This window comes from Pseudomonas sp. DTU_2021_1001937_2_SI_NGA_ILE_001 (assembly GCF_032463525.1).
Lineage (GTDB): Bacteria > Pseudomonadota > Gammaproteobacteria > Pseudomonadales > Pseudomonadaceae > Aquipseudomonas.
Window position 1 is genome coordinate 4652501 of sequence record NZ_CP135971.1, and the last position, 111734, is coordinate 4764234.

The 111734-nt window shown below is 63.6% G+C and carries 104 protein-coding genes, 2 tRNA genes, 2 rRNA genes, 4 pseudogenes and 1 riboswitch (2 of these 113 running past the window's edge); of the genes and pseudogenes, 55 read left to right on the plus strand and 57 right to left on the minus strand.

Annotated features, from left to right (window positions below; all coding sequences use genetic code 11):
- Both RRX38_RS20235 and rrf read left to right on the plus strand, forming a co-directional pair.
- A 23S ribosomal RNA gene (locus RRX38_RS20235) occupies positions 1-574 on the plus strand; it begins 2317 nt to the left of the window's first position.
- Positions 575-706: 132 nt separating this feature from the next.
- Positions 707-822, plus strand: a 5S ribosomal RNA gene (gene rrf / locus RRX38_RS20240).
- A 394-nt stretch (positions 823-1216) separates the two neighbouring features.
- On the opposite strand, the gene mksF is transcribed toward rrf, so the two are convergent.
- The 3 genes from mksF to mksB are packed head-to-tail and all read right to left on the minus strand — an operon-like array spanning position 1217 to position 6010.
- The gene (gene mksF, locus RRX38_RS20245) at positions 1217-4039 is read right to left on the minus strand and encodes an Mks condensin complex protein MksF (RefSeq protein ID WP_315960430.1); all 2823 of its coding nucleotides are present in this window, start codon (positions 4037-4039) and stop codon (positions 1217-1219) included.
- The gene (mksE, locus tag RRX38_RS20250) at positions 4036-4743 is read right to left on the minus strand and encodes an Mks condensin complex protein MksE (RefSeq protein WP_295478980.1); all 708 of its coding nucleotides are present in this window, start codon (positions 4741-4743) and stop codon (positions 4036-4038) included. Before mksE ends, mksF begins: the two co-directional genes overlap by 4 nt.
- Positions 4733-6010: an Mks condensin complex protein MksB gene (gene mksB, locus RRX38_RS20255; protein WP_315960431.1), complete on the minus strand. Its 1278-nt coding sequence runs from the start codon at positions 6008-6010 to the stop codon at positions 4733-4735. Before mksB ends, mksE begins: the two co-directional genes overlap by 11 nt.
- Positions 6011-6210: 200 nt before the next feature.
- On the opposite strand from mksB, the gene RRX38_RS20260 reads away from it, so the two are divergent.
- Positions 6211-7011 carry an energy transducer TonB gene (locus RRX38_RS20260; protein ID WP_315960432.1) on the plus strand — a complete coding sequence of 267 codons (801 nt, stop codon included), beginning with the start codon at positions 6211-6213 and terminating at the stop codon, positions 7009-7011.
- Entirely contained in the window at positions 7004-7456 is a 453-nt protein-coding gene (gene rimI, locus RRX38_RS20265) for a ribosomal protein S18-alanine N-acetyltransferase (protein ID WP_315960433.1), read from the plus strand. Before RRX38_RS20260 ends, rimI begins: the two co-directional genes overlap by 8 nt.
- Here the strand turns inward: rimI and RRX38_RS20270 are convergent, their stop codons facing one another.
- Positions 7457-7861 carry a serine kinase/phosphatase gene (locus tag RRX38_RS20270; protein WP_315960434.1) on the minus strand — a complete coding sequence of 135 codons (405 nt, stop codon included), beginning with the start codon at positions 7859-7861 and terminating at the stop codon, positions 7457-7459. It abuts the gene before it with no gap.
- 134 nt (positions 7862-7995) lie between these two features.
- Between RRX38_RS20270 and can the strand changes: the two genes are divergently transcribed.
- Positions 7996-8631 carry a carbonate dehydratase gene (gene can / locus RRX38_RS20275; protein ID WP_315960435.1) on the plus strand — a complete coding sequence of 212 codons (636 nt, stop codon included), beginning with the start codon at positions 7996-7998 and terminating at the stop codon, positions 8629-8631.
- Positions 8632-8819: 188 nt separating this feature from the next.
- Here the strand turns inward: can and RRX38_RS25115 are convergent, their stop codons facing one another.
- From RRX38_RS25115 to RRX38_RS20285, 3 genes and pseudogenes are all read right to left on the minus strand, one after another.
- Complete coding sequence (locus RRX38_RS25115; protein WP_410524921.1) at positions 8820-9683, minus strand: methyl-accepting chemotaxis protein; 864 nt, start codon at positions 9681-9683, stop codon at positions 8820-8822.
- Positions 9678-10445, minus strand: a pseudogene (locus tag RRX38_RS25120) (MCP four helix bundle domain-containing protein); the annotation flags it as partial. The pseudogene RRX38_RS25120 and the gene RRX38_RS25115, both read right to left, overlap by 6 nt.
- A 133-nt stretch (positions 10446-10578) precedes the next feature.
- Positions 10579-11268, minus strand: coding sequence for an HD domain-containing protein (locus RRX38_RS20285; RefSeq protein ID WP_315960437.1), 690 nt, complete (start codon positions 11266-11268; stop codon positions 10579-10581).
- 144 nt (positions 11269-11412) lie between these two features.
- On the opposite strand from RRX38_RS20285, the gene RRX38_RS20290 reads away from it, so the two are divergent.
- Together RRX38_RS20290 and RRX38_RS20295 are read left to right on the plus strand one after the other, a co-directional pair.
- Entirely contained in the window at positions 11413-11751 is a 339-nt protein-coding gene (locus RRX38_RS20290; protein WP_295479002.1) for a zinc ribbon domain-containing protein YjdM, read from the plus strand.
- A gap of 270 nt (positions 11752-12021) precedes the next feature.
- Positions 12022-13227, plus strand: a complete 1206-nt coding sequence (locus RRX38_RS20295; protein WP_315960438.1) for a sugar transporter — start codon at positions 12022-12024, stop codon at positions 13225-13227.
- Positions 13228-13234: 7 nt separating this feature from the next.
- Here RRX38_RS20295 and pcsA read toward each other — a convergent pair whose 3' ends face one another.
- Both pcsA and RRX38_RS20305 read right to left on the minus strand, forming a co-directional pair.
- Positions 13235-13954, minus strand: a complete 720-nt coding sequence (pcsA, locus tag RRX38_RS20300) for a phosphatidylcholine synthase (protein WP_315960439.1) — start codon at positions 13952-13954, stop codon at positions 13235-13237.
- 76 nt (positions 13955-14030) lie between these two features.
- Complete coding sequence (locus RRX38_RS20305) at positions 14031-16025, minus strand: alkaline phosphatase D family protein (RefSeq protein ID WP_315960440.1); 1995 nt, start codon at positions 16023-16025, stop codon at positions 14031-14033.
- 209 nt (positions 16026-16234) lie between these two features.
- On the opposite strand from RRX38_RS20305, the pseudogene RRX38_RS25125 reads away from it, so the two are divergent.
- Both RRX38_RS25125 and RRX38_RS20310 read left to right on the plus strand, forming a co-directional pair.
- A pseudogene (locus RRX38_RS25125) lies at positions 16235-16708 on the plus strand (MCP four helix bundle domain-containing protein); the annotation flags it as partial.
- Positions 16709-16729: 21 nt separating this feature from the next.
- Positions 16730-17875 (plus strand): annotated as a pseudogene (locus RRX38_RS20310) (methyl-accepting chemotaxis protein); the annotation flags it as partial.
- Between the two features lie 319 nt (positions 17876-18194).
- Here RRX38_RS20310 and RRX38_RS20315 read toward each other — a convergent pair.
- The gene (locus RRX38_RS20315; RefSeq protein WP_315960442.1) at positions 18195-19616 is read right to left on the minus strand and encodes a diguanylate cyclase domain-containing protein; all 1422 of its coding nucleotides are present in this window, start codon (positions 19614-19616) and stop codon (positions 18195-18197) included.
- 309 nt (positions 19617-19925) lie between these two features.
- Here RRX38_RS20315 and RRX38_RS20320 point away from each other — a divergent pair, with 309 nt between their 5' ends.
- Together RRX38_RS20320 and RRX38_RS20325 are read left to right on the plus strand one after the other, a co-directional pair.
- Complete coding sequence (locus tag RRX38_RS20320) at positions 19926-21356, plus strand: ATPase domain-containing protein (protein WP_315962715.1); 1431 nt, start codon at positions 19926-19928, stop codon at positions 21354-21356.
- Positions 21357-21398: 42 nt separating this feature from the next.
- Positions 21399-21761, plus strand: coding sequence for a response regulator (locus tag RRX38_RS20325; RefSeq protein ID WP_295479017.1), 363 nt, complete (start codon positions 21399-21401; stop codon positions 21759-21761).
- Between the two features lie 14 nt (positions 21762-21775).
- Here the strand turns inward: RRX38_RS20325 and RRX38_RS20330 are convergent, their stop codons facing one another.
- The 4 genes from RRX38_RS20330 to RRX38_RS20345 all read right to left on the minus strand — a co-directional run bounded on the left by RRX38_RS20330 (position 21776) and on the right by RRX38_RS20345 (position 24235).
- Positions 21776-22576 (minus strand): TlpA disulfide reductase family protein, encoded by an 801-nt coding sequence (locus RRX38_RS20330; RefSeq protein WP_315960443.1) that lies wholly within the window; start codon positions 22574-22576, stop codon positions 21776-21778.
- Between the two features lie 225 nt (positions 22577-22801).
- Positions 22802-23062, minus strand: coding sequence for a DUF1652 domain-containing protein (locus tag RRX38_RS20335; protein WP_315960444.1), 261 nt, complete (start codon positions 23060-23062; stop codon positions 22802-22804).
- Between the two features lie 246 nt (positions 23063-23308).
- Positions 23309-24049: a hypothetical protein gene (locus tag RRX38_RS20340; protein ID WP_315960445.1), complete on the minus strand. Its 741-nt coding sequence runs from the start codon at positions 24047-24049 to the stop codon at positions 23309-23311.
- A 109-nt stretch (positions 24050-24158) separates the two neighbouring features.
- Positions 24159-24235, minus strand: a tRNA-Met gene (locus RRX38_RS20345).
- 430 nt (positions 24236-24665) lie between these two features.
- On the opposite strand from RRX38_RS20345, the gene RRX38_RS20350 reads away from it, so the two are divergent.
- Together RRX38_RS20350 and RRX38_RS20355 are read left to right on the plus strand one after the other, a co-directional pair.
- A complete protein-coding gene (locus tag RRX38_RS20350; RefSeq protein WP_315960446.1) occupies positions 24666-26723 on the plus strand; it encodes a methyl-accepting chemotaxis protein in 2058 nt (685 codons plus the stop codon).
- Positions 26724-26805: 82 nt separating this feature from the next.
- Positions 26806-27126, plus strand: coding sequence for a cupin domain-containing protein (locus RRX38_RS20355; protein WP_315960447.1), 321 nt, complete (start codon positions 26806-26808; stop codon positions 27124-27126).
- Positions 27127-27283: 157 nt separating this feature from the next.
- Here RRX38_RS20355 and RRX38_RS20360 read toward each other — a convergent pair whose 3' ends face one another.
- Both RRX38_RS20360 and RRX38_RS20365 read right to left on the minus strand, forming a co-directional pair.
- Positions 27284-28636: an MFS transporter gene (locus RRX38_RS20360; RefSeq protein WP_315960448.1), complete on the minus strand. Its 1353-nt coding sequence runs from the start codon at positions 28634-28636 to the stop codon at positions 27284-27286.
- A 54-nt stretch (positions 28637-28690) separates the two neighbouring features.
- A complete protein-coding gene (locus tag RRX38_RS20365; RefSeq protein WP_315960449.1) occupies positions 28691-29629 on the minus strand; it encodes a 2-hydroxyacid dehydrogenase in 939 nt (312 codons plus the stop codon).
- 115 nt (positions 29630-29744) lie between these two features.
- Between RRX38_RS20365 and RRX38_RS20370 the strand changes: the two genes are divergently transcribed.
- On the plus strand, positions 29745-30665 hold the full coding sequence (locus tag RRX38_RS20370) for a LysR family transcriptional regulator (protein ID WP_315960450.1): 921 nt from the start codon (positions 29745-29747) through the stop codon (positions 30663-30665).
- Positions 30666-30709: 44 nt separating this feature from the next.
- On the opposite strand, the gene RRX38_RS20375 is transcribed toward RRX38_RS20370, so the two are convergent.
- Complete coding sequence (locus RRX38_RS20375; RefSeq protein ID WP_295479041.1) at positions 30710-31639, minus strand: helix-turn-helix transcriptional regulator; 930 nt, start codon at positions 31637-31639, stop codon at positions 30710-30712.
- Positions 31640-32203: 564 nt separating this feature from the next.
- Here RRX38_RS20375 and RRX38_RS20380 point away from each other — a divergent pair.
- From RRX38_RS20380 to RRX38_RS20395, 4 genes are all read left to right on the plus strand, one after another.
- Positions 32204-33556 carry an MFS transporter gene (locus RRX38_RS20380; RefSeq protein WP_295479044.1) on the plus strand — a complete coding sequence of 451 codons (1353 nt, stop codon included), beginning with the start codon at positions 32204-32206 and terminating at the stop codon, positions 33554-33556.
- A gap of 94 nt (positions 33557-33650) precedes the next feature.
- Positions 33651-34337, plus strand: a complete 687-nt coding sequence (locus tag RRX38_RS20385; RefSeq protein WP_295479047.1) for a fumarylacetoacetate hydrolase family protein — start codon at positions 33651-33653, stop codon at positions 34335-34337.
- Positions 34338-34366: 29 nt separating this feature from the next.
- Positions 34367-35131 carry an SDR family oxidoreductase gene (locus RRX38_RS20390; RefSeq protein ID WP_315960451.1) on the plus strand — a complete coding sequence of 255 codons (765 nt, stop codon included), beginning with the start codon at positions 34367-34369 and terminating at the stop codon, positions 35129-35131.
- 96 nt (positions 35132-35227) lie between these two features.
- Positions 35228-36184, plus strand: a complete 957-nt coding sequence (locus RRX38_RS20395; RefSeq protein ID WP_295479053.1) for a 2-hydroxyacid dehydrogenase — start codon at positions 35228-35230, stop codon at positions 36182-36184.
- Between the two features lie 14 nt (positions 36185-36198).
- Here the strand turns inward: RRX38_RS20395 and RRX38_RS20400 are convergent, their stop codons facing one another.
- Positions 36199-37011, minus strand: a complete 813-nt coding sequence (locus RRX38_RS20400; protein ID WP_315960452.1) for an RHS repeat-associated core domain-containing protein — start codon at positions 37009-37011, stop codon at positions 36199-36201.
- 226 nt (positions 37012-37237) lie between these two features.
- Here RRX38_RS20400 and RRX38_RS20405 point away from each other — a divergent pair, with 226 nt between their 5' ends.
- The 11 genes from RRX38_RS20405 to RRX38_RS20455 all read left to right on the plus strand — a co-directional run bounded on the left by RRX38_RS20405 (position 37238) and on the right by RRX38_RS20455 (position 49504).
- Positions 37238-38896, plus strand: a complete 1659-nt coding sequence (locus tag RRX38_RS20405; protein WP_295479057.1) for an acetolactate synthase large subunit — start codon at positions 37238-37240, stop codon at positions 38894-38896.
- A gap of 146 nt (positions 38897-39042) precedes the next feature.
- A complete protein-coding gene (locus tag RRX38_RS20410; RefSeq protein ID WP_315960453.1) occupies positions 39043-39993 on the plus strand; it encodes a LysR family transcriptional regulator in 951 nt (316 codons plus the stop codon).
- A 223-nt stretch (positions 39994-40216) separates the two neighbouring features.
- Positions 40217-41677: an NAD(P)/FAD-dependent oxidoreductase gene (locus tag RRX38_RS20415; RefSeq protein ID WP_315960454.1), complete on the plus strand. Its 1461-nt coding sequence runs from the start codon at positions 40217-40219 to the stop codon at positions 41675-41677.
- Positions 41674-42648: an ABC transporter permease gene (locus RRX38_RS20420; RefSeq protein WP_295479064.1), complete on the plus strand. Its 975-nt coding sequence runs from the start codon at positions 41674-41676 to the stop codon at positions 42646-42648. The genes RRX38_RS20415 and RRX38_RS20420 overlap by 4 nt, the downstream gene beginning before the upstream one ends.
- Positions 42645-43538 carry an ABC transporter permease gene (locus tag RRX38_RS20425; RefSeq protein WP_295479067.1) on the plus strand — a complete coding sequence of 298 codons (894 nt, stop codon included), beginning with the start codon at positions 42645-42647 and terminating at the stop codon, positions 43536-43538. The genes RRX38_RS20420 and RRX38_RS20425 overlap by 4 nt, the downstream gene beginning before the upstream one ends.
- Positions 43535-44542, plus strand: coding sequence for an ABC transporter ATP-binding protein (locus RRX38_RS20430; RefSeq protein WP_295479070.1), 1008 nt, complete (start codon positions 43535-43537; stop codon positions 44540-44542). Before RRX38_RS20425 ends, RRX38_RS20430 begins: the two co-directional genes overlap by 4 nt.
- Entirely contained in the window at positions 44532-45539 is a 1008-nt protein-coding gene (locus RRX38_RS20435; protein ID WP_295479073.1) for an ABC transporter ATP-binding protein, read from the plus strand. The genes RRX38_RS20430 and RRX38_RS20435 overlap by 11 nt, the downstream gene beginning before the upstream one ends.
- A gap of 14 nt (positions 45540-45553) precedes the next feature.
- Positions 45554-47146, plus strand: coding sequence for an ABC transporter substrate-binding protein (locus tag RRX38_RS20440; protein WP_295479076.1), 1593 nt, complete (start codon positions 45554-45556; stop codon positions 47144-47146).
- Positions 47143-48405, plus strand: a complete 1263-nt coding sequence (locus RRX38_RS20445) for an acyl-CoA thioesterase/bile acid-CoA:amino acid N-acyltransferase family protein (RefSeq protein WP_315960455.1) — start codon at positions 47143-47145, stop codon at positions 48403-48405. The genes RRX38_RS20440 and RRX38_RS20445 overlap by 4 nt, the downstream gene beginning before the upstream one ends.
- Entirely contained in the window at positions 48402-48914 is a 513-nt protein-coding gene (locus RRX38_RS20450) for a CMD domain protein (RefSeq protein WP_315960456.1), read from the plus strand. The genes RRX38_RS20445 and RRX38_RS20450 overlap by 4 nt, the downstream gene beginning before the upstream one ends.
- Positions 48911-49504, plus strand: a complete 594-nt coding sequence (locus RRX38_RS20455; RefSeq protein WP_315960457.1) for a peroxidase-related enzyme — start codon at positions 48911-48913, stop codon at positions 49502-49504. Before RRX38_RS20450 ends, RRX38_RS20455 begins: the two co-directional genes overlap by 4 nt.
- 201 nt (positions 49505-49705) lie before the next feature.
- Here the strand turns inward: RRX38_RS20455 and RRX38_RS20460 are convergent, their stop codons facing one another.
- Positions 49706-50101, minus strand: coding sequence for a hypothetical protein (locus RRX38_RS20460; RefSeq protein ID WP_315960458.1), 396 nt, complete (start codon positions 50099-50101; stop codon positions 49706-49708).
- A gap of 243 nt (positions 50102-50344) precedes the next feature.
- Here RRX38_RS20460 and RRX38_RS20465 point away from each other — a divergent pair, with 243 nt between their 5' ends.
- Positions 50345-51199 carry a hypothetical protein gene (locus RRX38_RS20465; protein ID WP_315960459.1) on the plus strand — a complete coding sequence of 285 codons (855 nt, stop codon included), beginning with the start codon at positions 50345-50347 and terminating at the stop codon, positions 51197-51199.
- 51 nt (positions 51200-51250) lie between these two features.
- Here RRX38_RS20465 and RRX38_RS20470 read toward each other — a convergent pair whose 3' ends face one another.
- The 4 genes from RRX38_RS20470 to RRX38_RS20485 all read right to left on the minus strand — a co-directional run bounded on the left by RRX38_RS20470 (position 51251) and on the right by RRX38_RS20485 (position 55415).
- On the minus strand, positions 51251-51913 hold the full coding sequence (locus RRX38_RS20470; protein WP_295479091.1) for a hypothetical protein: 663 nt from the start codon (positions 51911-51913) through the stop codon (positions 51251-51253).
- A 198-nt stretch (positions 51914-52111) separates the two neighbouring features.
- Positions 52112-52837 (minus strand): ferritin-like domain-containing protein, encoded by a 726-nt coding sequence (locus RRX38_RS20475; protein WP_315960460.1) that lies wholly within the window; start codon positions 52835-52837, stop codon positions 52112-52114.
- A complete protein-coding gene (locus RRX38_RS20480; RefSeq protein WP_315960461.1) occupies positions 52834-54009 on the minus strand; it encodes a hypothetical protein in 1176 nt (391 codons plus the stop codon). Before RRX38_RS20480 ends, RRX38_RS20475 begins: the two co-directional genes overlap by 4 nt.
- Before the next feature lie 299 nt (positions 54010-54308).
- Positions 54309-55415 (minus strand): saccharopine dehydrogenase family protein, encoded by a 1107-nt coding sequence (locus RRX38_RS20485; RefSeq protein ID WP_315960462.1) that lies wholly within the window; start codon positions 55413-55415, stop codon positions 54309-54311.
- A 223-nt stretch (positions 55416-55638) separates the two neighbouring features.
- Between RRX38_RS20485 and RRX38_RS20490 the strand changes: the two genes are divergently transcribed.
- Positions 55639-56016, plus strand: coding sequence for a hypothetical protein (locus RRX38_RS20490; protein ID WP_315960463.1), 378 nt, complete (start codon positions 55639-55641; stop codon positions 56014-56016).
- A 17-nt stretch (positions 56017-56033) separates the two neighbouring features.
- Here RRX38_RS20490 and RRX38_RS20495 read toward each other — a convergent pair whose 3' ends face one another.
- Both RRX38_RS20495 and RRX38_RS20500 read right to left on the minus strand, forming a co-directional pair.
- On the minus strand, positions 56034-57674 hold the full coding sequence (locus tag RRX38_RS20495) for a methyl-accepting chemotaxis protein (RefSeq protein ID WP_315960464.1): 1641 nt from the start codon (positions 57672-57674) through the stop codon (positions 56034-56036).
- 123 nt (positions 57675-57797) lie between these two features.
- Positions 57798-58127, minus strand: a complete 330-nt coding sequence (locus RRX38_RS20500; protein ID WP_315960465.1) for a hypothetical protein — start codon at positions 58125-58127, stop codon at positions 57798-57800.
- 129 nt (positions 58128-58256) lie between these two features.
- Here RRX38_RS20500 and RRX38_RS20505 point away from each other — a divergent pair, with 129 nt between their 5' ends.
- On the plus strand, positions 58257-58544 hold the full coding sequence (locus RRX38_RS20505; protein WP_315960466.1) for a helix-turn-helix transcriptional regulator: 288 nt from the start codon (positions 58257-58259) through the stop codon (positions 58542-58544).
- Between the two features lie 239 nt (positions 58545-58783).
- Here RRX38_RS20505 and RRX38_RS20510 read toward each other — a convergent pair whose 3' ends face one another.
- The 3 genes from RRX38_RS20510 to RRX38_RS20520 form a co-directional block, all read right to left on the minus strand.
- On the minus strand, positions 58784-59038 hold the full coding sequence (locus RRX38_RS20510; protein WP_315960467.1) for a DUF6124 family protein: 255 nt from the start codon (positions 59036-59038) through the stop codon (positions 58784-58786).
- A 451-nt stretch (positions 59039-59489) separates the two neighbouring features.
- Positions 59490-59852, minus strand: a complete 363-nt coding sequence (locus tag RRX38_RS20515) for a type 1 fimbrial protein (protein WP_315960468.1) — start codon at positions 59850-59852, stop codon at positions 59490-59492.
- Between the two features lie 209 nt (positions 59853-60061).
- Complete coding sequence (locus tag RRX38_RS20520; RefSeq protein WP_315960469.1) at positions 60062-60796, minus strand: SDR family oxidoreductase; 735 nt, start codon at positions 60794-60796, stop codon at positions 60062-60064.
- A gap of 270 nt (positions 60797-61066) precedes the next feature.
- Between RRX38_RS20520 and RRX38_RS20525 the strand changes: the two genes are divergently transcribed.
- Positions 61067-61981, plus strand: a complete 915-nt coding sequence (locus RRX38_RS20525) for an AraC family transcriptional regulator (protein ID WP_315960470.1) — start codon at positions 61067-61069, stop codon at positions 61979-61981.
- An 81-nt stretch (positions 61982-62062) separates the two neighbouring features.
- On the opposite strand, the gene ychF is transcribed toward RRX38_RS20525, so the two are convergent.
- From ychF to RRX38_RS20565, 8 genes are all read right to left on the minus strand, one after another.
- Positions 62063-63163, minus strand: coding sequence for a redox-regulated ATPase YchF (gene ychF / locus RRX38_RS20530; protein ID WP_315960471.1), 1101 nt, complete (start codon positions 63161-63163; stop codon positions 62063-62065).
- Between the two features lie 20 nt (positions 63164-63183).
- Positions 63184-63768 carry an aminoacyl-tRNA hydrolase gene (gene pth, locus RRX38_RS20535; protein ID WP_295471550.1) on the minus strand — a complete coding sequence of 195 codons (585 nt, stop codon included), beginning with the start codon at positions 63766-63768 and terminating at the stop codon, positions 63184-63186.
- 133 nt (positions 63769-63901) lie between these two features.
- Entirely contained in the window at positions 63902-64501 is a 600-nt protein-coding gene (locus RRX38_RS20540) for a 50S ribosomal protein L25/general stress protein Ctc (protein WP_315960472.1), read from the minus strand.
- Between the two features lie 136 nt (positions 64502-64637).
- Complete coding sequence (locus tag RRX38_RS20545) at positions 64638-65579, minus strand: ribose-phosphate pyrophosphokinase (RefSeq protein WP_002552145.1); 942 nt, start codon at positions 65577-65579, stop codon at positions 64638-64640.
- 47 nt (positions 65580-65626) lie between these two features.
- Positions 65627-65701, minus strand: a tRNA-Gln gene (locus RRX38_RS20550).
- A gap of 39 nt (positions 65702-65740) precedes the next feature.
- Positions 65741-66589: a 4-(cytidine 5'-diphospho)-2-C-methyl-D-erythritol kinase gene (gene ispE, locus RRX38_RS20555; protein WP_410524922.1), complete on the minus strand. Its 849-nt coding sequence runs from the start codon at positions 66587-66589 to the stop codon at positions 65741-65743.
- Positions 66590-66591: 2 nt separating this feature from the next.
- Positions 66592-67209, minus strand: coding sequence for a lipoprotein insertase outer membrane protein LolB (lolB, locus tag RRX38_RS20560; protein WP_295471527.1), 618 nt, complete (start codon positions 67207-67209; stop codon positions 66592-66594).
- Between the two features lie 4 nt (positions 67210-67213).
- Complete coding sequence (locus RRX38_RS20565; RefSeq protein ID WP_315960475.1) at positions 67214-68941, minus strand: tetratricopeptide repeat protein; 1728 nt, start codon at positions 68939-68941, stop codon at positions 67214-67216.
- 215 nt (positions 68942-69156) lie between these two features.
- Here RRX38_RS20565 and hemA point away from each other — a divergent pair, with 215 nt between their 5' ends.
- The 6 genes from hemA (at position 69157) to RRX38_RS20595 (ending at position 74532) form a co-directional block, all read left to right on the plus strand.
- Positions 69157-70434 (plus strand): glutamyl-tRNA reductase, encoded by a 1278-nt coding sequence (gene hemA / locus RRX38_RS20570; RefSeq protein WP_315960477.1) that lies wholly within the window; start codon positions 69157-69159, stop codon positions 70432-70434.
- Positions 70431-71513, plus strand: a complete 1083-nt coding sequence (gene prfA, locus RRX38_RS20575) for a peptide chain release factor 1 (protein WP_315960478.1) — start codon at positions 70431-70433, stop codon at positions 71511-71513. Before hemA ends, prfA begins: the two co-directional genes overlap by 4 nt.
- Entirely contained in the window at positions 71514-72347 is an 834-nt protein-coding gene (prmC, locus tag RRX38_RS20580) for a peptide chain release factor N(5)-glutamine methyltransferase (protein WP_295471519.1), read from the plus strand. It begins immediately after the preceding gene.
- Entirely contained in the window at positions 72341-73087 is a 747-nt protein-coding gene (locus RRX38_RS20585; protein ID WP_315960479.1) for a molybdopterin-synthase adenylyltransferase MoeB, read from the plus strand. Before prmC ends, RRX38_RS20585 begins: the two co-directional genes overlap by 7 nt.
- Positions 73084-73899, plus strand: a complete 816-nt coding sequence (murI, locus tag RRX38_RS20590; RefSeq protein ID WP_315960480.1) for a glutamate racemase — start codon at positions 73084-73086, stop codon at positions 73897-73899. The genes RRX38_RS20585 and murI overlap by 4 nt, the downstream gene beginning before the upstream one ends.
- Before the next feature lie 114 nt (positions 73900-74013).
- Positions 74014-74532 (plus strand): acyloxyacyl hydrolase, encoded by a 519-nt coding sequence (locus RRX38_RS20595; protein WP_315960481.1) that lies wholly within the window; start codon positions 74014-74016, stop codon positions 74530-74532.
- Positions 74533-74812: 280 nt separating this feature from the next.
- On the opposite strand, the gene phrB is transcribed toward RRX38_RS20595, so the two are convergent.
- From phrB to RRX38_RS20620, 5 genes are all read right to left on the minus strand, one after another.
- On the minus strand, positions 74813-76252 hold the full coding sequence (phrB, locus tag RRX38_RS20600) for a deoxyribodipyrimidine photo-lyase (protein WP_315960482.1): 1440 nt from the start codon (positions 76250-76252) through the stop codon (positions 74813-74815).
- Positions 76253-76263: 11 nt separating this feature from the next.
- Positions 76264-77190: a MerR family transcriptional regulator gene (locus RRX38_RS20605; RefSeq protein WP_315960483.1), complete on the minus strand. Its 927-nt coding sequence runs from the start codon at positions 77188-77190 to the stop codon at positions 76264-76266.
- Positions 77191-77193: 3 nt separating this feature from the next.
- The gene (locus tag RRX38_RS20610) at positions 77194-78156 is read right to left on the minus strand and encodes a DUF523 and DUF1722 domain-containing protein (protein ID WP_315960484.1); all 963 of its coding nucleotides are present in this window, start codon (positions 78154-78156) and stop codon (positions 77194-77196) included.
- 155 nt (positions 78157-78311) lie between these two features.
- Positions 78312-78527, minus strand: a complete 216-nt coding sequence (locus RRX38_RS20615) for a TIGR02450 family Trp-rich protein (protein ID WP_295471506.1) — start codon at positions 78525-78527, stop codon at positions 78312-78314.
- On the minus strand, positions 78524-79513 hold the full coding sequence (locus RRX38_RS20620) for an NAD(P)/FAD-dependent oxidoreductase (protein ID WP_295471503.1): 990 nt from the start codon (positions 79511-79513) through the stop codon (positions 78524-78526). Before RRX38_RS20620 ends, RRX38_RS20615 begins: the two co-directional genes overlap by 4 nt.
- A gap of 311 nt (positions 79514-79824) precedes the next feature.
- Here RRX38_RS20620 and RRX38_RS20625 point away from each other — a divergent pair, with 311 nt between their 5' ends.
- Positions 79825-80733 carry a TIGR01777 family oxidoreductase gene (locus RRX38_RS20625; RefSeq protein ID WP_315960485.1) on the plus strand — a complete coding sequence of 303 codons (909 nt, stop codon included), beginning with the start codon at positions 79825-79827 and terminating at the stop codon, positions 80731-80733.
- An 8-nt stretch (positions 80734-80741) separates the two neighbouring features.
- Complete coding sequence (gene hemH / locus RRX38_RS20630; protein WP_315960486.1) at positions 80742-81767, plus strand: ferrochelatase; 1026 nt, start codon at positions 80742-80744, stop codon at positions 81765-81767.
- A 55-nt stretch (positions 81768-81822) separates the two neighbouring features.
- On the opposite strand, the gene RRX38_RS20635 is transcribed toward hemH, so the two are convergent.
- Positions 81823-83100, minus strand: a complete 1278-nt coding sequence (locus RRX38_RS20635; protein ID WP_295471498.1) for a uracil-xanthine permease family protein — start codon at positions 83098-83100, stop codon at positions 81823-81825.
- 4 nt (positions 83101-83104) lie between these two features.
- Positions 83105-83743 carry a uracil phosphoribosyltransferase gene (gene upp / locus RRX38_RS20640; RefSeq protein WP_295471496.1) on the minus strand — a complete coding sequence of 213 codons (639 nt, stop codon included), beginning with the start codon at positions 83741-83743 and terminating at the stop codon, positions 83105-83107.
- Positions 83744-83946: 203 nt separating this feature from the next.
- On the opposite strand from upp, the gene RRX38_RS20645 reads away from it, so the two are divergent.
- The 3 genes from RRX38_RS20645 (at position 83947) to RRX38_RS20655 (ending at position 85380) form a co-directional block, all read left to right on the plus strand.
- Complete coding sequence (locus RRX38_RS20645; RefSeq protein ID WP_295471494.1) at positions 83947-84504, plus strand: hypoxanthine-guanine phosphoribosyltransferase; 558 nt, start codon at positions 83947-83949, stop codon at positions 84502-84504.
- Positions 84505-84543: 39 nt separating this feature from the next.
- Positions 84544-85023 carry a hypothetical protein gene (locus RRX38_RS20650; RefSeq protein ID WP_295471493.1) on the plus strand — a complete coding sequence of 160 codons (480 nt, stop codon included), beginning with the start codon at positions 84544-84546 and terminating at the stop codon, positions 85021-85023.
- A 66-nt stretch (positions 85024-85089) separates the two neighbouring features.
- Positions 85090-85380 (plus strand): PA4642 family protein, encoded by a 291-nt coding sequence (locus RRX38_RS20655; RefSeq protein ID WP_295471491.1) that lies wholly within the window; start codon positions 85090-85092, stop codon positions 85378-85380.
- Between the two features lie 42 nt (positions 85381-85422).
- On the opposite strand, the gene RRX38_RS20660 is transcribed toward RRX38_RS20655, so the two are convergent.
- Both RRX38_RS20660 and RRX38_RS20665 read right to left on the minus strand, forming a co-directional pair.
- Positions 85423-86253: an amino acid ABC transporter permease gene (locus RRX38_RS20660; RefSeq protein ID WP_315960488.1), complete on the minus strand. Its 831-nt coding sequence runs from the start codon at positions 86251-86253 to the stop codon at positions 85423-85425.
- Positions 86250-87071, minus strand: a complete 822-nt coding sequence (locus RRX38_RS20665; protein WP_295471487.1) for an ABC transporter substrate-binding protein — start codon at positions 87069-87071, stop codon at positions 86250-86252. Before RRX38_RS20665 ends, RRX38_RS20660 begins: the two co-directional genes overlap by 4 nt.
- Before the next feature lie 110 nt (positions 87072-87181).
- Here RRX38_RS20665 and RRX38_RS20670 point away from each other — a divergent pair, with 110 nt between their 5' ends.
- Positions 87182-88078 (plus strand): homocysteine S-methyltransferase family protein, encoded by an 897-nt coding sequence (locus RRX38_RS20670; RefSeq protein ID WP_315960489.1) that lies wholly within the window; start codon positions 87182-87184, stop codon positions 88076-88078.
- A gap of 107 nt (positions 88079-88185) precedes the next feature.
- On the opposite strand, the gene mqo is transcribed toward RRX38_RS20670, so the two are convergent.
- Both mqo and RRX38_RS20680 read right to left on the minus strand, forming a co-directional pair.
- The gene (gene mqo / locus RRX38_RS20675; RefSeq protein ID WP_315960490.1) at positions 88186-89697 is read right to left on the minus strand and encodes a malate dehydrogenase (quinone); all 1512 of its coding nucleotides are present in this window, start codon (positions 89695-89697) and stop codon (positions 88186-88188) included.
- Positions 89698-90423: 726 nt separating this feature from the next.
- A complete protein-coding gene (locus RRX38_RS20680; protein ID WP_315960491.1) occupies positions 90424-90657 on the minus strand; it encodes a hypothetical protein in 234 nt (77 codons plus the stop codon).
- A gap of 155 nt (positions 90658-90812) precedes the next feature.
- On the opposite strand from RRX38_RS20680, the gene RRX38_RS20685 reads away from it, so the two are divergent.
- A complete protein-coding gene (locus RRX38_RS20685; RefSeq protein ID WP_295471480.1) occupies positions 90813-91394 on the plus strand; it encodes a YajG family lipoprotein in 582 nt (193 codons plus the stop codon).
- 73 nt (positions 91395-91467) lie between these two features.
- Here RRX38_RS20685 and RRX38_RS20690 read toward each other — a convergent pair whose 3' ends face one another.
- Positions 91468-91689, minus strand: coding sequence for a hypothetical protein (locus RRX38_RS20690; protein ID WP_295471478.1), 222 nt, complete (start codon positions 91687-91689; stop codon positions 91468-91470).
- 124 nt (positions 91690-91813) lie between these two features.
- Positions 91814-92983, minus strand: coding sequence for a 1-acyl-sn-glycerol-3-phosphate acyltransferase (locus RRX38_RS20695; RefSeq protein WP_315960492.1), 1170 nt, complete (start codon positions 92981-92983; stop codon positions 91814-91816).
- 136 nt (positions 92984-93119) lie between these two features.
- On the opposite strand from RRX38_RS20695, the gene RRX38_RS20700 reads away from it, so the two are divergent.
- The 3 genes from RRX38_RS20700 to RRX38_RS20710 are packed head-to-tail and all read left to right on the plus strand — an operon-like array spanning position 93120 to position 94187.
- Positions 93120-93302: a CPXCG motif-containing cysteine-rich protein gene (locus tag RRX38_RS20700; RefSeq protein ID WP_295471475.1), complete on the plus strand. Its 183-nt coding sequence runs from the start codon at positions 93120-93122 to the stop codon at positions 93300-93302.
- Positions 93302-93562: a putative signal transducing protein gene (locus RRX38_RS20705; RefSeq protein WP_295471474.1), complete on the plus strand. Its 261-nt coding sequence runs from the start codon at positions 93302-93304 to the stop codon at positions 93560-93562. The genes RRX38_RS20700 and RRX38_RS20705 overlap by 1 nt, the downstream gene beginning before the upstream one ends.
- Before the next feature lies 1 nt (position 93563).
- Positions 93564-94187, plus strand: coding sequence for an SOS response-associated peptidase (locus tag RRX38_RS20710; RefSeq protein WP_315960493.1), 624 nt, complete (start codon positions 93564-93566; stop codon positions 94185-94187).
- Positions 94188-94954: 767 nt separating this feature from the next.
- Here RRX38_RS20710 and RRX38_RS25130 read toward each other — a convergent pair.
- Positions 94955-95797 (minus strand): methyl-accepting chemotaxis protein, encoded by an 843-nt coding sequence (locus tag RRX38_RS25130; RefSeq protein WP_410524923.1) that lies wholly within the window; start codon positions 95795-95797, stop codon positions 94955-94957.
- A gap of 15 nt (positions 95798-95812) precedes the next feature.
- A pseudogene (locus tag RRX38_RS25135) lies at positions 95813-97156 on the minus strand (HAMP domain-containing protein); the annotation flags it as partial.
- A gap of 160 nt (positions 97157-97316) precedes the next feature.
- Here RRX38_RS25135 and RRX38_RS20720 point away from each other — a divergent pair.
- Positions 97317-98135: a M48 family metallopeptidase gene (locus RRX38_RS20720; RefSeq protein WP_315960495.1), complete on the plus strand. Its 819-nt coding sequence runs from the start codon at positions 97317-97319 to the stop codon at positions 98133-98135.
- Between the two features lie 42 nt (positions 98136-98177).
- Here the strand turns inward: RRX38_RS20720 and RRX38_RS20725 are convergent, their stop codons facing one another.
- The 3 genes from RRX38_RS20725 to RRX38_RS20735 form a co-directional block, all read right to left on the minus strand.
- The gene (locus tag RRX38_RS20725; protein ID WP_295471467.1) at positions 98178-98762 is read right to left on the minus strand and encodes a TMEM165/GDT1 family protein; all 585 of its coding nucleotides are present in this window, start codon (positions 98760-98762) and stop codon (positions 98178-98180) included.
- 15 nt (positions 98763-98777) lie between these two features.
- Positions 98778-98972, minus strand: a riboswitch (yybP-ykoY riboswitch).
- A 39-nt stretch (positions 98973-99011) separates the two neighbouring features.
- Complete coding sequence (locus RRX38_RS20730) at positions 99012-100010, minus strand: class I SAM-dependent methyltransferase (protein ID WP_315960496.1); 999 nt, start codon at positions 100008-100010, stop codon at positions 99012-99014.
- 60 nt (positions 100011-100070) lie between these two features.
- Positions 100071-101036 carry a 2-hydroxyacid dehydrogenase gene (locus tag RRX38_RS20735; RefSeq protein WP_315960497.1) on the minus strand — a complete coding sequence of 322 codons (966 nt, stop codon included), beginning with the start codon at positions 101034-101036 and terminating at the stop codon, positions 100071-100073.
- Between the two features lie 113 nt (positions 101037-101149).
- On the opposite strand from RRX38_RS20735, the gene RRX38_RS20740 reads away from it, so the two are divergent.
- The 4 genes from RRX38_RS20740 to RRX38_RS20755 all read left to right on the plus strand — a co-directional run bounded on the left by RRX38_RS20740 (position 101150) and on the right by RRX38_RS20755 (position 107281).
- On the plus strand, positions 101150-101779 hold the full coding sequence (locus tag RRX38_RS20740; protein ID WP_295471462.1) for a LysE family translocator: 630 nt from the start codon (positions 101150-101152) through the stop codon (positions 101777-101779).
- A gap of 146 nt (positions 101780-101925) precedes the next feature.
- The gene (locus tag RRX38_RS20745; RefSeq protein WP_315960498.1) at positions 101926-103608 is read left to right on the plus strand and encodes a fatty acid--CoA ligase; all 1683 of its coding nucleotides are present in this window, start codon (positions 101926-101928) and stop codon (positions 103606-103608) included.
- Positions 103609-103953: 345 nt separating this feature from the next.
- The gene (locus RRX38_RS20750) at positions 103954-105891 is read left to right on the plus strand and encodes a DUF1302 domain-containing protein (RefSeq protein ID WP_295471458.1); all 1938 of its coding nucleotides are present in this window, start codon (positions 103954-103956) and stop codon (positions 105889-105891) included.
- A 25-nt stretch (positions 105892-105916) separates the two neighbouring features.
- Positions 105917-107281 (plus strand): DUF1329 domain-containing protein, encoded by a 1365-nt coding sequence (locus RRX38_RS20755; RefSeq protein ID WP_295471456.1) that lies wholly within the window; start codon positions 105917-105919, stop codon positions 107279-107281.
- A 26-nt stretch (positions 107282-107307) separates the two neighbouring features.
- On the opposite strand, the gene RRX38_RS20760 is transcribed toward RRX38_RS20755, so the two are convergent.
- Entirely contained in the window at positions 107308-108477 is a 1170-nt protein-coding gene (locus RRX38_RS20760) for an HD-GYP domain-containing protein (protein ID WP_315960500.1), read from the minus strand.
- Positions 108478-108921: 444 nt separating this feature from the next.
- On the opposite strand from RRX38_RS20760, the gene RRX38_RS20765 reads away from it, so the two are divergent.
- Positions 108922-109632: an OmpA family protein gene (locus RRX38_RS20765; RefSeq protein WP_295471453.1), complete on the plus strand. Its 711-nt coding sequence runs from the start codon at positions 108922-108924 to the stop codon at positions 109630-109632.
- 63 nt (positions 109633-109695) lie between these two features.
- Here the strand turns inward: RRX38_RS20765 and RRX38_RS20770 are convergent, their stop codons facing one another.
- Both RRX38_RS20770 and pta read right to left on the minus strand, forming a co-directional pair.
- Positions 109696-110598 carry an acyltransferase gene (locus tag RRX38_RS20770; RefSeq protein ID WP_315960501.1) on the minus strand — a complete coding sequence of 301 codons (903 nt, stop codon included), beginning with the start codon at positions 110596-110598 and terminating at the stop codon, positions 109696-109698.
- 58 nt (positions 110599-110656) lie between these two features.
- A protein-coding gene (gene pta, locus RRX38_RS20775; RefSeq protein ID WP_295471449.1) for a phosphate acetyltransferase crosses the window boundary here: on the minus strand, positions 110657-111734 show its 3' portion. Its footprint extends 1013 nt past the window's final position; the window shows 1078 of its 2091 coding nt (coding positions 1014-2091); its start codon lies off the right edge, out of view; it ends in the stop codon at positions 110657-110659.

Genomic DNA, 111734 nt, shown 5'->3' on the forward strand with positions numbered 1-111734 from the left:
GCAAAAGCGCGCTTGACTGCGAGACCCACACGTCGAGCAGGTACGAAAGTAGGTCTTAGTGATCCGGTGGTTCTGTATGGAAGGGCCATCGCTCAACGGATAAAAGGTACTCCGGGGATAACAGGCTGATACCGCCCAAGAGTTCATATCGACGGCGGTGTTTGGCACCTCGATGTCGGCTCATCACATCCTGGGGCTGAAGCCGGTCCCAAGGGTATGGCTGTTCGCCATTTAAAGTGGTACGCGAGCTGGGTTTAGAACGTCGTGAGACAGTTCGGTCCCTATCTGCCGTGGACGTTTGAGATTTGAGAGGGGCTGCTCCTAGTACGAGAGGACCGGAGTGGACGAACCTCTGGTGTTCCGGTTGTCACGCCAGTGGCACTGCCGGGTAGCTATGTTCGGAAGAGATAACCGCTGAAAGCATCTAAGCGGGAAACTCGCCTCAAGATGAGATCTCACTGGGATCTTGAATCCCCTAAAGGGCCGTCGAAGACTACGACGTTGATAGGTGGGGTGTGTAAGCGCTGTGAGGCGTTGAGCTAACCCATACTAATTGCCCGTGAGGCTTGACCATATAACACCCAAGCCATCTGCACCGCAGTGGCGGTGTGTGAAGACGCAACAGCCGAAAGCTGGAAAACAAACTGCCGCTTGTTTCACAACCGAATTTGCTGGAACGCCGCAAGGCGCGCCGGCCACCGAATTTCTTGACGACCATAGAGTGTTGGAACCACCTGATCCCATCCCGAACTCAGCAGTGAAACGACACATCGCCGATGGTAGTGTGGGGCTTCCCCATGTGAGAGTAGGTCATCGTCAAGATTAAACACCAAAACCCCTGATCGCATTGCGGTCAGGGGTTTTGCTTTTGCGCGCGGAAAAATCTGTACAGCTCGTGGCCCTGCAGGCAGCGGCTTTTAGCCGCGAAGAGGCCGGTCATGCCAGCCAGTACCTGACCTAAACACAATACTGTTCGGTTAAGCGCTTTGCGGCTTTTAGTGGGAGCGAGCTTGCTCGCGAAAAGCTGGCTCAGTCGCTGAGCTTGCTGTGAACGTGACGCCGCCTTCGCGAGCAAGCTCGCTCCCACAGTCTGAACTGATCAGTATTGCGGCTAAAGCTCCCACCGGGCCTTATGCCGCTTCAGCGAACAGTATTGGACCTAAACAGCGCGCAAAAAAAGACCGCCACTTGGGCGGTCTCCATATACACCTGAAGATCAGGCCATTTCTTCGCGTTCCACGTTCTGCTCGGCTTCTTCGCGACGGCGGATGTACTTCCAGTCCGCCTCGTCGATATAGATGCCATTCGGTCCGCTGCCGCCTTCCAGGTCGATGGCGACGTGCGCCGAAACCTGTGGCTTCACGCTGGCCAGGATCGGTACGAAGCCCAGTTGCTGGCTAGTCTCCAGCAGCGCCGACTGGTTCTTCTCGTCGATGTCTGCCGCTTCGTCCAGGTAGTAGGGCAGGCGGATGCGGCTGGCCAGGTCACGGTCCATAAGGTGCAGCAACAGGTACATGTTGGTCAGCGCCTTGATGGTCATGGTCGTGCCGTTGGACGCCGCACCGTCGATGTCGGTGTGGATGACCGGCTGGCCATTGACCTTGGTGATCTCGAACGCCAGCTCGAACAGGTCCTTGAGGCCCAGCTGGTTATGGTTGGCGGCCACCAGGCGAGCCAGGTACTCCTTGGCCTCTTCGTTCTTGTGATCCTGCTCGGCGCTCTGGGTCAGGTCGAAGACCGACAGGGTTTCGCCTTCCTCGTATTGCCCCGCACTGTGGATGATCTGGTCGATGTGCTTGAGCGCTTCCTTGTTGGGCGCCAGCACGATGCGGAAGCTCGCCAGGTTGGACACTTGCCGACGGTTGATCTCGCGGTTGAACAGCGCCAGCTGGTGTTCCAGGCTCTCGTAGTCGCTGCGAATGTTACGCAGGGTACGCGCGATGTCGGTCACTGCGGCACGTCGTGCCTTGCCCAGAGTCAGGGCTTCATCAGTGCGGTGTGCGTAGGCGTTGATCAGCAGTTGCAGGCGACGCTCCACATCCTCTTCACTGTCGAACTTGGCCACGCCCTTGAGGCGCACCTGGGCGTACAGCGCATCGATCTGCCCGTCACAGCGCAGCAGTGCCTGCCAGCTGTCCTGGTAGTCGTTGAGCAAGGGCAGCAGGTTGTCCATGGAGTCGTCGACCTCTTCCATGAACGGCGTGCCCATCGGCAAATCGGCCGGCAACAGCTGGCGACGGCGCAGGGCGTCATCCAGGGTGCGTTGCTTGGCTTCCAGATCGCCGATCTGCCGCGCCACCAGTTGCAGCTTGGCCGACAGTTGCTGGACGCGCTCGGTAAAGGCATCGCTGGAGCGCTTCAGGTCGTCCTGCGCGGCTTCCAGTTGCGCCAGTTCTTCGAGCTTGGCAGGTTCTTCGGCGCTCAGGGTCTGGCTGCGGCGGAAGTCCTCCAGTGCTTTCTGGGCGTCGAGTACCTGCTGATACAGCGCCTCGGTCTGGGTCTTGCTTGCGGTACGGTCGGCGGCTACCGACTGTTGGGTCTTGAGCTGCTTGAGCTCCTTCTCCAGGCGATCTTTCTGGTCACGCAGCGCAGCGCGGTCGGCCAGCGCTTGCAGGGCCGGTGGCTCGATGCTGGACAGGTTGATCGACAGGCCCGGCACCTCGAAGTGCTCGCCCTTGAAACCGTCGAGCACGGCTTCCAGCGATTTCACCCATTTGTCTTCGTCGTCCAGGGTGATGCCCTGTTCGCCCAGCGGCAGGCTGAACAGCGCACCGTTGAACAGACGCATCAGGCGTTCGACATCCGGTTGCGAGAATTCCTCACGCAGGCGGGCATAGCTGTTGTTGTCGGCATGGTCGAGCTGCTGCTTCACCGATTTCAGGCGCTTTTCCAGATCCCGCATGCGTTCGTCGAGATCCTCGGCGCTGAACTGCCGCGATTGCGCCAGCGCACCGGCCAGCTCGTCGTGGGCATCCTTGGCCGCCAGCAGTTGCTGCTCCAGGACCTTGGCGTCCTCGACCAGGGCGAAGCGGTTCTTGAGTACCGCCAGTTCGCCCAGCCAGCGCTGGATGCTGCTGATCTCTCGTTCCAGGCGCATCAGCTCCTGGGTGCTGTTGCGCTGATCGTTCTGCATCGCATCCTGTTGCGCACGGTAATGCTCGGCCTGGATGACCAGCTCTTCCTTGCGTGCGCTGGAGTAGTCCGACCAGGTGCCCAGCAGCGAATCCAGCAGCGGCGACAGGCGATGCAGCTTGCCGCGCAGTACGTCACGCTGACGCACGCCGTTGGCCAGGGCTTCCACCAGCGGGCCGGCCTGCACCAGGGCGTTGTAGTCCTGCTCCATGCGCCGTACGTCGCGGAACGCCTCTTCGCAGGCGGCAATGTAGTCGACGCTGCCGGAACGCAGGCTGTGTTCGAAGGCATCGAGGAACAGCTGCTTGAGCTTGGCGGCGGTGATTTCGCGCATGTGCAGCAGGTTGATGAACAGCGCGCGGAAGGTCTTCAGGCTCTGCTCGCTGGTCGAACGCAGCGGAATCAGGGTCAGGTCCAGCGGCACGGAGGTATGGCCGCCGACCAGCAGCCGCCGCAGTTCATCCGGCTTCAGCTCATAGGCTTTGAGGCCCTGGCTCTCCAGGTTGGCGAACAGCTCTTTCTGACGCAGGCAGGTGTCGTTCTTCTGGTAGTGGGCCAGGTCCAGTTGACCGGCGTAGGCGAAGAACTGGTGACCGAAGCCGCCCCCGGGGCCACGACCGACCACGCCAATGACATGCGGGCCAGGGGGCAGGGCGACTTCCACCAGGATGTAGCTGGTGTCGGAGGCGAAGTAGAAACGCCGCGACTGTTCCAGGCTGTAGCGGCCGAAGCTCATGTCCGACATGCGTGCCAGGATCGGGAACTGCAAGGCGTTGATCGACGCACTCTTGCCCAGGTTGTTGGCGCCATACACCGACAGCGGGTGCTCCAGTGGGAACAGGCCGAGGCTGTAGCCGGCGGTATTGAGCAGCGCGAAACGGCGAATGCCGTAGCGTTCCTGACTCATGCGTTCATCTCCTGTTGTTCTTCGGCGATGGCGCGGGCCAGTGCCTGCTCCTCGGTTTCACCTTCAGCGAATTCGCTCAGGTCCAGCGGGTCGTCGGTGTGCAGCAGTTTTTCGTCGCTGTCGTCGTCGACCAGTTCCGGCGTCGGCAAGGGCAGGTCGCTGTGCAGCGTGGCGGCCAGGTCGCGGTCCTGCTGTACCGACAGGCACACATCGAGGAAGCGGTGCATCGGTGGCAGGAAGCGGTACACGCCCATTTCCTCGCTGGCGAAGCCGAGCTGGGTCATGCGGCGCATGATCTTCTCTTCAAGCTCTTCCTGGGTCTGCACTTCGGCCTGCAGGAACAGGTCGCGGTATTTGTCCAGCAGCGAGGGCAGTTCGTCACGGCCCAGGCTGCCGCCGTCGAGCACGTTCATCGGGTCACGACCCTGGTCGGCCAGGTGCTCCACCAGGATGAAGGTGAACAGCGCCAGGCGCTGCGCGGTCTTGTTGACCTGTGCGGCGGCCTGCTCCGGTACGAAGTAGTAGAAACCACGGGTGTCGCAGACCAGCTCGAAACCCAGCGCCTTGAACAGCGTGCGGTACTGGTCCTGGGCATTGGACAGCTGCGCGTAGAGTTCAGGGTCGCGGCGGCTGATGTGGTAGCCCTTGAACAGCTCACGAAAGATCGGAGCCAGTTGGGACATTTCGGACAGATCAAGATGCATGGGTCACGCTCTCGGAATTCTCGGTAGGCTCGCCCTGGGCATTGAGCAGGGCAAAGGAGCGCAGGCTGACGCGATGCTCCCGGGTGAAATACTCGCGGCGCTCCAGGCGCTGGCGGGCAAAGCGTTTGTCGCGCGACAGACGCGAGAACCAGTACAGCAGTTCGTCGGTAGCCCCTTCGGGCTCCTGCTCCAGCAGCCAGGTCATCAGGTCGGGCATCGGCAGCGCGTCTTCGCAGCGGTCGAGCATTTCCTTGACCGTGCGCGGTGCGCGCGGCGCCTCGCCCTTGCGGGTGCCGCTGGCCTTGGGAAAACGTGCCGGCTTGGGCTCGAAACGCGCCAGGGCATACACATACGCCTCGACCTGGCTGGCACTGCCGAGGAAGGTGCTCTGCGGGCGGGTGAACAGCGGCATGGCCGCTTGCGGCACGGCATCGATGCCCTTGCGGCGAATGGCCGCCAGGGCCAGTGCCGCCCCACGGGTCACGGCGTTGTGCCGACGCGCCTCCTCGCGCAGCGGCAGCAGCAGCTCGCGGGCGTGGCGCAGGGTCAGCTGGGCGCTGGTCTGCATTTCCAGGATGCGCGCGTGGGTGCGCAACAGCATGTCGTCATCGACCAGGTGCCCCAGGCGTTGCTGGTCGCTGAGCAGGCGCAGCAAGACCTTCTCGACCTTGCGCACGCCCTGCTCGAAGGCGCCGTCGGCGGCCACCAGCTGGATCATCGGCTCGACGTATTCATCCCAGGTCGCCAGCACTTCGGCATAGCGCTGGCGCAACGGAATCTGCCGGTCGCTGGTCTTGGCTCGTTCGGCCACGGCCACCAGTGCCTGCTCGTCGTTGCCAAGCTTCTTCAGTACGTCGCGAACCCGCATGTCCAGCAGGCGCAACTGGCGGGCCAGGTCGTTGGCGTCGCGGATGTCGAAGGCATCCTGAATATGCCCGGCCAGTCGCTCCAAGTGGCGCAGGTAGGCTTCGATTTCCAGGCACAGGCCAAGCCGGTGCTCACGGCGCAGGTAGGACATGAAGTCGTGGATCTGCGCATTCAGCTCGAAGCGGTTGGGGCTCTTGGCCACCGGCACGAGGATGTCGAGGCGGATCCAGACGTCCAGCAGGTGGGTGATGTCTTGCGGGGTGCTTTCCTGTTGCTGGCTGGCCAGCTGCTGACGCAATTCGCTCAGGCTCAGGGTGCCCTGGTCGAAGTGCTCGCATAAAGGCTCCAGCAGCGACCAGTGTTCGGCCAGGGCGCGCAGGACTCGCTTGGGTTCGATCATGTAAAGCTCGACCGTTGGCAAATGAAAGGCAGCGATTGTACTGCATCGGCCTGGCAAGATTTCACTTCAAGGGTGCCGCGTTGAGCCTGATTTGCGTGGTGCTGCCACGCACGGATGAACGGTCGCCTGCACACCACTGGCAGTAAAGCCATGCACCCCCTAGAATTGCCCGCCTGACTTATCCACAAGTGGCCGATGTTTTGCTGACCGAGTCCCGTCGCCGCGACTATCTGACCGCCATGCAGGTGGTCAGCTGGCTGCCACGCACCGAATTGCCTTTCGCCGCCCCCTCACGGCCGGAACTGCTGGCGGCCTTGCCCGAGCCGCAGCCCCAGATCGAGAGCGAGCCGCTGGTGCAGGCCCGTGTGCCTGTGCCCGGCGCGGCGCCGCAGGCCCGCCAGCCCGCCGAGCGGCCGCGCATCGAAGTGCCGCGCCCTTCGTCCAGCCCGGCCAGCAAGCCGCCTGTGGCCAACGACGAAGCCGAAGAGCAAGCACCGGCCGCCAAGGCACCGGTGGTGCCGCCACCGCGTTTCGCCCTGCAGTTGCTGCGCGCCGGGCGCTGCCTGGTGCTGGTCGAACTGGCCACCGGGCAGCCGTTCCAGAGCCGCGACCCTTCCTACCTGCTGCTCAAAGACATGCTGCGTGCCGCCGGCCTGCCGGACAGCCCGCAGATCATCGGCGAGCCGGTGCGCTGGCCGCTGCTGGTGCGCGGCCAGATGGACCAGGGACCGGAGGCGGCGCGGGACTTCGTGCAGGGCTTCGTGGCCGCGCGCCTGGAAGAGCAGCCCTGTGCCTGCTTGTGGCTGATCGGCTTGCCGGCGGTGCGTTTTGCCGGAGAAGTGGACGAAGACGCCTATTATCGTGAATTGCAGGTCGATGGCCTGGGATCGGCCTGGGCGCTGCCGGGTCTGGAATTGTTGATGGACGAGCCGCAGCGCAAAGGCGACGTCTGGCAAGCCATGCGCCGTCTGATGGCGCGCTGGAACACGAACGATGAGTGATGCGATCACCTTCCGCCGCATGACCGAGGCGGACCTGGATGCGGTGCTGAAAATCGAATACGCCGCCTTCAGCCACCCCTGGACCCGCGGCATCTTCCTCGATGCCCTGAAGTCCTATGAAGTGTGGCTGATGTTCGAGGGGGCACAGCAGGTCGGCCATGGGGTTATCCAGGTCATCATCGATGAGGCGCACCTGCTGAACATTACCGTCAAGCCGGAGAGTCAGGGCCGTGGCCTGGGCTACCGATTGCTCGACCACCTGATGAAGCGCGCCTTCGAACTCGATGCCCGTGAATGCTTTCTGGAACTGCGCGACAGCAATCGCCCGGCTTATCGCCTGTACGAGCAGTACGGCTTCAACGAGATTGGCCGTCGGCGTGATTACTACCCGTCCGCCGACGGCCGCGAAGACGCCGTGGTCATGGCCTGTACGCTACTGGAGTAGCTACTCGGGCTTGCCATCCAACGGGTCGAGGTGGGCCAGTTCTTCCTCGTCCAGCCCGTGACCGGCACCAATGTCAGCCTGGTCGGTCAGGCTCAGGTCCTTGTCCGCCGGGTGATCGGCACCGGCTTCCGAAGGTGACCGTGCGCCGTCCTGGCGGATCAGCACTTCCGGGTCCAGGTCATCGTCGGTAGGGTGGTGGTCCGGCGTGGAGGCTCCGGTCATGCCCGCTTCGCGAACCCGGCGATCTGGCAGTTCATGCTCAAGTTCCCGCTCCGGCAGCTCGTCACCGATGCGTGCGGTGGACTCGTCGTCGAAGTCCAGTTCCTCCATTGAGCCCATGCGGTCCTGAGTGTCGTCGATGGGCTCTGGCTGCTGGGCGTCGAACGGTCTGCGTGGCTCGTTCATGGCTCAATCCTTTCATTCTGAATGTGTAAGGGTGGACCGGCCTGGTCAGTGAAGATTCCTTCGAAGCGACGGCTGTCGTGACTTGACAGGCCAATGGCCAGTCATACCTGTGACCAACTCTGAGGTGACCCCCCGTGAAGGCATTACAGGAACTGATCGACAACAACGCGCGCTGGGCAGAAGCCATCAAGCAGGAAGACCCGGACTTCTTCGCCAAGCTGGCGCGCCAGCAGACCCCTGAATATCTATGGATAGGTTGCTCGGATGCGCGGGTGCCGGCCAACGAGATCGTCGGCATGCTGCCGGGCGATCTGTTCGTGCACCGCAACGTGGCCAACGTGGTCCTGCACACCGACCTGAACTGCCTGTCGGTGATTCAGTACGCGGTCGATGTGCTCAAGGTGAAACACATCCTGGTCACCGGCCACTACGGTTGCGGTGGCGTGCGCGCCTCCATGCAGGACCAGCAGTACGGCTTGATCGACGGCTGGTTGCGCAGCATTCGGGACCTTTACTACGAGCATCGCGAAGCCCTGGCCAAGCTGCCCACCGAGGAAGCGCGTGTCGACCGTATGTGTGAGTTGAACGTGATCCAGCAGGTGGCCAACGTCAGCCACACCACCATCGTGCAGAACGCCTGGCACCGCGGCCAGAGCCTGTCGGTGCATGGCTGCATCTACGGCATCAAGGATGGTCGCTGGAAGAGCCTGGACACCACCATCAGCGGCCTGGACCAGTTGCCGCCGCAATACCGTCTGCGCCCGCTCTGAGGGCAATACCGTTCGGTTAAGTGGCATGGGGTCGGGCAGGAGCGGTTTTAGCCGCGAGAGCGCCAGGAAATTCACTGCATTTGTTGTGAACAAGCGGTCGCTTCGCGGCTGAAGCTGCTCTTACCCGGTCTGGCCGAACAATATTGGCTTTAGCCGCGAAAGCGCCACCGTCTCGCGGCTGAAGCTGTTTACAGCACGAAGCGCCTCACCATGCTGTTGAGGTCGTTGGCCAGCAGCGAGAGTTCGTTGCTGGCCATGCTGGCCTGCTGCGCGCCCGAGGCGGTCTGGGTCGACAGGTCGCGGATGCTGTTGAGGTTGCGGTCCACTTCGTGGGCGACCTGGGCCTGTTGCTCGGCAGCGCTGGCGATCTGCAGGTTGCGCCCGTTGATGGTGGTGGTCGAGCTGATGATCATCGTCAGCGCCTCGCCGGTGGCCGCTGCCTGTTCCAGGGTCTGGCTGGCCTGGCTGGCGGTGTGGCGTAGCGACTGGGCCGTCTGCTGGGTGCTCTTCTGCACGCCGGTGATCAGCTCTTCGATCTCGCTGGTCGAGTCGCTGGTGCGTTGCGCCAGCGAACGTACCTCATCGGCGACCACGGCAAATCCGCGTCCTGCCTCGCCGGCACGTGCCGCCTCGATGGCCGCATTGAGCGCCAGGAGGTTGGTCTGGTTGGCAATGGAGCGGATGACGTCGAGGATGCTGTTGATGTTCTGCGTCTGCTCGGCGAGCCCTTCGGCCTGGTGAGAAGAGTCCAGTACGTTGTCGGTGAGGTGCCTGATCGAGCCGATGGTCGCCGAGAGGCGTTCCTGCCCTTGCAGGGCCGCATGGCTGGAGGCCTGCGACTCACTCACGGTGTTGCTGGCATTGCCGGCCACTTCCTCGGCGGCCTGGCTCATCTGGTTGATCGCCACTGCGGCCTGTTCGATCTCGCTGTTCTGCAGCTTGAGGTTGCTGGCACTGGCCTCGGCGATGCTGGTCATTTCCTGCACCGCGTTGGACAACTGCACCGCGGCGGCATGGATCTGATCGATGGTGCCGTGCAGGTTGCCGCGCATGCGTTCCAGCGTCTGCAGCAGCTGTGCCGGTTCATCCTTGCCAGCCGGCACGTCGTGCTCGGTCAGGTCACCCGCGGCGATGGTGTTGGCGATATGCAGGGCGTGGCGCATCGGCTGGATGATGCTCACGCTCAGGCGCCAGGCCAGCAGCAGGCTCAACAGCAGGACCGCGCCGATGGCGCCCAGGGCGATGACGCGGGTCTGGGTGTAGCGCTCGTCAGCGCTCTGCACGGCGGTCGCCGCGCTCTGGCGATTGAGTTCACGCAGCAGTTGCACCTGCATGTCCATCAGGTCGCCCTGAATCGACAGGGTGGTGTTGGCCAGCATCCGCGCCTGGTCGAGGCTGCCTTTTTCGATCAGCGTCATCTGTTCGTGCAGTGCGGGCATGAACGCCTTGTAGGCGTCCTGCAGGGCTTTCACCGAATCGCGCTCGGCTTCGGCGGTGGCGTGGTTGAGGTAGTCGTCAAAGGTCTTGTTGACCTCGTTGCGCAGCTGTTCGACGTTGATCTTGCTGTTGATCACCGCGCTGGGGTCGTCGGCATTGGCGATCAGGCGAACCGACTCGGCGCGCAGCTTGCCCAGGGCGATGGCCAGGGCGTCGGCCATGGCGATGCTCGGCAGCGCCCCTCCTTGAACGGCTTCGCCCTGGTCGCGGATCTGCTGCATCTGCAGCAGGCAGAAGGCTCCCAGTGCCACAGTGAGCAATGAAGAGAAACCCAGGCACAGCACCAGGCGCTGGGTGATCTTGAAACGGCGCAGCATCGTTGTAGGAAATCGACGAAATGCACGAGCCAGGAGTTTTTTCACGGTACACAACCCATATGAACGGACCTGTGGAGGGCTCCGTTTATATGATGTCTATGTGACATATTTGCGGCTAAGCTGTTGTTTGACGTCAAAAAACTGGAGGTTGACCGGAGTTTTCGACGAGCGGTGCAACGTCGATTTCCTCGAGCAGTTCATCAAGGTAGCGCTGCACACGCTGGTGGCGGATGCGGGCCATCTGGCGTCCTGTGGCGGTCTGGAAACCATCGGCCAGGCGCAGCAGCTTGGTCTGGAAGTGGTCGATGGTAAACCGCGTGTCGTTCAGGGGGCGCTGGCGGGCGGTGGGGTCCAGCGGGTCGTACAGGGGGCGCCCCAGGCGCCCCGAGACATGGAACATCCGGGCCACGCCGATCATGCCCAGCGCGTCCAGACGGTCGGCGTCCTGGAGGATGCGCGCCTCCAGGCTGGTGGGCACGACCCCGGCAGAAAAGCTGTGTGCCTCAATGGCGTGGCTCACCTGCGCGATGCGCTGTTCGTCCCAGCCCATTTCCTTCAACAGTTCGCCTGCACGTGCTGCGGCCAGGCGCGAAGCACTGCTGCGGAACGGCGAGTTCTTCTCTACCGCCACACAGTCGTGCAGCAGGGTCGCGGCCACCAGCACCTCGGGATCGCCGCCTTCGCGGTTGCGGATGGCGCAGACGTTCTTCCACACCCGCAGCAAGTGCGACATATCGTGAGCGCCATCGGAGGCGTTGGCGCCAGCGTGCGGCAACAGAAGGCTGGCAAGGTCCTGGAAGGGCTCGAACAGGAAGGCTGGCATCATGGCACTCCTGGAAAGATTGCCCTGCTAGCTTGCCGTCATCATGCCGGTAGCCGCAAGCGCGCGTGGCAGCCAGGCGCTGACGGCCAGGGTAAAAACCCTTTATACTTCGTGGTTTTTCCACCCCTCGATGCGAGAACCTCAGTGAGCTTACCTTCCTGCCCGAAATGCAATTCCGAGTACACCTATGAAGACGGCAGCCTGCTGATCTGCCCGGAATGCGCCCATGAGTGGTCCGCCCAGGGCGAGGTCGGCGACGCCGATGACGTCAAGGTCATCAAGGACGCCACCGGCAATGTGCTGCAGGACGGCGACACGGTCACCGTGATCAAGGACCTCAAGGTCAAGGGCTCGTCGCTGGTGGTCAAGGTCGGCACCAAGGTCAAGAACATCCGCCTGGTAGACGGCGACCACGACATCGACTGCAAGATCGATGGCATCGGCGCCATGAAGCTCAAGTCCGAGTTCGTCAAAAAAGCCTGACTGCCTGCGCCGTGGTGGCCTTCGGACCGCTACGGCGACCTCCTCCTGCAGGTTGTCGTCACCGCCGGGCGGTCGTAGAATCGCCGTCATCGCCTACATACCCACAATAATCCATCCCCATCGCGCTGCGTTCTGGCCTGGCCACGAGCGAGCGTGTTCCTGCGCCGGTATTTCTCCCGCGTGAAGCTCTCCCGGCCTCGCTGCACCAGGCCGCAACGTCCAGGCATTCGACAAGCTTGCCTGTGTGCTACATCCCCGGAGTGAAGTCTCTTGTCGACCCGTCCCCCCAAGGTTGCACCTGCTGGCAGTTGGCTCGGCGTCATCGCCCTGGCCCTGGCCGCTTTCATCTTCAATACCACCGAGTTCGTGCCCATCGGCCTGTTGAGCAACATCGGGCAGAGCTTCGACATGAGCACTGCGCAGGTCGGCCTGATGCTGACGGTCTACGCCTGGGTGGTGTCGCTGATGTCGCTGCCGATGATGCTGCTCACTCGCAACATAGAGCGTCGTCGGCTGCTCATCGGCCTGTTCGTGATCTTCATCCTCAGCCATGTACTCTCGGCGGTGGCCGGCAGTTTCGGCGTGTTGCTGGTCAGCCGAGTGGGGATCGCTTTCGCCCATGCGGTGTTCTGGTCCATCACCGCCTCCCTGGCGGTACGTGTTGCGCCGCCGGGGCGCCAGGTGCAGGCGTTGGGGCTGCTGGCCACCGGCACTTCGCTGGCCATGGTGCTGGGCATTCCGCTGGGGCGCATGCTGGGCGAGGCGCTGGGCTGGCGCACCACCTTCATGAGCATCGCTGCCGTGTCGTGTGTGGCCCTGCTGCTGGTCTGGCGGGTGCTGCCGCTGTTGCCCAGCCAGAACTCCGGCTCGCTGCGCAGCCTGCCGACGCTGTTCAAGCGGCCGCGCCTGGTGGTGCTGTATGGGCTCACGGCCATGGTGGTCACCGCGCATTTCAGTGCCTACACCTATATCGAGCCGTTCGCGCAGACCGTTGCCGGTCTGCCAGGCGAGATGACCACGCTGTTGCTGCTGCTGTTCGGCGGCGCGGGAATCATTGGCTCGCTGGTCTTCAGCCTGTTCAGCAGCCGTTTTCCCAACATCCTGCTGATCGGCACCATCGGCGTGCTGGGCGCATGCCTGTGGCTGCTCTGGCCGTTGGCGGGCAATGCCTACGCGCTCGCCGCCTTGAGCGTGGTGTGGGGCATGACGATGATGTGCTTCGGCCTGGTCCAGCAGTCGCGGGTGCTGACCCTGGCGCCAGACGCGACCGACGTCGCCATGTCGCTGTTCTCCGGCATCTTCAACATCGGCATTGGCGGTGGTGCGCTGCTGGGCAGCCTGGTCAGCAGCCACGCCGATGTTTCCTTCGTGGGCATTGCCGGCGGGACACTGGCCACCGCAGGGCTGCTGCTGTGCGCGGTGGCGACCTGGCGGTTCGCCACGCAGGAGGAAGGGCAGGTGGTGAGGGACAGCTGAGCGGGCCTCAGCCCTTCAGGCGTCCCAGCCATTCCAGCGAGGTCCGCCAGATACAGATGCCCAGGAAATAGGCCGACATCAGCAGCCAGATGCCCAGCAGCACCGGGTTTTCATGCGGGTGCATGAAGATCAGCCCGCCGCTGGAAGCCAGCCAGACAGTGGTCACGGCGATATTGATCGGCATGAAGCGACGTACCCGGAAAGGGTGCAGGAACTTCATGCGGGTCAGGGTAAGCAGCGCCAGGCCGATGATGGTCAGGAAGGTCACCCAAGGGTTGGGGGCGAGGATGAACAGGCACAGCGCGACCACGTTCCAGGCGGCGGGGAAGCCCTGGAAGTAGTTGTCCTTGCTCTTCATGTCGACATTGCAGAAGCAGAACAGCGACGACACCAGGATCAGCGAAACGCTGAGCAGCCGTGTGTAATCCGGCAGCGGGATGTACCAGTAGATGAACAGTGCCGGAATGAACACGTAGGTCAGGTAGTCGATGACCAGGTCCAGGGTCGAACCATCGAAGTGCGGCAGCACCGAACTGGTGTTGAGTTTGCGGGCCAGCGAGCCGTCCACGCCATCGACGATCAGCGCCACGCCCAGCCACAGCAGACAGGCCTTGGGTTGGCTTTCGAACAGAGCGATGGTGGCCAGGAAGGCCAGGACGACGCCAGTGGCGGTGAAGCCGTGGGCGCCCCAGGCGTTGAGCCGGGCGATGCGCGGATTGGATATCACGTGCTGTTCTCCAGAAACCGTGCCAGGCAACGCCTGGCCATTCAGCTGTTATCGACCGGTGAAAGCGCCATAAGGTTCAGCGCTGGCTTTGGCCGGGTTGGTCGAACCATTGGCGATCCCTTGCATGCCGGTCTTCACCGGGGTCCACGAAACAGGTCGGCGGTGCACCGTTGGCGTTGAGCTGGCTGATGCGCAGCGGCTGGCCCTGCTCATTGAACAGGACCTGACCGATGCCGGCCGAATTCCATAGCCGCTCGCCGGCCTGGCTGTGCTCGGGCGTGCGCGGGATGACTTTCATCCGGCGCCGCTTGGTGAACCAGTTCAGCGGAGAACGGGGTGAGTATAGCCAGCGGTTGAGGCGGTCGAAGACCTCCAGTAGACGCCGGGGAAACTCGTTCTTGATGCCACTGCTGGTGACCTGCCAGATGCGCGGGCCGCCCTTGCGATGGCGAATGAGGATTTCATAGACGAACGAATAATGCACGTCGCCCGAAAGAATCACGTAGTTCCCCGGTGTTCGCGAGTGGCGAAAGATGTTGAGGATCACCTGCGCCGCGCCGCGATGCGCCATCCAGTTTTCGGCATCCACCAGCAGCGGGTAGCCGCACCAGCTGAACACCCGCTGGATCGCCTCGATCAACTTGACGCCGAATACCGGTGCCGGCGAGACGATGATCGCGCTCTTGTGGTCGAGCAGTTCCTGCTGCAGTTCGCACAGCGCCTCCCAGTCCAGCAGGCCGGAGGGCTGTGCCAGGTTCGACTCGCTGCGCCAGCGCCGCGTACGAGTGTCGAGCACCACCAGCGCCGGCTGGGTGGGCAGCACGTAGTGCCACTGTTCGAAGCGCAACAGGCTGTCGATCAGGGCGTTTTGCGGCTGGCTGTCGAGCAGTCCATCGTTGGCCATGGCCCGGCGAGTCAGGGCGTCGGTCTGGGCGATCAGTTCGCCGAACGCATCGGGATTGTTGCCCCAGCCCTGGCACAACAGGTAGCCGATCAGGGCGTTGCCGATGATGCGTCGGGAAAACGGGTGTCCGTACGCGGTCTCCTCCCAGCTGGCCGAGAGGTTCCAGTCGTCGGTCACATCGTGATCGTCGAAGATCATCAGGCAGGGCAGGTGGGCCATGACCCGCGCCACGTCGCCAAGTCCCTGGCGGAAACCTTCCAGGTGCCTCCGTTCGCTGGCGTAGCGTTCGCGCTGCTTGTCGTCGAGGGCGGGTGGCTGGGTGTCGACCAGGGTCCAGGGCTCCGGCGACCAGGCCAGCAGGTACATGGCCATGATTTCGCCCAGGGTCACCAGGTGATTGTCTGCACTGCTGCTGGTGAACACCGGTTTGCGCACGCCGCCGAAGAAGCGCTCACGCAGTGTTTCGTTGCTTTGCAGGGCTGGCAGCAGCTCGGCGCGGCGATAGTAGCTGGCCGGGTGTCGGTAGAGGCTGGCGCTGTCATCCACCACCGCACCGTCGAGCTGTTCGTCGAACAGACCCAGGCGTTCGATCAGCGCATGAATGGCTCGCAGCATGGGGCCTGCAACGTCGTCGGCGTAGATCTGGTCGCCGCTCATCATCAGCAGTGCCGGGCGGGCAGTCGCTTCGTGCTTTTCGGCCAGCAGGCGGTCAGCACATAACAGGCCGTCGGCCGCCGGATGATGGGGTTTGCGGCACGAGCCATGCAGCAGGTGGTCGACCCGGCGACGAATCACGAAGCTGGGCGACGCCGCGCCAGGGTAGAGCAGATGCGGCGCCCACTCGGCCATCGGCGAGCGGGCCGGGCCGATCAGCAGGTCGTAGTCGATCAGCGAGTCGTACGGCAGGGGCGTGTCCAGGCGCAGGTCGACCAGGTGCACGAAGGCATGGCGGCCGACGGCGATCACCTGGCAGCTGCGCTCATCGAGGCGATGCTCGCGGGGTTGTGCGGGCGCCGTGCTGTCGCCGAGGCTCAGGCGCAAGGTCAGGTCCAGCGGGCGGCTGGCGGTCAGCCACAGCACCAGGCGGGTGCTTTCCTGGCGGCGCAGGATGGGGCCGGCCAGGACAGGGGGCAATGCTGAAGAACGCGTACAGGGTGAGGCAGACATCCGCTTGAATGGCTCTGGAAAACACAGCCGGATGTTAACGCTTGCGGTGTGAAAATTTCCTCGTCGTGTCCGGCTGCTGCAAATGAGCGCAGCCCGCAGTACGAAAACGCTGAAACGGCGCTAAAGCGCAGTGAAGTCTGCCGATAAGACTTAATAGTTATTCCACTTCCTCTTGTCGCCCTCCGTCGACAATCCTGAAAGGTGCTCGCATGAACTGGTTCTATAACGCTCGGCTGTCGACCAAGCTCCTGCTGTCTTTCGCGCTTTGCGCCGTCATCACCTTGATCGTCGGGCTGATTGGCGCCCGTGGCGTCGGCGAGCTATCGGCCAGCCTGCGATCGGTGTTCTCCAATAACCTGGTGTCGGTGTCCAAGACTGCCGAGGCCAAGACCGCCACCGTGGCGCAAAGCCGCGAGCTTTACCGGCTGGTCTCGGCAGTGGCCAGCAACGCGCCGCAGAACGTCCGGGACGAGGTCGTGGCGAACATCCGCAACAACCGCGCCAATGCCGAGAAAGCCTACGCCGTGTATCGGGCGACGCCGCTGGAAGATGACGAGCGCGCGGCAGGCGACAAGATGGACGTCGACTGGCCGGCCTATCAGGCCCAGGTCGACCGTGCCATCGGTCTTCTGGCCAACGGCGATATCGACAATGCCCGAAAACTGATCGCCGGTGACGTGCACAGTGGTTACCTCAAGATCGTCGACGAGCTGACCATCATGGTCGAGTCCAACAACCGGCAGATTGGTGAAGGCGCCGCCGATGCCAGCAGGCAGGAGGCCTCGGCCAAGCTCAATCTGTATGTCGGCATCGCCATCGCCTTCATCGCCGCCTTCGGCCTGGGTCTGTTCATCAGCCGTATCATCAGCAACCCGATCGCGGCCGCGGTGGTCAGTGCCCAGCGGGTGGCCGGTGGCGACCTGACCCAGCCGATCCACAGCGACCGCCAGGACGAAACCGGTCTGCTGCTCAAGGCCCTCAATGACATGCAGAACGGCCTTAAAGGCACTATTCAGCAGATCGCCAGCGCCGCTGACCAACTGGCCTCGGCCGCCGAGGAACTCAACGCCGTCACCGAAGAAAGCAGCCGTGGCCTGACCCGTCAGAACGACGAGATTCAGCTGGCTGCCACCGCCGTGACCGAGATGACCGCCGCCGTCGAGGAAGTGGCGCGCAACGCCATGTCGACCTCCGATGCCTCCAAGACCACCAGCAGTGAAGCCGCCAATGGCCGTGACCAGGCTCGTGAAGCGGTCAAGGCCATCGACACCGTGAGTGCCGAGATTTCCAGCTCTACCACCCGTGTCGAAGACCTGGCCGGCCAGGTGCGTGAGATCGGCAAGGTGCTGGATGTGATCCGCGGTATCGCCGAACAGACCAACCTGCTGGCCCTCAACGCCGCCATCGAGGCGGCGCGGGCCGGTGAGCAGGGCCGCGGTTTTGCCGTGGTGGCCGATGAAGTGCGTGCCCTGGCGGCGCGTACCCAGGCGTCCACCGGCGAGATCGAAGCGATGATCGGCTCGGTGCAGAGCAGCGCCGACCAGGCGGTGAAAGCCATGGGCAACAGCCGCACCCTGGCCAGCGAAACCCAGGCCCTGGCGCAGGCCACCGGCCAGTCGCTGGAGCGCATTGCGCAGAGCATCGCGCAGATCAACGACCGCAACCTGTTGATCGCCACCGCTTCAGAAGAACAGGCGCATGTGGCCCGCGAGGTGGACCGCAACCTGGTGAATATCCAGGATCTCTCGACCCAGACCGCCGCCGGTGCCAACCAGACCAGTGCTTCCAGCCAGGAGCTGTCGCGCCTGGCGGTGTCCTTCAACGGCCTGGTCAGCAAGTTCCGCATTTGAACCCAATACGGGTCAGTTAGGCCGGGTAGGAGCGGCTTCAGCCGCGAAGCGACCGAATGTTCACGACAGATGCAGTGAAGTTCCTGGCGCTTTCGCGGCTAAAGCCAATACTGTTCGATTAAGCGCTTTGCGGCCTTGTGGGAGCGAGCTTGCTCGCGAATAGCTGGCACAGTCGCTGAGTTTGATGTGAACGTGACGCCGCCTTCGCGAGCAAGCTCGCTCCCACGGCCTAACTGACCAGTATTGCGGCTAAAGCCGCTCCCACCGGGCCACATGCCGCTTAAACGAACGGTATTGCATCTAAACCCAGGGTGCCGGCTCAGCCGGGCTGGCGCAGCCTTTCGCTGTACACGCACCAGGTATTGCGTCCGGCGGATTTGGCCTGGTACAGCGCCATATCGCCCAGGCGCAGCAGCTCGCTGACGGTCTGGGCGTGCAGGGGGGCCAGGGCGACGCCGATGCTGGTGCCGATCTGCACCCTTTGCCCGTGCACCTCGATGGGCTGGCACAGCGCGTCGCGCAATCGTGCGCAGAGTTCGCTGATCGCTTCTGCCGAGGCGGGTGACGCAATCACGATGACGAATTCGTCCCCACCCAGGCGTGCGGTCATCGCTTCTGGCGGGGCGTGTTCGGCCAGGCGCCGGGCGACTTCCTGCAGCACCAGGTCGCCCGCCGCATGCCCCAGCAGGTCGTTGACCGGCTTGAAACGGTCCAGATCGAGGTACAGCAATGCCAGCGGCACCGCAGGCGCCTGCTCCAGCAGGTCGTCCAGGTACTGGGTCAGCTGGTAGCGGTTGGGCAGGCCGGTGAGGAAGTCGTGCAGCGACAGGTGCCGGGCCTCGGCCTGGCTGGCATGCAGCGCGGCGAATTGTTCGTCGATCTGCCGGGTCGAGAGGATGGCGTGGCGCAGCAGCACCGCCAGCACCCCCATCAGGGCGATGACTCCGGCCAGGAACAGCGGCAGGGTCTGACGCAGCAGGTCCATGCCGGGGTGGGGGGGTATCCAGTTCACATGGGTCGAAGAACCCAGCAAGGGCATGGACTCGTACCCGGGCAGCTTGCCGGTGGCCAGGGTCATGCTCGGCAGGCCGTAGGTTTCGCTCAGGTGCGCCAGTTCCTCGTCGTCCAGCAGCGTGGCGAAGATCATCACCGACGCCGGGCCGGGTATCGTCGTGATCGAAGGGTCCCAGCCGGGAGTGATGGTCGCTGCCGCGACCAGGGCGGGGGTTCCGTCTACCTGCATGGCGCTGACGATGCTGGTGTCCTCCTTGTCGGGCGCTCGGGCGGCCGCCAGCAGGGCTGGCAAGTCCCCCTGCAGCCAGTTCGCCGCCTGGATATCCGAGGGCTTGCCGTCGATGACCGCATAGCGGGTGTGGTCCTGCGGGCCGATGACCAGCACGCCGTTGTAGCCATACAGCTCGAAGGGAATATCACCCACGTTGCGCTGCTCATCGGCCCAGACCTTGTTCACCGTCATGTGCAGGTTCTTGTAGGCCTCACCCCATTTGCTGTAGTTGATGATGTTGCGCCCCACTTCGTTGCGCACCTGCTCCAGGGTGCGGCTGATGAACACCCGCGAGCGCTGCTGCACGTCGGCATCCTGGCTCAAGGCGTTCTTGACCAGCAGATAGCCGCCCAGGCCGAGTAGCAGCAGCAGGGCGCCGATCGCCGGAACCAGGCGCCAGACCAACTGCTGGCTACGACGTGCCGCTATGCGGCTTGTCGGGTCGCTCTTGAACATGAAAACACCTGGGAACGGCCTGCGGACAATCGCCGGAACGGCTTGGAAAGAGGGGAGTGGCGCCTGGCTATCGTAACTGTGGTGGCGATCATGAACCAGCCTTCGCTACCGTGCGTCGCCGGACGGGCGAAAGCCTCGGCGTGGAGGATCGTTTCGCCGGGTGCAGGGTCCTATGGCAGCTCAGGGTTCACCGTGCCGAGGGCATACAAGCGGCGAAGGCTTGAGAAGCGTCTTTAACAGCGCCAGAATGCGCTACTTGCGTATGGGCTGAATGAGCATGCCTGCGTCGCCGAATACCAGGAGAAAGAGATCTTGAACCAGCTAAAACGCCTTCAGAGCGGAATCGAAGGACTTGATGAGCTGCTGAAGGGAGGCTTCGTTTCGGGCTCTTCCTACATCATCCAGGGGCGTCCTGGGTCGGGCAAGACCATCCTGGCCAACCAGATTGGCTTCAATCATGTGCGTGACGGCGGTCGTGTGCTGTTCGCCACGCTGCTGGCCGAGCCGCACGAGCGGTTGTTCCAGTTTCTCTCCACACTGAGCTTCTTCGACAAGAGCCGCATCGGTGCGGAAATCCAGTTCATCAGCGCCTTCGACACCATGGAGAACGAAGGGCTCGATGAGGTGGTCAAGCTGCTGCGGCGCGAGATCGCTCGGCAGAAATCGACGGTGATGATTCTCGACGGCCTGCTCAATGCGCGCTCCAAGGCCGACTCGCCACTCAATACCAAACGTTTCATTTCCGAGCTGCAGGGCCACGCGGCCTTCGCCGGCTGCACGGTGTTCTTCCTCACCAGCTCGCAGCTCGACGATGGCAGCCCGGAGCACACCATGGTCGATGGCGTGCTGGAGCTGGGCGAAGAGCAGGTCGGCTCGCGCATGGTGCGGCGCATCAAGATGCGCAAGACCCGCGGCAGTGCGGCGCTCTCCGGTGACCATGAATGCGAGATCACCGATGACGGCCTGGTGGTCTATCCGCGGCTGGAAAGCACGGTGACCCATTCGGCCATGCGCGACAGCGAGACCCTGGGCCTGATACCCAGTGGCATCGCCAGTCTCGACCCATTCATTGGCGGTGGCCTGGTGGGCTCTTCCGTTTCCCTGGTCATGGGACCCTCGGGTGCCGGCAAGACGTCCATCGGCCTCAGCTTCCTGGCCGAGTCCACTGTGCAGGACCCCGGGCTGCATTTCGGCTTCTACGAGTCGCCGCAGCGCCTGCGCCTGAAGGCCAAGGCGCTGGGGCATGACTTCGAGGCGCTCGAAGCCTCGGGGGCGCTGACCCTGGCCTGGCGCTCGATCACCACGGAAAAGATCGACAAACTGGCCATCGAGCTGTTGCGCCTGGTCGAACGCAAATCCATCAAGCGGGTATTCATCGACAGCCTGGGGGGCATGGGCAGGACCGCCGCCGACAAGTCACGGGTCCTGGATATCTACACCGCGCTGATGGGCGAATTGCGCAGCCGTAACGTCACCGTGGTCGCTTCCTGGGAGGTGCGCAGCATCCTCGGCGAGGTGATCGACGCGCCCGCATCCGACCTCTCGGGGATAGTCGATAACCTGCTGCTGGTCAGATTCGCGGAAACAGGCGCTGAACTTACTCGGCACCTGTCCATCCTTAAAGTCAGGGATAGTGCTTATGACCCTGCGCTTCTCGAACTGGTGATCGACAAACAGGGCATAGACGTTCGCAAGGCTTTATCTCATGTATTCGACGACGACAGCGGTGTACGTTCATGACCGTCATCTCGCTCATGACTCGGTGAGCGGAGTGGGCGCGATATGACCACGATTCTGATCGTCGATGATGAGTACCTGATCGCCGAGATCCTCAGCTTCGCACTCGAGGACGAAGGCTTCCTGACGGTGACCGCCGGCAATGGCCAGAAGGCGCTGAGTATCCTCGACCGCGAGCGGCCGGGGCTGATCATTACCGACTACATGATGCCGGGCATGAACGGCATCGAATTCGCCCTGGCGGTGCGCGCCAATCCGTCCTTTGCCAACATTCCCATCGTGCTGATGAGCGGTGCCCAGGCGCATCTCGGCGTTTCACGCCCCGACCTGTTCGCCCGGGTCTACGAGAAGCCCTTCGAGATCGAAGCGATGGTCAACAGCGTGCTGCAACTGCTCAAGGAGCCCTAGGCGAGCAGGACGCGCTACTCCAGTGCCTGGAGGGCCTGTTCCAGGCTGGCGGCAGACAGCTCGCCCAGGTGATTGCCTACCTGATGGCCCTGGGCGTCGTAGAACAGCGTGGTGGGCAAGGCCATGGAGCCGGCCTGGCGCCCCAGCTCGCTGTTGGCGTCGAGCAGCAGGTTGTCCAGCGCCAATCCCTGGCTTTGCAGGAACCTTCTTACTTCATCGGGCGTTTCGCCCTGATTGACGAACACCAGGGTAATGTCGGGGCGGCTGGCCTGCGCCTTGGCCAACACCGGCATTTCCCGACGGCAAGGGGGACACCAGGTCGCCCACAGGTTGATTACCACCGGCTTGCCTTGGTAGTCCTTGAGATTGACCGGCCGAGCCTCCAGATCCGTGAGCGGCAAATCCGGCAAGCGTGACTGGCGCTGCAGGTGTTCCAGCGTCAGGCTGCCCGCCCCCCAGCACAACAGGCCAGTGCAGATTGCCAGGCCGAGGGGGCGACGCTGTTCGGGGTGTCGGTACAGCTTCCAGATACCGACCAGCAAGGCGGCGGCGATGCCTGGCCAGGCGATGAAGCCGCCGTCACGCAGGTCGAGAATGCCCCAGGGCTGTTCGCGGTATTGCGCCAGGAAGCTGGCGACGAACGCCGCTCGAGCGACCAGCACGGCCACGATCAGCAGGTGGAACAGGTGTTTTTCCGGGTTGCAACCCACACGCCGCCCGGCCCACCAGCCGCACAGGGTGGCCAGCAGCATACTGGCGATGATCAGAACGTGGTGCATGGCCAGGGCCAGTGGCCCCAGGTTGAGGGTCAGCATTGAAAAGGCTCCGCAGGCCCATCTGGAAGGCGCCTACTTTGCCATTTACCCGTTTGGCGATGCGACACCGATCCAGTGCCGACCGCAGATGATTCATGACAGGTTGTGACGGCATGCAAAGCGGTGCCTGTGGAAGCGCCCCCGGGCCCAATACTGTTCGGTTAAGCGCTTTGCGGCTTTGAGGGAGCGAGCTTGCTCGTGAAAAGACCGGTAAAGCCCCGGCATCTATCGGAAGCTTGAGGCGGTCATCGCGAGCACCTGCCGCAGCCTGAGTTTTTCGCGAATACCGAGCACCAGGGATGCAATAGCCCGACCGTTGTCCAGTTCGGCCACCTGGATGCCGTTCATGCCGAACGCCTGGGCATGGGTTCCGGGGTGGGTCAGTTCCAGGCTCATCAAGCCGTCGGGGGTAATCGTGCATTTGCACAGCATGGGCACGAATGCGGTTTCCATGAGGTGGCGCAGGTCGGCTTGGGACAGCAGCATCGGGACATCCTTGGCCCTTGCAGGCCCTGTGCTCAAAGCAGTGACAGCGGGAGGCTCAGGCTGGCCCCGCTACTGGTCAGTTAAACCGGGTAGGAGCGGCTTCAGCCGCGAAGCGACTGCATGTTCACAACAGATGCAGTGACTTTCCTGGCTCTTTCGCGGCTAAAGCCGCTCCTACCGAGCCACATGACGCCTAACCGAACTGTATTGAAACTAGCCCAAGTTTGCCGAGGTGTCGCGCGCGGCTCAGCGTGACGAGGCCTTCTCAGCGGTTTGAATGGACGGCATCTGGTAGCGCTGGCCGTCGTAACTGAGTGAGTACTTCGTCACCTTCGGCGCGGACTTCGTGTCGTTGCAGTCGTCGCCCTTGGCCACCGCCACGGTATCGACGGTCTTTTCCGTCACCTCCAGATCCGCCAGCCCATGGCTCGTGGCCTTGCCCACCGCCAGGCTGCTGTGCGTCTCCGAGAACTCCCCGGCGCAATTGCCATCCCACTCGCCACCGAATTTCTCGACCTCGAAGCCGTCGAGCACCTTGCGCAGCTGGCCGCCTTGGTCCAGGTAAAGATTCATTTGCGTGGAGGAATACTGATTGACCCGCGAAGGGCCGGAATAGCGTGCGCGTACGCCGAACGCGCGCAGCGAAGGCGCCAGGTTGTAGCGCGCGGTGTCCAGGGTCACCTCCTCGAGTGTAATGGCGTCGGTGGTGATCGCCGCTGGCTCGTAAAGCTGCCGCTCGACCGTGGCGCCTTTGGCGCTGAGGACCGCCAGGCCATATTGGGCACCGTCGTCGTCCTCCTTCTCGACGAACAGCAGGGCCGCCAGGGTACGGCTCGGGTCGCTGGGCGAGGGCTTGCACACCGAATACTGATCGGCCAGCTTCAGCTGTGGCTGCAGTTGCCGCGCCCAGGCGGAGAACTGTTGCGCGCAGTCGGCGTAGGCAGCGAAGGGCAGGCAAAGCAGAGTGAAGGCGAGGGCGCGGCGCATCGGCTGATCCTTGAGGGGCGAAGGTGAGCCGACATTCTATCTGGGCGATGGTTGTTTACCGATCCCCAGAAACGAAAAAGCCCGCGCAAGGCGGGCTGTTTCGTGAACTTGGTGGCTACACAGGGACTTGAACCCCGGACCCCAGCATTATGAATGCTATGCTCTAACCAACTGAGCTATGTAGCCAAGTGGCGCGCATTATTCGCTGATACCGGGAAGGTGTCAAGCGTTTACCTGAAAAATATTTCCATGCGATCAACCGCTTAGCGATGACGTGCGATTCGACTCGCGTCTCTTCCCACAGATTGTTTCCAACAGTGACGTTCATCAGTGTTTTATGCACCGATTGGGTGCGTGCTCCCTGGCGCTTCTCCAGTAAAGGCTCAAGATCGTCCCGGCGTCCTGTCGGGTCCGGATCTTGCTAGCGCATTGACATGACGCTTCTGGGTGGAAGCGTGTCGTTGGCAGGTAAGGCCTGCATGCAATGACACTTTTGATGCGGATGCTGACTCAGGGGAGAAACATGAGTCTGGCATCCTGATGGCTTTTTGATAGTGACGATGCGGGTGTCCGTAGGCGGTGTAGTCCGGCGGAGCCCATGCGCAGGAGTAAAGCAATGAATAGCCTGTTGTCTCCGGGTATGCGTCTTTTGAGTCGCTTTGGTTTTGCGCGCAAGTTTCAGTTGCTGTTTCTGTTGTTCCTGCTGCCGCTGGCAGGCGCATTGTGGATGATCGGCAGCGACTACCTGGCCAAGTTGGCGGTGATCGCCGGTGAGCGGTCGGGGGTGCGCCAGCTGCTGGTCGTGGAGGAGGTCAACCGACTGCTGACCGAACAACGCGATCGCGCCGCGCGCTGGAAGGCCGTGGATATCCTGCGCGAGCCCACTGCGGAGGCAAAGCAGGCCATCAGCGAACTGGATGCAGCCGCTCCGTTGCTCAACCAGGCAGTGGAGCGCTTGCAGGGCATCCTGAGCGCGGAAAAAGCCACTGATGACGCCATGGCGCGTTTCAAGACCCTGCAGGACTCGACCAAGGGGCTGGACACCGCCTCGCTGCGCAGCCTGGGCTGGTGGCCGGACGGCTACGATCGTTTCAGCCAGGCCATTGCCAACCTGCAGGCACTGCGTGACCAGATCGCCATGGACTCCGGGTTGATCCTCGACCCCTGGCTGGAAACCTATTTGCTCATGCAGCTATCTACCCAGCAGACCCCCGAGCTGATCGAACGCATTGGCCGTCTGGGCAGTATCGGCCAGACCTCGGTGGTTTCCGGCCAGTTCAGCCTGCAGAGCCGTCTGCAGATGCGCGACCTGCGTGGCCGTATCGATGACGCCAGAGAGCAGATGGTCAAAATCGCCAACTCGCTGCAAAGCCACCTGCCATCGGACATGCAGCCCTGGGCGGATCGCTACCTGGCGGTACAGCAGGTGCTCAGCGATGAGCTGAAGGTGCTCGACGACGGTGTGTTCGGCGGCAGTATCAAACTCAAGCCAGCCGAATTCGAACGCAGTGTCGATCACATGCTCGACGCCATGTTCGGGCTGCGCAGCCAGTCGCTGCAGTCGCTGTACGCGCGGCTGGACTACTACCACGCCAAGTCCAACCAGGAATTCATCCCTGTGGGCGTGACCTTCACCGTGCTGATGCTGATGGCGCTGTACCTGTTGCTTTGCCTGCAGTCGTCGATCAGCCGCAGCGCCCGGGGCATCACCACCCTGGCCGAATCCCTGCGCGATGGTGACCTGTGCGTCGAGGTGTCGGTGCAGGGGCGTGACGAGCTGGCGATCATCAGCCAGGCGCTCAATGTCGCGGTGGTGCAACTGCGTACCAGCCTGCTGGGCGTCAATCGCGAAACCCAGCAACTGGGCTCGGCGGTGCAGACCCTCAACAGTCAGTCCAACGACACCCTGGGCGAAGTCGAAGACCAGCAACAGCAGATCAGCCAGATCGCCGCCGCCGCCACGCAGTTGGCCGCCACCTCCCAGGGCGTGGCCAAGAGTTGCGAGCAGGCCTCCGACAGCGCACGCCAGACGCGGCAGATCGCCGAGCAGAGCAGCCGCGACAGCCAGCGCACCACCGACAGCATCCAGCAGCTCAACCGGCGCCTGTCCGAAACCGCTGCGGCGCTTAGCCGGGTCAGCGAGCAGGGCCAGCAGATCCAGTCGGTGGTCGATGCGATTCGCGGTATCGCCGAACAGACCAACCTGCTGGCGCTCAACGCCGCCATCGAGGCAGCACGGGCTGGGGAGCAGGGGCGCGGCTTTGCCGTGGTCGCCGACGAAGTGCGCAGCCTGTCGCAGCGCACCCAGGTTTCCACGGCGCAGATCGCCAGTACCGTGGAGAGCCTGCGCAGCACCGTGACCCAAGCGGTCGAACTCATGGAGGCGGCCTGTGGCCAGGCGGTCGACGATGCCCAGTCGGTCACCGGTCTTGGCTCGCGTCTGGGCGAGATCGCCGCGGCGGTGCAGGGCGTCACCGACACCCTGGCGCAGATTCTCGCCGCTGTTGAAGAGCAGGCCTCGACGGCCGACCAGGTCAGCGGCAGCATCCAGCAGGTCGACCAGGCGGCTGGTCGCCTGCTCGACGGTGCCCGTGCGGTGAACCAGGCGGCTGATACCCTGAGCAAGGGCAGCCGGGCGCTGAACAACAACACCGCGCGTTTCCACCTGAGCTGACTGCCAGGCCCGTGGGCCAGCTTGCTGACCCACGGGTTTCACGCCATGCGGCGGTATGCCCTGCGTGCCGGAGCCAAAGTCCATGTCCTTGCCTGCCAATCTCTTCGCCCCCCTGCCGGACGCCCGCGACGACGAAGTCTTCAGCGAGCTGCTGAAACGGCCTGGCTGCCGTATCGAACGCATCGTTTCGCAGGGCCAGGCCACCCCGCCGGAGCAGCCCTGGTGCCAACCTCATGAAGAGTGGGTGGTGGTGCTCAGCGGCGCCGCACGGCTGCTGATGGAGGGGCGGGAGTTTGATCTGAAGCCGGGCGATCATTTGCTGATCCCGGCCAACGTGGAGCACCGGGTCACCTTCACCGACCCGCAACAGCCAACGGTGTGGCTGGCGATCCATCTCCAGTAGGGAGGGCCGCAGGTGGCCCGGTGGGAGGGGCTTTAGCCGCGAAAGCGCCGGGAAGTTCACTGCATCTGTTGTGAACAGGCGGTCGCTTCGCGGCTGAAGCCGCTCCTACTCGGCCTAACTGAACAGTATTGCGGCTACAGTTGATCCTTCCGGGTGTTCATGGCTGAGCCACGTCGACCCGCTCGAAGCGCCCGGAAATGACGGTGTAGGCGAGGATGGCGATCAGGCCGTGGGCGGCGACGAACCACAGGGCCGCGTTGAACGAACCGGTGGTCGCGACGAAGTAGCCGATCACCACCGGAGTGATGATTCCGGCGGTATTGCCGATGCCGTTGAACACTCCGCCGCTGAGGCCGACCATGTTCTTCGGCGCGGTGTCGGAGAGCACCGCCCAGCCGACTGCCGCCAGGCCCTTGCCGAAGAACGCCAGGGCCATCAGGGCGATGACCAGCCAGTTGGCGTCGACGTAGTTGGCCGATACCAGGCTGGCCGACAGTGCCATGCCGATCACGAACGGCGTCTTGCGGGCCCGGGACGGATGCACGCCCCGACGAATCAGCCAGTCCGACACCACACCGCCCAGTACCCCGCCGGAAAACCCGCAGATCGCCGGCAGTGCCGCTACCCAGCCGGCCTCCATGATGGTCATGCCGCGGCCCTTGATCAGGTAGATCGGAAACCAGGTGATGAAGAAGTAGGTGAGGGCGGTGATGCAGTACTGCCCCAGGTAGATGCCCCACAAAGTACGGCTGGTGAACAGCTGCTTGACCTCGCTCCACTTCAGCTTGGGTTTCTCGCTCTTGCGGGTGCTCTCCAGGTTCACCAGCGCGCCGCCTTCACGCATGTAATCCAGCTCGGCCTGCTGCACGCGGGGGTGGCTGGCCGGGTCGTGGTACATCGCGAACCAGAACAGTGTGGCGACCATGCCCAGGGCGCCCATCCACAGGAACACGTGCTCCCAGCCCAGGCTGTGGGTCAACCAGGCCATCAAGGGCGCGAACACCACCACCGCCATGTACTGCGCCGAGTTGAACAGGGCCGAGGCCGTGCCGCGCTCACGGGTGGGGAACCAGCTGGAGACGATGCGGTTGTTGGCCGGGAAGGCTGGCGACTCGACCAGGCCGAGCATGAAGCGCATGCCGAACAGCGTCAGCGCGGCGCTCGTCCCGACCAGGCCGATCCAGCCCACGGTGCCCTGCAGCAGGGTGAACAGCGACCAGAGGAACAGGCTGCAGCCATACACCCGGCGTGCGCCGAAGCGGTCCAGCAGCCAGCCGCCGGGAATCTGCCCCAGGGCGTAGGCCCAGGCGAAGGCCGAGAAGATCATGCCGAGCATGATCGGGTCCAGGCCCAGCGCCTTGACCACTTCGGTGCCGGCGATGGACATGGTGGCCCGGTCGGCATAGTTGAGTACGGTGACGATGAAAATCAGCGCGAGGATCACGAAACGCTGGCGACCGACGCGAGCCTCGCTGACCACCGCGTCCATGGGCGCAGTCTTGGTATTCATGGTGTTCTCCGCAGGTCATGCAGACCTTGTTGTTATTGGAGGGGAGAAACGCAGTCAGGCTGGTAGGGCCACCTGGGGGCGTGGTTCGGCGAAGCAGGCTTGCAGGTGCGAGAGCACGATCTCGCCCATGGCCAGGCGCGTCTGCTCGGTGGCACTGGCGCGGTGCGGTTGCAGCACCACGTTGTCGAGCCGACGCAGCGCTTCGGGAACCCTGGGTTCGTCGACGAACACGTCCAGGCCGGCGCCGGCGATGCGACCGTTCTGCAAGGCTTCGATCAGCGCGGTTTCGTCGACCAGCTTGCCGCGTGCCACGTTGATGAAGTAGCCGCGTGGCCCAAGGGCCTCAAGGACCTCGGCGGTGACGATCGCGCGGCCCAGGTCGGCCGAGGCGGCCAGTACCAGCACATCGCTGTGACGCGCCAGGTCCGGCAGGTCGGCGAAGAAGCGATAACCGCTCTGTGGCTGCTCGCGCAGGTCGTTGTACTGGATGTCCATGCCGAAGGCCTGGGCACGGCGGGCGATGGCGTGGCCGACCTGGCCGAGACCGACGATACCGATGCGTGTGCCGGTCACGCGGCGTGCCAGCGGCTGGTTGACCTCCCCCCACTGACCGTTGCGCACGATGCGATCACCGACGGCCAGGTCGCGCAACGACATGATCAGCAGCCCCATGGCCATGTCCGCGACATCGTCGGTCAGCACGCCTGGGGTGGTGGTGACGCGAATGCCACGGCTGGCCGCACGGTCGAGGTCCACGGCGTCGGTGCCGATACCGCTGATGGCGATGATCCGCAGGTTGGGCAGGCGGTCCATCAGCGCATTGGACAGGCCCTTGGCGCCACCGGTGACCACGCCATGGATACGCGGACCGACGGCATCGAGCAGGGCGTCCTGGTCGTCGGCCTGATACAAGCGGTGAACGTGATAGGTCTGCAACAGCTGGGCGTCGATCGGCGCCGGAACGGGTTGAGTCAGCAGGATGTCGTAGGTCATCGTCGCCTTCCTTCGAATTGTCGTTGTGAGGGACTCCGGGAGTGCTGACAGCCTAGGAAAAGCATCGATTCACGTCTAACATTCATCTTGAATGTATCGATACAAGAATTGAATCGTGGAATTGCATCAACTGCGTTGTTTCGTGATGGTCGCCGAAGAACTGCACTTCGGTCGTGCAGCGCAAAGGCTGCACATGACCCAGCCGCCGCTGAGTCGTCAGATCCAGTTGCTGGAGCGTTCCCTGGGCGTGCAATTGCTCGACCGCAGCAACCGCCAGGTACGCCTGACCGTGGCCGGGCGGCACTTCCTGCGCGATGCCCAGCATCTGCTGGCCTACACCGAGCAGGCCGGCGACAGCGCGCGGCGCCTGGCCAGCGGCGAAGCGGGGCAGCTGGTGCTGGGGTTCACGGCGGTGAGCGGCTACAACATGGTCCCGGAACTGCTCAGCCGCGCCGGCCAGGCTCTGCCGGACATCGGTTTCGAACTGCACGAGATGGTCTCCAGCGACCAGACCGAAGCGCTGGCGGCGAACATGATCGACATCGGCTTCGTGCGCCACATGGAGCCACGGCCCGGCTGGAGCTACCAGCTGGCCAGCCGCGAGCCGCTGATGGTGGTGATGCCGGCAGGGCATTCGCTGGGCAGGCGTGGGCCACTGAGCGTCGCCGACCTGGCGCATCAGCCGTTCGTGATGTATTCGCCCAAGGAGGGCCGGTATTTCTACGACTGCATCGTCGGACTGTTCGCTGCCGCTGGCGTGTCGCCGCGTTATCTCTATTACCTCAAGCAGACTCACTCGATCCTGGGCCTGGTGCGGGCCGGGCTGGGCATCGGCATCGTTCCGGCATCGGCCCGCGAACTGTACATGGGCCACCTGGACTTCCGGTCGCTGGCCGATGCCCAGCCTTCGGCAGACATGTACATGGTTTACCGCGACGACAACGACAACCCGGCGTTGCCGCGCTTCATCAACATGGCGCGCCAGCATTTCACCCTGGGGGTAGCGCCGAGCGACGACCGGTCCAGGACGGGCTGAAAACGGCCTTCATCCCGATGCCGGTCATGACCAGTGGGTGGTGCCTACACGGCCTTGTCCGCCGGCGGTTCCAGCTCCAGTTGCTGGCGGCGGAACTGCCCCGGTGGCAGGCCGTGGATCTGCCGGAAGCGCCGCGAGAAATAGGCTTCGTCAGCGAAGCCGCACAGTCGCGCCACCTCGCCGACCGGCCGGGTGCCGCCCAGCAGGTAACTGCGCGCTGCATGCATGCGCCGCTCCAGCACCAGTTCGCTGAAGGTCTTGCCGATCTCCTTGCGCAGCCAGTGCGTCAGGTAGGTCGGTGACAGGTAGGTGGCGGCCGCTGCCTTGGTCAGACTCAGGTCCGGGTCGGCCAGGTGCTTGCGCACGTATTCGCTTATCCGCGTGAGCGCATCGCGGCGGCTGGCCTGGGCGGCGTTGTCTTCGGCCAGCTGCTTGAGGCGGTCGGCGAACAGCATGCACACCTTGCCGATCATCTGCAGCAGCAGGCCCTTGATGATTTCCCGGCTGCCGAACTGACGCTGGGCATCCAGGTCGCGCATCTGTTGCACCAGCGCGCAGACCGGTTCGAAGTCGGCCTGTTCGAGGATGAAATCCATGTGCTCCTGAAAACGGAACGGCGACAGCTCCGGTGCCAGCAGAATGGACACCTCTTCCAGGTCCATCGGGTCGCACTCCAGGTGCGGCAGCAGGAACGTCTGCGAGAAGTTGATGACCATGAAATGGCTGTCCGCCGGGTGCGGGATGACATGCATGCGGTGCGGCAGGATGAACGCCAGGGCATTGCGCGGGAAAGGGCGTTGCACGTGGCCGATCTGCTGCACCGTGTCGCCGCCCAGATTGACCTGAATCTGGAAATACTCATGACGATGCAGGGCGGTTTCCGCCACCCGTCCGTGTTCGTCGCGGATGTAGAAATCCGCTCGTTCGCTGCGCTGCTGCATGCCGTAGGTAGGTATCCGGCTGACTGAATGCATGCTCATCTCCCTTGTTGTTCTTGCCCGGCTCCGAATGGGCGAGCCGGTGACGCGGGTCGATTCTGTACAACGGGCTGTGCGGGGTGCAATGCCTTGTACGATGACTTGATGGCGGATGGATTGTAGGGCGCTTGGACAATCCCGAGCGGGGGTGCAAAAGCGCTGTCGTTCGGACGTGGCCTTTAAAGTGCTCTAGAACAAGGCTTTCGAGGGATGTTCAACGTCCTGCTGGGAGCATGCCTGGGTGAGGTTTTTTTGGACAGGTGGCTGAGGCACCGTCCATCGGTAAGAAAACGTTCTAACTGGCGCGTTGCATTTTTTCAGTCGTACGACCACCTTGATAGGCGTTGCCGCCGACATCTATCAACAATAATCAAAGGGTGCCCGCACAATGCACATCATCCCTCGCTGGACGGTCCCGCCGCCGTCAGCCGTCGCCATAGGCCCGCCTGTCCGGGCCTGATTTCACCCATCCAGCCGTTGTCGTCAACCACCGCTTGCCGGAGGCGCGGCCCTGCTTTGCGCAAAAACCTCGATACCCCCTAACAACAATGAGGTCACACCATGTCGAGTCCCAATTCCCAGGCGGCGTCGGTCGCCAGCCACGCGCTGCCCAACGAGGCCGTCGCCCCCGCACGCCTGCCCACCCGGCGACGCTGGTTCATGCTCAGCCTGCTGTTGATCGCCACCATCATCAACTACGTCGACCGGGTGAACATCTCCATCGCCGCGCCCTTCATGGCCAAGGACCTGGGCCTGGACAAGATCCAGATGGGCCTGATCTTCTCCGCTTTCGCCTGGACCTATGCACTGGCGCTGGTGCCTGCCGGCTTCGTCGCCGACCGCTTCGGTTCGCGGTTGACCTACGGCGTTTCGCTGATCAGCTGGTCGGCCGTCACCGTCTGCCAGGGCCTGGCCAACGGTTTCGCTTCGCTGTTCGGCCTGCGCCTGGCGGTCGGGGCCATGGAAGCGCCGGCGTTTCCGGCCAACAGTCGGGCCGTGACGGTATGGTTCCCGGCCCGTGAGCGTGGCATGGCCAGCAGTGTCTACGTGTGTGGTCAATACCTCGGGACCGCGCTGTTCACGGGCGCACTGCTGTGGCTGGCGACCACCTATGACTGGCGTCACGTGTTCTACAGCACTGGCCTGGTGGGCATCGTGTTCGGGGTGATCTGGCTGTTCCTGTACCGTGATCCGCTCAACTGCAAGAAGGTCAGCAAGGAGGAACTGCAGTACATCGAGAATGGCGGCGGCCTGGTGAAAAGCAGCCAGGAGCGTACCCGCTTCAACTGGCGGCAGATTGCCGAGCTGTTCCGCTACCGGCAGATCTGGGCGATCTGCATCGGCAAGTTCGCCAGCACCTCGGCGCTGTACTTCTTCCTGACCTGGTTCCCCACCTACCTGATCGAAGAGCGCCAACTGACCACCATCAAGGCCGGCATCTTCGCGGTCATGCCGTTCATTGGCGCCACGGTGGGCATCCTGCTGGCCGGCATCGTCTCCGACCTGCTGATCCGTCGCGGCTTCAGCATGTCGTTCGCGCGCAAGCTGCCGCTGGTGGTGGGCTCGATGCTCGGCATGTCCATCGTGCTGGTCAATTTCACCGACTCCAACCTGGTGTGCATCGCCATCCTCACCATCGCGTTCTTTGCCCAGGGCATCGCTTCGTCTTCGTGGGCGGCGGTTTCGGAGGTCGCGCCCAAGGAGCTGATCGGTCTCACCGGCGGCGTCACCAGCCTGGCGGCGAACATTGGCGGCATCGTCTGCCCCATCGTGGTGGGCGCCATCGTGCATGCCACCGGCACGTTCGCCTACGCGTTCTGGTTCATCGGTGGCGTGGCGTTGATGGGCACCCTGTCGTACTCGCTGCTGCTCGGTCGGCTGTACCGCATCGAGCTGAAAACCCCGGCGCAATAAACCGGTTTCCTCCAACACGAAGCGGCTTTCGTCCAACTTTGCCGGGCGTGGCCGCTTTACGCTGAATCCATCGAACAACAACGAGCAGCCTGACATGAGCGATTTCGTCTTCACCCCCGCGACCCAGCCCAGCCTGGCGGTGGCCGGCACGGCACAGCGCTTTCCGGTCAGCCGGGTGTTCTGTGTCGGTCGCAACTACCCGTGGAGCGACGGCCAGGGCCGCAGCGTGCCGCTGTTCTTCATGAAGCCGGCCTCGTCGGTGATCGACGCCCAGGGTGAGATCGCCTACCCACCGCAAACCGAAGAGTTCTGTCACGAGATCGAACTGGTGGTGGCCATCGGCAGCGGTGGGGCGGACATTCCGGAAAACCGTGCGCTGGAGCATGTGTGGGGGTATGCCGCCGGGCTGGACCTGACTCGCCGCGACCAGCAGCGCGCCGCCAAGCAGGCCGGTATGCCCTGGGAAGGCGCCAAGGCCTTCGACGGCTCGGCGCCCATCAGTGCCATCCAGCCGGTCAGCCGCCAGGGCCATGCCCAAGAGGGCGCGGTGTGGCTGCAGGTCAACGGCCAGGAGCGTCAGCGCTCGGCACTGCAGCATCAGCTGTGGTCGGTGGCGGAAATCATCAGCCACCTGTCGCGCAGCCTCAGCCTGCTACCTGGCGACCTGATCATGACCGGCACGCCGGAAGGCGTCGCCGCCCTGCAGCCGGGGGACCGCATTCGCGCCGCCGTCGAGGGCGTCGGACAGATCGACGTACAGGTCGGCCCGCGCGCCGCCTGAGCCAAACGAACATCCACAGGAGAGCCACAATGTCCAATAATCCCTCTTCGAAAATCGCCTTGGTGACCGGGGCCGGCAGCGGTATCGGCAAGGCCGTGGCCCTCGGCCTGCTGGAGGACGGCTTCACGGTCGTCCTGGCCGGGCGGCGCATCGAGCCCTTGCTGGCGCTTGCCGAACAGGCCGCCAGCCAAGGCCGCCAGGCCGTGCCGGTGGCCACCGACGTGCGCGACCCGAGCAGCGTGCGCGCGCTGTTCGCCACCGTCGAGGAGCGCTTCGGGCGCCTGGACCTGATCTTCAACAACGCCGGGGTCAACGCGCCGGCGGTGCCCATGGACGAACTGCCGGTCGAGACCTGGGACAACGTCATCGCCACCAACGTCAATGGCGTGTTCCTGTGCTGCCGCGAAGCCTTCGGCCTGATGCGGCGCCAGCAGCCCCAGGGCGGGCGGATCATCAACAACGGTTCGATCTCTGCCCATACGCCACGGCCTTTCACCGCCCCCTATACCGCCAGCAAACACGCGGTGCTGGGGCTGACCAAGGCTCTGGCCCTGGATGGCCGCGAGTACGACATTGCCTGCAGCCAGATCGACATCGGCAATGCCCTGACCGAGCTGTCCGAGCGGATGACGCGCGGGGTGCGCCAGGCCAACGGGCAGATCGCCGTCGAGCCGATGGTGGACGTGCAACACGTCGCCGATGCGGTGCGCTACATCGCCGCGCTGCCGCTGTCGGCCAACGTCCTGAACATGACCGTAATGGCCACCAAGATGCCCTTCGTCGGCCGCGGCTGACACCACTCCGCTCGCGTGGCAGCAGCATCAGCGGCGAAGTGCTTCCCGGCTGAAGCCGGTCCCACCGGTCAGCGTTTTCCTATTCGAGGTACACCCATGAAACCCGAAGTCCTGCAGCTCAGCCCCATCCTCATCCCGCAGATTCGCGAGCGGCTCGAAGAACTGTTCGTCATTCGCCCCTATTACCAGCAGGCCGACAAGGCCGCCTACCTGGCTGAACACGGCGCCAACATCCGCGGCGTGATCACCGGCGGCCACACCGGCATCACCCGGGAAGTCCTGGCCAAGCTGCCGCGCGTGGAAGTGGTGGCGGTCAATGGCGTGGGCACCGACGCCGTCGACCTGGCTTACTGCCGCGACCTGGGCATCCACGTGACGGCGACCATTGGCGCGCTCACCGACGATGTCGCCGACCTGGCCATGGGCCTGCTGATCTCGGTATGCCGGGGCCTGTGCACCAGCGACCGCTACGTGCGTTCCGGGCAGTGGCCGCAAAGCCCCACGCCGCTGGCGCCCTTGCCGCTGGCACGGCAGGTCAGCGGCATGCGCATCGGCATCGTCGGCATGGGCCGCGTCGGCCGGGCCGTGGCCACCCGCGCGGCGGCCTTCGGCTGCCCGATCCGCTACACCGACCTGCAGGCCATCGACGCCGTGGAACATACCTACGTTGCCGACCTCATCGAGCTGGCCCGAAGCAGCGACGCGCTGATCCTGGCCGCCGCTGCCGACGGTGGCAAGGCCATCATCGATGCCCAGGTGTTAGACGCCCTGGGGCCGGAGGGCTACCTGGTCAACGTGGCGCGCGGCAAGCTGGTCAACGAGGACGACCTGGTCGCCGCGCTCAAGGCCGGGCGCATTGCCGGCGCGGCGCTGGACGTGTTCGTCGATGAACCCCATGTACCTGAAACGCTGTTCGACGACGAGCGCGTGGTGCTGCAACCGCATCGTGCCAGCGCCACGGTACAGACCCGTACGCGCATGGGCGAAATGGTCATCGCCAGTCTGCTGGATACCTTCGCCGGCAAGAAACCGGTGGGGTGTGTGACAGGCTGAGCCTGCCCTGGTACTCACTGGCGCCTGATGACCCCGGCCTGTTCGTCTGGCAAGAGCTTGAACATGCCGCTGCCTGAGGACGTGGGTGCGCTGCGCGCCAGTTGCCTGGCAGAGATGAGTGAAGAGACCGATGCATCACTGGAGTGTCGATGGCTAGAAGGGCTAGGCGTGCTCACGGGAGGCGAGGCCGTGCCCGGCTCGACAGGCAAGGCTTCGATCCACTGCGCCGTTCTTTTCCATGCCGTCGCCATGGACACGGGAGTCGTGCCCAAATAGTTTTCATGGGAAAGGTCTGGCAGGTCAGCCGTCGAGCTTTGCGCGGTTGTGGAGTGGCTGCGGAGTGAGGGTGGGGGTGTGTTGCTTCTGCCTGGCGCCGCAGGCTCTCGGAACGTCCTGCTGCTGAATAGATCGTCGAACCCATGCGTTGTCAGGCGAACAAGACGAGTTTCTCGCGCCACCTGTCTACGCAGACGCAGCAGGTTGCCCAGTCGTCGGAACACGGGGAAGTGCCCCGTGATGTCAGTCGCATTGACCGGATCGCCACGGCAGTAGGCGTAGCTGTTCACTCCGCCGTGAGCAAACGGACTCAGGCTGTCTGGACTGTTGAAACGCATCAGTAACGGGTTGAACGCCCGGTAACCGTTGCCCAGCAGGTAATGGCCGGTGAGGGGGTCGCGGTATTCGCCGTTGAAGGCCGGCAGCGGCGAGCCGATGCCCGTTGATGGACGAAAACCGTGGGGCAGGTAGGCGTGCTCCTGCCGTTGGTCGGTTTCCAGGTCGCGCAGCCGTTGATGGCGAGCCTGATCGTTAACGAGGGACGAGGTCATACAGGCGCCCGGTGTCGGTGGTCATATGGCCTAGCCTGGGGCCGTTCGAGCCTTTGGTCAGCTGGCAGAACTGCCAGCCTGCCTGCCGGCCGCCGGCTCCAGCAGGGCGCGGCATTTTCGCGCACTGCAAGAAAGCGCTTATCAGTTGCCCACACACGCTGTTACTTTTGCCGCCGGGAACACGTCTACGTTCCCGTAGCCCACCCAACCTATGATGAGGAGCATCATGGCCAAGGCCGCCGACGTGGTAGTGCAATGTCTGGAAAATGAAGGCGTCGAGTACGTTTTCGGTATTCCAGGTGAAGAAAACCTCGACCTTCTCGAGTCTCTGCGCAAATCGCAGATCAAGCTGGTGCTGACCCGCCACGAGCAGTCCGCTGGCTTCATGGCCGCCACCTATGGCCGTCTGACCGGCAAGACCGGCGTCAGCCTGTCGACCCTGGGCCCCGGTGCCACCAACCTGGTGACCGCAGGCGCCTATGCCTACCTGGGCGGTATGCCCATGTTGATGATCACTGGCCAAAAGCCGATCAAGAAATCCAAGCAGGGCCGCTTCCAGATTCTGGATGTGGTCGGCATGATGCAGCCGCTGACCAAATACACCCATCAGTTGGCTTCCGCGGACAACATCCCGTCCCGCGTGCGTGAGGCCTTCCGTCTCGCCGAAGAGGAAAAGCCCGGTGCCGTGCACCTGGAGCTGCCTGAAGACATCGCCGCCGAACAGACCGACGTGCTGCCGATTCCGCGCAGCGTGCATCGCCGTCCGCTGGCCGAGCACAAATCCATCGAAGCCGCCGTGGCCAAGCTCAAGGCTGCGCGCAGCCCGATCCTGGTGATCGGTGCCGGTGCCAACCGCAAGATGACCGCCAAGGTCCTCAAGCAACTGATCGACAAGACCGGCATCCCGTTCGTCACCACCCAGATGGGTAAAGGCGTGGTCGACGAGCGTCACCCGCGCTTCCTGGGCAACGCCGCGCTGTCGTCCGGTGACTTCGTGCACCGTGCGGTCGAGGCGGCCGACCTGATCATCAACATCGGCCACGACGTGATCGAGAAGCCACCATTCTTCATGGTGCGTGGCGGTACCGAAGTGATCCACGTCAGCTTCCGTTCCGCTGAAGTGGACGCGGTGTACTTCCCGCAGATCGAAGTGATCGGCGACATCGCCAACGCCATCTGGCAGATCGGCGAAGCGCTGGATGCCGCGGCATTCGACGGCAGCGCACAGTGGGACTTCACTCGCCTGATGGCGATTCGTGAAGCCAACGAAGCGCAGATCGCCGAAGGCGCCGACGACGACCGCTTCCCGGTGTATCCGCAGCGTCTGGTGGCCGATATCCGTCGTGCGCTGCCCAGCGAGGGCATCGTGGCGCTGGACAACGGCATCTACAAGATCTGGTTCGCGCGTAACTACAAGGCGCACAAGCCCAACACCGTCCTGCTGGACAACGCCCTGGCGACCATGGGCGCTGGCCTGCCGTCGGCCATGGCGGCGCACCTGGTCAACCCCAAGCGCCCGGTGGTTTCGGTGTGCGGTGACGGCGGTTTCATGATGAACAGCCAGGAGCTGGAAACAGCCGTGCGCCTGAACATGAACCTGACCGTGGTGATCCTGCGTGACGACGGCTACGGCATGATCCGCTGGAAGCAGGCCAACATGGGCTTCACCGATTTCGGCCTGGACTATGGCAACCCTGACTTCGTCAAGTACGCCGAAGCCTACGGTGCCCAGGGCCATCGCGTGGAAAGCGCCGAAGGCTTCCTGCCGCTGCTGGAGAAGTGCATCAGCACCCCAGGCGTTCATGTGATCGACTGCCCGGTCGACTACAGCGAGAACGACCGCATCCTCAACATCGAGCTGCGCGAGCGTAGCCTGGCTGTCTGATGATGCAGTTCGCGAACCGGGAGGGTACGAGTGATCTCGTACCCTCCCGGTTCGGCTTTACCCCGCCCGTCTCACCGGGCCGTGCCAGATTCCGCATAACCCTGTAGGCTCCCCCTCTCTCGATCCCTCATCGACCAGGAGCTGCTGTGGATCTGCGCCAACTCGAAGCCTTCGCCGCAGTCATGTCCGCCGGTAGCGTCACCGGTGCCGGGCAGATGCTCGGGCGTTCCCAGCCGACCATTACCCGCCAGATCCAGGAACTGGAGCAGGAACTGGGCTTTGCCCTGTTCGAGCGCAGCGGTCCCAAGGTCACGCCCACGCAGAAGGCGTTCATGATGACCGCCGAGGTGGAAAGCGCCCTGCAAGGCGTGCGCCATGTCCAGCAGCGGGCGTCGAGCCTGGCGCGTGAAGAGAATCTCCGTCTGCGCCTGGTCGCCACCCCGGCGCTGGCGGCCGGCCTGCTGCCTTCGGCGCTGGCGCTGTTGCCGGAGCCGCTGCAGGCTCAGCAGTTGCAGATCCACAGCCTGTCGGCCGAAGCGGCGGTGCAGGCGGTGCTGTCGAAGACCTTCGACCTGGGGGTGATCAGCCTGCCCCTGGAGCACCGTGGCCTGGAGCTGCACTGGATTGGCGAAGCCGCTTGCGTGGCGGTACTGCCCGCCGACAGCGAGCTGGCCGCTGAGCCTGTATTGAGCCTGGAGAAGCTCGCCAGCCAGACCCTGGTGAGCATTTCCAACCCATTCCGCTTCCGCCGCCGTATCGACAAGGCCTTCGCAGCAGCCGGCCTGGAGCCGGCGCACATTCTCGACACCAACACCTCGCTGATCGCCATGCAGATGGCGCGCGTCGGGCTGGGCGTGGCGCTGGTCGACCCGTTCACCGCGTTCGGTGTGCCTTTGCAGGGGGTAGTGGTGCGGCCCATCGCTTGTAGCGTGCCGTTCTACTTCGGCCTGGTTTCAGCGCATGCCAGCCCGTTGTCCGAAGTGGCACGGGCGCTGGTCGAGGCGTTGAAGACCACCTCGCAGGCGCTACTGCCCGGCATGACCCTGCACCCGGCCAACCGTCATGACGTGTTGATGCAGGCCATCTACGCCAGCTGATCGGGCGGACAGCCCCGTAACCTCTATTTATTTCCAATTCGAATATTCATAGAGCCTTTAAGTCTTTGTGGTGATAACCGCAGGCTTTTAGTATTCGGATGGCAAATTAAATAGCTTTTAGTATTTGAAAAGTGGATGGTATGACGCAGGTCATGATTTCGTGCTGGGGTCGACGCCTTCGGTCACGAAGTCATCTTTCCACTTCCATCGAGACTGCATCCCCATGCCTGATACTCACACCCCCATCGGCTTGTCGGCCCTCGAGGCTCGCTTGCGCGAAGACCTGGAATGGCTCGGCCTGCCCGCTCAACCCTGGGTCAAGACCCATCGGCATGGCGACACCGAGCTACTGGACGTCGCCATTGTCGGCGCCGGCATGGCCGGCATGGCCGCTGCCGCCGAGCTGCGCCATCTGGGGGTGCGCAGTGTGCTGTTCGACCAATCCGAGCCGGGCTTCGAAGGGCCGTGGGCGACCACCGCGCGCATGGAAACCCTGCGCTCGCCCAAGCAACTGGCCGGCCCGGCACTGGGGTTGCCTGCACTGACCTTCAGGGCCTGGTTCCAGGCGCAGTTCGGTCTGCCGGCCTGGCAGGCGCTGGACAAGATTCCGCGCCTGCAATGGGCCGATTACCTGCGCTGGTACCGCCAGGTGATGGGGCTGGACGTGCGCAACCGCCAGCGCATTGCCAGCGTACAGCCCACCGGCGAGGGTTTCGTGCGCCTGCGGGTGGAAACCCCGGACGGCCAGCAGGAACACCTGGCCCGGCATGTGGTGCTGGCCACCGGGCGTGACGGCATGGGCGGCCCCTGGGTGCCGGACCTGGCGCTGCACTTGCCACGCCAGTACTGGGCGCATTCGGCCGATGGCCTGCAAGACGCGTGGTTCACCGGCAAACGGGTGGCGGTGATCGGGGGCGGTGCCTCGGCGATGGATGCCGCCGGCACGGCACTGGAAGCGGGTGCTGCCTCGGTGGACATGCTGGTGCGCCGCCGCGAACTGCCGCGTATCAACAAGGGCAAGGGCGCGGGCAGCCCCGGCATGACCCATGGCTACTGGCGCCTGCCCGATGCCTGGAAATGGCAGATCCGCGAGTACCTCAACCAGCAGCAGACCCCGCCGCCGCGTGGCAGTACCCTGCGCGTGGCCCGGCACGCCAATGCCCGGCTGTTGCTGGGCAATGCCCTGGAAGCGGTGCACCTGGACGAGCAAGGGCAGCTGCAAGTGCGCACCTCGCAGGCCAACCTGGTCTACGACTTCATCGTGTTCGCCACCGGCTTTCGCACCGACTTTGACCAACGCCCGGAATTCGCCCCGTTCGCGCCCTATATCCGGCGCTGGTCGGAGCGTTTTCCGCTGCCCGCCGACAAGCTCGACAGTGAAGCGGCGCAGTTGCCCGACCTGGGCCCGCTGTTCGAATTCCTGCCCCGCGAGCCGGGTGCCTGCCCGGGGCTGGAGCGCATTCACTGCTTCAACTACCCGGCGGCACTGACCTACGGCGGCGTGTCTGGCGATATTCCAGCCATCAGCGACGGCGCCAAGCGCATCGCCCAGGGCCTGGCCGGCCAGCTGTTCAACGAAGACATCGAACGGCATTTCGCCGATATGCAGCGCTATGACGAGCCCGAGCTGCTGGGTGACGAATGGCAGCCCGGCGAACTGCGCGATACGGAGCGGCGCACGTGACCGGCTGGCTGCTGCGCCGTATCGGCCAGGCCGCTCTGGTGCTGGTGCTGATGTCGCTGATCGTGTTCGTCGGTCTGAATGCCATCGGCAACCCGCTGGACATCCTCATCGGTGAAGACCTCAACCAGGCCGAACGCGCCGCGGCCATCGCCCGTCTGGGCCTCGACCAGCCACTGTGGCAGCAGTACCTGCATTTCGTCGGGGGCGCGCTGGACGGGCACCTGGGCAAGAGCTACGTGCATCATGAAGACGCCCTGCAACTGGTGCTGCAGCGCCTGCCGGCGACTTTCGAGCTGGCGCTGGTGGCCTTGCTGCTGGCGGTGCTGATCGGCGTGCCGCTGGGGTTGTTCGCTGGCCTGTACCCGGACCACCCGGTGTCGAAAATGCTCATGGCCACCAGCATCATCGGTTTCTCGCTGCCGTCGTTCTGGGTGGCGCTGATGCTGGTGCTGTTCTTCTCGGTGCACCTGGGCTGGCTGCCGGCCAGCGGTCGCGGCGAGACCCGCGAGCTGCTGGGTATCCAGTGGTCGTGGCTGACCCTCGACGGCTGGCAGCACCTGCTGCTGCCGGCGCTGAACCTGGCGCTGTTCAAGGTCTCGCTGATCCTGCGCCTGACCCGCGCCGGGGTGCGCGAGATCCTGCCCCAGGACTTCGTGCGCTTCGCCCGCGCCAAGGGCCTTTCGCCGCTGCGCGTGGTGCTCATGCACGTGCTGCGCAACACCCTGATCCCGCTGGTCACCGTGCTCGGCCTGGAACTGGGCTCGACCATCGCCTATGCGGTGGTCACCGAAAACATCTTTGCCTGGCCCGGTTCCGGCAAGCTGATCCTCGACAGCATCAATAACCTCGACCGGCCGGTGGTAGTGGCCTACCTGATGATCGTGGTGGTGATCTTCGTCACCCTCAACCTGATCGTCGATGTCCTGTACCGCGTGCTCGACCCGCGGGTTCGTCTGGAGGCTGCGCGATGAGCCGTGCCGTATCGATCGCTTCGCCCTGGCGGCGTGCCCTGGGCGATTTCTTCCGTGCGCCATCGGCATTGCTGGGCCTGGCGCTGTTGCTGGGGGTGGCGCTGCTGGCCCTGCTGGCGCCGTGGATCACCCCGCAGAACCCTTACGACCTGATGCAGCTGGATGTGCTCGATGCCCGCTTGCCGCCGGGCAGCGAAAGCTCCAGTGGCGCGTTCACCTACTGGCTGGGCACCGATGGCCAGGGCCGTGACCTGTATTCGGCGATTGCCTACGGCCTGCGCATCAGCCTGGTGGTGGGCCTGGGCTCGGCACTGATCGCCGCCGTGGTTGGCACGGTGATCGGCCTGGTGGCCGCCTACGCCGGTGGCTGGGTGGATGCGCTGCTGATGCGCCTGGTCGACATGCTGTTGTCATTTCCCGGCATTCTCATGGCGCTGATGATCCTGGCCTGGCTGGGCAAGGGGGTGGGCAACGTGATGCTCACCCTGGTGGTGCTGGAGTGGGCCTACTACGCACGCACCGCGCGGGGCCAGGCGCTGGTGGAAAGCCGCCGCGAATACGTCGAGGCCGCCCGTGGCCAGGGCATCGACCGGGTACGCATCCTGCTCGGGCACATCCTGCCCAACTGCCTGCCGCCGCTGATCGTCATCGGCGCCCTGCAGATTGCCCGGGCCATTACCCTGGAAGCGACCCTGTCGTTCCTCGGCCTGGGCGTGCCGATTACCGAACCCTCGCTGGGTCTGCTGATTGCCAACGGCTTCCAGTACATGCTCGGCGACGAATACTGGATCAGCGTGTTCCCCGGCTGCGCCCTGCTGCTGACCATCGTGGCCATCAATCTGGTGGGCGACCGCCTGCGTGACGTACTCAACCCGAGGTTGCAGGCATGACCAGCGCCCCTCAAGTATTGCCGGCCACCCTCGACGTGCGCGGCCTGAGCGCCGCCTTCCAGACCCGCGACGGCCTGCTGCCGGCGGTGCGCGACCTGTCGCTGACCTTGCAGCCGGGGCGGATTCTCGGCCTGGTCGGCGAGTCCGGCTCGGGCAAGTCGGTCACCGGCTTTTCCATCCTCGGTCTGCTCGACAAGCCGGGGCGCATCACCGCCGGCGAGATCCTGTTCCAGGGCCGCGACCTGCGTCAGCTCAAGCCGCGTGAGCTGCGCGAGCTGCAGGGTGACCGCCTGGCGATGATCTTCCAGGACCCGATGATGACCCTCAATCCGGTGCTGCGTGTCGATACGCAGATGATCGAGGCGGTGCGTGCCCACCGCCGGGTCAGCCAGGCCGAGGCCCGAGAACTGGCGCGCAGCACCCTGGCGGCGATGGGTATCGCCAGCCCCGAAGAGCGCCTGCGTGCCTACCCGCATCAGTTGTCTGGCGGCATGCGCCAGCGGGTGGCGATTGCCATCGCCCTGTTGCACCGGCCGGACCTGATCATCGCCGACGAACCCACCACCGCGCTGGACGTCACCATCCAGGCGCAGATTCTTGCCGAGGTGCAGAAGCTGGTGCGCGAGCAGGGCACCTCGCTGGTGTGGATCACCCACGACCTGTCGGTGGTCGCCGGCCTGGCTGACGAAGTGGCGGTGATGTACGCCGGGCGCATCGTCGAGCAGGGGCCGGTGGACGCCTTGCTGGACAACCCGCAACACCCCTATACCCAGGGCCTGATCGACAGCCTGCCGAGCCGCAACAAGCGCGGCGAACGCCTGCGCCAGATTCCCGGCCTGGCGCCGTCGCTGGGCAATCTGCCGTCCGGCTGTGCCTTCGCCCCGCGTTGCCCGCGTGCCAGCCAGGCCTGCCAGGCCGAGCCGCCGCTGGAGCTGCTGGCCGGCGGGCGCAGCGTGCGCTGCTTCCACCCCGGCACCCGTGCAGGAGAACAGCATGCCCGGTGATATTCCCTTGATCGAATTGCAACAGGTCAGCAAGGAGTTCTCTTCCGGCCAGCCGGGCATCGCCGGACGTGCGCTGCAGCGCCTTGGCCTGGCCCGGCCACCGGCGCTAACCCGCGCCGTAGACAGCGTAGACCTGAGCATTCGGCGCGGTGAGGTGGTGGGGCTGGTCGGTGAGTCCGGGTGTGGCAAGTCCACCCTCGGGCGCATCGCCGCTGGCCTCAATGCGCCGACCCGCGGTCAGGTGCTGTTCGACGGACAGACCCTGGAGCAACGTCCGGCTGCCGAGCGCAAGGCGGCGCGCCTGAAGGTGCAGATGATCTTCCAGGACCCCTACTCGAGCCTCAACCCGCGCCTGCGCATCGACCGCATCGTGGGCGAGGGCGCACGCCTGCAAGGCCTGACCGATCGTGCCGGGTTCGACGACTACGTCAGCACCCAGCTGCAACGCGCCGGCCTCGACCCGGCCCTGCGCCTGCGTTACGCGCATCAGTTCAGCGGTGGCCAGCGCCAACGCATCGGCATTGCCCGGGCCCTGGCGGTACAGCCCGAGGTGCTGGTGTGCGACGAATCGGTGGCGGCACTGGACGTGTCGATCCAGGCGCAGATCCTCAACCTGTTCATGGACCTGCGCGAGCAACTGGGCCTGACCTATCTGTTCATCAGCCATGACCTGGGCGTGGTCGAGCACCTGTGCGACCGCGTGGTGGTCATGTACCTGGGGCGGGTGGTGGAGCAGGCCACGGTCGAAGACCTGTTCGCCCGCCCCAACCATCCCTACACCCAGGCCTTGCTGGCGCAGATTCCGCGCTTCGAGCAGCGTCGCAGCCAGTACACGCCGATCCAGGGGGAGATGCCCAGCCCCCTGGCGCCGCCGTCGGGTTGTCATTTTCACCCCCGTTGTCCGTATGCCAGTGCGCGCTGCCGCGAGCAGGCGCCCCCTCTGCAACAGGTGGCGCCGGGGCACTTCAGCGCTTGCCATCTCAATCACGCCGTATGAATGAGGACCGCTCCTTGAAACCCTTACTGACCAGTGCATTGACCCTGGCCCTGCTGAGCGCAGGGCATGCCGTGGCCGCTGACGCCGACAAGACCCTGCGCATCGCCTACGCCGACCCGGTGTCGTCCCTCGATCCGCAACTGAACAACCACGCCGGTGACCGCTCCATCGCCCTGCACAATTTCGAATCGATCGTGCAGCGTCGTGACGACGGCCTGCATCCGGGCCTGACCAAAAGCTGGGAAACCAAAGACCCGCTGACCTGGGTGCTGCACTTGCGTGACGACGTGAAGTGGCAGGACGGCAAGCCGTTCACCGCCGACGATGTGGTGTTTTCCGTGGAGCGGGCGCGCAACGTGCCGGGCAGCGTGGCGTCCTATGCCGCCGGCCTGCGCACCGTCGAGAGCATCAGCGCCCAGGATGCGCATACCGTGGTGATCAAGACCAAGGTGCCCAACCCCTTGCTGGTCGACAACGTCGACACGATCTACCTGGTCAGCCGCCATGTGGGCGCGGGCGCCAGCAGTGAGGATTACAGCAGCGGCAAGGCAGCGGTGGGTACCGGTCCGTACAAGCTGGTGTCCTACGCGCAGGGTGACCGCGCGCTGTTCGAGCGCAACGATGGCTACTGGGGACCGAAGCCGGCCTGGGCCAAGGTCGACTACCGCTACGTTCCCAACCCAGCCGGGCGCACCGCCGCGCTGCTGGCCGGTGACGTGGACGTGATCGACAAGGTTTCGCCCAGCGACGTGCAGAAACTCGGCAAGACGCCAGGTGTGAAAGTCTTCGCCTACCCTGGCCTGCGGGCGCTGATCATCCAGCCAAGCTTCCGCGAAGGCCCCAACGAATTCATCCGCGACAACGCCGGCAAGCCACTGGCGCAGAACCCGCTGCGTGACGTGCGGGTGCGCGAGGCTCTGTCGCTGGCGATCAACCGCAAGGCCATCGTCGAGCGCATCCTGCAGAACACCGTCACCGAGGCCAACCAATGGATGCCGGCCAACACCTTTGGCTACAACCCCGACGTCAAGGACATCCCCTTCGACGCCAAGAAGGCCAAGGCCCTGCTCGCCGAGGCGGGTTATCCGGAAGGGTTCCAGCTGAGCGTCCATGTACCGGGCGACCGCTACCCGCAGGCCCCGGAGGCCATGCAGGCGGTGGCGCAGTTCTGGGCGCGCATCGGCATCAAGGTCGACCTGCAGGTGGTGCCATGGTCGGTGTACGCCAGCCGTGCCAACAAGAACGAGTTCGCCATCAGCGTGATTGCCTGGGGCAACGGCACGGGTGAAGCCAGCTACGGCCTGACCAACATCCTCGCCACGGCGGATGCCGGCAAGGGCCTGGGCATGTCCAACTGGGGCCGCTACAGCAACCCTGAGGTCGACCGCGACCTGGAAAAGGCCACTGCAGAATTCGACAACGCCAAGCGCGAAGCCATCCTGCGTGATTCGGTCAAGCGCGTCAGTGACGACGTTGGCATCCTGCCGCTGTTCCACTACCAGAACATCTGGGCCGCCCGTACGGGTCTGAAAGTCGTGCCATGGCTCAGCGACCGCACCGCCGCGCTAATGGTCAGCGAAGAGCCGGCCGGCGGAGCCAAGCCTTGATCGAACTGAGCGTCAGTCCGGCCAGCGGTCTGCTCGACGAGCCACGACACGTCCGGGTTGTGGGGCTGGCGCCGGGGCAGCGCATCACCCTGACCGCCCGCACCCGGCGCGGCCACGGCGTGGGCTGGATCAGCCGGGCGCAGTTCGTCGCCGATGCACAGGGCCGCGTGGACCTGCAGCGTGATGCGCCGGTGGCCGGCGACTACCAGGGTGTCAGCGCCCTGGGCCTGCTGTGGAGTCAGAAGCCCGAGGGCCAGCCGGCGACGGCTGCCGTGTTCCCGGACGATCTCCTGCAGCCACTGCTGACTCACATCAGCCTGGACGGCAGCGAGATTTCCGCCACCCTGACGCAGTACCTGGCCGGCGAGGGCGTGAGCCGTCGCGAGGTGCGTGAAGACGGCCTGGTGGGCACGCTGTTCCTGCCCGCAGGTCCCGGACCGCATCCGGCGGTGATGGTGCTCAACGGCTCCGGCGGCGGCATCAACGAACCCCGCGCAGCGCTCTATGCCTCCCGGGGTTATGCCGCCCTGGCGCTCGGCTATTTCAAGGCGCCGGGCCTGTCGGACTACATTTCCAATACCCCGCTGGAGTACTTCGAGCGGGGCCTGGACTGGCTGCGTCGTGAAGTGCGGCCAGCCCACGACTTCGTGGCCCTGAGCGGCCAGTCGCGTGGCGGCGAGCTGGTGCTGCTGCTCGCCAGCCTGTTCCCCGAAAAAGTCTCGGCGGTGATCGGTTATGTGCCCAGCGCTCTGGTCCACGGTGGCCAGGCGGCGGCCGACCCCGCCGTGGGCCGCGACGGCCCGGCCTGGCTGTACCGCGGCCAGCCCCTGGTGCACCTGTGGAACGACAACCGCACCGCCAGCTGGCAGGCCCGCGATGCCGGGCAGCGCAATGCGCTGTCGATGCTCAGCGCCCTGGATGACCCCGAGGCCGTGGCGCGTGCGCGCATTGCGGTGGAGAAGATCCAGGGGCCGGTGCTGTTGCTGTCTGCCGGCGACGATGCTGCCTGGCCGTCCGACCTGTTCTCGCGCATGGTCAGCGAGCGTCTGGCGCAGTTCGAGCACCCCTGGCCGGTGCAGCACCTGGATTTTCCGCAAGCCGGGCATAGCATCCTGTTGCCTTTCATTCCGTCCACTTACAGCCAGGACGGCACGCCCGCCGCCAATGCCAAAGCCAACCAAGGCTCCTGGCAGGGCGTGCGTCAATTCCTGCAAGACGCCGTGGCCGCGCGCCAGGCAAGCCTGGAGACCCACCCATGAGTTCCCCTGCCAACGATCTGATCGACAGCCTGGTGCTGCAAGCGGACAGCCACCTGCGCGAAGTTCGCCAGGCTCGCAGCAAAGTCACCCTGGCCACCCAGGCCAGCCACGAACTGTTGTTCGCCGCCGACCTGCCCGGCAACCTGAGTGTCGAGACCCGCCTGCTGGTGGCCCTGTACGGCAGCCTGTTGAGCCGCCAGGCACAGCTGGCGGCCCACTATCGCCAGCGTCTGGTCGAGCTGAACACCCGCGCACCGCTGCTCGCCGCCGTGGAGCAGGACGACCTGGCCGCCATCGATGATGCACTGTTGCGTCGTGTGCTGGGCTACACCCGTACACTGATCCTGGCGCCGAAGGAAGGCGACCGCGCCGCCCTCGATGCCCTGCGCGAGGCCGGGCTGAGCCCGTTGGACGCCGTCACCCTGGCGCAACTGATCGCTTTCATTTCCTATCAGGTCCGGCTGACCGCCGGCCTCGCCGCCCTGCAAGCCCTGGGAGCCGCCCAATGAGCCAGATCATCCGCGACAACGGCTTCACCAACGAAACCCTCGGCTGGGCCTCCTGGCTGCCGATCGTCAACCCGGAACAGGCCAGCCCGGAACAACTGGACGTGCTCAAGGAAAGCCACCCCAAGGCGATGACCAGCGAGTACTACCTGACCCTGATTCATCAGCCTGAAGTGCTGCGCCAGCGCTCGCTGGTGTTCAACGCCATCATGTACGCCCCCGGCGGCCTGCCACGCTACGAGCGCGAACTGGCCAGCACCGTGGTGTCGCGGGTAAACCACTGCGTGTACTGCGCCTCGGTGCATGCCCAGCGTTTCGAGCAACTGGCCAAGCGTAACGAAGTGGTCGCCGAAATCTTCGCCGACCCGGCCACGGCAGGCGGCAACCCGCGCGAGCAGGCGATCATCCGCTTCTCCATCGACCTGACCCTCGACCCGGGCGCCATCGGCCCCGAGCACTTGCAGCCGCTGCGTGACGTCGGCCTCAACGACGGTGAAATCCTCGACCTGATCCAGGCCGTGGCCATCTTCGCCTGGGCCAACCGCCTGATGCTCAACCTTGGCGACCCGGTCTACTCGCCAGAGTCAGCCTGACACCGAGAGCGGTCGCTAGGGTTCTGGCCGCAACTGTTCAATTACGTGCCTGCCGGCTTTTGTTGGGGCGAGCTTGCTCGCGAAAAGCTGGCAAGGCCGCTGCATTGGCTGTGAACGTGACGAAGCCATCGCGAGCAAGCTCCAACAGGTTCGGGAAAACCTGCCCAACACGCTACCGGCCACAAGATGAGGGGGCTGGCATCAGGGGGTATTGGGCGGTGGCGGGAAGCACAGCCGGTGCTCGTCGTTGCACTCTTCCTTCTGTTTTCTCTCCAGCTCCCAAGGCGTCTTTGGGTAGCGCGATTCCTCCGAAGGCAGCGTCGGCATCGGCTGGTTGCTGATCCAGGGGCGTAGGTCCATGTTCGGGTCGCACAGGGCATAACCCTCGGAAAAACCGGCGGCAAATTCCTGTTGCTGGTCCTGTGGCAGGTCGCGCCCCGCGTGCTCGTCGTACTCGGCCCCGCGCTTGGCCGCGCAACCGGCATGGTAGCCGCGCTGGTGCACGGTAGGCTCCGGCTCCCACGGCATCCTGACGTTCTGGCAGCCCGCCAAGCCGATACTGGCCAGAACCAGCCATGACAGGTTCATCCACTTCATCGTGCGTCGTTCCCAGGCTTGTTCAGTGCCGGTCAATCTTCGCTGCATAGACCCATGAGGCGGCTTTTGGTTGCGCGGTGATGTGTGTCGAAGCCTGCTGAGCCCAGATTTATAAGTAGGATGTTTTCGATTTAATCCCGCGCTATTGAACGCTCGAATATCGAGTGATTACGTCCGCCGTGTTTCTGGACTTGATCCAGAAAGGCAAAGACTTAATCCAATAACGAACGAGGCTTTACAGGGATGAAAACCCATTATTTGAAAGGATTGTTGGCGTGCTTATTGACCGCCTACCTGTTCCCGGCATTCGCACAAACGGCTGCGGTTGAAAATACCGATCAGGCCACGGTGCTGGAGGATCGTGTTCACTTTCTCAGCGGTGAACTGGAGAACCCGCATGCCATACATCATTACCGCTTCACGGCACTGCGCGGGCAGGACGTATTATTAACGACGTTGAATTCTGCCACGTACGGACAGCAATGGCGCCTTGAATACCGAATCGACAGCGGTGAATGGAAGGCAAAAAGCGGCAGCGCACCTCAGAAGTTTCAGGGCTTGGCCGTTGGCGCCACCGTTGAAGTCAAGGTACTGGCGGTCGACGGCGTTCAGCCACAGGCCATCGGCTACAGCTTGGTATTTGGCTCTTATCCGCACATGCGTTATGACTTTCACCATCAGAAAGGTTTCCTGCCGATTCCTCACGGACGTACCAAGCCAGAATTTCTTGCCACACAGGCGCTTACCGAGGCGATGCTTGATGTGACCTTCACCGATAACAAGGGACATCCTCTGGAGGGGGGCGTGGTTGCGTTTACGTTCCTGCCCAATGTTGAACTCAAGGAAACTACGGAGTTTTACCTTTCTGACCGGGACGGAAAGGTGAAAGAGCTCATACGCTTCAACGCTTGCGAAGGTGGCGTGTATGCCGAGCCGTTCGTTCATGTGAATGGCGGGCGGAACACATGGGCAACTCGGTACAAAGTCGGAGTTTATCAAGCAGTGAATTTCTTGCCGGGAGCGATTGCTGACAAACCTCATACCTTCTTTTTCGGACACATTTGTAAACGCTGGTTGATCAACTGGTCGAAAAATTGACCTTCTGGCAATCGCTCTGCTGATCTGTCTCACCAGAGCGATTGCCTGAGATCAGACCATCACATCGACCAAAGGCTGTTCACGCTTCTCGCCCTTTTCCAGGACCTGCATCACGAACGCTTCGTACCTCTTTTCCGGCTTGGCCGCGATCAGCTTTCCATAATCGAGCGTGTTTTCGATGTTCCCCAGGTTCAATTCGTATTGACCGCCGAAGACCTCATCGTTATGCACCAGGGCGATAGCTATTTCAGCATGGCGGATTACGCTGTCTTTAAAGCCATTGTGAGCGTTGAACAGTTCGGTCAGGTAGTTCAACTCGCCTTCATTTAACGACTGATTTGGGTCAAGTATTTTTAGCTGTCCGTCAGCGCCCAGGGTATAGCTGAAAGGCTTGTTCGCGAGGTCTGGTCTGACGATGTTCAGCTCGTTGCGGATTTTGGAGTGGTGGCATTGCTGGATCTCAAGCTCTATCTGAGAAGAGGCTTTCAGCTTCCACAGATAAAGTTCCTCATCGCTGATCGGACATTCTTCTGCAGAAGAGCGGCATTGGTAAGCAAGACTTACCATGTCCAGCGCAGGCCCCGCCTCTCGGCTGGCCTTCACGCGTCCTGGCGTTTCGCTGGCTTCAAGTGTCGGCCCATCGGTGGCTTGCACAGCCGCTTTCGGCATGGGCAGGGTGACGATGCAGGGAAAGGTCGCAGAGGTGATGTTCATGGTCGATGACTCTTCGGGTGGGCTCGTTACGGCTAACGGCCGTGCCTTGCGAAACTCATCCTGAACATCTCGTAGGGCTTTTCTGAAGTGTTGATCGGTTGTGGGCAGCGTCACAGTGTGCGGAGCGTTTTTGCCCGGGTGTCGGCATTCAAAGCGCTCGCAGCCTGGCCCCGTCCCGCTCGCCGGGGCCGGCTTGGTTTAACTCAACTGCTCGAACAGGTCCTGGCGTACCGCGCCACGGATCATGGTCAGATGCATTTCCTCCTGTTGCTGCGCCTGCTCGAAGCGATCGGCGATCATCGGGTGGCCGCCGTGGTTGCACAGCTCGACCAGCAGCGACCAGGCCGCGTTGTCTTCCAGCTCGATGGTGAGAATCGCGCTCAGCGACTGTGACAGCGTGGTGCGCGGGTCGGTAAGCACCTGCAGGATACCCATCGCCTTGACCCCGACCAGGTCGGCGCACGGGGTGACGCTGGTGGGGTCGGCGCCGAGGGTTTCGATGGCGTCGCGCACGATATTCATGTGCTCCAACTCCTGAGCCTGGATTTCCCGCAGGGTGCTGACCAGCGACGGGTCTGCGCCCTGTGCCGACGTGGCCTTGGCGATCATGGCTTCGTACAGGCGCACGCCGGCGCGCTCGAAGGCCAGCCGCTCGCCCAGCTTGTCCAGCAGCACCTGAGGATTCTTGCCGAGCATCTTGTCGAAGGTGTTCTTCAGCATGCCCTTGGTCGAGCCAGGCGGTGCCACCGAGCCGAGCGGGTCGGCGTCGAGAATGGCGCGCTGGCGTGCTTCGGTGTACTGGCCGACATCACCGGGCACATCGGCCGGAAAGTGCCGGGTCGCTTCTTCCTGGGCCTGAACGTCTTCGGGCGACATCTGCGCACCGGTGCGATTCATGCCTGTGCTGACTTGCGCGTCGCTCATGGCTGTTCTCCCTTCACATTGAGTTCCGAGCCCGGCCGCCAGGTGTAGCCGGCCGAGACGATGTTGGCCGGCACGCCGGCACTGTTGAGCCGCGCACGGTACTCCAGCGAGGCCTGGTTCTCCTGGTCTTTCGGCACGTAGTCGATGCCGTGGGCACGCAGGTCGACTTCCTGGGCCAGGGTCTCGCGCACGAAGTCACGCTGGCTCTTGAAGTCGATCATCGCCGGCAACTGCCCGGCCAGCACTTCGGCGGGGTCGCGACGTTCGTGCTGCTTGAACAGCTCGCAGGCCAGGTTCAGGTGCCCCAGTTCGTAGTCGACGAAGCGTTCCCACAGGCCCTTGATGCGCGGGTTTTCCTCTTGGGCGTGGCAACTGGCGTAGGCGTACACCTCCATGGCCTCATGAATCAGCCACTTCTCCAGGAAGCTCTCGCCGGGGTCCTGCAGCGAGCCGTACTGGGTGACGTGCTGCTCCTCCACCGAGGCGATTTCCGCGTACAGCGCGCGGGCCACCGGGTCGGCGAACAGCGGGCCGATGTTCATGTAGTAGTCGTGGGTCTGGTATTCGGCGGCGGTGATCAGCGCGGCGTGCAGCTTGGTGATCAGAGCGGCACTGTCCTTGCTGTAGTGCTCGCGCAGGTCGTCTTCCGGCGCGCGGTGGTGCTCGCTGGTCGGGCGGCCCGGCACCAGGTCGGTGTAGCCCTGCAGGATGGTATTGGCGTCCTTGCCCTCCAGGCGGTCGAGCATCGCCGAGTAGCGGTACAGGTGGTCGAAGTCTTCGAGCAGGCCGAAGCGGTAGGTCTGTGCCTGGTACGGGTCAGGTTCGTTCTGGGCCACGGCGGCAGTCACTTCGATGGCCACCTGTTCGTAGGCCACGGTGGTTTCCAGGGGCGAATGGTCGGCCGAGAGCAGCCAGTTGATCGCGGTCATCTGGTGGTGCTCGACACGCCGCACCTGGGCCAGTGGCAGGCGCAGTTCCTTGTTGAGCCGCGCACCGATGTGCTTGAGGCGCAGAGTGTCGGCCTCGACACCGTTCATCAGGATCACCCGCACGCGGGTGAAGGCATCGTCATCCAGTTTGCTGATCGGCTTGCCGGCCAGCTCCCGCCAGGTGAACGACTGTTTCTCCAGTGGCACACCCTTGTTGTCCAGCAGGTTGTCGATTGTGTTCATCGGATGGTCTCCGTCATCAGGGATACGGAGTGCTCTCGAACGGCGTGACAACACCCCGTATACGGTCGACTGGAATGACGGCGTGGGTTTCCGTGGCGGCGACGGATGGCCTGTGGGGGTGAACTGAGCAGTATTGGGGTTACGGGCAATACCGCCCGGTGAGGCCGGGTAGGAGCGGCTTCAGCCGCGAAGCGATCGCATGTTCACAGCAGATGCACTGAATTTCCTGGCGCTTTCGCGGCTAAAGCCGCTCCCACCACATAACGACTAACTGAACGGTATTTGGGGTTACAGGTCGTTCATGCGCCGCCCTGATAGCGCACGTGGAGCTGAAGGTCGGCAGGCGCGTCGATGGCGGCCAGATATTCAGCCACGCTGATCTCACCGACGCAGGGGCGGGCGCCGGGCGTCGGCTGGTAGCTGTCGGCCAGCTTGCGGGCCAGGGCCACCGAGGCACAGGCGGGAATTTCCTGCCCCTTTTCGCGTGCGGCGTTGAGTTGAATGTCGAGGCGCAGCGGCAACTGGTTGTGATCCACGCCATGCACCTCCAGGTACAGCGCGCTGCGGCCGTCACCGAAGCGTTCGCAGGCCGTGCCCATACGGTGCAGGCGGCGTGCCCAGGGCGCGGGGTCGGCGATCAGTCCCAGGCGCCGCGCCTGGGCCAGCAGGGCAGTGGCCAGGGCGCCGGGCATCAGGCCGGGACCGGCCTTGAACACCAGGTCACGGGCGCCGTAGCGCTCGCCGAACAGGTCCATGTCCGGTACGTCGACGTTGGCCAGCCAGCGCCAGCCCAGGCCCGGCAATTGTCGACGCTGCAGACCCAGCCAGCCGTGCACCGCGTGGGGCTGGCCGCCACGGCGCTGCAGGATCGGTTGGCCGGCGTAGGCCAGTACACCTTCCACGGTGGCCAGGCCGGGCATTTTCGCCGATGAGGAAATGCCGTGTTCGATTCGGTCGATGCGCGCAAAACGCTGGCGCTGTTCATCGAGCAAGGCCGCCGACAGGCTGGGCACCGAACTGCAGCCGCTGAGCACCGCGACGCCGGCGGCCCTGGCTGGAGCATCGAGCACATGGATGCCATTGACGAAGGTGCGGCAGTCGGCCAGGTCGCAATAGTGCACGCCCGCCTCGATGCACTGTTCGGCCACTCGGTACGACTGACCCTGGAATGGCCCGCCGGTGTGGATCACCAGATCGATGCCCAGTTGCCTCAGGGTGTCGGCAAAGCCGGCAGCGTGGGCATCGCCACACCAGGTCTGCAGGGCGAAGCGCTGCGCCAGGTTGGCCAGGCGGGCAGCGTCGCGACCGGCCGCGTACAGCTCGATGCCTTCGACAGCGGCCAGGTGGCGGCACACGATGGTGCCGAAATTGCCGTACCCGCCGATCACCAGAACGCTCAATGACATGCCCGACTCCCTGTGTGGTTCGGGCGCTATTGTGGAGAATCACGCTGGGCGCGCGCAATCGAGCGCTGCGGCCCTGCGTCAGCCGCTGAACGTAAGGTGCGTGCTCATCCAGTCAGATGTACGAGGCACTTCTATCCGTTTGGCCCCGCCTGCCGCATGCCGCGCTTCTAGACTGAACGAGACCCTCGTCAAGGACGACGAGCCAATCGGCAGGTCAGGGCGCATGGCGACACATCTTTTCATCTTGGGTGATGCCGATCAGGTCCGGCACGGTATCGACAGGTTGATGCTGCAGGGGCGGCTGGTCGAGCTGAGAGAGTTGTCCGAGGCCTTGACGCAGGGTATCCATCAGCTTCTCGACGCACTGGAAACGCGCATGGGGGCCGAGGTGCTGATGGGCGGTGGTGATGACCTGCTGGTCCGGGTGCCCCAGCAGGCCTTCTCGCGTTCAGTGATGCTGGAGCTGGCGAAAAACTTCCAGTGCCACACCGGCTGCAGCATCTCCTTCGGCGTGGGGGCCAGGCTGAGCATCGCCTACATCAACCTGCGCCGTGCCAAGGCCGAAAGGCTCGTGGTCTGCTGCCAGGGCTTGCGCATCTAAGCCGCGCCCTTGGCAGGTCAGGTCTGGAACACCAGCAGCCCGGCCTTGAGCGCCTGCGCGTTGCTGCCCAGGGTGGTGGCCGAGTCGTGGATCTCGGTGACGCCCTGGTGGGTGTGCTGGAAGGTCTCGTGCATGCCGCCCAGGCGCCCGGTGATGTCGGTCACCGCGTGCTGGATTTCTTCACTGCTGGCCAGGGCGCGGTCCATGGTTTCGCTGACCTGGCCCATCTGCTGCACCAGGCCGTCGATGACTTCCAGCGTGCCGTCGGAAGCGACGGCCAGGTGACGTGACTGTTCGGCGCTGCTGCCCATGCGCTGGGCAATCTCGCGAATGCCGCCGGTGACGGCGTTGATCACCTGCTGGGCTTCGGTCAGCACGCTCTGGGTCTGGCCGGCCAGCTTGCGCACTTCGTCAGCGACCACCGCGAAGCCGCGTCCCGCTTCGCCGGCGCGGGCAGCTTCGATGGCTGCGTTGAGCGCCAGCAGGTTGGTCTGGTCGGAAATGCTGGCGATCATCTGCAGTACCTGGCCGATCTGCTCGGCCTCGCTGCTCAGGCGACCCAGGTCGCCGGCCAGTTCGATGTTCGCCGAGGTGCTGTGGCGCACGTCGCCGATCAGCCGTTGCAGCTCTTGGTGGGTACGGCTCAGTTCGTGAGTGGCGGATTCCAGGTAGCCGCGTACCGTCGCGGCGAGGTTGGATGACTGCTCGGCGGATTGGCGGATCGACTGGCCATCCTGGCTGATATCGGCCAGTTGACCACCGGCCTGCTGGATACGCTGGGCGATGTCCTCGGCCAGCAGCAGGAAGGTACTGGCCAGGCGCTGGTTGTGATCGGCCATGCCCGAGGCGTCGCCCAGGGTCTGGCGCACGTCCTGCAGCAGTGTGGCCAGGTGGCGGCCCATGTGCCCCAGTTCATCGCCGGTGACCACTGTCACCGTGGTGGACAGGTCGCGCTTCTCGGCGATGTGGTTGAGCTGGCCGGTGAGGTGGTGGATGCCATGCACCAGCGCGCGTGCCGCCAGCCACGACAGCAGCAGGCCGACCAGGAAGGTCGCGGCACCGATCAGCAGCAGGCTGTAGAGGCTCTGGCTGATCGCCAGTTCCAGGGTGGCGAGGGTGATATCGACGCCTATCACATAGGTATTGCCGCTGGCGCTGCGCAGCGGCACGAAGATCGAGCGGAAACTGCCATAGCTGTCGGTGTATTCGTCGAACTGTTCCCGGCCGCTGTGGGCTGCTTCCAGCACGGCCGGGCTGGCATCGGTGTAGTGCTGCAGGTGCTTGGAGTAGCTGTCGTTGGCGATGTCGCTGGCACTGGAGCCATCGGCCAGGTAATACACCTGGTCCTTGTCGTCGACCATCAGGCTGTAGGCGTACTTGAGGCTTACATCGCCGGCATATTCGCCAAGGTTGCGTACTTGTGCCAGGTACTCGCCGGGCTTGAGCCCATCGGCCTGGCGGGCGCGGTCCAGATAGTCGTTGCCCAGCACCCGGGGTACGGCGTAGGCAGCGGTGCGCAGACGGCTGTCGATCTGCGCGCGGATATCCTGGGTCTTGGCGTATTGCGCATAGCTGATGAAAGACACCACGCTGATGAGGTTGACCAGGGTCAGGACCAGCATCAGTTTGGTTTGCAGACGGAAATTACGCAGAGGCATGGCGCAGATTCCAACAGGGGCCCATCGCGGGCTGAACTTTTCAGGCGTTGAGTTGTATTGCCTGACTATTGGAAAGCGTTGATGGCTATTTGCCAATCTTTTTTTGCGTTCAAATCCAGGGGCTTATTCAGAGACGGATCGGTCAGATTCGTCCAGACGCCGGCGCTTGGTCGCCAGTGCCTGTTCCAGGGAAATGTTCGCGCACTCTACGAATAGGCGAGCCAGAGCCTTCAGCGCCCGTTCATGGGCTTCGCTGTTCGACGCCTGAAGTGAGGCAAGGGGGATGTGCGTGGGAAAGGTCTGTGCAACATGCTGGTGCAGCATGTGGATGATTTCGGTGCGCAGGCAAGGCTCGCTTTCCCGCCCGCTAACACGCTTTGCGAAGTCTTCTATGGCCGCTTGAAGTGAAGAAAAGTTGCCGGCTTCGCTCTGATTAATTTCCTTTGAAATCATGAGCTGGTTGCTCCCTGCGGTATCCCGTTATTGAACTTGGGAAATAAATCCTTGTGCATGCATGCTATAGCGTGTAGTGCTATGGCGTGCATTCAAGCGAAAACCCTTTCTTTTGTAAAGGGTGGCGCTATGAAGCTGAGCAAGGCTATTGGTGCCGCACTGAAAGAGATCAGGGAAGCCAAGGGACTGACCCAGGAAGACTTCGTTGGTGTCAGTGGTAGAACCTATCTTTCCGAGATCGAGCGGGGGTTGAAGAGCCCAACCCTGGAGAAGCTCGATCAGCTGGCCACCCGGATGGGCATCCATCCGCTTGAGCTGCTGTTGATCTGCTATGCGAAGCACCAAGGTTTGAGTCGGGAACAAATCGTGGGCTTGCTGGGGACCATGGGACTTGCTGCGGCCGATGAAAAAAGTTGAACAACGAAAGTTCGTGGGCGTTAGTTGCCACGACGGGCGTTCGCCCAACTATCGATTCTTTTTTCTGGTGGGCCGAGTTCTTTTGGAAAACCACCCCATGAAGTGATTTATGCCGCGCGCCGCAAGTTGTTGCGGGGCGGTCGGGAATAATCATCCGCCGGGTCGCAGGCGCGACGACGGGGCGGTATGGGGCAGCGTCGGCACACGACGCCCCCCAGTGGGATGCCCGGCGGCCAGGCTCAGAGTTGCAGAGGCGGCGGCAGTTCGTTTTCGCTGATATTCAGCGGCAGGCGGTCGAGCAATTGATCCACCACGCCCTGGGCCTGCACGATCAGGTGCGAGGAGGCCATCGCCAGGTCACGAGCCGTGCCGTGCAGGTTGTCGCCGCACTCGTAAACGGTGGCGTTGGCGCAGCGCAGCAGGTCGCAGACCTGGGCCAGCTGGGACTCGAAGGTGGTGGGCAGGGGAGGGTCGGGGACGAGTTTTCTGATCATGGTGCTACTCCAGTCATTGATGAAGACCGGCACCATGCGCTGCTAAACGAAGGGTGGCGGCCGTGCGAGGGTTAGCAGACTGGAGACTGGCATCCAGCGCACCCTAAGGTGCCCCGCGCACAGCCACCATAAATGCCAGGCGAAAAAAATCGCCTTATCCAAGGTGGCGTTGCGCGCCAATCGTCTCAGGCTGCTAAACCCGGTCGCTGAATCTGCAGCGACGGCAGGCAGCCTAGTAACCCGAATCGACAGGCGCAAGCGGCCGAGATTCTCTCGGAAAAGTCGCTCAAGAGAAAGGGAGGCGTCCTGCAATCATTTCCCACGGCTGGCGCTGCGGTGTTCGTCGCAGGCGCATGGCGCCACGGCAGGGCGCCGCAAGGGTGAGAGCGAGCAGGCTCGCTCCCCTGGTCGTTTGGCAGACGCTGAGTCGACGCTGGCGGGCGCTGGCCTTTCAGGGGACCGTGAGTGTGATCAGGTAGTTGCCGCGGGTCACAGGCTCGCCCTTGTCGCTGACCAGTGCGTAGTGCTGACTGTATTGGCGGCCCTGCGTGTCACTGGCGATCAGTTTGACCTTTACCGATGGGGCGTTCAGGGCGGCGACATCCATCTGCTGCACATGGATGTCCGGCGGGCGGACCTGTGTCGGGCAGCCGTCCAGGCGCCAGCCGACGGCCGAGGACGACGCCGAGCACGATGCCTCGACGACGCTGCCGCTGAAGCGGAGCGCGCCTTGGCCGACAGGGGGAGCGGCCAGGCACACCGAGGCGAGGCTGGTAAAGGTGGCGAGGCCGAGTCCGAATAGGGTCCATTTCATATGGCTGACTCCTGAAAAAGATCACTCTCCTGGGTATCGGCTCGCCGGGTGATTATCTGAAACGCAACGGGTGCTGGCCGACGGGCTTTTAACCCGGCAGGCTCGTCTGTCGCCTTTCCAGGCCATTACTGTCTGCTTGGCTCGCGCAGGCCGGCCTGGGGCAGTGCTGAGCATCAGGCCCAATACAGTTCGCTCAGGCGCTATGTGGCTCAGTGTGGGCTGGCTGTAGGCCGCACGATGATTTCGCTGACATCGACGTCGGCTGGCTGCTCGATGGCGTAGACCAGCGCCCTGGCGATGGCATCGGCACCTATGGCGATGCGGCGGAAGGCTTTCATTTCTTCGCGGCCGGCTTCATCGGAAATCGAGTCGGCCAGCTCGGATTCGGTCACCCCTGGGCTGACCACCGTGACGCGGATCGTGTCGCTCTCCTGGCGCAAGCCGTCGGAAATGGCGCGTACCGCGTACTTGGTGGCGCAGTACACCGCCGCTGTCGGCGACACGGCATGCGCACCGATCGAGGCGATGTTGATCACCTGGCCATGCCCCTGTGCCTGCATGCCTGGCAGCACGGCGGCGATGCCATGCAGCACACCGCGCACGTTGACGTCGAGCATGCGGTTCCATTCATCGACCTTCAACGAGGCCAGTGGCGACAGGGGCATCACCCCGGCGTTGTTGATGATCACGTCCACCTGGCCATGCTGGTCCTTGGCCAGGGCCACGAACGCCTGCATCGAGGCCAGGTCGGTGACGTCCAGCGCACAGGCGCTGGCCGAGCCACCGGCGCTGCGGATCTCGGCCACCAGGCGCTGCAGACGATCGGTGCGGCGTGCGCCGAGCACGACATGTGCGCCGCGCGCTGCGATCAGCCGGGCAGCCGCTTCCCCGATGCCGCTGCTTGCGCCGGTGATCAATACGACTTTATTTTCGATGTTCGACATGTCCGTTTCTCCTGCTTGAGCATTGAGGTTCAGCGACGCCCAGCGGTCTGGGGCGCTGCTGTCGGGTACGTCGAAAGGTTAAGGGCAGCGGGCGGGCTCTCGCGTGCCAAAACCTGCGCAACACTTGCCTATTCGTGTCTGGGGGCCGTGTAGGGCAGCCGGGCTGGTGTAGCATCGGGACTGGTTGCCATACCGATCAATGAGTCGCTCACGGGCTCTGCTGGCGCAAGCTTGCTCGCGACCAGATCGAGCCCGCAGGAGAGCCTTGAAATGCAGCAAGACGATAGCTTCCTCCAGCAGACCACTGCCCTGTACCGGGCCGAGCTGGTGCGTGCCCTGACCCGACGCTTCACCGCGCCGGGCACCTACGAGACCGCCATCGCGCCCCTGCATGTCATCCGCTGCGATGCGCCTTCGCCGATCATCCACACCGTGCACAAGCCGGCGCTGTGCCTGATCGTGCAAGGCCTGAAGGAAGTGGGCCTGGGAGACGAGCACTACCACTACGACCCGCTCACCTATCTGGTGGTGTCGGTGACCCTGCCGGTCTCCGGGCGGGTGCTGGAGGCCAGCCCCGAAGCGCCGTACCTGTGTATTCGCCTGGATTTCGAACCCGCCGAGATCGCCCAGGTGATCGCCGATACGCCGCCGGCGGCGGTGCCGGACGAGCCTGAGCGGGGGCTGTTTCTGGAACGGATCGATGTGTCGCTGCTGGAAACCATGGTGCGCCTGGTGCGCCTGCTGGATAGCCCACGCGACATCGGCATGCTGGCGCCCCTGGCGCTGCGTGAGCTGCACTACCGCCTGCTGCGCGGCGTGCATGGACGCCGCCTGTACGAGCTGGCCCTGGGTGACTCGCAAAGCCGCAGGGTGACGCGAGCCATCGACTGGTTGAACAGGCACTACACCCAACCGCTGCGCATCGAGGAACTGGCCCGGGTCGCCAACCTTGGCAGTTCTACCCTGCATCATCATTTCAAGGCGGTCACTGCCATGAGCCCGTTGCAGTACCAGAAACAGCTGCGCCTGCAGGAGGCCCGGCGCCTGCTGCTGGCGGAAGGATTGGACGTGGCCAGCGCCTGCTACCGGGTAGGCTACGAGAGCCCGTCGCAGTTCAGTCGTGAGTACAGTCGGCAGTTCGGCTGCCCGCCCTCCAGGGATATCGGTCGGGTTTCGCGGGCCTGAAAAACCACAAACCCCCTTGTCGCCAGGCGAGCAAGGGGGTTGTCGATTGCGCTCAGGCAGCGTGGCGAACCACGCCAGCCGTCAGACGTTGAAGCGGAAGTGCAGCACGTCACCGTCCTTGACGATGTAGTCCTTGCCTTCCAGACGCCATTTGCCGGCTTCCTTGGCGCCGGCTTCACCCTTGTACTGGATGAAGTCGTCATAGGCCACGCACTCGGCGCGGATGAAGCCTTTCTCGAAGTCGGTGTGGATCACGCCAGCGGCCTGTGGCGCGGTGGCGCCGACACGTACGGTCCAGGCGCGCACTTCTTCGACACCGGCGGTGAAGTAGGTCTGCAGGTTGAGCAGTTCGTAACCGGCGCGGATCACGCGGTTCAGGCCCGGCTCTTCCAGGCCCAGGGCCTCGAGGAATTCGTCCTTCTCCTCGCCGTCGTCCAGCTCGGCGATCTCGGCTTCGATCTTGTTGCACACGGCAACCACCACGGCGCCTTCTTCTTCGGCGATGGCCTTGACCACATCCAGGTACGGGTTGTTGTCGACACCGTCTTCGGCAACGTTGGCGATGTACATCACCGGCTTGCTGGTCAGCAGGTGGAAGCCGCGGATGACGGCCTTCTCTTCGGCGCTCATGTTCTTCATCAGGCTGCGCGCGGGCTTGCCTTCGGTGAAGTGGGCGATCAGCTGTTCCAGCAGGGCTTTCTGTGCCACGGCGTCCTTGTCACCGCCCTTGGCGTTGCGCGCGACCTTCTGCACCTGCTTCTCGCAGCTGTCGAGGTCGGCGAAGATCAGTTCCAGGTCGATGATCTCGATGTCGCGCTTGGGGTCGACGCTGTTGGCGACGTGAATCACGTTCTCGTCTTCGAAGCAGCGCACCACGTGGGCGATGGCGTCGGTCTCACGGATGTTGGCCAGGAACTTGTTGCCCAGGCCTTCGCCTTTCGACGCACCGGCTACCAGGCCGGCGATGTCGACGAATTCCATGGTGGTGGGCAGGATGCGCTTGGGATTGACGATCGCAGCCAGGGCCGCGAGGCGCGCGTCGGGCATCGGCACGATACCGCTGTTCGGCTCGATGGTGCAGAAGGGAAAGTTTTCTGCCGCGATACCGGATTTGGTCAGCGCGTTGAACAGGGTGGACTTGCCGACGTTAGGCAGGCCGACGATGCCGCAGTTGAATCCCATGGTGTTCCCCTCAAGTCGTGTCAGGCCTTCTGGCTGTGCAGGGTGCGCATCGCGCGGCTCCAGTCGCCGGCGAGAATGTCCGGCAGCACGCCGAGGGCAAAGTCGATACTGGCTTCGAGCTTTTCCTGTTCGGCGCGCGGTGCGCGGCCGAGGACGAAGCCCGAAACCTTGCTCGCATCACCCGGGTGGCCGATGCCGAGCCGCAGGCGATGGAACGTGTTCTGGTTGGCCATTTGCGCAATGATGTCGCGCAGGCCGTTGTGCCCGCCATGGCCGCCGCCGGTCTTGAGCTTGGCGACGCCGGGTGGCAGGTCGAGTTCGTCGTGGGCCACCAGGATCTCGTCGATACCGATACGGTAGAAGCCGGCGAGCGCCGCCACGGCTTGGCCGCTGCGGTTCATGTAGGTGGTGGGAATCAGCAGACGAACGTCCTGACCCTGGTGCGTGAAGCGCCCGGTCAGGCCGAAGAATTTGCGCTCGGCGGCGAGATTGACCCGCTGCGCCGCAGCAATACGCTCAACGAAAAAAGCCCCTGCGTTATGCCGGGTCTGTTCGTATTCAGCGCCTGGATTTCCCAGGCCGACGATCAGTTTGATGGCACTCACTGCAGGGGCTTCCTTCTCGTTGTGGATAACATCGCCGCCCGAAGGCGGCTGTGGACAAAAAGAGCTGATTACCGGTGTAAACGCTACGATTCTGTCACGATGTCATTTCAACGTGCGTTACCGGGTAATGAAATTACTCGGCAGCGCCTTCTTCAGCTTCGGCCGACACGCGTGGAGCGTGAACGTTGGCGATAGCCAGGTCGGTACCGTGAGCCAGTGCGACGAACTCAACGCCTTTTGGCGCCTTGAGGTCGGACAGGTGGATGGTGGTACCGATTTCGGCGTTGCCCAGGTCGACTTCGATGAACTCAGGCAGGTCTTTCGGCAGGCAGGACACTTCCAGCTCGGTGGTAGTGTGGGAAACTTCGCCGCCTTTCTTGACTGGCAGTTCTTCGTTCAGGAAGTGAACCGGAACGGTAGCGGTCAGCTTCTGGCCAGCAACGACGCGGATGAAGTCAGCGTGCAGAACGTGACCCTTGGATGGGTGACGCTGCAGGGCCTTGATGATCACGTCTTGTTTCTTGCCACCGACGTTCAGAGCGATCACGTGAGCGAAAGCCGCTTCGTTCTCGATCAGTTTGGCCAGTTCTTTTGCCAGGATGCTGATCGACTCAGGGGCTTTGTCAGCACCGTAGACAACAGCAGGAACCAGGCTGGCGATACGACGCAGGCGGCGGCTCGCACCTTTCCCCAGGTCGGAACGCACTTCAGCATTCAGATTGAAATCAGTCATTTCGTTTCTCCAAAGTAGCCAATCGTCCTGTGCTTGCGACCAGCGACAGGCGATATGGGCAAAAAAGCCCCGCCTTGGCCGATGGACCAGGGCGGGGCGCTTTTCGTCGACGCGTTGCAGGCTGTGGGCAGGGCCCTCAGCGGAACATCGCGCTGATCGATTCTTCGTTGCTGATGCGGCGGACCGCTTCGGCGACTACCGGCGCGATATCCAGTTGGCGGATACGGCTGCAGGCTTGTGCTGCGGCAGACAACGGGATGGTGTTGGTCACCACCAGTTCGTCGAGCACGGAATTTTCGATGTTCTCGATGGCCCGGCCCGACAGCACAGGGTGTGTGCAGTAGGCGAATACCTTGGCCGCGCCATGCTCTTTCAGAGCCTTGGCCGCATGGCACAGGGTACCGGCGGTATCGACCATGTCGTCGACGAGGATGCAGGTGCGTCCTTCGACGTCGCCGATGATGTGCATCACTTCGGAGTGATTGGCCTTCTCACGGCGTTTGTCGATGATGCCGAGATCGACACCCAGGGACTTGGCGACGGCGCGTGCACGCACAACACCACCGATGTCCGGGGAGACGATCATCAGGTTCTCGAAGCGCTGGTCTTCGATGTCGTCGACCAGTACGGGCGAGCCGTAGATGTTGTCGACGGGGATATCGAAGAAACCCTGGATCTGGTCGGCATGCAGGTCAACGGTCAGTACACGGTCGATGCCCACCACGGTGAGCATGTCGGCGACGACCTTGGCGCTGATGGCCACGCGTGCGGAACGCGGACGGCGATCCTGGCGGGCATAACCAAAGTAGGGGATCACAGCAGTGATACGGGATGCTGAGGAGCGGCGGAAGGCGTCGGCCATCACTACCAGTTCCATCAGGTTATCGTTGGTCGGAGCGCAAGTAGGCTGGATGATGAAGACGTCCTTACCGCGAACGTTTTCATTGATCTCAGTGCTGATTTCGCCGTCGGAGAACTTACCGACAGAGACGTCACCCAGTGGGATATGCAGCTGACGTACTACACGCCGAGCCAGATCGGGGTTGGCATTCCCCGTAAAGACCATCATCTTGGACACGCGCAGTACCTGGAGGCTGAGAGTAACCTGGATGAGTATAGAGAAAATGGCAGGGGCGGCTGGATTCGAACCAACGCATGGCAGGATCAAAACCTGCTGCCTTACCGCTTGGCGACGCCCCTGTGGCGATGATGCTACGAGTGCCTGGCACTCGGTTCCAGTTACAGGCTATGAAGCTTGCGGTGCAACATCGAAACGTTGCTGCCTTTTGCTACAAACCCTGCGAAGGTATCTGGAAGAAGGGCCGAGACTTTATCAGCTTCAGCTTTGCTTGGGAAGGCCCCAAACACACAACCTCCGGTTCCAGTCAGTTTGGCTTCGGTAAATTTACCTAGCCATTTCAAGGCGTTATGCACTTCTGGATAACGTCTTTCCACTACTGCCTGGCAGTCATTTCGACCGTTTCCCTCGGGAACGGGGCGCACTTTAATGGGCTTGCTATCACGTGTCAACAACGGATCTGAAAATATTTCCGCTGTACTTACAGACACTTGAGGGACCACCACCAGATACCAGGGCTCCGGGGGTTCCACGGGGGTAAGGATTTCGCCCACGCCTTCGGCGAATGCTGCGCGCCCGCGCACGAAGACCGGCACGTCGGCGCCCAGTCCCAGGCCCAGCCCGGCCAGGCGATCTTCGTCCCAGCCCAGCTGCCAGAGGTGGTTGAGTGCCAGAAGGGTGGTGGCGGCGTCCGAGCTGCCGCCGCCGATGCCGCCGCCCATGGGCAGGCGCTTGTCCAGCCAGATGTCGACGCCCAGTGCACAGCCGGATTCGACCTGCAGGGCGCGGGCCGCGCGCACGATCAGGTTGCTGTCGTGCGGCACGCCGACGATCTCGGTGTTGAGCACGATGCGCCCGTCGTCACGTACGGCGTAACCCAGCTCGTCACCATGGTCGACGAACTGGAACAGGGTCTGCAGCTGGTGGTAGCCGTCGGCGCGCCGGCCGAGGATGTGCAGCATCAGGTTCAGCTTGGCCGGAGCGGGCAGCCGCAGTGATGCGAGATGCATGTTCATTGCCCCAGCTTGCGTGGCTGCCAGTCCTTGACCACCAGGGTCACGTCCAGGTCCTGGCCATGCAGCTTGACCCGCTCGGGCAGCCAGAAGCCGTTCTGCTGCACATAGCTGAGGTATTCGACCTTCCAGCCGTCCTGTTCCAGGGTGGCCAGGCGGCTGTCGTCATCCAGGACCAGGCTGCTCTTGGTGTCCGGGGCCGGCAGGCCGCGGACCCACCAGACCAGGTGCGAAACCGGCAGCTTCCAGCCCAGCTGTTCTTCCAGCAGGCTTTCCGGCGTGGCGGCTTCATAGCGGCCCTGATTGGCCACCTCCAGGTTGACGCTGCCGGGGCGGCCGGTCAGGCGCGCCGCACCACGGCCCAGCGGGCCGGACAGGCGGATGTCGTAGTAATCCTGGCGTTGCAGCCAGAAGAGGGTGCCGCTGCCGGAGTCCTTGGGGGCGCGGATGCCGACCTTGCCGTCGATCTGCCAGCCGTCGAGGCTGGTCAGTTGCTGCTTGTGGAGGCGCCACTGGGCCGGGTCGCCCTTGCCTTGCAGGGCTTCGCGGGAACCGATGCCGGCACAGCCGGCGAGCAGGGCGATGAAACTGAATACGACGAGATTGCGTAGGAACATGGAATTACAACTTCTCTGAACCGGTCAGGCGCTGCACGGTGCTGCGCAGTACGGGGCTGTCGGGTTGGTCTTCGAGGGCTTTGGCCCATACCTGGCGGGCTTCGCGCTCCTTGCCTCTGGCCCAGAGCACTTCGCCCAGGTGGGCCGCCACTTCGTGGTCGGGGAAGCGCTGCAGGGCCTCGCGCAGCAGGCGCTCGGCCTCTTCGAGGTTGCCCATGCGGAAATTCACCCAGCCCAGGCTGTCGAGCACGGCCGGGTCGTCGGGAGTGATCTGGTGGGCCTTCTCGATCAGCTCGCGGGCTTCGGCATAGCGGGTGGTACGGTCAGCCAGCGTATAGCCCAGGGCATTGAGGGCCATGGCGTTTTCCGGGTCGCGCTTGAGAATGGCGCGCAGGTCGGTTTCCATCTGCGCCAGGTTGTCACGCTTCTCGGCCAGCATGGCGCGGGTGTACAGCAGGTTGAGGTCGTCCGGGTACTGCTTGAGCGCGCTGCCCAGCACTTGCCAGCCACGCTCGGGGTGGTCGTTGGCGGTCAGCGTCTCGGCTTCGATCAGGTACAGCTGGATGGCGTAGTCGGGCTGGTTGTCGCGGGCCTCCTTGAGGCGCCGCGAGGCTTCGGCAGCGTTGCCGTTGCTGATCAGGATGTCGGCCTGGCGCAGCTGGGCCGGCAGGAAGTCCTGGCCGGGACCGACCTGGGCGTATTCGTCCAGGGCGCTCTGCGGATCGTCGCGCTCTTCGAAGATGCGCCCCAGGTTCAGGTGCGCGGTGTCGACGTGGGCTTCACGCGCCACCAGTTCTTCGAGATAGCCGGCGGCTTCGTCCCAGGCCTTGGCTTCAAGACAGACCAGGGCCAGCGACAGGCGCAGGTCGTCATCGTCAGGGTACTGTTGCAGCAGGTTGGCGAACTGCACCTTGGCATCGTTCATGCGGTTCTGTTCGACCAGCATGCGTGCGTAGGTCAGGCGCAGGCGCTTGTCCTCGGGGTATTTCTTGAGGCTCTTCTCCAGGATGGACAGGCCTTCCTTGCCGCGCCCGAGGCTCTGTAGCAGGCGGGTGCGCAGCAGGATCGGGGCGATCTCGCCGTCTTTCGGCGGGTTGTCCTCGAGCAGCTTCAGGGAGGCTTCGGATTCGCCATTCTGCTGCAGCAGCAGGGCCTTGCCGAAGATCAGCTGGCCATTGCTGGGGTACTTGGCCAGCAGGCGGTCGAAGCTCTTGATCAGGGCGGTGCGGGTGTCGGTGTCGGTTTCCGCGGCCGCCAGGGCGAGGAAGTCGAAGTGCGTATCGCCCTGACCCTGCAGGACCCGCTCCATGTAGCGCATGGAGTCGTCGTAGCGACCGGCACGGGCCAGCTGGATGGCCGCGGCGCGCTGCGACTCCAGGTTGCTCGGGTCGTTGCGTGCCCAGATCAGCGCGGTGTCCAGCGCCGCTTCATCGGCGCCGACGTATTCGGCGATACGGAAAGCCCGCTCGGAGACGCCCGGGTCCTGGGTGCTGACCGCCTGGGTCACGTAGTTGTCCAGGGCAATGTCGAAGCGGTTGCGTTGCCCCGCCAGCTCAGCGACCAGCAGGCTGTACAGCGTGTCCTGGGTGAACGAACCGTACACCGTCGGCTGTTCTTTCGGTGTCGGGGTCGGTTCTTTCTGGGCCTGCGCCGAGGACGAGTCGACCGGCGCCATGGACTGGCAGCCGCCGAGCAACACGAGGGCGAGGAACAACGCGGAGGATTTATTCATAGATCAGAGAGGCGGCTTACCTGCGGTTTGGAGCATCATGACACAAGGCTGGCGGCAAAACCCACCGCCCCTGTAAAAACAGGCCTGGCCCGGGCGATGCCATCATCCTGGGGGCCAATGGCCGTCATTCTAGTCGGACAATAAGAAGCGGTGGTTGTTCTAAACCTATCGAAGTAGGACAATTGTCGGCTTCACGTCACAACCAGCGACCCTGAATGGCCTTCCTTGCACTTGGTATCAACCATAAGACTGCCTCGGTAGACGTGCGCGAGCGCGTGGCGTTCACGCCTGAGCAACTGGTTGAAGCCCTGCAGCAGCTCTGCCGCCTGACCGACAGCCGCGAAGCGGCGATCCTGTCGACCTGCAACCGCAGTGAACTGTACATCGAACACGATCACCTGGGGGCCGATGCGGTACTCGCCTGGCTGGCCGATTACCACCGGCTGGACCTTGACGAGCTGCGCGCCAGTGCCTATGTGCACCAGGAAGATGAAGCCGTGCGGCACATGATGCGCGTGGCCTCCGGCCTCGACTCGCTGGTGCTGGGCGAGCCGCAGATCCTCGGGCAGATGAAGTCCGCCTATGCCGTGGCCCGCGAGGCCGGTACGGTGGGGCCATTGCTCGGCCGCCTATTCCAGGCCACCTTCAGTGCCGCCAAGCAGGTGCGCACCGACACCGCCATCGGCGAGAACCCGGTCTCGGTGGCCTTTGCCGCGGTCAGCCTGGCCAAGCAGATCTTCAGCGACCTGCAACGCAGCCAGGCGCTGCTGATCGGCGCCGGCGAGACCATCACCCTGGTCGCCCGCCACTTGCGTGACCTGGGCGTGCGGCGCATCGTGGTCGCCAATCGCACCCTGGAGCGCGCCAGCGTCCTGGCGGCCGAGTTCGGCGCCCATGCGGTGCTGCTCTCGGACATTCCGGCCGAGCTGGTCAACAGTGACATCGTCATCAGTTCCACCGCCAGCCAGTTGCCGATCCTCGGCAAGGGCGCGGTGGAAAGCGCGCTGAAACTGCGCAAGCACAAGCCGATCTTCATGGTCGACATCGCCGTGCCGCGGGATATCGAGGCGCAGGTCGGCGAGCTTGACGACGTCTACCTTTACACCGTCGACGATCTGCACGAGGTGGTCGCGGAAAACCTCAAGTCGCGCCAGGGTGCCGCGCTGGCGGCCGAAGCGCTGGTCGAGGCGGGGACTGCGGAATTCATGTCGCGCCTGCGCGAACTGGCGGCGGTGGATGTGCTCAAGGCCTACCGCCAGCAGAGCGAGCGCCTGCGCGACGAAGAACTGGGCAAGGCGCTGCGCCTGCTCGCCAACGGCGGCAATCCCGAGGAAGTCCTCGTGCAGCTGGCCCGTGGCCTGACCAACAAACTGCTGCACGCCCCCAGCGTGCAACTCAAGAAGCTGTCCGCCGAAGGCCGCGTCGATGCGCTGGCCATGGCCCAGGAACTATTCGCCCTCGGTGAGGGCCAGACGGATAAATCCCCGCAATGAAAGCTTCACTGCTCAACAAGCTGGACGTGCTCAACGACCGTTTCGAGGAACTGACCGCGCTGCTGGGCGACGCGGAAGTGATCAGCGACCAGACCAGATTCCGTGCCTACTCGCGTGAATACGCCGAGGTCGAGCCGGTGATCGAAGCCTACAAGCAGCGCGTGAAGGTGCTTGCCGACCTGGAGGGCGCCCAGGCGCTGCTCAAGGACAGCGACCCGGACCTGCGCGAAATGGCCGCCGAGGAAGTGCGCGAGGGCAAGCAGCAACTGCTGGACCTCGAAGCCCAGTTGCAGCGCATGCTGCTGCCTAAGGACCCCAACGACGGTCGCAACGTGTTCCTGGAAATTCGTGCCGGGACCGGCGGCGACGAGGCGGCGATTTTCTCCGGCGACCTGTTCCGCATGTACTCGCGCTACGCCGAGCGGCGCGGCTGGCGGGTCGAGGTGCTGTCCGAGAACGAAGGCGAGCACGGCGGCTACAAGGAAATCATCGCCCGGGTCGAAGGCGAGAGCGTCTACGGCAAGCTCAAGTTCGAGTCCGGCGCGCATCGCGTGCAGCGCGTACCGGAAACCGAATCCCAGGGGCGCATCCACACCTCGGCCTGCACCGTGGCGGTGCTGGCCGAGCCGGACGAGCAGCAGGCCATCGAAATCAATCCGGCGGAACTGCGCATCGATACCTACCGTGCTTCGGGAGCCGGTGGTCAGCACGTCAACAAGACCGACTCGGCGATCCGTATCACGCACTTGCCGACCGGTATCGTGGTCGAGTGCCAGGAAGAACGTTCGCAGCACAAGAACCGCGCCCGTGCGATGTCCTGGCTGTCTGCCAAGCTCAACGACATGCAGGCCAGTGCGGCAGCGAACGCCATCGCCAGCGAGCGCAAGCTGCTGGTGGGCTCCGGCGACCGTTCCGAGCGCATTCGTACCTACAACTATCCGCAAGGGCGGGTCACCGATCACCGCATCAACCTGACCCTCTATTCTCTGGATGAAGTGCTCGCCGGTGGTGTCGACGCAGTGATCGAACCGCTGCTCGCCGAATACCAGGCAGACCAACTCGCGGCACTGGGTGAATAAATGACCATCATCGCCAGCTTGCTCAGAAGCGCTGAACTTCCCGATTCACCCACCGCGCGCCTGGACGCCGAGTTGCTGCTCGCCGCCGCGCTGGGCAAACCCCGCAGCTTTCTGCACACCTGGCCAGAGCGCATCGTCAGTACCGAGGCGGCTCAGGCCTTCGCCGGCTTCCTGGAGCGGCGCCGCACCGGCGAGCCGGTGGCCTACATCCTGGGCCAGCAGGGCTTCTGGAAGCTCGACCTTGAAGTGGCGCCCCACACCCTGATTCCGCGTCCGGAAACCGAAATGCTGGTCGAGGCGGCGCTGGAGCTGATCCCCGGCTTCGCGGCGGTCCGCGTACTGGACCTGGGCACCGGCAGCGGTGCCATTGCCCTGGCCCTGGCCAATGAGAAGCGCAACTGGACGGTGACGGCGGTAGACCGCGTGCCGGAAGCCGTGGAACTGGCCGAGCGCAATCGCCAGCGCCTGCACTTGGACAACGCGCGCGTCTTGCAGAGCCACTGGTTCGAAGCCCTGGCCGGTGAGCGCTTCGACCTGATCCTCAGCAACCCGCCTTATATAGCGGCCAGCGACCCGCACCTGAGCCAGGGCGATGTGCGTTTCGAACCCAGCAGCGCGCTGGTGTCCGGTGCCGACGGCCTGGACGACCTGCGGGTGATCATCGCCGGGGCACTGGAGCATCTTGAACCCGGTGGCTGGCTGATGCTCGAACACGGCTACGACCAGGGCGCGGCCGTGCGCGAGCTGCTGGTGCAGCACGGTTACCAGCGTGTGCAGACCCGCCGCGACCTGGGCGAGCACGAGCGCATCAGCTTCGGGTGCCTGCCGTGCTGAACGACGAGGAACTGCTGCGCTACAGCCGGCAGATTCTGCTGCAACAGATCGACATCGACGGGCAACTGCGCCTGCAGGCCAGCCGCGTGCTGATCGTCGGGGTCGGCGGCCTGGGCTCGCCGGTGGCCTTGTACCTGGCCGCTGCGGGCGTCGGCGAACTGCACCTGGCCGATTTCGACCAGGTCGACCTGACCAACCTGCAGCGCCAGGTGGTGCACGACAGCGCCAGCGTCGGTCAGCCGAAGGTCGACTCGGCGATGAGCCGCCTGGCAGCCCTGAACCCACTGGTGCGCGTGGTGCCGCATCGCCAGGCCCTGGATAGCGATTCCCTGGCCGCCGCGGTCGCGGCAGTCGACCTGGTGCTGGATTGCTGCGACAACTTCTCCACCCGCGAAGCGGTCAACGCGGCCTGTTTCGCAGCAGGCAAGCCGTTGGTCAGCGGTGCGGCGATTCGTCTGGAAGGTCAGCTGTCGGTGTTCGACCCACGTCGCGCCGACAGCCCTTGCTATCACTGCCTCTATGGGCACGGCAGCGATGCCGAACTGACCTGCAGCGAAGCCGGCGTGGTTGGTCCGCTGGTCGGTCTGGTGGGCAGCCTGCAGGCGCTGGAGGCCTTGAAGCTGCTGGCCGGGTTCGGTGAACCCATGGTCGGCCGGTTGTTGCTGATCGATGCCCTGGGCACGCGCTTTCGTGAACTCAAGGTCCGCCGTGACCCGGCCTGTGAGGTATGTGGTGCATGAATGACGTGCACATGAGCCATGGGGCCGAGGCGCCGGTGGCGGTGTTCGATTCCGGGGTCGGCGGCCTGTCGGTGCTGGCCGAGATCCGTGACCTGCTGCCTGCCGAGTCGCTGTATTACCTGGCCGACGCCGGGCACGTGCCCTATGGCGAAAAAAGCCCGGCGTTCATCGTCCAGCGCTGCCTGACGATTGCCGAGTTTTTCCACGCCCAGGGTGCCAAGGCCCTGGTGCTGGCTTGCAACACCGCGACAGCCGCAGCGGCGGCCGTGCTGCGTGAACGCTACCCGGACTGGCCGCTAGTGGCCATGGAGCCGGCAGTCAAGCCGGCCGCCGCTGCCACGCGCAGTGGCGTGGTGGGCGTGCTGGCCACCACCGGCACCTTGCAGAGCGCGCGCTTCGCGGCACTGCTCGACCGTTTCGCCGCCGATGTGCGAGTGGTCACCCAACCTTGCCCAGGCCTGGTGGAGCTGATCGAGACCGGCGACCTGCAAGGCCCGGCCATCACCCGGATGTTGCAGGGCTATGTGCAGCCCTTGCTGGCCGAAGGCTGCGACACGCTGATTCTGGGCTGTACCCACTACCCATTTCTCAAGCCCCTGTTGCGCCAGATGCTGCCCCCAGGCATCAGTCTGATCGACACCGGTGCCGCGGTAGCCCGCCAGTTAGAGCGTCTGCTGGCTCAGCGCGAGCTGCTGGCGCAGGGGCCAGCCCGCCAGACGCAGTTCTGGACAAGTGGCGATCCGGACAATTTAGGAAAAATCCTACCAACGCTGTGGAAAAGTTCTGACAGTGTGCGAAGCTTCGTCTTGTAAAAAAAACGTGAAAGCCTGTTCAAGGGGATGAACTATCGTTCACTCGAAGATTTCTATAACGGGTCTGGTTCGCTTTAAAACTATAAACGGCGGGATTATCTAGGAATGTTTCGAATGAAACGACTTTTTTGCGTGGCTGCACTGGCAGCTGCCGCGATGGGGCAGGTAGCGGTCGCTCAGGCCGATGGCATCGAGTTTTCCGTGGGGCACACCAGCCAGTCGACCATGACCTACCGTCTGGGCGCGCAGTTCGACTGGGACAAGAGCTGGCTGCAAAGTGATGTCGGTCGTCTGACCGGCTACTGGGACGCCGCCTACACCTACTGGGACAGCGACAACTTCAAGGACAATCATTCCCTGTCGTTCTCGCCCGTGTTCGTCTACGAGTTCGCCGGCAACAGCGTCAAGCCGTACATCGAGGCGGGTATCGGCATCTCGGCGTTCTCCAACACCCAGGTGGAAGACAACAAGCTGGGCAGCTCCTTCAACTTCGAAGACCGTATCGGTTTCGGCCTGCGCTTCCCTGGCGGCCACGAAGTGGGCATCCGCGCCACGCACTATTCCAACGCTGGCCTGAAAGAGCCGAACGACGGCATCGAAAGCTACGCGCTGCACTACAAGCTGCCGTTCTGACGGTTAAGCTCAATACTGTTCGCTTAAGCGACATGTGGCCCGGTGGGAGCGGCTTTAGCCGCGAAAGCCCAGGAAATTCACTGCATCTGTTGTGAATATGCGGTCAGCTTCGCGGCTGAAGCCGCTCCTACCCGGCCTAACTGACCAGTATTGCGGTTAAGCTGGTTCGCCAGCAGGTCGCCCCCACCAGACGTGGTGGGGGCGGCTTCAGCTCACGGCTGCTGCAGCAGTTTCCCTCCTCTTCACGGCTCACGCCGCCGCTAAAGGTCGAAAACCGGCCTCAAGCCTCTCTTTCCACTTGCCGATGCGGCAGGCTCTTGAAGGCTTCCAAGGCTCGGGTCCTGCTACTGCGCAGGTCGACTATGGGCTGTGGATAACCTTTTACGCCGAACAGCCCGCCTGCGGCCGATGGGTCGTGTACGTCTTTCTTGTTCAGCTCCGCCAGTTCCGGCAGCCACTCTTTGATGAAGCGGCCATCGGGATCGAATTTCTCCGACTGGGAAATCGGATTGAAAATGCGGAAGTACGGCGCTGCATCGGTGCCGGTCGAGGCACTCCACTGCCACCCGCCGTTGTTGGCGGCCAGGTCGCCGTCGATCAGGTGGCGCATGAAGAAGCGCTCGCCTTCGCGCCAGTCGATCAGCAAATTCTTGGTCAGGAACATCGCCACGACCATGCGCAGGCGGTTGTGCATCCACCCGGTTTCCAGCATCTGACGCATGGCGGCGTCGACGATCGGCAGGCCGGTACGCCCCTGCTGCCAGGCTTCCAGGTCCTTCGGCGCGCGGCGCCAGGGCAGCGCCTCGGTTTCGCTGCGAAAGGCGCGGTGCCGCGATACGCGCGGGTAGCCCACCAGAATGTGTTTGTAGAACTCGCGCCAGATCAGCTCGCTGACCCAGGTGACGATGCCCTTGTTACCGCTTTCGAATTCGCCTTGGTTGGCATTCAGCGCGGCCTGCAGGCACTGGCGTGGTGAAATCACGCCGGCCGCCAGGTAGGCAGACAGCTGGCTGGTGCCTGGCTTGGCAGGAAAGTCGCGTTCGCTGTCGTAGTAGTGGATCGCTTCGTCGCAGAAGGCATCGAGGCGCCGCTTGGCCTCTTTCTCGCCGGCCGGCCACAGCGCGCGCAAGGCGTCGCTGGGAGCGTCGAAGCCCTTGACCTTGCCCGGCACCTTGTCGCTGCTGAGTTTCAACGGCGCCTGGGCGCTGTGCAGGCGCTGCGGCCTGGGTGGCGCGCTGTGCAGGCGGGCATAGCAGACCTTGCGGAACTGGCTGAACACCTGGAAATACTGGTCGCTCTTGGTCAGCACGCTGCCAGGGGCGAACAGCAGCTGGTCGAGGTGGCTGCGCCAGGCAATCCCGGCCTTGTCCAGGGCCTGCTGCACGGCCTGATCGCGCGCGCTTTCGTTGATGCCATATTCCTCGTTGGCATGCACGGTCTGCACCTGCAGCTCGCGGCACAGTTTCACCAGTACCTCGGGGGCCTTGTCCCAGGTGTCGGCCTCGCGGATCAGCAGCGGCACGTTCAGGTGCGCCAGTGCCTTTTCCAGTTCCACCAGGTTGCGCAGCCAGAAGTCCACCTTGCAGTCGGCGTCGTCATGCCGTTGCCACTGTGCCGGGCTGAGCAGGTACACGGCGACCGTCGGCCCGTCGCTCAGGGCGGCATTGAGTGCGGTGTTGTCGTGGGTGCGCAGGTCGCTGCGTAGCCAGAGCAATTGCATGGGCGATTCCCTTAGATGATTCCGAGCCTGTTCAGCTCGCTGTGGACTTCGAGCGGGTCACGGGCAAAGCTCAGGTTGGCGATGCCCTCGACGTGTCCGGGCAGCTCTTCGCGGTGGATCACCACGGCGGGGCCGCCGAGCAGAATCGGGCAATGGACGTTGGCCAGGACGCGGGGCAACTGGGTCAGGTTGAGAATCTGGGTGGAATACAGCAGCACTGCGCGCGGCTTGAGGTAGTCGCAGGCCATGGCCAGTTCACCGGGCGGCAGCGGGCCATCGAAGACTTCCACGGGGCAGTCGGCACTGCTGATCAGCCAGGCGGCCAGCCACAGGTGAGGTTCGAACGGCGAGTTGGACTGATTGACCAGCAACAGCCCCGGGCCGCTGACCTGGCGGTTGTTGTGGTAGGTGCGAGCGCCGAACTTGCTGCGCAACCAAGAGTAGAAAAACATGCGCTCCATCTGCCCGCCGAACTGCGTCTGCCAGCGGCGTTCCAGTTCGGCCAGCAGCGGCAGCAACAGTTGTTCGCAGATGGTCCGTGGTGGATAGAGCGACATGGCCCGGTTGAACAGGTCGTCGACCCGGCGTTCGGCCAGCGCGGCGATGCCACCCAGCAGCGAGCGGCGCAGTTCTTCCCAGTCGTTGCCGGGGCGGCTGATGTCCGGGACAGCGGCGTCCAGCAGCGCCTTGACCTGACTGACCGACACACCGCGGTTGAGCCAGGTCAGTATGTTCCTGATGCGCTGTACATGTTCATCGGAGTACAGGCGATGCCCCTTGGCGGTACGGTGCGGAACGATCAGCCCGTAACGGCGCTCCCAGGCGCGCAGGGTGACGGCGTTGACGCCGGTCTGGCGGGCGACTTCACGGATCGGCAGCCAGCCATCCGGCAGGCGTCCCGGCTGAGGGTCTTCGGAAGTGTCGGAAGGTGTATGCATGGTTCAGATGGCGTTGCGCAGGCTGAGCGGCTCCGGATGTGGCTGCATGTAAACCTGCAGGGCCACGTACGGGTCCGGGTGGTGACGGAAATGGTGTTTGAGCAGGGTCAGTGGCACGATCAGCGGCACGATCCCCTGGTGATACTGGTTGATCAGTCCCTGCAGCTCCTGCTTGTCGCCGGCGCTGAGGGTCTGCTTGAGATAGCCGCACAGGTGCTGCAGCACATTGGTGTGGCTGCCTCGGGTGGCGCATTTCTTCAAGGCGTTCATCAGCAGGCTGAAGTATTGCGGGCCGACCTCTTCGGGGTCGCTGCGGCCCATGCTGCCGAGCATCTTGCCCAGTGCCTTGTACTGCGTGACGTCACAAGCCATGAGCTGGTACTTGTAGCGCGAGTGGAATTCGGTCAGCGCGCGTCGGCTCAGGCCGTCCCTGAGCAAGCGTTGCCAGGCGGCGTACGCATAGACACGGGTGATGAAATTCTCGCGCAGCGCCGGGTCGTTGAGCCGGCCGTCTTCCTCCACCGGCAGGTCGGGCTGCCGCTCGCAGAACGCCTGGGCATAGATGCCGCGGCCGCCGCCGTCGAAAGGCGCGCCGTTGTCACGGTAGACCTTGACCCGTTCCAGGCCGCAGGAGGGCGACTTCTGCATGAAAATGTAGCCGCTGATATCGGTCATCTCGCCGGCCATGTGCTCACCGTATTCGGCGAGTTGCCGCGTGACGTTCAGCTCCGGGTGTACGTTGCCGACCGCCTGGGGCCGCTCGGGATCACCGACCAGCCGAATGGTCTCACGCGGGATGCCCAGGCCAATGGCGACTTCCGGGCAGGCAGGAACGAAGTCGAAATACTCGCGCAGGGCGCCGGTGCACAGGTCGGATTGCTTGTGTCCACCGTTGTAACGCACCTCGACGCCCATCAGGCAGGCGCTGACACCCAGCTTGGGTTTTTCAGAGGGGGATACGGACATCAGGCACCTCGCGAACGCTTAAACTTATACAGATGACATACGCTGTACAATGAGAGTTCATCTTAGATGCGGGCTTGTACAAGTCAAATAATTTGTACAAGTGCCTGCGCTGCGGGCCGATTCCACGGCGCAGGGCCGGGGGAGTGAAGGCTTGCCTACTTCCAGCCCATCCGCCAGCGATCGGCATCCTGCAACACTTGCCAGGGCAAGCGCTCGCTACGCTGGGTCAATACGGCCTGCAGTTCGATTTCCAGCACCGTACCTTCCTCGTCGCGGAATAGCTCGGTCACCAGAAAATGCTTCTCGCGATTCTGCGGGGCTGCTGCCGTCCACTTCGACAGCAGCAGTTTGCGGGGGTTGATGCGGTTCAACGGGCAAGGTGCTCCAACAGTCGGTGGGCGGCCTGCTGGCCACTGAGCCAGGCGCCTTCTACGCGCCCCGACAGGCACCAGTCGCCACACACGTAGATACCCAGGTCGGCATCCGACAGCGCGCCCCACTCATGCACCCCGGCAGGGCGTGCATACAGCCAGCGGTGCGCGACGCTGAACAGCGGCGCTGGCATGGCGCAGCTGACCAGCTCGGCAAAGGCACCATGCAGATGGTCGATGACTTCCTCCTTGGGCATATCGACGTGGTCGCGACTCCATTGGCTGGTGGCATGCAGCACCCAGGTGTCCAGGGCGCCGTCGCGGCCTGGCTTGCTGCGGTTGCAGGCCAGCCAGTCGAGCGGGCTGTCCTGCACGAAGCAGCCCTGCAACGGGGTGTCCAGCGGTGTGCCGAAGGCCAAGGCCACGGCCCAGGTGGGGTCCATCTTGACCCCGGCCACCACCCCGGCAAGCTTGGGCGCAGCCGCCAGCAGGGTGGTGGCCTGTGGCGCCGGGGTGGCGATGACCACATGACTGAACGGCCCGTGGCTCTTGCCATCGGCGTCCAGCAGGTTCCAGTGGCGGCTGCCGCGAAAGACTTCGGTGATCCGGCACGAGAAGGTGACCGGCAGGTCGTCGAGCATCGCCCGGGTGATGGCGCTCATGCCCGGTGTACCGACCCAGCGCACCTGTTCATCCGGGGAAGGGCTGAGGCGTCCGCCGTGGTAGTTGTACAGCGAGGGCTTCCATTCGGCGACCCAGCCATTGGCCTGCCACTGGTTGACCGCGCTGACGAAGCGCCGGTCGCGGGCGGTGAAGTATTGCGCGCCCATGTCCAGCGAGCCGGCATCACTGCGCTTGCTGGACATGCGGCCGCCGCTGCCGCGGCTCTTGTCGAAAAGGTGAACGGCGTGCCCGGCGGCGTGGAGCGCCTGGGCGGCGGAGAGTCCGGCGATACCGGTACCGATGATTGCGATAGGTACAGTCATAGGGGCCTCGTTACCTTGTCTGCACAGACTACGCCGTCCTTAAAACCTGTACAATCTCGTAATTTGGTATAAGTTGCAGCGGTTCGCATTTCCAGTGCTGCGCAGCCTGCAACTCGTACTGTCCATGACGGTCTGTCTGTAGCTCATAGACAATGGGCCAACTACCCGGTTCTGGGCAGTAAAGCTCCAATCCTTTCAGGTGTGGCCTATGGTTCAGCAAAGGGACAGTGCGTCACGAATCACGGCCAAGGCCACGGCCTGCAAGCAATAGACTACTCAAAGGCCACGAACGCCACTCAAGGATACCTGCCATGCACATCTTGCTGACCGGCGGCACAGGTTTGATCGGTAAGGCGCTCTGCCAGCTCTGGCAGGCACAGGGGCATCAGCTGACGGTAGTCAGCCGCCGTCCTGGCGAAGTACGACGTTTGTGCGGGGAGGGTGTGCGCGGTATCTCCCGTTTCGCTGAACTCGACGGTCAGCCGGTCGATGCGGTAGTCAACCTGGCGGGTGCGCCTATCGCCGATCGGCCCTGGACCCGCAAGCGCCGGTTGCAGTTGTGGGAGAGTCGTATCGGCCTGACCGAGCAGCTGCTGGCCTGGATCGAAAGCCAGACGCAGCGACCGCAGGTGCTGGTGTCCGGCTCGGCGGTGGGCTGGTATGGCGATGGTGGCGAGCGCGAGCTGGATGAGCACCAGCAGCCAGTCAAGGACGACTTCGCCAGCCAGCTGTGCCAGGCCTGGGAAGAAACCGCGCTGCGTGCCGAGGCCCTCGGTCTGCGCGTGGTCCTGGTGCGCACGGGCTTGGTGCTGTCTGGCCAGGGCGGCTTCCTGCAGCGTCTGCTGCCGCCATTTCGCCTGGGGCTGGGTGGGCCGATTGGCAGCGGCCGGCAGTGGATGCCCTGGGTGCATATCGACGACCAGATCGGGGCGATAGATTTTCTCTTGAACCAGGCCGCTGCCCGAGGTCCCTATAATCTCTGTGCGCCTTCGCCGGTGCGTAACCGCGCATTCGCCAAGACGCTTGGCGGTGTGCTGCACCGTCCGGCGTTCATGCCGCTGCCGGCGTTGCCGCTGCGCCTGCTGTTCGGCGAGATGTCCGGCCTGCTGCTCGGGGGCCAGCGTGCTCGTCCGACGCGGCTGGGCGAAGCCGGTTTCGTGTTCCGCTTTACCGAACTGCACGACGCCTTGGCTGACGTGCTGGCTCCCTCATCGAAATAGGATCTTGCATGACCGATCACGCGCTGTTGCTGATCAACTTGGGCTCACCGGCCTCCACCAGCGTGGGTGACGTGCGCCGCTACCTCAATCAGTTCCTGATGGACCCCTATGTCATCGACCTGCCGTGGCCGGTGCGCCGGTTGTTGGTGTCGCTGATCCTGATCAAGCGTCCGGAGCAGTCGGCCCACGCCTACGCCTCGATCTGGTGGGACGAAGGCTCGCCACTGGTGGTGCTCAGCCGCCGCTTGCAGGCGCGCATGCGCGAAGAATGGCCGCACGGTCCGGTAGAACTGGCGATGCGCTACGGCGAGCCGTCCATCGAATCGACCCTGGTGCGCCTGGCAGGCCAAGGCATCGGCAAAGTGACCCTGGCACCGCTGTACCCGCATTTCGCCGACAGCACGGTGACCACGGTGATCGAAGAAGCGCGCCGGGTCATCCGTGAGCGCGGCCTGAGGCTGGAAGTGGCGCTGCTGCCGCCATTCTTCGACCAGGCCGAATACCTCGATGCGCTGGTGCAGAGCGCCACGCCGTTCCTGGAGCAGCCGTACGATCACCTGTTGCTGAGCTTCCATGGCTTGCCGGAGCGCCATCTGAGCAAGCTCGACCCGACCGGGCAGTGCTGCTTCAAAAGCGATGACTGCTGCATGAGTGCGCCGCCGGAAGTGCTCAAGACCTGCTATCGCGCCCAGTGCATGCAGTCGGCGGCGGCGTTCGCCAGGCTGGCCGGCATTGCGGATGGCAAGTGGTCTGTATCGTTCCAGTCGCGTCTGGGGCGAGCCAAGTGGATCGAGCCCTATACCGAGACACGCCTCGACGAGCTGGCGGCCCAGGGGGTAAAGCGGCTGCTGGTGATGTGCCCGGCGTTCGTCGCCGATTGCATCGAGACGCTGGAAGAGATCGGCGACCGTGGCGCCGAGCAGTTCCGCGAGGCAGGAGGGGAGGAACTGGTGCTGGTGCCGTGCCTGAACGACGACCCGAACTGGGCCGCCGCACTCAAGCGCCTTTGCGAGACCACCACCCAGCCCCTGTAGGACCGGCTTCAGCCGGGATGCCTTTCCCGGCTGAAATCAGCCCTGTCAGGCCACATCAAGGCAGGCGATCTTCCGCCTGCTTGTGCTTCCAGCCGTCGTTGCCCGGCAGGATCAGGTTCAGCGCGATGGCGGTGATGGCGCACAGGGCGATGCCCTTGAGGCCGAAGTCATCCGGGCCATCGCCAGTGCCGACCAGCACGCCGCCAATACCGAACACCAGGGTCACCGAAACGATCACCAGGTTGCGCGCCTCCGCCAGGTCCACCTTGTGGCGGATCATGGTGTTCAGGCCCACCGCCGCGATGGAGCCGAACAGCAGGCAGAGAATGCCGCCCATCACCGGTACCGGAATGCTTTGCAGCAGCGCGCCGAACTTGCCGATGAACGCCAGGCTGATGGCGAACACCGCCGCCCAGGTCATGATCTTCGGGTTGTAGTTCTTGGTCAGCATCACCGCGCCGGTGACTTCCGCGTAGGTGGTGTTGGGCGGACCACCGAACAGGCCGGCCGAGGTGGTGGCAATGCCGTCGCCCAGCAGGGTGCGGTGCAGGCCGGGAGTCTTCAGGTAGTCACGACCGGTCACGCTGCCCACCGCGATCACCCCGCCGATGTGCTCGATGGCCGGTGCCAGGGCCACCGGGACGATGAACAGGATGGCCTGCCAGTTGAATTCCGGTGCGGTGAAGTGCGGCATCGCCAGCCAGGGCGCTGCGGCGATCTTGCTGGTGTCCACCACGCCGAACCAGAACGACAGCGCGAAGCCCACCAGCACGCCGGCGATGATCGGCACCAGGCGGAAGATGCCCTTGCCGAATACGGCGACGATCAGGGTGGTCAGCAGCGCCGGCATGGAGATCCACATGGCGGTCTGGTAGTGGATCAGTACGGAGCCGTCACCGGCCTTGCCCATGGCCATGTTGGCGGCGATGGGCGCCATGGCCAGGCCGATGGAAATCACCACCGGGCCGATCACCACGGGTGGCAGCAGGCGGTCGATGAAACCGGTGCCCTTGATCTTCACCGCCAGGCCCAGGAAGGTGTAGACGAAGCCGGCGGCCATTACGCCGCCCATGGTCGCCGCCAGGCCGAACTGGCCCTTGGCGAGAATGATCGGGGTGATGAAGGCGAAGCTGGACGCCAGGAACACCGGCACCTGGCGGCCGGTCACCAGCTGGAACAGCAGGGTGCCGAGGCCGGCGGTGAACAGCGCGACGTTGGGGTCGAGCCCGGAAATCAGCGGCATCAGTACCAGGGCGCCGAACGCCACGAACAGCATCTGTGCCCCCGACAGCACGGTGCGCCAAAGGGGGTCATTGAACTCGTCATGCTTCATCGGCTCAGGCGTCCTTCTGCTTGGTGCCGAAGATCTTGTCGCCGGCATCGCCCAGGCCGGGAATGATATAGCCATGTTCGTTCAGGCGCTCGTCGATCGACGCAGTGTACAGCTGTACATCCGGGTGGGCCTTCTCCACCGCAGCGATGCCTTCCGGTGCGGCAACCAGCACCATGGCGCGGATTTCCTTGCAGCCAGCCTTCTTCAGCAGGTCGATGGTGGCGACCATTGAGCTGCCGGTGGCCAGCATCGGGTCGATGATCATCGCCAGCCGTTCGTCGATTTCCGGCACCAGCTTTTCCAGATAGGTGTGCGCCTGCAGGGTTTCTTCGTTGCGCGCCACACCGACGGCGCTCACCTTGGCACCGGGGATCAGGCTGAGCACGCCGTCGAGCATGCCGATGCCGGCGCGCAGGATCGGCACCACGGTGATTTTCTTGCCGGCGATCTTCTCGACCTGCACCGGGCCTGCCCAGCCAGGAATCTCGTAGCTTTCCAGCGGCAGGTCGGAGGTGGCCTCGTAGGTCAACAGCGCGCCGACTTCCTGGGCCAGTTCGCGAAAATTCTTGGTGCTGATGTCGGCGCGGCGCATCAGGCCGATCTTGTGGCGGATCAGCGGGTGGCGGATTTCACGGATGGGCATGGGCAAAGGGCTCCTGGAGGCGGGCAAAAAACGGCCTAGATTAATCGATTCGGCGGTTACTGTCTTACGGCAGATGAAGTATCTTCCTACCCATTTTCGCTGCCGAAGTGATGATTCCATCGACGTCAGTCTAGATCTGCTTGCCCTCGAACGAGGGGATGCGTACCTTTGCCGGTTTTTCTCATTGTTAACTGGAGCGATTCATGTCCGCTGATCTCGAGCATATCCGTCAAGTCATGCGCGAGGCTGACTGCCTTTACAGCGAGGCCGAGGTCGATGCCGCCATCGCCCGCGTCGGTGCGCAAATCACCGCTGAACTGGCCGATCGCAACCCGGTGGTGTTCTGCGTGATGAACGGCGGCCTGATCTTCTGCGGCAAGCTGCTCACCCACCTGAAGTTCCCTCTGGAAGCCTCTTACCTGCATGCCACCCGCTACCGCAACGAAACCAGCGGCGGCGAGCTGTTCTGGAAGGCCAAGCCGGAAGTCTCGTTCATCGACCGCGACGTGCTGATCATCGACGACATCCTCGATGAAGGTCACACCCTGGGCGCGATCATCGACTTCTGCCGTCACGCCGGTGCCCGCGCTGTGCATACTGCCGTGCTGATCGACAAGGATCACGACCGCAAGGCGCGCCCCGAGTACAAGGCCGACTACGTGGGCCTGCCGTGCGTGGACCGCTTCATCTTCGGTTTCGGCATGGACTACAAGGGCTACTGGCGTAACGCCGCTGGCATCTATGCGGTCAAGGGCCTGTAAGCAGCCGGGCGCGGCGACTGGACGACAAGGAGTGTGTCAATGAAATCACTGATGATCAGCGCCGCGCTGGCCCTGGCGCTGCTTGCCGGCAGCGCTGTGGCGGGGCCCATGCACGAGCAGTACCTGCCGCCGGATGACCAGAGTCTGCGCGAGGGCACGCCTGAGCAGCAGCAATTGATGCTGATTACCGAGTATTCGGTGGTGGTGGGCAACCAGCGGCCCTCCAACCAGCAACCGATTCCGGTCACCGCGCCGCTGTCGATCAGCCTGCGCGGCAAGCCGCTGAACAAGGGCGCGACCCTCAGCGAGGTGCAGATCCACTTCGACGGTGAAAGCAAGAGCCTGAAGAGACCTAGTTTCGATGCCGCCAGCCGCACCCTGACGCTGTATTACCCGCAATCGCATTACCGCACGCTGGTCGACCTGCTGCGCAACGAGAAGGTCTACTGCCAGTTCCTGGTGTACGCCAACGGGCATGTCTGGGCCGACCTGCACACGGCCGGGGCAAAGCCGCGTTGAGCTAAGCGGCGTGGCGGATATACACTGCCCGCCCCGTGAAAGTGACCGTGCCCCTTGGAGCCCGCAATGCGTAAAGACAAGAAGCAGATCATCGGCGACGAGATCGGTGACGAGCAGATCAAGCTGTTCCTCGAATTCGAGCCCGTCGACGCCACCTCGCCGTCGCTGCACAAGCTGATCAAGGCCTACCGGGGCCTGCGCATCGATGATTTCGAGCGTTTCCTGGTGTTCTTCCGTGAGGCGGGCTACGACCTGGACGGCAAGGACGCACAAGGTCAGACCTTCGTCGAGCTGATCAAGGACCAGCGCAACGCCGATGACTACATCGAGTTGGTGGAGAAGGCGCGCGCCGCCTGAGGCCATTGTCTGTGAGCGAGCCGGCTCGCTCACATCGGCCTGTCAGTTTCGCGGCTGGTAGGCCTTGCCGTAGTGCCTTTCCAGGCGCGCCTGGAGCAATTCCAGGCCGATCGACATGATCCAGTACAGCGCCGCCGCCGTGGTCAGCATCTCGATGTAGCGATAGCTGGAGCGGCCGTAGGACTGGGCCAGGAACATCACTTCCCATACCCCCATCACTGAAATCAGCGACGAGTCCTTGAGCATCGAGATGAACTGGTTGGTGGTCGGCGGGATGATGGTGCGCATCGCCTGCGGTAGCGTAATCAGCCAGAACACCTGGGCCGGGCGCAGCGCCAGGGCCATGGCGGCTTCGCGCTGGCCAGCGGCGACGCCAATGATGCCGGACCGGAAGATCTCGCTGAGGTAGGCGCCGTAGTTCAGCGACAGGGCGATCACCCCGGCGAGAATCGCCCCCGGCACCACGCCGATTTGCGGCAGCCCCAGGTAGATCAGCAGAATCTGGATCAGCAGCGGTGTGCCGCGGAAGAACGAGGCATAGAAGCTGGCGATGCCGAACGCCACCGCACTGCGCGACAGCCGCGCCAGGGCGGCGACGAAGCCCAGCAGTACCGAGACCACGATCGAGCACAGACACACGAACAGTGTCAGCGCCGCACCTTGCAGGAAGCCGTTGGGCGCCAGGTGCAGGCCGACCAGGTTGGGCAACTTGTCGAGGATGATCGAGAACTTCAGGTCGAAGCTCAGGAAGAAACCGGTGAACAGGGCGAACATCGTCGCCCAGGTCAGGTACAGCCGGGTCCTGAAGCCGAACAGGCGCTTGAGCAGACCCTGTCGGGCCGGCACGGGAGGGCGTTTCGGAAAGCTGGTCATTTACTGATGTCGGCGCCGATCCACTTCTGCGACAGGCGGGCCAGTGTGCCGTCCTTCTTGAGTTCTTCGAAGACCTCGCGAACCTTGGCGTTCCACTCGGCATCGCCTTTCTCGATGGCGACGAAGTTCGGCTCTTCGTACAGGGCCGGGCCGGCCAGCTTGAAGCGCTTGTCCTGGTCCAGGCGAGGCTGGGCAGTGACCAGGTTGGTCAGCACCGCATCCAGGCGCTTGCCGGCACCCAGGCCGAGGTCCTGGAACGCCACGTTGTCGTTGTCGTAGGGGGCGATCTGCACGTTTTCGAACGGATACTCCAGGGGCTTGCCGCTGCCGCCTTCGATCACCAGGTTCTTGTTCAGGTAGCTCTCGTAGCTTGACGCGCTGGTCAGGCCGACCTTCTTGCCGCTCAGGTCCTTGGCAGCGTGGATACGGTCATCCTGGGCGTTGACCACGATCACCGCTGGCGACGCGTAGTACTCCACCGGGAAGTCGAACACTTCGGCACGCGACTGGCTGGGGGTCATGGAGCAGATGCAGATGTCATAGCGGCCGGCCCAGCGGCCTGCGGCGATCACGTCCCAGGAGGGCGTTTCGAGGCGCAGCTTGACGCCCAGCTTGTCGGCCACGGCCTTGGCCACGTCGACATCGAAGCCATCTAGCTGGTTCTGGTCGTTGAGGAAGGAGAAGGGCGGGTAGCTCTCCATCAGCACGTTGACCAGTTCCTTGTTGTCCTGCACACGCTGCAGGGTCGCGCCCGCCAGGGCCTGGCTGGAGACGGTCAGGGCGAAAAGGCCGATACCCAGAAGCGCACGTAGTTTCACGAAGGAACCTCGAAATAATGGTTGTCGTTTGAAGAAAGTGGCGTATTAAATACGTTATATAAGGCTCAATTCTAATGAGTCTTTTTCATATGTATATAAGTAGAGCGAATATGACTCAAGGTTCGACAGTAATTCTCGACGGCGGCATGGGCCGCGAACTGCAACGCCGGGGCGCGCCGTTCCGCCAGCCGGAGTGGTCGGCCCTGGCGCTGACCGAGTCTCCGCAAGCGGTCGTTGCGGTGCACGCCGCGTACATCCAGGCAGGTGCCCAGGTCATTACTGCCAACAGCTATGCGGTGGTGCCGTTTCATATCGGCGAGGAGCGCTTCGCCCGTGAAGGTCAGGCGCTGGCAGTAACCGCCGGGCAACTGGCCCGGCAGGCCGCCGATGCGGTCGGTGGGCGGGTACTGGTGGCCGGTTCGCTGCCACCGCTGTTCGGTTCCTACCGTCCCGACCTGTTCGATGCCTCGCGCGCCGCACAGGTGTTGCAGCCGTTGGTGACGGGGCTGGCCCCCCATGTGGATCTGTGGCTGGCGGAAACCCAGAGCAGCATCATCGAGGCACGTACCATCCGCGCCGGTTTGCCAGCCGATGGCAAGCCCTTCTGGCTGTCGTTCACCCTGCAGGATGAAGACGTCGACGACACTCCGCGCCTGCGCTCGGGCGAGCCAGTGGCCGACGCCGCGCGTGCGGCAGCCGAGCTGGGCGCGGCGACCCTGCTGTTCAACTGCAGCCAGCCGGAAGTGATCGGTGCCGCCATCGATACCGCCCGTGCCGTGTTTGCCGAGCTGAACGTGCAGATCGGTGTGGGGGCCTACGCCAACGCCTTCCCGCCACAGCCCAAGGACGCCACCGCCAACGATGGCCTGGACGAGCTGCGTGAGGACCTCGACCCGCAGGGTTACCAGCAGTGGGCCGCCGACTGGGTCAAGCGCGGCGCCACGCACATCGGCGGCTGCTGCGGCATTGGCCCGGAGCACATTGAAGTGCTGGCCCGCAGCCTCTGATCTTCCCCGCAAGGCGCTACGCCCTTGCATACCTGGCCTGTAAAAACACAAAACCCCGTGGCTCGGCGAGCAGCACGGGGTTTTGCGTTTGACTGGCGGTCAGGCCATCAGGCGATGCTTTGTGCTTCGCTCTCCTGGTGTGCCGCCAGGTTCAGGGCTTCGTCGCTCTGTGCGCTGATGCGCTGGTACAGCTGCGCATCGCTGGCCAGGGCCTTCTCACGAGCCGGGAAGATCTCGTTGAGCTTGGCTGTCCATTCACCCTTGGCCTTGTCGGCGAAGCAGCGTTCGATCAGCTCAAGCATGATCGATACGGTCACCGAGGCCCCAGGCGAGGCGCCGAGCAGGGCGGCCAGGGAACCGTCGGCGGCCGCGACCAGCTCGGTACCGAACTGCAGCACGCCGCCTTTCTTGGCGTCCTTCTTGATGATCTGCACGCGCTGGCCGGCGATCTCCAGGCGCCAGTCCTCGGCTTTGGCCTGCGGATAGAAGCGGCGCAGCGAGTCGAGGCGCTGTTCCATGGACTGGCGCACTTCGCTGACCAGGTATTTGGTCAGGTCCATGTTGTCGCGGGCCACGGCCAGCATTGGCTTGATGTTGCTCATGCGCACCGACAGCGGCAGGTCGAGCAGCGAGCCGTGCTTGAGGAACTTGGTTGTGAAGCCGGCGAACGGTCCGAACAGCAGAGACTTCTTGCCATCGACCACGCGGGTGTCCAGGTGCGGCACCGACATCGGTGGCGAGCCGACCGCTGCCTGGCTGTACACCTTGGCCTGGTGCAGCTTGACCACCTCCGGGTTGTCGCAGCGCAGCCACTGGCCGCTGACCGGGAAGCCGCCGAAGCCCTTGCCTTCCTCGATGCCGGACATCTGCAGCAGCGGCAGGGCCGCGCCGCCAGCGCCGAGGAACACGAAGCGGGCGTCGATATCGCGGGTGCTGCCGGTATTGACGTCCTTGATGGTGACGGTCCAGCCCTGGCCGTTGCGGGTCAGGTTGGTCACGCGCTTGTTGTACTTGACCTGGGCGTCAGGCTCGCTGGCCAGATGCGCGAGCAACTGGTTGGTCAGGGCGCCGAAGTTGACGTCGGTGCCGTTGGTCATGCGGGTGGCACAGAGCTTCTGGTCGGCCGGTCGGCCGGCCATCATCAGCGGCATCCACTCCTTCAGCTTGCCGTGGTCTTCGGTGTATTCCATCGCGGCGAAGGCATGGTGCTGGCGCAGGGTTTCGAAACGGGTCTTGAGGAACGACATGTCCTTTTCGCCCTGCACGTAGCTCAGGTGCGGGACGGGATTGATGAAGGTACTGGTCGTCTTGAAGCTGCCCTTGCGCACCAGATAGGCCCAGAATTGCTTCGAGACCTCGAACTGCGTGTTGATGTGCACGGCTTTCTTGATGTCGACGGATCCGTCGGCGGCTTGCGGGGTGTAGTTCAGCTCGCACAGGCCGGCGTGACCGGTGCCGGCGTTGTTCCAGGGGTTGGAACTCTCTGCAGCGCCGGAATCCATCAGCTCGACGACTTCCAGCTTCAGGCTGGGGTCGAGCTCCTTGAGCAGCACGCCCAGCGTGGCACTCATGATGCCCGCTCCGACCAGTACTACGTCGACTGCTTCGTTATGCGCCATTAACGCGTCTCCAAAATCTGCAACACCCAATGGACGGCCTGCGTTCCCGAGGCTGATTGCCAGGTATTGAGGGCATGATGCGGCATCATGCTTCGCACGTCCTGGCCGGGAACGAGTGTCCGGTTTTCAGGATCTGCCCGAGGGCGCCGGTCAGCGATGCTCAAGGGGCGGATCCCAGCAATGTTTTGCATCTCACGCGCAGGTCCGGCAGGGCTGCAAGGGGTTCATCCAGACGATCATGAACGCATTTTGCAGCCTGTGGGGCCATACGACCATCGTCAGACGCCTGACGATGACTCTGCGTGGTGACGTTCGACCCTGCCTGGGGAAGCCGATGATGACGCCGGTGCATCTACAAACCTATTCATGTGCTCGCCACACTCTTGTGAAGTTGTGAAACCCGTTATTTCGTGCCTCTTTTTGGAGACGCGAACCAAACCTCAAAAGGGGCTGCGAGGGCAGCTCCGGCATGTCCGCTGTTCACAAGTGAGGCGTCGGGGGGCGCGAAAGGTTCGATCGGATCCGAGCGAGTGCGCGCCGCCCATCGAATCATCGCGATACGACCGGACTGCGTGGGCGGCTCTCTGTGGGCATTGCGAAGGAGCTAATTTCGTGGATTAGCGATGCAGCGAGGCCCGATCAGGAGACGTCCTTATAATCGGGGGGAGATTATAGCGATGAAACATCGGGAATTGGTTGGCCTGATTGACATTTATGTCGATTAATTCAGGCCGCCAGCAGCAGGCGCAGCGCCGAGCGTGCGGCACGTGGCGTGATCCGGGCGCTGGCGGGCAGGGGCTGACCCAGCCAGACCAGGCGTTGTTCGTTGACCTCGACCCACTCGCCGCCCTGTGGCGCGTGGCTGCAGTGTTTGAAGGCACGGCAGATACCGCTTTCATCCAGGCGTGCGAAGTGGCGCGGGGCAGGGCGTGCGCTGAACAGAGACCGGAAAAAGCTCATGACGATGCTCTCTTTGGAAAACTGCGCACAGCTTGGCGCAGTGAAGTGACATGCGCATTACAATGCCGCTGGCGCTGAACCAGCAGGCGCTGCCAGCGGTCGGATTTTCGCTATACTGCCGCCCATCGATTGCCTGCCCCCGTGGAGATATGAGCATGCTGCGTCGCGTTTTGTTTGGTCTGCTTGCCGTAAGCAGTTTGACCCTGGTCGGTTGTGCCCACAGCCCGCAACAGCTGAGCCCGCAGCCGCGCATTACCGCGCAGCTGGCGCCGGTCGGCCATGGCCAGCCGGTGGTCGTGCGTGTCGTCGATGGCCGCCAGAGCCAGGTGCTGGGCACCCGTGGCGGCATGTATCCGGAAACCAGCTCCATCACCGTCAGCGGCGCCGACGTGCTGCCCAAGCTGCAGGCCCAGGCAGAAGCCGCCGTGCGCCTGCTCGGCTTTACGCCGACTCAGGGTGGCAATGCCCCGCAGTTGACCGTGACCCTGGCTGACCTGCGCTATCAGTCGCCGAAGGAAGGCATGTACGTGACCGAAGCGACCATCAGCTCGACCTTCCGTGCTGACGTGCGCAACAACGGCCGTTCCTACAATGGCCGTTACGCCGCCTCGCTGGACCAGCGTTTCGGCATGGCGCCCAACCAGGAAACCAACACCAAGCTGGTCGGCGATGTCCTTAGCGATGCCCTGACCCGCGTGTTCCAGGACCCGACCATCGGTAACACCCTGGCGCAGTAAACGGCGCCCGTCATGAAAAAGCCCGGCCTCTTGTGAGAGGGGCCGGGCTTTTTCATGGGGCTGTGTTTTTGCCTCAGTGGCTTTTTGCGCCAGCCAGGGCCACGGAAAAATCCAGGAAGCTCAGGCCGGTCTGCGGGTCCTGCTCGGGCAGGTCATGGTGCTGATGGCCGCCGAGGGCGCAGTACACCAGCCAGCGGTGATCGTGGACGTTGAAGGCCAGGCCGTCGATGAGCTCTTGTTGTTCATCGCTCTGGGCGATGTGGTAGAGGCGGTCCTGATTGTTGGCGTGCAGCATGTCGACTCCAGAATGTGCGGGCAATCCCTGCAAAATGCCCGGCCGGCGCATGCGCGGGCCGGGCGTCCTTTTGAAGGGCCATACAATGCCCTGCCTGGATGACGATATGGTGACGACGCCGTGCTCAGGGCAGTGCCAGACCAGCCTTGAGCCGGTACTGGTTGCGCACCGGGGTCGCGTACTGCTGGATCATGTAGGGGCGGTGCTCGGGCGGGCAGCCGGCCAGGCGGGTTTCCCATTCGTTCCGGGCCTTTTCCAGCTCCTCGGCGCCGAACAGTTCGCTGGCCTGTGGCACCTGTAGCTGCGGGTCGGCCTCGCTCCACTGCGCCCAGGCCAGGTAGTGCACCGGGAACAACCGATAACCGGTGAGAATCTGCCGGTCGATTTCCGCAGCCAGCTGCTTGGTGTCTTCGAACTGCTCGGTGACCGGCGGGGCGAAGTTCACGTGCACCCGGCCCTTGTAGCCGGTGATGCCCAGGGCGATGCTGATATCGTCCTCGCCTGGCGTTTTGGCGTAGCCGCCGGTGCTGGCACGGATGTACAGCTCGCGGGCCTTGGCCTGGTCACAAGGGTCGTATTCGTAGCTGATCGAAACCGGAATGAGGTTCAGCGAACGGATCACGTCGCCGAACGGCTCGTCCTTGCGGCTCATGTGGAACATCTTGAGGATCGCTGACTCGGTGCGGTCGTCGCCATCCTTGGCCCGGCCCTCGGCCTGGGCGATCCAGATCGACTGCCCGTCGCGGGTGATCGAGTGGTTGATGTAGGCCGACAACAGTTGGTAGGCGGCCATCTTCTCGCGGCGCCCGCTGATCGAACGGTGCACGATGAAGCTCTTGTTCAGGCGCATCAGGTCGCTGACGAAAGGCTTCTGCAACAGGTTGTCGCCAATCGCGATACGTGGCGTGGGCAGGCCGGCGTGGTACACCGCGTAGTTGACGAACGCCGGGTCCATCACGATATCGCGGTGGTTGGCGAGGAACAGGTAGGCGGTGCCAGACTTGAGCTGCTCGACACCGGCGTAGGTCACGCCATCGGTGGCGCGTTCGATGGTGTGATCGACGTAGAACTCGATCTTGTCCTGCAAGGTGGCTACCGAGTCGATCCCGGCGAACTCCTTGCGCAGCTTGCGCGCCAGCGCCGGCTGCAGGAACCAGCCGAACGAACGGGCCAGGCGCGGAAAGCGGAACTTGGTCAGGGTAGCGAGGAAAGCCTTGTCACTGAGCAGGCGCGCCAGAACGGCTGGCACTTCCGCGTCGTCATAAGGCCGGATGGCATCGAATTCGCCCATCATGCTCTCTTGTAGGGGGTCTAAAACAGGTAATGAAAAGGCTGGTCTGAATTAAACGGATACCAGAATCCGGGTTCAGTAAAAAGAACCGGCCTTCGAACAGTGGCCGATTATACGCAAAACTCAAGGAGCCGACCCGATGCAGGAACTACAGGAATACGATTGTCCCTATTGCGGCGAACCCGTCGAGGCGGTTTTGGACCTCTCCGCCGGAGATCAGACCTACATTGAAGATTGCCCGGTGTGCTGTCGGCCGATCGTTTTCGACCTGCGTACCGATGGCGAGCAATGGACGCTGGACGTACGTAGCGAGAACGAGTGATGCAACGTATCTATGAGCCTGAACACCTGCATGAAGGCGAGCTGTTGCTGGGGATGCTGGCCAGCGAAGGCATCCAGGCACACCTGGTCGGCCGCGACCTGCTGGGCGCGGTCGGTCACCTGCCAGTCAGCGGCCTGCTGGGCATCGTGGTGGATGACGAGCAGGTCGAGCGCGCGCTGGCGCTGATCAGCGCGTACAATGCCGCCTTGCCTGTGGACGGCGACGAGCCGGACAGTATTCCCGACGTGCTGGTGTGTTGAGATGTGTGGACGTTATGCCCTGTTTCGCTGGAACCGGGAATTTGCCGGGCTGCCGGGGTTTCCCCCCGACCAGCAGGCGCAATGGAACATTTCCCCGGCGCAGTGGGTGTTGATGCTGCGTGCCGATGAGCAGGGCAACCGCAGCCTGGCGCGTGCCCGCTGGGGGCTGACCCCGGCCTGGCTGACCGACCTGTCGCGTACGCCGGCCCATGCGCGTGCCGAAACCCTCGCTGAACAGCCGATGTTCCGCGACGCGTTTCGTCAGCGGCGCTGCCTGTTGCCTGCCAATGGCTTCTACGAGTGGCGCGGCAATGCCCGCAAGCAACCTTTCTGGCTGACCCCTGGCGAAGGCTCTTCGCTGTTCTTCGCCGGCCTCTGGGAAAGCTACCCGGTGCAGGAACAGAACTGGCTGAGCGTGGCGGTGGTCACCCAGGCGGTGCTGACCCAGCGCCGTCCGCTGATCCTCGATGAGGAAGGTCAGCGCCTGTGGCTTGACCCTCAGACGCCCGAGCATGTCCTGCAGGGACTGCTGGCCTCACGGCAGATGCAACTGCGTGAGCGCCCCCTGGCCAACCTCATCAACGACCCGACCCTCGATGGCCCGGCGTGCCTGACGCCGGCCTAGTCGCGGCTAAAGCCAATACAGGTCAATTAAGAACTCTTCGGCTTTTGTTGGAGCTTGCTCGCGAACAGGTCAGTAAACCCCCCATGCATCTGTTGTGAACAGGCGGTCGCTTCGCGGCTGAAGCCGCTCCTACCCGGTCTAACTGCCTCGTATTGGCCTAGCCCCAATACTGCTCGCTTAAGCGGCATGTGGCCCGGTGGGAGCGGCTTTAGCCGCGAAAGCGCCAGGAAAATCACTGCATCTGCTGTGAACATGCGGTCGCTTAGCGGCTGAAGCCGCTCCTACCCGGTCTAACTGCCCCGTATTGGGCCTAGCCCCAATACTGTTCGCTTAAGCGGCATGTGGCCCGGTGGGAGCGGCTTTAGCCGCGAAATAGCCAGGAAAATCACTGCATCTGCTGTGAACATGCGGTCGCTTAGCGGCTGAAGCCGCTCCTGCCCGGCCTAACTGCCCCGTATTGGGCCTAGACCCAATACTGTTCGCTTAAGCGGCATGTGGCCCGGTGGGAGCGGCTTTAGCCGCGAAATGGCCAGGAAAATCACTGCATCTGCTGTGAACAGGCGGTCGCTTAGCGGCTGAAGCCGCTCCTACCCGGTCTAACTGCCACGTATTGGGCCTATCCCCAATACTGTTCGCTTAAGCGGCATGTGGCCCGGTGGGAGCGGCTTTAGCCGCGAAATAGCCAGGAAAATTACTGCATCTGCTGTGAACAGGCGGTCGCTTCGCGGCTGAAGCCGCTCCTACTCAGCCTAACTGACCCATTGGGCCTAGACCTTGAACTGGTTGATCAACCGCCTCTGCTGCTCGGCCAGGCGGGTCAGCTCGGCGCTGGCCTGGCTGGCCTCGTCGGCACCACTGGCCACCTGTCCGGCGACCTGGCCAATGCTGATGACGTTGCGGTTGATGTCTTCGGCCACCGCACTCTGCTCCTCGGCAGCGCTGGCGATCTGGGTGTTCATTTCGTTGATCACCGATACCGCCTGGGTGATGCTGTTCAGCGCTTCTGCCGCCTGTGCGGCGTGATCGACGCTTTCGTCGGTGCGTGCCTGGCTGTCCTGCATGACCTGCACCACCTGCCGGGTGCCGGATTGCAGTTGCTGGATCATGGTCTGGATTTCCTGGGTCGCCTGCTGGGTCTTCTGCGCCAGGTTGCGCACCTCGTCGGCGACCACCGCGAAACCACGGCCCTGTTCGCCGGCGCGTGCGGCTTCGATGGCGGCGTTGAGGGCCAGCAGGTTGGTCTGTTCGGCGATGCTGCGGATGGTGGTGAGGATCGCATCGATGCTCTCGCTGTCGCGCGAGAGGTTCTGCACCACCTCCACCGCCCGGCCAATCTCCCTGGCCAGGCTGCCGATGGCGCTGGAGGTGTTCTGCACGATGCCCATGCCTTCGCTGGCCGCGCTGTCGGCGTTGTTGGCAGCTTGCGCGGCCTTGGTGGCATTGAGTGCGACATCCTGGGCCGTCGCGGTCATTTCCTGCACGGCGGTGGCGACCTGGTCGATTTCCGCCAGTTGTCGCTGTACGCCCTGATTGGTGCGAATGGCGATATCGGCTGTGTGCTCCGAGGAGTCGCTGACTTTCTGCACCGAGCTGACCACCTGGCTGATCATGGTCTGCAGCTTGCCGAGGAAGGTGTTGAAGCCGCTGGCAATGCGGCCCAGTTCATCGGCGCGGTCGCTGTGCAGGCGGCGTGTCAGGTCACCTTCGCCCTGGGCGATGTCATCGAGCATGGCGACCATCTGCTTGAGTGGTCGGGCAATGCCCCGGGCGGCCAGCCAGATCACCAGCAGGCCGATGGCCGCGATCAGCAGCCCGACCAGGCTCATGCCGAGGATGTCGCTGCGGCGCTGAGCCTGCAGGTCGTTCTGCAGTTTCTCCTGGTCGGCCATCACCGCGCTGAGTGGCAGTTGCATCATCAAGGTCCAGCGAGCGCTGGTGCTGCCCAGGGTGAAAGGCATGTACACCTCGATGTGGCCGTGCTCTTCGTCCAGGTCGTAGCTGACCTGGTCGTTGGACAGCTTGGCGAGGTTGGCGATCTCGTTGGCGTCGAACAGGCTGCTGGCCTTCTGGCCGAGCTTGCTCTTGTCCTTGGTATAGGCCACCAGGCCGCCATTGCTGGCGATCAGGGCGATTTCACCGGCACCGTTGTAAAGACCCTGATCGGCCTTCTCCAGCATGTCCTGGATGAAATCCACTGAAAGGTCGGCACCGGCGATACCCTGGAACTGGCCGTTGACCATGATCGGCGCAATGAACGAGGCCAGCATCACGGTGCGGTTGCCGATGGGGTAGGGCGCTGGGTCGACCACGCAGCCCTTGCCGGTTTCCTTGGCGCACATATAGAACTCATTGGCGCGCACACCGGTAGGCAGCAGGGCACTGTTGTCCAGATCGGTGACCTTGTTCAGCTCGACGCTGCCATCGTCGTTGCGGTACCACAACGGAATGAAGCGTCCGTCGGTGTCAATGCCAGGGTATTCACGGTCGGTATAGGCCGCGTCGTTGTGCAGCAGGCCATTGCGTTCCCAACTGATGTAGCTGTCGATCAGCCGTGGATTCTTCTCAAGGGCATCGCGGGTCAGGGTGATGAGGGCTTCGCGGCTCATCTCCAGTTGCGCACGGCCCTGTTTGTCAGGGGTTCCGGCCAGGGCGTTAACCTGTGCCAGGTTGGCGGCGATCTGCAGCGGTGTCTCCAGTTCGCGGCGTATAGCCTGGGCCTGGCTGTGGGCCAGGGCCTCGAGGCGTTGCCTGACCGCCAGCTCCGACTGCTCTCGGGTGCGCTGCTCGACCAGTGCCTGCGTCCGTGCTCCGGAATACAGCGCGTAACTGATGAACGCTACGGCCACACCCAGCACGACGGCGCCGGCGAGAAAGGCGATGGAGAACTGGATCGACTTGAATTTCATACCCGCTCCCTGGAAAAAAGGACGCTGTGCCTTAAGCGCTATCGCCCAGTGGGCGGAAATCATTAGGCCTATTCATGCACCTTTTACCGAGTTGATCTGACAGTTTGGCGGGCAGGGAACCAGTGGGCGGGGAGAAGAGACAAATACGGCAATTGGCCGGTATCTGGCGCGCCAGCGTATCGCGGCCTAGGATGAGCGCCACGTGAGTAAGGAGAACCCAGTAATGCGTCAGACTTTTGCCATGTGTGCCTTGGGCGCCGCCCTGCTGCTTGCCGGTTGCCAGGCGGTGAATACCACCAGCGGCGATTCGGTCGGTGTAGAGCGCAAACAGTACATGTTCAGCATGTTGTCTACCGATGAGGTGAACAAGATGTACGCGCAGTCCTACCAGGAGACAGTGGGCGAGGCGTCGAGCAAGGGTGTGCTGGACACCACCAGCAACGATGCCAAGCGAGTGCATGCCATCGCCGACCGGCTGATCGGTCAGGCACCGAAGCTGCGCCCGGATTCGGCGCAGTGGCAGTGGGAAGTCAACCTGATCAAGAGCGACGAGCTCAACGCCAACTGCGGACCAGGCGGCAAGATCATCTTCTATACCGGGCTGATCGATACCCTGAAACTGACCGACGATGAAATCGCCGCCGTGATGGGGCATGAAATCGCCCACGCCCTGCGCGAGCACGGTCGTGAGGCGATGTCCAAGGCCTACGGCGTGGCGATGGCCAAACAGGGCGCTGGTGCGCTGTTCGGCCTGGGGCAGGACAGCCTGGCGCTGGCCGATACCGTGGTCAACTACAGCATGACCCTGCCCAACAGCCGCAGCAACGAGAACGAAGCCGACCTGCTGGGGCTGGAGCTGGCCGCGCGTGCCGGTTACAACCCCAATGCAGCGATCACGCTGTGGAAGAAGATGAGCGCGCAGAGCGAGGGTTCGCCTCCCGAGTTCATGAGCACTCACCCGGCTTCGGACAGCCGTATCGCCTCCTTGCAGGCGGCGATTCCGAAAGTCATGCCGCTGTACGAAAAAGCCAAAAAGTCCTGATCCACGACCAAGGCGTGGCGCCGGCCACGCCTTTTCCGGCCGTTACAGCCAGCCGCTGACCTGCATGGCCTTGTACACCGCCACCAGGGCCATGACGAAGAAGGCCGTGGCTGCCAGGCGGCGAATCAATGTCAGTGGCAGTTTCTCGGCAGCGAAGTTGCCAGCCAGCACCACCGGCACGTTGGCGATCAGCATGCCGAGGGTGGTGCCGAGGATGACCAGCCACAGGTAGCTGTACTGGGCGGCGAGCATCACCGTGGCGACCTGGGTCTTGTCCCCGATTTCGGCGATGAAGAAGGCGATCAGGGTGGTCATGAACGGGCCGAACTGGCGCTTGGTGCTGGCCTCGTCGTCATCCATTTTGTCCGGCACGAGGGTCCAGAGCGCCGTGGCGGTGAAGCTGGCGGCGAGGATCCAGTGCAGCACGGCATCCGAGAAGAACTGGCTGAACCAGGCCCCGACGGCGCCGGCGGCAGCGTGGTTGGCCAGGGTCGCAGCGACGATGCCGGCAATGATCGGCCAGGGCTTGCGGAAGCGGGCCGCCAGGATCAGTGCGAGCAATTGGGTTTTGTCGCCGATTTCAGCGAGCGCCACGATGGCGGTAGGGACGAGCAGGGATTCCAGCATCAGGGGTTCCAGAGGGCGGGTCGACACGGCTAATGACACGTACAACCTCCCCGCCCTGGGTAAGGATGTGCGTGTCATAGGTCTTGTCAAACCGCTGATCCGTCTGAGGCGGATTCTGGGTCGCACGCACCATGGTCTGCGGACCAAGTATGTTGATGCATGCCGGACGAGCTGAGCGCTCGTGGGAGACTACTCCCCTAGGACGGAGCGGATTCTGCCTAGCCGTTTCGCTTTGGGCAAGCGTTTATTTCATCCGCGCACGGCACTGTAGATCCTGAAGCCGTTACCTTCCGCCAGGGTCTGGCAAGCGCCCACATGCGCCTCGATGAGCGGCTGGTAACGCAGGAAACTATTCGCCACAAGGCGAAGTTCGCCGCCTTTTTTCAGATGTTCGCTGGCTTTTTTCAGCAGGTTTTCCGATGCCTGATAGTTGGTGTGAACCCCGGTATGGAACGGTGGGTTACTCAGGATGACCTGCAGCCCGGCGGGGGCGGCGTCGATGCCGTCACCGGTGATGACCTGGGCCTGCAAGCCGTTGGCGGCGAGGGTCAGCGTGCTGCTGGCAGTGGCGAAGGCGTCGACGTCGAGCATCACCACCTCGCTCTGCGGGCTGCGACGCTTGATGGCGGCTCCCAGCACGCCCGCGCCGCAGCCGAAGTCCAGCAGGGCGCCAGCGGGCAGGCCGTCCAGATTTTCGAGCAGCAGTGCAGTGCCGCGGTCAAGCCGTCCATGGCTGAACACGCCGGGCAGGCTGACCACTTGCAGCGGGCCGTCGGCCAGGGGCACTTCGTAAGTGCGTGCCAGGCTTTGCAGCGGTCGTGCTTGCGGAGCCTGCTCCACACCGACCAGCCAGAGCTGGCAGTGCCGCGCGCTGTCGAGCTTGCGAGGCTTGCCGAACGGATGCAATTGCTTGGAAGCGGCTTCGATCCCGCCGCGTTTTTCGCCGACCAGGAAGAGTTCGCGACCCTGCAAGCGTGCCGCCAGGGCATTGAGCAGGTAGTCGGCAAGGTCGCGCGCCTTGGGCAGGAACAAGACCGCGGCATCGAAATCGCCAGCAGGCGGCTCGACACCGAAATGCGTCCGTCCGGCGAAGCGAGCTTCAAGCGCGGCATGGTCACCGGCATGCCAGGACCAGCCGCAGGCGTCGGGCAGCTGGCCCATCAGGTCGTCGGCCGGCAACCCAGCCAGCAGTACCTTGCCTTGAAACCGCTCGGCCTGGCGGAGAATCACTTCACTGCGCGGGTCCATGTCCTGACTCCTGGAAAAAAGGGCGCAGTTTAGCAGGGGCGTCAGGGCGAGCTACAGGCTTCACGCCACGACGCGCAGCGGCGAGCCTGCGAAGAACTGCCGGGCATTCTCGGCGGTCTGCGCGACGATGCGCTGCCGCGCTTCTCGGGCGCCCCAGGCGCTGTGCGGAGTGACGATCAGCCGTGGGATGTCGGCAGCCAGCAACGGGTTGCCGTTCACCGGTGGCTCGACGCTCAGCACGTCGGTGGCCGCACCGCCCAAATGGCCGTTGCGCAGCGCATCGGCGAGGGCCTGTTCGTCGATCAGCCCGCCACGTGCGGTGTTGACGACCAGCGCATGCGGCTTGAGCAGCGCCAGCTCGCGAGCACCGAGCATGTGGCGGGTCTGCTCGTTGAGCGGGCAGTGCAGGGTCAGGGCATCGACCTGTGGCAGCAGTTCTTCCAGGGGCAGGCGGTCGGCCCGTGCCGGACGGCCTGGCACCTGGCCGAGCAGCACGCGCATGCCGAAGGCTTCGGCCAGCCGCGCCACGGCACCGCCCAGCTCGCCATGGCCGAGCAGGCCTAGCGTCTTGCCTTCCAGCTCGACGATCGGGAAGTCCAGCAGGCAGAACTGTGTCGACTGCTGCCAGCGACCTTGCCGGACGGCCTGCTGGTAATCCGGCAGGCGAGTGGCCAGGGCCAGCAGCAGGGTCAGGGTGTGCTGGGCAACCGAGGGGGTGCCGTAGCCCTGGCAGTTGCACACCGTTACCCCGTGTTCGCGGGCCGAGACCAGGTCGACATTGTTGGTGCCTGTGGCGGTGACCAGCACCAGCTTGAGCTGCGGGCAGGCGGCGAAGGTCTGGGCATCGATCACCACTTTGTTGGTGATCGCCACCTGCGCGCCCTGCAGGTGCTCGACCACTTGCTCGGTCGAGGTGCTGGCGTGCAAGGTCAGCTCGGTGAAGCTGTCACGCAGGACGCCGAGGTCGAGGTCGCCCAGGTCGAGGGAGGAGTAGTCCAGAAAAACGGCGCTGCCGGCGTGTTTCATCAGCTGTACCTTTTTTGTTGATCGATGAAGTTGTAAGGTGATGTGTCGTTTTTCTACCACATACCGCCCGTCGCCGAGGCGGTTTTTGTCGATCTGCCTCGCTGGAGCGCACCATGTACTGGGCCGAGTTTCTCACTGTCGCCTTGATTCACCTGCTCGCCGTGGCCAGTCCGGGGCCGGACTTCGCCGTGGTGGTGCGTGAAAGCGTGGCGCATGGCCGCAAGGCCGGGACCTGGGCCGCGCTCGGAGTCGGTTCGGCGATCTTCCTGCACGTCGGTTACTCGCTGCTGGGCATCGGCATCATCGTTTCCCAGTCCATCGTATTGTTCAATGCGCTGAAATGGGCGGCCGCCGCCTATCTGCTGTACATCGGCATCAAGGCCCTGCGTGCCCGGCCGGCCGAGGCGCGCGCCCAGGAGCCCGAGGCCGCGAGTGTCGAGCGCTCGGCGCGTGGTGCGTACGTCAGCGGCTTCGTGACCAACGGCCTGAACCCCAAGGCCACGCTGTTTTTCCTGTCGCTGTTCACCGTGGTCATCGACCCGCATACCCCGCTGATGGTGCAAGCCGGCTATGGCCTGTACCTCGCCGCCGCCACGGCGCTGTGGTTCTGCCTGGTGGCGCGCTTGTTCAGCCAGGCGCGGGTACGTGCCGGCTTCGCACGTATGGGCCACTGGTTCGATCGCGCGATGGGTGGCGTACTGGTTGCCCTGGGCGTGAAACTGGCGTTCACCCAGGCCAACTGAAGCCAATGCGGCGCGCCGGGCAATGGCTGCGCCGGTTTTTTTCCGCCGTCTGCCTGCCTGCCCGTGCTTTGCCCGATGCCACTGGCGAGAGCGCCCTGCTGCGTCCATAGTTGAGCTTCGCCTGTGAACTCTGGAAAGGGACTCTTATGTTGCAGACTCGCGTTCTGGCGCCGGCCGAAGGCGCCTACCGGTATCCACTGTTGATCAAAAGCCTGCTGGTTTCCGGCAGCCGCTATGAAAGAACCCGCGAGATCGTTTACCGCGACGCAGTCCGCTATACCTACCCCACCCTCAATGAACGGGTGCGACGGCTGGCCAACGTCCTGAGCGAGGCGGGAGTCAAGGCCGGCGACACCGTGGCGGTCATGGACTGGGACAGCCATCGCTACCTGGAATGCATGTTCGCCATCCCCATGATCGGCGCCGTGGTGCACACCATCAACGTGCGCCTGTCCCCGGAGCAGATCGTCTACACCATGAACCACGCCGAAGACCGCTTCGTGCTGGTCAACGGCGAGTTCGCGGCGCTGTACAACGGCATCGCCGGGCACCTGACCACGGTACAGAAGACCCTGCTGCTCACCGACACCCCCGAACAGCCCGCAGAGCTGCCCGGCCTGCTCGGTGAATACGAGGCGCTGCTGGCGGCGGCCAGTCCCGAGTACGACTTTCCGGACTTCGACGAGCACTCGGTCGCCACCACCTTCTACACCACCGGCACCACCGGCAATCCCAAGGGCGTGTACTTCACCCACCGGCAGCTGGTGCTGCACACCCTGGGCGTGGCGACCATCATGGGCAGCGTCGAAAGCGAGCGGCTGCTGGGTGCCGATGATGTCTACATGCCGATCACCCCGATGTTCCACGTGCATGCCTGGGGCATGCCGTATGCGGCAACCATGCTGGGCATCAAGCAGGTCTACCCGGGTCGTTACGACCCGGAAATGCTGGTACAGCTGTGGGAACGGGAAAAGGTCACCTTCTCGCACTGCGTACCCACCATCCTGCAGATGCTGCTCAACGCCAAGTCGGCCAAGGACAAGGACTTCGGCGGCTGGAAGATCATCATTGGCGGCAGCTCGCTGAACCGCAGCCTGTACCTGGCGGCCAAGGCCAAGGGCATCCACCTCACTGCCGCCTACGGCATGTCGGAAACCGGGCCGCTGATCTCCGTGGCGCACATGTGCGAGGAACTGCTGAGCAGCAGCGACGACGAACGCATTCGCTACCGGATCAAGGCCGGCGTGCCCGGCATGCTGGTGGAGGCAGCCATCGTCGATACGCAAGGCAACTTCCTGCCGGCCGATGGCCAGACCCAGGGAGAGCTGGTGTTGCGCGCGCCGTGGCTGACCGAAAGCTATTTCCGTGAGCCGGAAAAGGGCCGAGAACTGTGGGCCGGTGGCTGGCTGCATACCGGTGATGTGGCGACCCTCGACGGCCTGGGCTTCATCGACATCCGTGACCGTATCAAGGATGTGATCAAGACCGGCGGCGAGTGGTTGTCGTCCCTGGCCCTGGAAGACCTGTGCAGCCGGCACCCGGCAGTGCGCGAGGTGGCGGTGGTCGGCATCCCCGACCCGCAATGGGGCGAGCGGCCTTTCGCGCTGATCGTGCCACATGAAGGGCAGCGGCTCGATGCGGCGGCGCTCAAGGTGCACCTCACGCCATTCGTCGAGCAGGGGCACATCAACAAGTGGGCGATCCCGCAGCAGATCGCCGTGGTCAGCGAAATACCCAAGACCAGTGTCGGCAAGCTGGACAAAAAGCGCATGCGCCTGGACATCGCCGAGTGGCAAAGCAGTAACAGCGCGTTGTTGTCCCATCTGTGAGGTCTCGCCGCCATGCCCCCGGGCATGGCGGATTGCTCTGTGTACCGGCCGGCCCCGAGGCTTGCCAATTCGTCAAAACCAGCCATCCTCCCCCCGTGCCTGTCACGCGGTCGGGCAGCAGTGGGCTGGCCAGAACGTCTGACGTTGTAACGCATGCTTACAATTTTAAAAGGAGCGATACAGACTGCTGGCTATAGTCGGCACAGGGACCTGGCACCGTGCGCTGCGTCGTGTTGGAGCACACGTCGCATCTTCCAAGCGTCGCCACTCGGTTTCACTTGATCGATCGAGTCGTATTCGAGCGTCCCGTCTGCCATAAAAATAAAAGCACATGGAGTAGCTTAAATGACTACAGCAATTCCTTTCTGGCGCCGGGCCCGGTTGCCCCTGGCGGTCAGTCTCGCATCGTCTCTCGCCGGCCCCGCCTTCGGTGTCAGTTTCAACATCGGTGAGGTGGAAGGCAGCTTCGACTCGTCGCTGTCGATCGGCGCCAGCTGGTCCACTGCCAGTCCCAACAAGAACCTGATCGGTGCCAACAACGGCGGCCGTGGCCTGTCGCAGACCTCAGACGACAGCCACCTGAACTTCAAGCGTGGCGAGACCTTTTCCAAGGTCTTCAAGGGCATCCACGACCTGGAACTCAAGTACGGCGATACCGGCGTGTTCCTGCGCGGCAAGTACTGGTACGACTTCGAACTCAAGGACGAAGGACGGCCGTTCAAGGACATCAGCGACGCCAACCGCAAGGAAGGCGCCAAATCGTCCGGTGCGCAGCTGCTCGATGCCTTCATCTACCACCGCTACTCGATCGGTGACGAGCCGGGCAACGTGCGCTTCGGCAAGCAGGTCATCAGCTGGGGCGAGAGCACCTTCATCGGTGGCGGTATCAATAGCGTCAACCCCATCGACGTTTCCGCGTTCCGCCGGCCAGGCTCCGAGGTCAAGGAAGGGCTGATTCCGGTCAACATGTTCTACCTGTCCCAGGGCATTACCCAGGACCTGTCGGTCGAAGGTTTCTACCAGCTGGAGTGGGACCAGACAGTGGTGGACAACTGCGGCACCTTCTTCTCCCAGCCAGACGTCATTGCCGATGGCTGCAACAACAACCTGGCGGTGTTGCGCAACCAGCAGGGCCTCAACGCAGCCCTGGCCGGCGCCGGCCTGCCGGCAGCGGCCCGTGGCGCGGTGTTCAACTCCCTGGCGCAGCAGGGCGTGCTGTTCGGCTCGCCGGATGAAGGCGCCATCGTGCGTCGCGGCCCGGATCGTGATGCGCGGGACAGCGGCCAGTTCGGCTTCGCCATGCGCTACAACTTCGCACCGCTGAACACCGAGTTCGGCGCCTACATGATGAATTACCACAGCCGTGCGCCGATCTTCAGCGGCCGTGGCGCGCCGGCGTCGGCCTTCAGCCCGGCAGGCCTGGTCGGTTCTCTGGTGCGCAACGGCATCCCGGCGGCCACCGCCACCGCGTTGGCGCCGACCCTGCTGCCTGTCGTGGTGGCCGGCAACTCCAGCTACTACGTGGAGTACCCCGAAGACATCCGCCTCTACGGCCTGAGTTTCTCCACCACGCTGCCCACCGGCACGGCGTGGAGCGGCGAGATCAGCTACCGGCCCAACGCGCCGGTGCAGATCAACACCACTGACATCCTGTATTCCGGCCTGTCGCCGTTGAACCCCAACGTCTCGGTACTCACCGGCCTGCCCAATACCGATCAGCAGGGCTACCGGCGCAAGGAAATCACCCAGCTGCAGACCACCTTCACGCACTTCTTCGACCAGGTGATGGGCGCCGAGCGCATGACCCTGGTGGGTGAAATCGGCTGGACCCACGTCGGTGGCCTGGAAAGCACCTCCAAGATCCGCTACGGCCGTGATCCGGTCTATGGTCCAGGCCCACTGCCCGGCGGGCAGTGCGTGGCGCTCAACGCCGGGACCCTGACCGGCGCGGCGCAGAACAACCTGAGCCGCTACTGCGAGAACGACGGCTTCACCACCAGCGATTCCTGGGGCTATCGCGCACGCGCCATCTGGGACTACAACAACGTCTTCGCTGGGGTCAATCTGCGGCCCAGCGTGGCCTGGTCGCATGACGTGAAGGGGTATTCCCCAGGCCCTGGCGGCAACTTCGAAGAAGGTCGCAAGGCCGTCAGTCTCGGGCTGGATGCCGAGTACCAGAACACCTACACCGCGAGCCTTTCCTACACCAACTTCTTCGATGGCAAGTACACGACGGTCGATGACCGCGACTTCGTGGCGCTGAGCTTTGGCGTGAACTTCTAATAATCGGTTTTTCAGGACGACGAACATGAATATGACCAAGGGTCTGTTGCGAGCCGGTGTACTGGGTCTGTCGATGCTGGCCAGTGGGGTGATGGCAGCGGTGTCGGAATCCGAGGCGGCAAAACTGGGGGCGGCGCTGACGCCCATGGGCGCGGAGAAGGCCGGCAATGCCGATAACAGCATTCCGGCCTGGAGTCCGATGCCGAAGAATGCCGGGGCAGTGGACAGCAAGGGGTTCCTCGCCAACCCGTATGCCAGCGAGAAGCCGCTGTTCATCATTACCGCGAGCAATGTGGAGCAGTACAAGGACAAGCTGGCGCCGGGACAGTACGCGATGTTCAAGCGCTACCCGCAAAGCTACCGGATCCCGGTGTATCCAGGGCATCGCGGGGCGACCGTGCCGGACAGCGTGCTGGCCGCCATCAAGCGCAACGCGGTGAATGCCCGGCTGGTAGCCGGTGGCAACGGCCTGGAGAACTTCGAGACCGCCATCCCGTTCCCGATTCCGGCCAATGGCGTGGAGGTGATCTGGAACCACATCACCCGCTATCGCGGCGGTACGGTCAAGCGCCTGGTTACCCAGGCCACACCGCAACCCAACGGTTCGTATTCCATCGTCAAGTTCAGCGATCAGTTCGTGTTCCGCGACCGTATGAAGGACTACGACCCGAAGAATCCCGGAAACATCCTGTTCTACTTCAAGCAGCAGGTCACCGCGCCGGCACGCCTGGCTGGTGGTGTGTTGCTGGTCCATGAAACCATCGACCAGGTCAAGGAACCGCGTTCGGCGTGGGTCTACAACGCCGGCCAGCGTCGCGTACGCCGCGCCCCGGAAGTGTCCTACGACGGGCCGGGCACCGCGTCGGACGGCACCCGTACCTCCGACAACCTCGACATGTACAACGGCGCTCCGGATCGCTACGACTGGAAACTGGTGGGCAAGCAGGAGATGTACATCGCCTCCAACAGCCACAAGCTCGACGACACCTCGCTCAAGTACGACGACGTCATCAAGGCCGGGCACATCAACCAGGACCTGACTCGCTACGAGTTGCGCCGTGTCTGGCACGTGACCGCCACCCTCAAGTCTGGCCAGCGGCATATCTATGCCAAGCGCGACTTCTTCATCGACGAAGACACCTGGCAGGCAGCGGTGATCGACCACTACGATGGTCGCGGCCAGCTGTGGCGGGTGGCCGAGGCCCACTCGGTCAACTACTACGACAAGCAGGTGCCGTGGTACGTGATCGAAACCCTCTACGACCTGCAGTCGGGGCGCTACATGGCACTGGGCATGAAGAACGAGGAGGCGCGTGCCTACGAGTTCGACTTCAATGCCAGCAGCAGTGATTTCACCCCTAATGCCCTGCGCCAGGAAGGCGTGCGCTGAAGGTTGAGCGAGCCCGCGCCGTCGGTTCAGACGGCGCAGGCTCCGGCCCAGAGTTCATTGTAGTTCTCGATACCCCATTGCTCGGGTGACTCGATCCTGACGATGCTGTCCGTGTCCTGGGCCTTGCCCAGGTGCAGGGTGCGGTGTTCGAGCGGGCGCCGGGTGCGTGCCGACATGATGACCTTGACCCGTGGCGTGAGCAGCGAGTGCTCGCTCTGTTCCATGACCACCGCCAGGCGTTCGCTTTCCAGGCGCACCAGGGCACCGATCGGGTAGATACCCACGGTCTTGACGAAGTGCTGGAACACCTGGTCGTCGAAGTGGCCTTTCCAGCCGGCCATCTCCCGGATGGCCCGGGCCGCGCACCAGGCTTTCTTGTAGGGCCGGTCGGAGGTCACCGCGTCATACACGTCGCAGACCGCACCCATCCTGGCGAAGATGCTGATCTCGTCGCCGGCCAGACCATGGGGATAGCCGCTGCCATCGAATTTCTCGTGATGGTGCAGGCATACGTCCAGCACGGCACGGGTCACCCGGCAGGTTTCCTGAAGGATCTTCAGCCCGGCCTCAGGGTGGGACTTCATGGCCTGGAACTCGTCATCGGTCAGGCGCCCGGGTTTGTTGAGAATCTCCGGGTTCATCATCATCTTGCCCACGTCGTGCATCAGGCCGGCGACGCCCGCATCGCGCACCTGTTCTTCGTCAAGGCCCATGCGCCGGGCAAGGGCGACCATCAGCGCGCAGACTGCCACCGAATGCATGTAGGTGTATTCGTCGGAGTTCTTGAGCCGTGACAGGCTGATCAGTGCATGGGGGTGGCGCATGATCGAACTGGCGATTTCGTCGACCAGCAGCCCGATATCTTCGACATTCATCGCGCGGCCCATCTTGGCCTCGTCGAACATGGCCATCACCAACTGCCTGGCCCGGCCGCAGATCTGCCGGGCGCGCTGCAGCTCCTTTTCCAGGCTGGTCGGCGCCGTATCGCCAGCTGGCGGAGCATCGGGCGCCTTGCCGCGACTGATATCGATCCACAGCTCGCGCAGGCCCGAGTGGCGAATACGCTGCAGCACCTGTGTGTCGTTCAATTGGGATTCGATCTGGGCGATCCAGAAAGGATCGTCGTCCCAGGGGCGGCAGAATTCGTGAATGTGCATCCCTAACGCGAGTTCGGACACCATTATTTTTCTTAGCATGTCGGGTCACCCTGTTTGTTCGTACGGGCGTCCTTTGCCGCATGGTGCAGTAGATGGGTAAAGCGACATCGTCCGAGCCTGTTCTGGCGTCTGAACGATGAACAGCGCAAGCGAATGGGTGATCGCTTTTTGCCAGTATAGAGGGAAGTTCGTTACTGGGAATGACAGCGTGAAAACGTCAAAACCTTGCTGTCCCGGCTTTGTCTTCGCCAATCAACGACTTGTAAAGTTGCGGATATATGGCGCCAAAAAGCGGTGAAAAATATTTCATCGACGAACATCTTCCACCCTTCGCCGCGGGCACTATGATCACCCTGCATCGAGTTACGCAGGCCGTTCGGGTCAGCTTTCGGCGGCTGCGGCAACTGGCCTGAGGCCGGAATTAATTGCCGTCTTTGCGTTCCAACGGGCAATAAAGCGTTCGTAGAAAACCAGGAGCATTTCATGTTGACCACGCCCCGTCTGATCATCGCAGCCACTGCCGTGGCCTTGCTGGCCGGCTGCGCATCGCCCAATCCCTATGACAACCAGGGGGGATATGGCGGCCAGGAACAGCAGGGCATGAGCCGCACCGCCAAATATGGCGGGCTGGGCGCCCTGGCCGGTGCCGTGGCCGGCGCCGCCATCGATCACAACCACCGCGGCAAAGGCGCCCTGATCGGTGCTGCCGTAGCCGGTGCGGCATCCGCCGGTTATGGCTACTACGCCGACCGCCAGGAGGCCGCGCTGCGTGCCAAGATGGCCAACACGGGTGTCGAGGTGCAGCGCCAGGGTGACCAGATCAAGCTCATCATGCCGGGCAACATCACCTTCGCCACCGACTCTTCGGCGATTGCCAGCAGCTTCTATGCGCCGCTGAACAATCTCGCCTCGTCACTCAAGCAGTTCAACCAGAACAACATCGAGATCGTCGGCTATACCGACAGCACTGGCAGCCGCCAGCACAACATGGACCTGTCCCAGCAGCGTGCGCAGAGCGTGGCGACCTACCTGACGTCCCAGGGCGTCGATCCGACCCACCTGTCGGTACGCGGCGCCGGCCCCGATTCGCCAATCGCCAGCAACGCCGATGTGAACGGCCGCGCGCAGAACCGCCGTGTCGAGGTCAACCTCAAGCCGATTCCGGGCCAGCAGTACGATCAGTACCAGCAGTAAGCGACCGGAATGCAAAAAAAGGGGCGGCCACTGGCCGCCCTTTTTTGCGTGATACCGCAGTGTTCAGCGCTCGCCGTACTGCGCCTGCATCTGCTCCAGCAGGCGATCCTTCTCTTCCCACGCCTCGTTGATCCAGGCCTGGAAGGCCTGGCGATAGTCCGGGTCCTGGTCATAGCTCTTGCCGATGAACCCGGCCGGAATGCGTACCTCCTCGAAGTGTGCCACCACCTGGCCGACCCGGCCGCACAGCAGGTCCCAGTAGCCCGGCCGTCCTTTGGGATAGTGCAGGGTCACGTTGACGATCGATTCCAGCTGCTCGCCCATCGCATCCAGCACAAAGGCGATACCACCGGCCTTGGGCTTGAGCAGGTGGTGAAACGGCGATTGCTGCTCGGCATGCTTTTCCGGGGTGAAGCGTGTGCCTTCGGCGAAGTTGAAGATCGCCACAGGCTTGTCGCGAAAACGCGCGCAGGTGCGGCGTGTGGTTTCCAGGTCCTTGCCACGCTTTTCCGGGTGCTTGGCCAGGTAGGCCTTGGAGTAGCGCTTCATGAACGGAAAGCCCAGCGCCCACCAGGCCAGGCCGATCACCGGCACCCAGATCAGTTCCTGCTTGAGGAAGAATTTCAGGGGGCGGATACGTCGGTTCAGCAGGTATTGCAGCACCATGATGTCCACCCAGCTCTGGTGGTTGCTGGTCACCAGGTAGGAGTGCTGGTAATCGAGTTGCTCCAGGCCGGTGATGTGCCAGCGGGTGCCGCTCAGCAGGCGGATCCAGGCATTGTTGTTGCCGATCCAGGTTTTCTGGATCAGATTCATGATCGCGTCGAACAGGCGCTGCGCAGCCTTGAAGGGCAGGCACAGCTTGAGCAGTGTCACCACGAACAGCGGCAGGCAGCACGCGAGCGTATTGAGCCCCAGCAACAGCGAGGCGAGGACGCCGCGCAGGGGAGCAGGCAGGAAAGCCATGGCAGGGAATAACTCCAGGTGAAATGGGGGGCCGGGACCGATCGGCACCCCCTGTTTATCAGAGCAATGTGTCGGCTTGAATCGCGGTCAGGGCGATGGTGTGCACGATATCGTCGACCTGGGCACCGCGTGGCAGGTCGTTCACCGGCTTGCGCAGGCCCTGCAGCATCGGGCCAAGGGTGACGCAGTCGGCGCTGCGCTGCACCGCCTTGTAGGTGGTGTTGCCGGTGTTCAGGTCGGGGAACACGAATACCGTTGCGCGACCGGCCACCTGGCTGTGCGGCGCCAGTTGGCGGGCGTCATTCTCGTTGGCGGCGGCATCGTACTGCAATGGACCATCGATCAACAGCCCCCGGCGTGCTTCACGGGCCTGCTGCGTGGCCTCGCGGACTTTCTCCACTTCCTCGTCGTTGTCCGCATGGCCGCTGGAGTAGCTGATCATCGCCACCCGCGGGGTGATGCCGAACGTCTCGGCCGAGTCGGCGCTCTGCAGGGCAATTTCCGCCAGCTCGGCCGCACTGGGGTGCGGGTTCATGATGCAGTCGCCGTACACCAGCACCTGCTCGGGAAACAGCATGAAGAACACCGAAGACACCAGGCTGCAACCCGGCGCTGTCTTGATCAGCTGCAAGGCCGGGCGAATGGTGTTGGCCATGGAGTGCACCAGGCCCGAAACCAGCCCGTCGACTTCATCCAGGGCCAGCATCATGGTGCCGATCACCACCGGGTCTTCCAGTTGCTGCTCGGCCATCGGCGCATTGAGGCTTTTGCTCTTGCGCAGTTTGACCATGGGTTCGACATAGCGCTGGCGGATCAGGTCCGGGTCGAGGATTTCCAGGCCCGGCGGCAGCACGATGGCCTGAGCCTTGGCCACGGCGTGGACTTCCTCCGGCTTGGCCAGCAGAACGCAGCGGGCGATGCCGCGCGCCTGGCAGATGGCGGCGGCCTGGATGATCAGCGGCTCGGCGCCTTCGGGCAGGACGATGCGCTTCTGGCTGGCCTGGGCCCGCTGGATCAGCTGGTAACGGAATACCGCAGGCGACAGGCGCAGCTCTCGCGGTGTGCCGCAACGCTGGTGCAGCCATTCGGCGTCCAGGTGGCCGGCGACGAAATCGGTGATGATCTCGGCTCGCTCG

Coding starts and splice junctions, on each gene's coding strand:
- RRX38_RS20655 (WP_295471491.1), top strand. CDS start 85,090: ATGCGTAAAGACAAGAAGCAGATCATCGGCGACGAGATCGGTGACGAG.
- RRX38_RS20515 (WP_315960468.1), bottom strand. CDS start 59,852: ATGAAATGGACCCTATTCGGACTCGGCCTCGCCACCTTTACCAGCCTC.
- RRX38_RS20425 (WP_295479067.1), top strand. CDS start 42,645: ATGAGCCGTGCCGTATCGATCGCTTCGCCCTGGCGGCGTGCCCTGGGC.
- RRX38_RS20765 (WP_295471453.1), top strand. CDS start 108,922: ATGTTGACCACGCCCCGTCTGATCATCGCAGCCACTGCCGTGGCCTTG.
- hemA (WP_315960477.1), top strand. CDS start 69,157: ATGGCCTTCCTTGCACTTGGTATCAACCATAAGACTGCCTCGGTAGAC.
- RRX38_RS20315 (WP_315960442.1), bottom strand. CDS start 19,616: ATGTTCAAGAGCGACCCGACAAGCCGCATAGCGGCACGTCGTAGCCAG.
- RRX38_RS20335 (WP_315960444.1), bottom strand. CDS start 23,062: ATGCTGCTGTCCCAAGCCGACCTGCGCCACCTCATGGAAACCGCATTC.
- RRX38_RS20365 (WP_315960449.1), bottom strand. CDS start 29,629: ATGACCTACGACATCCTGCTGACTCAACCCGTTCCGGCGCCGATCGAC.
- RRX38_RS20405 (WP_295479057.1), top strand. CDS start 37,238: ATGGCCAAGGCCGCCGACGTGGTAGTGCAATGTCTGGAAAATGAAGGC.
- RRX38_RS20685 (WP_295471480.1), top strand. CDS start 90,813: ATGCTGCGTCGCGTTTTGTTTGGTCTGCTTGCCGTAAGCAGTTTGACC.
- RRX38_RS20605 (WP_315960483.1), bottom strand. CDS start 77,190: ATGCATACACCTTCCGACACTTCCGAAGACCCTCAGCCGGGACGCCTG.
- RRX38_RS20340 (WP_315960445.1), bottom strand. CDS start 24,049: ATGCGCCGCGCCCTCGCCTTCACTCTGCTTTGCCTGCCCTTCGCTGCC.
- RRX38_RS20680 (WP_315960491.1), bottom strand. CDS start 90,657: ATGAGCTTTTTCCGGTCTCTGTTCAGCGCACGCCCTGCCCCGCGCCAC.
- RRX38_RS20565 (WP_315960475.1), bottom strand. CDS start 68,941: ATGAATAAATCCTCCGCGTTGTTCCTCGCCCTCGTGTTGCTCGGCGGC.
- mksB (WP_315960431.1), bottom strand. CDS start 6,010: ATGATCGAACCCAAGCGAGTCCTGCGCGCCCTGGCCGAACACTGGTCG.
- lolB (WP_295471527.1), bottom strand. CDS start 67,209: ATGTTCCTACGCAATCTCGTCGTATTCAGTTTCATCGCCCTGCTCGCC.
- RRX38_RS20350 (WP_315960446.1), top strand. CDS start 24,666: ATGAATAGCCTGTTGTCTCCGGGTATGCGTCTTTTGAGTCGCTTTGGT.
- RRX38_RS25115 (WP_410524921.1), bottom strand. CDS start 9,683: ATGCGCGGCAACCTGCACGGCACCATCGATCAGATCCATGCCGCCGCG.
- RRX38_RS20740 (WP_295471462.1), top strand. CDS start 101,150: ATGTACTGGGCCGAGTTTCTCACTGTCGCCTTGATTCACCTGCTCGCC.
- mksE (WP_295478980.1), bottom strand. CDS start 4,743: ATGCATCTTGATCTGTCCGAAATGTCCCAACTGGCTCCGATCTTTCGT.
- prmC (WP_295471519.1), top strand. CDS start 71,514: ATGACCATCATCGCCAGCTTGCTCAGAAGCGCTGAACTTCCCGATTCA.
- RRX38_RS20520 (WP_315960469.1), bottom strand. CDS start 60,796: ATGTCGAACATCGAAAATAAAGTCGTATTGATCACCGGCGCAAGCAGC.
- RRX38_RS20330 (WP_315960443.1), bottom strand. CDS start 22,576: ATGCTGACCCTCAACCTGGGGCCACTGGCCCTGGCCATGCACCACGTT.
- RRX38_RS20710 (WP_315960493.1), top strand. CDS start 93,564: ATGTGTGGACGTTATGCCCTGTTTCGCTGGAACCGGGAATTTGCCGGG.
- RRX38_RS20670 (WP_315960489.1), top strand. CDS start 87,182: ATGACTCAAGGTTCGACAGTAATTCTCGACGGCGGCATGGGCCGCGAA.
- RRX38_RS20690 (WP_295471478.1), bottom strand. CDS start 91,689: ATGCTGCACGCCAACAATCAGGACCGCCTCTACCACATCGCCCAGAGC.
- RRX38_RS20395 (WP_295479053.1), top strand. CDS start 35,228: ATGAAACCCGAAGTCCTGCAGCTCAGCCCCATCCTCATCCCGCAGATT.
- RRX38_RS20430 (WP_295479070.1), top strand. CDS start 43,535: ATGACCAGCGCCCCTCAAGTATTGCCGGCCACCCTCGACGTGCGCGGC.
- RRX38_RS20750 (WP_295471458.1), top strand. CDS start 103,954: ATGACTACAGCAATTCCTTTCTGGCGCCGGGCCCGGTTGCCCCTGGCG.
- RRX38_RS20625 (WP_315960485.1), top strand. CDS start 79,825: ATGCACATCTTGCTGACCGGCGGCACAGGTTTGATCGGTAAGGCGCTC.
- RRX38_RS20390 (WP_315960451.1), top strand. CDS start 34,367: ATGTCCAATAATCCCTCTTCGAAAATCGCCTTGGTGACCGGGGCCGGC.
- RRX38_RS20595 (WP_315960481.1), top strand. CDS start 74,014: ATGAAACGACTTTTTTGCGTGGCTGCACTGGCAGCTGCCGCGATGGGG.
- RRX38_RS20620 (WP_295471503.1), bottom strand. CDS start 79,513: ATGACTGTACCTATCGCAATCATCGGTACCGGTATCGCCGGACTCTCC.
- RRX38_RS20460 (WP_315960458.1), bottom strand. CDS start 50,101: ATGAAGTGGATGAACCTGTCATGGCTGGTTCTGGCCAGTATCGGCTTG.
- RRX38_RS20480 (WP_315960461.1), bottom strand. CDS start 54,009: ATGAACACAATCGACAACCTGCTGGACAACAAGGGTGTGCCACTGGAG.
- RRX38_RS20650 (WP_295471493.1), top strand. CDS start 84,544: ATGAAATCACTGATGATCAGCGCCGCGCTGGCCCTGGCGCTGCTTGCC.
- murI (WP_315960480.1), top strand. CDS start 73,084: ATGAATGACGTGCACATGAGCCATGGGGCCGAGGCGCCGGTGGCGGTG.
- RRX38_RS20755 (WP_295471456.1), top strand. CDS start 105,917: ATGAATATGACCAAGGGTCTGTTGCGAGCCGGTGTACTGGGTCTGTCG.
- prfA (WP_315960478.1), top strand. CDS start 70,431: ATGAAAGCTTCACTGCTCAACAAGCTGGACGTGCTCAACGACCGTTTC.
- RRX38_RS20285 (WP_315960437.1), bottom strand. CDS start 11,268: ATGCCAGCCTTCCTGTTCGAGCCCTTCCAGGACCTTGCCAGCCTTCTG.
- RRX38_RS20500 (WP_315960465.1), bottom strand. CDS start 58,127: ATGATTTCAAAGGAAATTAATCAGAGCGAAGCCGGCAACTTTTCTTCA.
- RRX38_RS20505 (WP_315960466.1), top strand. CDS start 58,257: ATGAAGCTGAGCAAGGCTATTGGTGCCGCACTGAAAGAGATCAGGGAA.
- RRX38_RS20270 (WP_315960434.1), bottom strand. CDS start 7,861: ATGAACGAGCCACGCAGACCGTTCGACGCCCAGCAGCCAGAGCCCATC.
- RRX38_RS20645 (WP_295471494.1), top strand. CDS start 83,947: ATGTCCGCTGATCTCGAGCATATCCGTCAAGTCATGCGCGAGGCTGAC.
- RRX38_RS20705 (WP_295471474.1), top strand. CDS start 93,302: ATGCAACGTATCTATGAGCCTGAACACCTGCATGAAGGCGAGCTGTTG.
- RRX38_RS20745 (WP_315960498.1), top strand. CDS start 101,926: ATGTTGCAGACTCGCGTTCTGGCGCCGGCCGAAGGCGCCTACCGGTAT.
- upp (WP_295471496.1), bottom strand. CDS start 83,743: ATGCCCATCCGTGAAATCCGCCACCCGCTGATCCGCCACAAGATCGGC.
- RRX38_RS20695 (WP_315960492.1), bottom strand. CDS start 92,983: ATGATGGGCGAATTCGATGCCATCCGGCCTTATGACGACGCGGAAGTG.
- RRX38_RS20490 (WP_315960463.1), top strand. CDS start 55,639: ATGGCGACACATCTTTTCATCTTGGGTGATGCCGATCAGGTCCGGCAC.
- RRX38_RS20355 (WP_315960447.1), top strand. CDS start 26,806: ATGTCCTTGCCTGCCAATCTCTTCGCCCCCCTGCCGGACGCCCGCGAC.
- mksF (WP_315960430.1), bottom strand. CDS start 4,039: ATGAGTCAGGAACGCTACGGCATTCGCCGTTTCGCGCTGCTCAATACC.
- RRX38_RS20305 (WP_315960440.1), bottom strand. CDS start 16,025: ATGTCTGCCTCACCCTGTACGCGTTCTTCAGCATTGCCCCCTGTCCTG.
- ychF (WP_315960471.1), bottom strand. CDS start 63,163: ATGGGATTCAACTGCGGCATCGTCGGCCTGCCTAACGTCGGCAAGTCC.
- RRX38_RS20450 (WP_315960456.1), top strand. CDS start 48,402: ATGAGTTCCCCTGCCAACGATCTGATCGACAGCCTGGTGCTGCAAGCG.
- RRX38_RS20495 (WP_315960464.1), bottom strand. CDS start 57,674: ATGCCTCTGCGTAATTTCCGTCTGCAAACCAAACTGATGCTGGTCCTG.
- RRX38_RS20380 (WP_295479044.1), top strand. CDS start 32,204: ATGTCGAGTCCCAATTCCCAGGCGGCGTCGGTCGCCAGCCACGCGCTG.
- RRX38_RS20720 (WP_315960495.1), top strand. CDS start 97,317: ATGCGTCAGACTTTTGCCATGTGTGCCTTGGGCGCCGCCCTGCTGCTT.
- RRX38_RS20455 (WP_315960457.1), top strand. CDS start 48,911: ATGAGCCAGATCATCCGCGACAACGGCTTCACCAACGAAACCCTCGGC.
- RRX38_RS20540 (WP_315960472.1), bottom strand. CDS start 64,501: ATGACTGATTTCAATCTGAATGCTGAAGTGCGTTCCGACCTGGGGAAA.
- RRX38_RS20510 (WP_315960467.1), bottom strand. CDS start 59,038: ATGATCAGAAAACTCGTCCCCGACCCTCCCCTGCCCACCACCTTCGAG.
- RRX38_RS20735 (WP_315960497.1), bottom strand. CDS start 101,036: ATGAAACACGCCGGCAGCGCCGTTTTTCTGGACTACTCCTCCCTCGAC.
- RRX38_RS20435 (WP_295479073.1), top strand. CDS start 44,532: ATGCCCGGTGATATTCCCTTGATCGAATTGCAACAGGTCAGCAAGGAG.
- RRX38_RS20470 (WP_295479091.1), bottom strand. CDS start 51,913: ATGAACATCACCTCTGCGACCTTTCCCTGCATCGTCACCCTGCCCATG.
- RRX38_RS20360 (WP_315960448.1), bottom strand. CDS start 28,636: ATGAATACCAAGACTGCGCCCATGGACGCGGTGGTCAGCGAGGCTCGC.
- RRX38_RS20660 (WP_315960488.1), bottom strand. CDS start 86,253: ATGACCAGCTTTCCGAAACGCCCTCCCGTGCCGGCCCGACAGGGTCTG.
- RRX38_RS20760 (WP_315960500.1), bottom strand. CDS start 108,477: ATGCTAAGAAAAATAATGGTGTCCGAACTCGCGTTAGGGATGCACATT.
- RRX38_RS20375 (WP_295479041.1), bottom strand. CDS start 31,639: ATGCATTCAGTCAGCCGGATACCTACCTACGGCATGCAGCAGCGCAGC.
- RRX38_RS20525 (WP_315960470.1), top strand. CDS start 61,067: ATGCAGCAAGACGATAGCTTCCTCCAGCAGACCACTGCCCTGTACCGG.
- RRX38_RS20325 (WP_295479017.1), top strand. CDS start 21,399: ATGACCACGATTCTGATCGTCGATGATGAGTACCTGATCGCCGAGATC.
- RRX38_RS25130 (WP_410524923.1), bottom strand. CDS start 95,797: ATGATCAGCCAGGTGGTCAGCTCGGTGCAGAAAGTCAGCGACTCCTCG.
- mqo (WP_315960490.1), bottom strand. CDS start 89,697: ATGGCGCATAACGAAGCAGTCGACGTAGTACTGGTCGGAGCGGGCATC.
- RRX38_RS20465 (WP_315960459.1), top strand. CDS start 50,345: ATGAAAACCCATTATTTGAAAGGATTGTTGGCGTGCTTATTGACCGCC.
- rimI (WP_315960433.1), top strand. CDS start 7,004: ATGAGTGATGCGATCACCTTCCGCCGCATGACCGAGGCGGACCTGGAT.
- RRX38_RS20485 (WP_315960462.1), bottom strand. CDS start 55,415: ATGTCATTGAGCGTTCTGGTGATCGGCGGGTACGGCAATTTCGGCACC.
- RRX38_RS20415 (WP_315960454.1), top strand. CDS start 40,217: ATGCCTGATACTCACACCCCCATCGGCTTGTCGGCCCTCGAGGCTCGC.
- ispE (WP_410524922.1), bottom strand. CDS start 66,589: ATGCATCTCGCATCACTGCGGCTGCCCGCTCCGGCCAAGCTGAACCTG.
- RRX38_RS20400 (WP_315960452.1), bottom strand. CDS start 37,011: ATGACCTCGTCCCTCGTTAACGATCAGGCTCGCCATCAACGGCTGCGC.
- hemH (WP_315960486.1), top strand. CDS start 80,742: ATGACCGATCACGCGCTGTTGCTGATCAACTTGGGCTCACCGGCCTCC.
- RRX38_RS20635 (WP_295471498.1), bottom strand. CDS start 83,100: ATGAAGCATGACGAGTTCAATGACCCCCTTTGGCGCACCGTGCTGTCG.
- RRX38_RS20725 (WP_295471467.1), bottom strand. CDS start 98,762: ATGCTGGAATCCCTGCTCGTCCCTACCGCCATCGTGGCGCTCGCTGAA.
- phrB (WP_315960482.1), bottom strand. CDS start 76,252: ATGCAATTGCTCTGGCTACGCAGCGACCTGCGCACCCACGACAACACC.
- RRX38_RS20385 (WP_295479047.1), top strand. CDS start 33,651: ATGAGCGATTTCGTCTTCACCCCCGCGACCCAGCCCAGCCTGGCGGTG.
- RRX38_RS20770 (WP_315960501.1), bottom strand. CDS start 110,598: ATGGCTTTCCTGCCTGCTCCCCTGCGCGGCGTCCTCGCCTCGCTGTTG.
- RRX38_RS20475 (WP_315960460.1), bottom strand. CDS start 52,837: ATGAGCGACGCGCAAGTCAGCACAGGCATGAATCGCACCGGTGCGCAG.
- RRX38_RS20730 (WP_315960496.1), bottom strand. CDS start 100,010: ATGGACCCGCGCAGTGAAGTGATTCTCCGCCAGGCCGAGCGGTTTCAA.
- RRX38_RS20610 (WP_315960484.1), bottom strand. CDS start 78,156: ATGTCCGTATCCCCCTCTGAAAAACCCAAGCTGGGTGTCAGCGCCTGC.
- RRX38_RS20700 (WP_295471475.1), top strand. CDS start 93,120: ATGCAGGAACTACAGGAATACGATTGTCCCTATTGCGGCGAACCCGTC.